This is a genomic window from Amphibacillus marinus (assembly GCF_900110345.1).
In the GTDB taxonomy this organism is placed as follows: domain Bacteria; phylum Bacillota; class Bacilli; order Bacillales; family Amphibacillaceae; genus Amphibacillus_D; species Amphibacillus_D marinus.
The window spans coordinates 230,687-328,048 of sequence record NZ_FODJ01000002.1; the positions used below are offsets into that span (position 1 = coordinate 230,687).

General features: G+C 38.4%; 89 protein-coding genes and 1 pseudogene (1 of these 90 running past the window's edge). 29 read left to right on the forward strand and 61 right to left on the reverse strand.

Going from position 1 to position 97,362, the window contains the following annotated elements:
* Positions 1 to 1,480: the 5' portion of a BglG family transcription antiterminator gene (locus BM000_RS05165; protein WP_177178215.1), read on the reverse strand. 614 nt of this gene lie to the left of the window's left edge; only the first 1,480 of its 2,094 coding nucleotides appear in the window; its start codon is at positions 1,478 to 1,480; its stop codon lies off the left edge, out of view.
* Between the two features lie 259 nt (positions 1,481 to 1,739).
* A complete protein-coding gene (locus BM000_RS05170) occupies positions 1,740 to 3,152 on the reverse strand; it encodes a PTS mannitol transporter subunit IIBC (RefSeq protein ID WP_091495524.1) in 1,413 nt (470 codons plus the stop codon).
* A 222-nt stretch (positions 3,153 to 3,374) separates the two neighbouring features.
* Here BM000_RS05170 and BM000_RS05175 point away from each other — a divergent pair, with 222 nt between their 5' ends.
* Together BM000_RS05175 and BM000_RS05180 are read left to right on the forward strand one after the other, a co-directional pair.
* Positions 3,375 to 3,947, forward strand: coding sequence for a TetR/AcrR family transcriptional regulator (locus BM000_RS05175; protein WP_091495526.1), 573 nt, complete (start codon positions 3,375 to 3,377; stop codon positions 3,945 to 3,947).
* 5 nt (positions 3,948 to 3,952) lie between these two features.
* The gene (locus BM000_RS05180; protein ID WP_091495528.1) at positions 3,953 to 5,008 is read left to right on the forward strand and encodes a serine hydrolase domain-containing protein; all 1,056 of its coding nucleotides are present in this window, start codon (positions 3,953 to 3,955) and stop codon (positions 5,006 to 5,008) included.
* A 142-nt stretch (positions 5,009 to 5,150) separates the two neighbouring features.
* On the opposite strand, the gene BM000_RS05185 is transcribed toward BM000_RS05180, so the two are convergent.
* The 3 genes from BM000_RS05185 to BM000_RS05195 all read right to left on the reverse strand — a co-directional run bounded on the left by BM000_RS05185 (position 5,151) and on the right by BM000_RS05195 (position 9,432).
* Positions 5,151 to 5,399: a hypothetical protein gene (locus tag BM000_RS05185; protein ID WP_091495531.1), complete on the reverse strand. Its 249-nt coding sequence runs from the start codon at positions 5,397 to 5,399 to the stop codon at positions 5,151 to 5,153.
* Between the two features lie 24 nt (positions 5,400 to 5,423).
* On the reverse strand, positions 5,424 to 6,434 hold the full coding sequence (locus tag BM000_RS05190) for an AimR family lysis-lysogeny pheromone receptor (RefSeq protein WP_091495533.1): 1,011 nt from the start codon (positions 6,432 to 6,434) through the stop codon (positions 5,424 to 5,426).
* Positions 6,435 to 6,744: 310 nt separating this feature from the next.
* Positions 6,745 to 9,432: a cation-transporting P-type ATPase gene (locus BM000_RS05195; RefSeq protein ID WP_091495536.1), complete on the reverse strand. Its 2,688-nt coding sequence runs from the start codon at positions 9,430 to 9,432 to the stop codon at positions 6,745 to 6,747.
* A 293-nt stretch (positions 9,433 to 9,725) separates the two neighbouring features.
* Between BM000_RS05195 and BM000_RS05200 the strand changes: the two genes are divergently transcribed.
* The 4 genes from BM000_RS05200 (at position 9,726) to BM000_RS05215 (ending at position 14,389) form a co-directional block, all read left to right on the forward strand.
* Entirely contained in the window at positions 9,726 to 10,358 is a 633-nt protein-coding gene (locus tag BM000_RS05200) for a DUF421 domain-containing protein (RefSeq protein ID WP_245751581.1), read from the forward strand.
* Between the two features lie 223 nt (positions 10,359 to 10,581).
* Positions 10,582 to 11,382 carry an ABC transporter ATP-binding protein gene (locus tag BM000_RS05205; protein ID WP_091495539.1) on the forward strand — a complete coding sequence of 267 codons (801 nt, stop codon included), beginning with the start codon at positions 10,582 to 10,584 and terminating at the stop codon, positions 11,380 to 11,382.
* Between the two features lie 30 nt (positions 11,383 to 11,412).
* Positions 11,413 to 12,399, forward strand: a complete 987-nt coding sequence (locus BM000_RS05210) for an ABC transporter substrate-binding protein (protein ID WP_091495541.1) — start codon at positions 11,413 to 11,415, stop codon at positions 12,397 to 12,399.
* A 4-nt stretch (positions 12,400 to 12,403) separates the two neighbouring features.
* Positions 12,404 to 14,389, forward strand: a complete 1,986-nt coding sequence (locus tag BM000_RS05215; RefSeq protein WP_091495543.1) for an iron ABC transporter permease — start codon at positions 12,404 to 12,406, stop codon at positions 14,387 to 14,389.
* A 34-nt stretch (positions 14,390 to 14,423) separates the two neighbouring features.
* Here BM000_RS05215 and BM000_RS05220 read toward each other — a convergent pair whose 3' ends face one another.
* The 3 genes from BM000_RS05220 to BM000_RS05230 form a co-directional block, all read right to left on the reverse strand.
* A complete protein-coding gene (locus BM000_RS05220) occupies positions 14,424 to 14,885 on the reverse strand; it encodes a GNAT family N-acetyltransferase (protein WP_091495545.1) in 462 nt (153 codons plus the stop codon).
* Between the two features lie 152 nt (positions 14,886 to 15,037).
* Complete coding sequence (locus BM000_RS05225; protein WP_091495547.1) at positions 15,038 to 15,610, reverse strand: class D sortase; 573 nt, start codon at positions 15,608 to 15,610, stop codon at positions 15,038 to 15,040.
* A gap of 72 nt (positions 15,611 to 15,682) precedes the next feature.
* Positions 15,683 to 23,878 (reverse strand): SpaA isopeptide-forming pilin-related protein, encoded by an 8,196-nt coding sequence (locus tag BM000_RS05230; RefSeq protein ID WP_091495549.1) that lies wholly within the window; start codon positions 23,876 to 23,878, stop codon positions 15,683 to 15,685.
* 773 nt (positions 23,879 to 24,651) lie between these two features.
* Here BM000_RS05230 and BM000_RS05235 point away from each other — a divergent pair.
* The gene (locus tag BM000_RS05235; protein WP_091495551.1) at positions 24,652 to 25,839 is read left to right on the forward strand and encodes a hypothetical protein; all 1,188 of its coding nucleotides are present in this window, start codon (positions 24,652 to 24,654) and stop codon (positions 25,837 to 25,839) included.
* A 124-nt stretch (positions 25,840 to 25,963) separates the two neighbouring features.
* Complete coding sequence (locus tag BM000_RS05240) at positions 25,964 to 26,821, forward strand: MurR/RpiR family transcriptional regulator (protein ID WP_091495553.1); 858 nt, start codon at positions 25,964 to 25,966, stop codon at positions 26,819 to 26,821.
* Positions 26,822 to 26,861: 40 nt separating this feature from the next.
* Here BM000_RS05240 and BM000_RS05245 read toward each other — a convergent pair whose 3' ends face one another.
* From BM000_RS05245 to BM000_RS05285, 9 genes are all read right to left on the reverse strand, one after another.
* Positions 26,862 to 27,755 (reverse strand): ROK family protein, encoded by an 894-nt coding sequence (locus tag BM000_RS05245; protein ID WP_091495555.1) that lies wholly within the window; start codon positions 27,753 to 27,755, stop codon positions 26,862 to 26,864.
* Positions 27,756 to 27,765: 10 nt separating this feature from the next.
* Positions 27,766 to 28,395, reverse strand: coding sequence for a hypothetical protein (locus tag BM000_RS05250; RefSeq protein ID WP_091495557.1), 630 nt, complete (start codon positions 28,393 to 28,395; stop codon positions 27,766 to 27,768).
* A 13-nt stretch (positions 28,396 to 28,408) separates the two neighbouring features.
* A complete protein-coding gene (locus BM000_RS05255) occupies positions 28,409 to 30,541 on the reverse strand; it encodes a hydantoinase/oxoprolinase family protein (RefSeq protein ID WP_091495559.1) in 2,133 nt (710 codons plus the stop codon).
* Positions 30,542 to 30,561: 20 nt separating this feature from the next.
* On the reverse strand, positions 30,562 to 31,845 hold the full coding sequence (locus BM000_RS05260) for a transporter permease (RefSeq protein ID WP_091495561.1): 1,284 nt from the start codon (positions 31,843 to 31,845) through the stop codon (positions 30,562 to 30,564).
* Between the two features lie 13 nt (positions 31,846 to 31,858).
* Positions 31,859 to 33,268 carry an FAD-dependent oxidoreductase gene (locus BM000_RS05265; protein ID WP_091495563.1) on the reverse strand — a complete coding sequence of 470 codons (1,410 nt, stop codon included), beginning with the start codon at positions 33,266 to 33,268 and terminating at the stop codon, positions 31,859 to 31,861.
* 281 nt (positions 33,269 to 33,549) lie between these two features.
* Entirely contained in the window at positions 33,550 to 34,689 is a 1,140-nt protein-coding gene (locus tag BM000_RS05270) for an ABC transporter permease (protein ID WP_091495565.1), read from the reverse strand.
* Positions 34,690 to 34,704: 15 nt separating this feature from the next.
* Entirely contained in the window at positions 34,705 to 35,625 is a 921-nt protein-coding gene (locus BM000_RS05275) for an ABC transporter ATP-binding protein (RefSeq protein WP_091495567.1), read from the reverse strand.
* A complete protein-coding gene (locus BM000_RS05280) occupies positions 35,609 to 35,935 on the reverse strand; it encodes a winged helix-turn-helix domain-containing protein (protein WP_091495569.1) in 327 nt (108 codons plus the stop codon). Before BM000_RS05280 ends, BM000_RS05275 begins: the two co-directional genes overlap by 17 nt.
* Positions 35,925 to 36,527, reverse strand: coding sequence for a hypothetical protein (locus BM000_RS05285; protein WP_091495572.1), 603 nt, complete (start codon positions 36,525 to 36,527; stop codon positions 35,925 to 35,927). The genes BM000_RS05280 and BM000_RS05285 overlap by 11 nt, the downstream gene beginning before the upstream one ends.
* A 324-nt stretch (positions 36,528 to 36,851) precedes the next feature.
* Here BM000_RS05285 and BM000_RS05290 point away from each other — a divergent pair, with 324 nt between their 5' ends.
* A complete protein-coding gene (locus tag BM000_RS05290) occupies positions 36,852 to 37,658 on the forward strand; it encodes a CPBP family intramembrane glutamic endopeptidase (RefSeq protein ID WP_091495574.1) in 807 nt (268 codons plus the stop codon).
* A gap of 43 nt (positions 37,659 to 37,701) precedes the next feature.
* Here the strand turns inward: BM000_RS05290 and BM000_RS05295 are convergent, their stop codons facing one another.
* The 3 genes from BM000_RS05295 to BM000_RS05305 all read right to left on the reverse strand — a co-directional run bounded on the left by BM000_RS05295 (position 37,702) and on the right by BM000_RS05305 (position 39,728).
* Positions 37,702 to 38,256 (reverse strand): cysteine hydrolase family protein, encoded by a 555-nt coding sequence (locus BM000_RS05295; protein WP_091495576.1) that lies wholly within the window; start codon positions 38,254 to 38,256, stop codon positions 37,702 to 37,704.
* 165 nt (positions 38,257 to 38,421) lie between these two features.
* A complete protein-coding gene (locus BM000_RS05300; RefSeq protein WP_091495578.1) occupies positions 38,422 to 39,042 on the reverse strand; it encodes a TetR/AcrR family transcriptional regulator in 621 nt (206 codons plus the stop codon).
* Positions 39,039 to 39,728 (reverse strand): MBL fold metallo-hydrolase, encoded by a 690-nt coding sequence (locus tag BM000_RS05305; RefSeq protein ID WP_091495580.1) that lies wholly within the window; start codon positions 39,726 to 39,728, stop codon positions 39,039 to 39,041. Before BM000_RS05305 ends, BM000_RS05300 begins: the two co-directional genes overlap by 4 nt.
* A gap of 452 nt (positions 39,729 to 40,180) precedes the next feature.
* Here BM000_RS05305 and BM000_RS16740 point away from each other — a divergent pair, with 452 nt between their 5' ends.
* Positions 40,181 to 40,336 carry a hypothetical protein gene (locus BM000_RS16740; protein ID WP_177178216.1) on the forward strand — a complete coding sequence of 52 codons (156 nt, stop codon included), beginning with the start codon at positions 40,181 to 40,183 and terminating at the stop codon, positions 40,334 to 40,336.
* Positions 40,337 to 40,633: 297 nt separating this feature from the next.
* Here the strand turns inward: BM000_RS16740 and BM000_RS05310 are convergent, their stop codons facing one another.
* Both BM000_RS05310 and BM000_RS05315 read right to left on the reverse strand, forming a co-directional pair.
* Entirely contained in the window at positions 40,634 to 41,623 is a 990-nt protein-coding gene (locus BM000_RS05310) for a Gfo/Idh/MocA family protein (protein ID WP_091495582.1), read from the reverse strand.
* 25 nt (positions 41,624 to 41,648) lie between these two features.
* Entirely contained in the window at positions 41,649 to 42,674 is a 1,026-nt protein-coding gene (locus BM000_RS05315) for a Gfo/Idh/MocA family oxidoreductase (protein WP_091495583.1), read from the reverse strand.
* A 140-nt stretch (positions 42,675 to 42,814) separates the two neighbouring features.
* On the opposite strand from BM000_RS05315, the gene BM000_RS05320 reads away from it, so the two are divergent.
* Positions 42,815 to 43,552, forward strand: coding sequence for a CPBP family intramembrane glutamic endopeptidase (locus BM000_RS05320; protein WP_091495585.1), 738 nt, complete (start codon positions 42,815 to 42,817; stop codon positions 43,550 to 43,552).
* A gap of 270 nt (positions 43,553 to 43,822) precedes the next feature.
* On the opposite strand, the gene BM000_RS05325 is transcribed toward BM000_RS05320, so the two are convergent.
* The 5 genes from BM000_RS05325 to BM000_RS05345 form a co-directional block, all read right to left on the reverse strand.
* Positions 43,823 to 45,103: a hypothetical protein gene (locus tag BM000_RS05325; RefSeq protein WP_091495587.1), complete on the reverse strand. Its 1,281-nt coding sequence runs from the start codon at positions 45,101 to 45,103 to the stop codon at positions 43,823 to 43,825.
* Entirely contained in the window at positions 45,097 to 46,206 is a 1,110-nt protein-coding gene (locus tag BM000_RS05330) for an ABC transporter permease subunit (RefSeq protein WP_091495589.1), read from the reverse strand. The genes BM000_RS05325 and BM000_RS05330 overlap by 7 nt, the downstream gene beginning before the upstream one ends.
* On the reverse strand, positions 46,196 to 47,086 hold the full coding sequence (locus tag BM000_RS05335) for an ABC transporter ATP-binding protein (protein ID WP_177178217.1): 891 nt from the start codon (positions 47,084 to 47,086) through the stop codon (positions 46,196 to 46,198). Before BM000_RS05335 ends, BM000_RS05330 begins: the two co-directional genes overlap by 11 nt.
* A gap of 698 nt (positions 47,087 to 47,784) precedes the next feature.
* Positions 47,785 to 48,273, reverse strand: a complete 489-nt coding sequence (locus BM000_RS05340) for a DinB family protein (protein ID WP_091495594.1) — start codon at positions 48,271 to 48,273, stop codon at positions 47,785 to 47,787.
* Positions 48,274 to 48,479: 206 nt separating this feature from the next.
* On the reverse strand, positions 48,480 to 49,040 hold the full coding sequence (locus BM000_RS05345; RefSeq protein ID WP_091495595.1) for a DUF4256 domain-containing protein: 561 nt from the start codon (positions 49,038 to 49,040) through the stop codon (positions 48,480 to 48,482).
* Between the two features lie 387 nt (positions 49,041 to 49,427).
* Here BM000_RS05345 and BM000_RS05350 point away from each other — a divergent pair, with 387 nt between their 5' ends.
* Positions 49,428 to 50,321 (forward strand): cation diffusion facilitator family transporter, encoded by an 894-nt coding sequence (locus tag BM000_RS05350; protein ID WP_245751582.1) that lies wholly within the window; start codon positions 49,428 to 49,430, stop codon positions 50,319 to 50,321.
* A gap of 49 nt (positions 50,322 to 50,370) precedes the next feature.
* Here BM000_RS05350 and BM000_RS05355 read toward each other — a convergent pair whose 3' ends face one another.
* The 6 genes from BM000_RS05355 to BM000_RS05380 all read right to left on the reverse strand — a co-directional run bounded on the left by BM000_RS05355 (position 50,371) and on the right by BM000_RS05380 (position 56,121).
* Positions 50,371 to 50,901, reverse strand: a complete 531-nt coding sequence (locus BM000_RS05355; protein ID WP_091495599.1) for a dihydrofolate reductase family protein — start codon at positions 50,899 to 50,901, stop codon at positions 50,371 to 50,373.
* A gap of 267 nt (positions 50,902 to 51,168) precedes the next feature.
* Positions 51,169 to 51,498 (reverse strand): YxeA family protein, encoded by a 330-nt coding sequence (locus BM000_RS05360; protein ID WP_091495601.1) that lies wholly within the window; start codon positions 51,496 to 51,498, stop codon positions 51,169 to 51,171.
* Positions 51,499 to 51,513: 15 nt separating this feature from the next.
* A complete protein-coding gene (locus tag BM000_RS05365) occupies positions 51,514 to 53,436 on the reverse strand; it encodes an FtsX-like permease family protein (protein WP_091495603.1) in 1,923 nt (640 codons plus the stop codon).
* Positions 53,433 to 54,209, reverse strand: a complete 777-nt coding sequence (locus BM000_RS05370; RefSeq protein WP_091495605.1) for an ABC transporter ATP-binding protein — start codon at positions 54,207 to 54,209, stop codon at positions 53,433 to 53,435. Before BM000_RS05370 ends, BM000_RS05365 begins: the two co-directional genes overlap by 4 nt.
* 152 nt (positions 54,210 to 54,361) lie before the next feature.
* Complete coding sequence (locus BM000_RS05375) at positions 54,362 to 55,414, reverse strand: sensor histidine kinase (protein WP_091495607.1); 1,053 nt, start codon at positions 55,412 to 55,414, stop codon at positions 54,362 to 54,364.
* Positions 55,415 to 55,437: 23 nt separating this feature from the next.
* Positions 55,438 to 56,121 (reverse strand): response regulator transcription factor, encoded by a 684-nt coding sequence (locus tag BM000_RS05380; RefSeq protein ID WP_177178218.1) that lies wholly within the window; start codon positions 56,119 to 56,121, stop codon positions 55,438 to 55,440.
* Positions 56,122 to 56,370: 249 nt separating this feature from the next.
* Between BM000_RS05380 and BM000_RS05385 the strand changes: the two genes are divergently transcribed.
* The 4 genes from BM000_RS05385 to BM000_RS05400 all read left to right on the forward strand — a co-directional run bounded on the left by BM000_RS05385 (position 56,371) and on the right by BM000_RS05400 (position 61,000).
* Positions 56,371 to 58,119 carry a methyl-accepting chemotaxis protein gene (locus BM000_RS05385; RefSeq protein WP_091495611.1) on the forward strand — a complete coding sequence of 583 codons (1,749 nt, stop codon included), beginning with the start codon at positions 56,371 to 56,373 and terminating at the stop codon, positions 58,117 to 58,119.
* Positions 58,120 to 58,445: 326 nt separating this feature from the next.
* Positions 58,446 to 59,198: a metal ABC transporter ATP-binding protein gene (locus BM000_RS05390; RefSeq protein WP_091495613.1), complete on the forward strand. Its 753-nt coding sequence runs from the start codon at positions 58,446 to 58,448 to the stop codon at positions 59,196 to 59,198.
* On the forward strand, positions 59,185 to 60,060 hold the full coding sequence (locus tag BM000_RS05395; protein ID WP_091495616.1) for a metal ABC transporter permease: 876 nt from the start codon (positions 59,185 to 59,187) through the stop codon (positions 60,058 to 60,060). The genes BM000_RS05390 and BM000_RS05395 overlap by 14 nt, the downstream gene beginning before the upstream one ends.
* Before the next feature lie 16 nt (positions 60,061 to 60,076).
* On the forward strand, positions 60,077 to 61,000 hold the full coding sequence (locus BM000_RS05400; RefSeq protein WP_091495618.1) for a metal ABC transporter substrate-binding protein: 924 nt from the start codon (positions 60,077 to 60,079) through the stop codon (positions 60,998 to 61,000).
* Positions 61,001 to 61,191: 191 nt separating this feature from the next.
* Here BM000_RS05400 and BM000_RS05405 read toward each other — a convergent pair whose 3' ends face one another.
* Positions 61,192 to 61,755 (reverse strand): lysozyme inhibitor LprI family protein, encoded by a 564-nt coding sequence (locus BM000_RS05405; protein WP_177178219.1) that lies wholly within the window; start codon positions 61,753 to 61,755, stop codon positions 61,192 to 61,194.
* Between the two features lie 190 nt (positions 61,756 to 61,945).
* Positions 61,946 to 62,116, reverse strand: a complete 171-nt coding sequence (locus tag BM000_RS05410; RefSeq protein ID WP_091495621.1) for a DUF1272 domain-containing protein — start codon at positions 62,114 to 62,116, stop codon at positions 61,946 to 61,948.
* A gap of 146 nt (positions 62,117 to 62,262) precedes the next feature.
* Between BM000_RS05410 and BM000_RS05415 the strand changes: the two genes are divergently transcribed.
* Together BM000_RS05415 and BM000_RS05420 are read left to right on the forward strand one after the other, a co-directional pair.
* Entirely contained in the window at positions 62,263 to 62,682 is a 420-nt protein-coding gene (locus tag BM000_RS05415) for an Lrp/AsnC family transcriptional regulator (protein WP_091495623.1), read from the forward strand.
* A 24-nt stretch (positions 62,683 to 62,706) separates the two neighbouring features.
* Positions 62,707 to 63,657, forward strand: a complete 951-nt coding sequence (locus tag BM000_RS05420; protein ID WP_091495625.1) for an arsenic resistance protein — start codon at positions 62,707 to 62,709, stop codon at positions 63,655 to 63,657.
* Between the two features lie 105 nt (positions 63,658 to 63,762).
* Here the strand turns inward: BM000_RS05420 and BM000_RS05425 are convergent, their stop codons facing one another.
* From BM000_RS05425 to phaZ, 6 genes are all read right to left on the reverse strand, one after another.
* The gene (locus tag BM000_RS05425; protein ID WP_091495627.1) at positions 63,763 to 64,470 is read right to left on the reverse strand and encodes a ferredoxin--NADP reductase; all 708 of its coding nucleotides are present in this window, start codon (positions 64,468 to 64,470) and stop codon (positions 63,763 to 63,765) included.
* Positions 64,471 to 64,486: 16 nt separating this feature from the next.
* Positions 64,487 to 64,858: an iron chaperone gene (locus tag BM000_RS05430; protein ID WP_091495629.1), complete on the reverse strand. Its 372-nt coding sequence runs from the start codon at positions 64,856 to 64,858 to the stop codon at positions 64,487 to 64,489.
* A 21-nt stretch (positions 64,859 to 64,879) separates the two neighbouring features.
* The gene (locus BM000_RS05435) at positions 64,880 to 65,269 is read right to left on the reverse strand and encodes an SRPBCC family protein (RefSeq protein ID WP_091495631.1); all 390 of its coding nucleotides are present in this window, start codon (positions 65,267 to 65,269) and stop codon (positions 64,880 to 64,882) included.
* A 2-nt stretch (positions 65,270 to 65,271) separates the two neighbouring features.
* On the reverse strand, positions 65,272 to 65,592 hold the full coding sequence (locus tag BM000_RS05440) for an ArsR/SmtB family transcription factor (RefSeq protein WP_091495633.1): 321 nt from the start codon (positions 65,590 to 65,592) through the stop codon (positions 65,272 to 65,274).
* 198 nt (positions 65,593 to 65,790) lie between these two features.
* Positions 65,791 to 66,141, reverse strand: a complete 351-nt coding sequence (locus BM000_RS05445) for a DUF2200 domain-containing protein (protein WP_091495635.1) — start codon at positions 66,139 to 66,141, stop codon at positions 65,791 to 65,793.
* Positions 66,142 to 66,471: 330 nt separating this feature from the next.
* Positions 66,472 to 67,335, reverse strand: coding sequence for an intracellular short-chain-length polyhydroxyalkanoate depolymerase (gene phaZ / locus BM000_RS05450; RefSeq protein WP_091495637.1), 864 nt, complete (start codon positions 67,333 to 67,335; stop codon positions 66,472 to 66,474).
* A gap of 234 nt (positions 67,336 to 67,569) precedes the next feature.
* Between phaZ and BM000_RS05455 the strand changes: the two genes are divergently transcribed.
* The 3 genes from BM000_RS05455 to BM000_RS05465 all read left to right on the forward strand — a co-directional run bounded on the left by BM000_RS05455 (position 67,570) and on the right by BM000_RS05465 (position 70,845).
* Positions 67,570 to 68,445: an AraC family transcriptional regulator gene (locus tag BM000_RS05455; protein ID WP_091495639.1), complete on the forward strand. Its 876-nt coding sequence runs from the start codon at positions 67,570 to 67,572 to the stop codon at positions 68,443 to 68,445.
* 109 nt (positions 68,446 to 68,554) lie between these two features.
* Positions 68,555 to 69,853, forward strand: coding sequence for an alpha-glucosidase/alpha-galactosidase (gene melA, locus BM000_RS05460; RefSeq protein WP_091495641.1), 1,299 nt, complete (start codon positions 68,555 to 68,557; stop codon positions 69,851 to 69,853).
* Positions 69,854 to 69,870: 17 nt separating this feature from the next.
* Entirely contained in the window at positions 69,871 to 70,845 is a 975-nt protein-coding gene (locus BM000_RS05465; RefSeq protein WP_091495642.1) for an aldo/keto reductase family protein, read from the forward strand.
* A 66-nt stretch (positions 70,846 to 70,911) separates the two neighbouring features.
* Here BM000_RS05465 and BM000_RS05470 read toward each other — a convergent pair whose 3' ends face one another.
* Together BM000_RS05470 and BM000_RS05475 are read right to left on the reverse strand one after the other, a co-directional pair.
* Positions 70,912 to 71,331, reverse strand: a complete 420-nt coding sequence (locus BM000_RS05470) for a DUF1801 domain-containing protein (protein ID WP_091495644.1) — start codon at positions 71,329 to 71,331, stop codon at positions 70,912 to 70,914.
* A 99-nt stretch (positions 71,332 to 71,430) separates the two neighbouring features.
* On the reverse strand, positions 71,431 to 71,991 hold the full coding sequence (locus BM000_RS05475; protein ID WP_091495646.1) for a TetR/AcrR family transcriptional regulator: 561 nt from the start codon (positions 71,989 to 71,991) through the stop codon (positions 71,431 to 71,433).
* A gap of 134 nt (positions 71,992 to 72,125) precedes the next feature.
* On the opposite strand from BM000_RS05475, the gene BM000_RS05480 reads away from it, so the two are divergent.
* Positions 72,126 to 72,755, forward strand: coding sequence for a GNAT family N-acetyltransferase (locus tag BM000_RS05480; protein WP_091495648.1), 630 nt, complete (start codon positions 72,126 to 72,128; stop codon positions 72,753 to 72,755).
* 337 nt (positions 72,756 to 73,092) lie between these two features.
* On the opposite strand, the gene BM000_RS05485 is transcribed toward BM000_RS05480, so the two are convergent.
* Positions 73,093 to 73,629: a DUF4269 domain-containing protein gene (locus BM000_RS05485; RefSeq protein ID WP_091495650.1), complete on the reverse strand. Its 537-nt coding sequence runs from the start codon at positions 73,627 to 73,629 to the stop codon at positions 73,093 to 73,095.
* A 388-nt stretch (positions 73,630 to 74,017) separates the two neighbouring features.
* Here BM000_RS05485 and BM000_RS05490 point away from each other — a divergent pair, with 388 nt between their 5' ends.
* On the forward strand, positions 74,018 to 75,073 hold the full coding sequence (locus tag BM000_RS05490) for a bifunctional transcriptional activator/DNA repair enzyme AdaA (RefSeq protein ID WP_091495652.1): 1,056 nt from the start codon (positions 74,018 to 74,020) through the stop codon (positions 75,071 to 75,073).
* Positions 75,074 to 75,314: 241 nt separating this feature from the next.
* Here BM000_RS05490 and BM000_RS05495 read toward each other — a convergent pair whose 3' ends face one another.
* From BM000_RS05495 to BM000_RS05510, 4 genes are all read right to left on the reverse strand, one after another.
* Positions 75,315 to 75,986: a hypothetical protein gene (locus tag BM000_RS05495; RefSeq protein ID WP_091495654.1), complete on the reverse strand. Its 672-nt coding sequence runs from the start codon at positions 75,984 to 75,986 to the stop codon at positions 75,315 to 75,317.
* A 14-nt stretch (positions 75,987 to 76,000) separates the two neighbouring features.
* Positions 76,001 to 76,495 carry a hypothetical protein gene (locus tag BM000_RS05500; protein ID WP_091495656.1) on the reverse strand — a complete coding sequence of 165 codons (495 nt, stop codon included), beginning with the start codon at positions 76,493 to 76,495 and terminating at the stop codon, positions 76,001 to 76,003.
* A 4-nt stretch (positions 76,496 to 76,499) separates the two neighbouring features.
* Positions 76,500 to 76,991, reverse strand: coding sequence for an RNA polymerase sigma factor (locus tag BM000_RS05505; RefSeq protein ID WP_091495658.1), 492 nt, complete (start codon positions 76,989 to 76,991; stop codon positions 76,500 to 76,502).
* Positions 76,992 to 77,221: 230 nt separating this feature from the next.
* Complete coding sequence (locus tag BM000_RS05510) at positions 77,222 to 78,112, reverse strand: MurR/RpiR family transcriptional regulator (RefSeq protein ID WP_091495660.1); 891 nt, start codon at positions 78,110 to 78,112, stop codon at positions 77,222 to 77,224.
* A 180-nt stretch (positions 78,113 to 78,292) separates the two neighbouring features.
* Here BM000_RS05510 and BM000_RS05515 point away from each other — a divergent pair, with 180 nt between their 5' ends.
* From BM000_RS05515 to BM000_RS05530, 4 genes are all read left to right on the forward strand, one after another.
* Positions 78,293 to 78,607 carry a PTS lactose/cellobiose transporter subunit IIA gene (locus tag BM000_RS05515; protein ID WP_091495662.1) on the forward strand — a complete coding sequence of 105 codons (315 nt, stop codon included), beginning with the start codon at positions 78,293 to 78,295 and terminating at the stop codon, positions 78,605 to 78,607.
* On the forward strand, positions 78,604 to 78,906 hold the full coding sequence (locus BM000_RS05520) for a PTS sugar transporter subunit IIB (protein WP_091495664.1): 303 nt from the start codon (positions 78,604 to 78,606) through the stop codon (positions 78,904 to 78,906). The genes BM000_RS05515 and BM000_RS05520 overlap by 4 nt, the downstream gene beginning before the upstream one ends.
* Positions 78,907 to 79,019: 113 nt before the next feature.
* Positions 79,020 to 80,294, forward strand: a complete 1,275-nt coding sequence (locus tag BM000_RS05525; protein ID WP_091495666.1) for a PTS sugar transporter subunit IIC — start codon at positions 79,020 to 79,022, stop codon at positions 80,292 to 80,294.
* Between the two features lie 100 nt (positions 80,295 to 80,394).
* Positions 80,395 to 81,825, forward strand: a complete 1,431-nt coding sequence (locus tag BM000_RS05530; protein WP_091495668.1) for a glycoside hydrolase family 1 protein — start codon at positions 80,395 to 80,397, stop codon at positions 81,823 to 81,825.
* 402 nt (positions 81,826 to 82,227) lie between these two features.
* Here BM000_RS05530 and BM000_RS05535 read toward each other — a convergent pair whose 3' ends face one another.
* The 7 genes from BM000_RS05535 to BM000_RS05565 all read right to left on the reverse strand — a co-directional run bounded on the left by BM000_RS05535 (position 82,228) and on the right by BM000_RS05565 (position 91,114).
* Positions 82,228 to 84,564, reverse strand: coding sequence for an ABC transporter permease (locus tag BM000_RS05535; RefSeq protein ID WP_245751589.1), 2,337 nt, complete (start codon positions 84,562 to 84,564; stop codon positions 82,228 to 82,230).
* A gap of 10 nt (positions 84,565 to 84,574) precedes the next feature.
* Entirely contained in the window at positions 84,575 to 85,339 is a 765-nt protein-coding gene (locus tag BM000_RS05540) for an ABC transporter ATP-binding protein (protein ID WP_245751583.1), read from the reverse strand.
* Positions 85,340 to 85,464: 125 nt separating this feature from the next.
* On the reverse strand, positions 85,465 to 86,730 hold the full coding sequence (locus tag BM000_RS05545; protein ID WP_091495671.1) for a HAMP domain-containing sensor histidine kinase: 1,266 nt from the start codon (positions 86,728 to 86,730) through the stop codon (positions 85,465 to 85,467).
* A complete protein-coding gene (locus BM000_RS05550; protein WP_091495673.1) occupies positions 86,727 to 87,416 on the reverse strand; it encodes a response regulator transcription factor in 690 nt (229 codons plus the stop codon). The genes BM000_RS05545 and BM000_RS05550 overlap by 4 nt, the downstream gene beginning before the upstream one ends.
* 106 nt (positions 87,417 to 87,522) lie before the next feature.
* The gene (locus BM000_RS05555; protein WP_091495675.1) at positions 87,523 to 88,329 is read right to left on the reverse strand and encodes a MurR/RpiR family transcriptional regulator; all 807 of its coding nucleotides are present in this window, start codon (positions 88,327 to 88,329) and stop codon (positions 87,523 to 87,525) included.
* A 230-nt stretch (positions 88,330 to 88,559) separates the two neighbouring features.
* Positions 88,560 to 89,996 carry a glycoside hydrolase family 1 protein gene (locus tag BM000_RS05560; RefSeq protein ID WP_091495677.1) on the reverse strand — a complete coding sequence of 479 codons (1,437 nt, stop codon included), beginning with the start codon at positions 89,994 to 89,996 and terminating at the stop codon, positions 88,560 to 88,562.
* A gap of 257 nt (positions 89,997 to 90,253) precedes the next feature.
* Complete coding sequence (locus BM000_RS05565) at positions 90,254 to 91,114, reverse strand: alpha/beta fold hydrolase (RefSeq protein ID WP_091495679.1); 861 nt, start codon at positions 91,112 to 91,114, stop codon at positions 90,254 to 90,256.
* A gap of 188 nt (positions 91,115 to 91,302) precedes the next feature.
* Here BM000_RS05565 and BM000_RS05570 point away from each other — a divergent pair, with 188 nt between their 5' ends.
* The gene (locus tag BM000_RS05570) at positions 91,303 to 91,893 is read left to right on the forward strand and encodes a CGNR zinc finger domain-containing protein (protein ID WP_091495681.1); all 591 of its coding nucleotides are present in this window, start codon (positions 91,303 to 91,305) and stop codon (positions 91,891 to 91,893) included.
* A gap of 85 nt (positions 91,894 to 91,978) precedes the next feature.
* The gene (locus BM000_RS05575; protein ID WP_091495683.1) at positions 91,979 to 92,431 is read left to right on the forward strand and encodes a GNAT family N-acetyltransferase; all 453 of its coding nucleotides are present in this window, start codon (positions 91,979 to 91,981) and stop codon (positions 92,429 to 92,431) included.
* An 87-nt stretch (positions 92,432 to 92,518) separates the two neighbouring features.
* Here the strand turns inward: BM000_RS05575 and BM000_RS05580 are convergent, their stop codons facing one another.
* The 6 genes and pseudogenes from BM000_RS05580 to BM000_RS05605 all read right to left on the reverse strand — a co-directional run.
* On the reverse strand, positions 92,519 to 93,166 hold the full coding sequence (locus BM000_RS05580; RefSeq protein WP_091495685.1) for a hypothetical protein: 648 nt from the start codon (positions 93,164 to 93,166) through the stop codon (positions 92,519 to 92,521).
* Between the two features lie 238 nt (positions 93,167 to 93,404).
* On the reverse strand, positions 93,405 to 93,887 hold the full coding sequence (locus BM000_RS05585; protein ID WP_091495687.1) for a DinB family protein: 483 nt from the start codon (positions 93,885 to 93,887) through the stop codon (positions 93,405 to 93,407).
* A gap of 452 nt (positions 93,888 to 94,339) precedes the next feature.
* Positions 94,340 to 94,723, reverse strand: coding sequence for a hypothetical protein (locus BM000_RS05590; RefSeq protein ID WP_091495689.1), 384 nt, complete (start codon positions 94,721 to 94,723; stop codon positions 94,340 to 94,342).
* 364 nt (positions 94,724 to 95,087) lie between these two features.
* Positions 95,088 to 96,224 (reverse strand): anti-sigma factor, encoded by a 1,137-nt coding sequence (locus BM000_RS05595; protein WP_245751584.1) that lies wholly within the window; start codon positions 96,222 to 96,224, stop codon positions 95,088 to 95,090.
* The gene (locus tag BM000_RS05600) at positions 96,214 to 96,687 is read right to left on the reverse strand and encodes a sigma-70 family RNA polymerase sigma factor (RefSeq protein ID WP_342708152.1); all 474 of its coding nucleotides are present in this window, start codon (positions 96,685 to 96,687) and stop codon (positions 96,214 to 96,216) included. Before BM000_RS05600 ends, BM000_RS05595 begins: the two co-directional genes overlap by 11 nt.
* 496 nt (positions 96,688 to 97,183) lie before the next feature.
* Positions 97,184 to 97,362: pseudogene (locus BM000_RS05605) on the reverse strand (IS200/IS605 family transposase); the annotation flags it as partial.

Sequence of the window (97,362 nt, forward strand, 5' to 3'; positions counted from 1 at the left end):
CAATTTCTTGATTAGTTAAAATGGGCGAAACTAAAACATAATCATCAATTTGTTCCCTTAGCGGGATTGTTGAAATGACAAGATCATAGTGCTCTGGTAGAACATTGTTCAATTCAAACAACGAGCAATTATCAATGCGATCAATTTCACTTATTTCTTGTTGGATTCGCGAGGCTAGCATCTTAGAAGTCCCAATCCCACTCGAGCAAATAACAAGGGCAGACAGTTTAAGTTGTTGATCCCTTTGGATGGTCGCTGCCGCAAAGTGTAAAACAAGATAGGCAATTTCCTCATCTGGAAAAACCACACCATGAAAGACTTCAACACAAGCTGATTTAATAACCTTAAATAATGCTTGATAGTCACGCCTAATTTCAGCCATTAAAGGGTTGCTAATATGCATATCCTTTTGAATGCGATAAATGGTCGGTTTTAGATGTGTCAACAAATCGTTAAATAGCCCTTGATGATTCGATAGTGATGTTTGAATCTTTTCTTCTACTGTTGTGATGAGTGCCTTCGTCTGATAAGCGATATCAATTGAAGATTCTTCGAGCAAATAATCATTATCCGTTCTTAACTTGGCACCAAGCAAATGCATGGTAATGTATCCGATCTCATCAACCGGTATCTTCAATTTGAAGGCATCTTGCAGCTCTTGAATAATTTTTTCAGCAATCTGGTATTCCTTAGAATGCTTTAATTCATTCAAATAATTCAAATCAAAATGGATACGCTCACCCTTCTGAATGCGTTCAATTGCTAAGGCTAAGTGGACGACTAGACCAATATAGGAGCTATCCGCTAGTGCATAAGGTAAATCATTTCTGACATGTTCAATACTCTTTTCAATCGTCACCAGCTTTGATTGATCAACAAGACCAAGTAAACGGTCAGAGATAGAATCAAGTGGTTGCTTCGACCGCTTCTCAATGTTTTGTTTAATTAACATCATAAAATCAAGCTCATCAACATACTTGGTAATGAGGTGACTTAAGGCTGCCCGCTTGCTTGATTCCTTGCCCTCGACTTTAACCCCATATCCTCGTTTACGGACAAGACTAAGCTTATACTCCTCTAGGATAGCTTCGAGCTTATCAAGGTCATTACTCACTGTCGCAATCGTTACATTAAGCTCGTTCGCTAACGTAAATAGCTTAATCGGTTCTAGTGCTTCTAACAATGATGTTAGAATAATTGCATGGCGTTCTTCTGGTGTATAATCAGTATACTCAACCTGAGTCATTGACAAATTCAATCGCTCTTTATTCGCTTTATCCCCTTCAAGACTTACGCCAACACCTGTTTTCTTATTTAATAATAAATCATGCTCATCAAGAATACTTTCCACTACTTTTAAATCTCTGTGGATTGTTCGACTACTTACATCAAGGGCTCTAGCTAGCTTTTCAATCGTAATGCCATTTTCATTGTTGAGTAGTTCCTCAATAATTCTGCGTTCTCGTCCTGATATATACACATTCACCACTCTCTTCAATTATTCTTTACTCTGACTTGTTGACATATGACAGTTTACTATACCCTACTCCATAATAATAAATCCTTGTTTTTCATGAATTCAATAAAAAAAAGATGTGATTTCGTCCTTGGAGTTGTTGACATTATTTAATTGCCGTTAAAACCTTAGCTTACAATCACCAATTAAAATTCTCAAATCAAAAAAGGCTAAACAAGAAAAAACCTTACCCAAGAAAAAGGGCAAGGTTTCTCATTCGGTTTTATTTACTTAAGTCTTGAACAAGCTCTTCATATTTAGGGCTATTCAAGAAATTATCTACTGACACGTGATAAGCATCTGCTTTTTTCGCTTTGGCACGGTCGGTTAAATCTTTGTGCGTAATAATAACATCAGCATCATTTGGAATATCATTAATGGCTTTATTGGTAACTTCAATATCAATATTTGCTTTTTTAAATTTATCTCTTAGTAAAGAAGCACCCATTGCACTTGAACCCATCCCCGCGTCACAAGCAAAGACCACCTTGTTCACTGTATCAGCACTAATTGCTGTTACACTCGCTTGGCTGAATGAACCTGATACTGAGCTTTTCTTCCCTTTCATTTCTTCCATCTTACCTGCTGCTGCAGAGATATCCTCATCATCGTCACCTTTACTTGATTTTAAGATAACGGATGCGACAAGGAAGGACACAGCTGTTGCGATCAGCACCCCAGCAATTACTCCGATGTAGTTGCCTCTAGGTGTCATGGCAAGCAAAGCGAAGATACTACCTGGTGATGGTGACGCTGCTAACCCGACACCGAATAATGAGAAGGTTAATACACCACTTGCGCCACCGGCAATAGCTGCTAAGATAAGCATTGGTTTCATTAAAACATATGGGAAGTAAATTTCATGAATCCCACCTAAGAAGTGAATGATTGATGCTCCAGAAGCAGAAGCTCTTGATGCACCTTTACCAAAGACCATGAAGGCTAATAAAATACCTAAACCAGGTCCTGGATTTGTTTCAATTAGGAAGAAAATTGATTTCCCTACTTCAGCTACTTGCTCAGAACCTAGTGGTGTAAACACACCATGGTTAATAACATTATTTAAAAATAAAATCTTTGCTGGTTCAACTAATATACTTGCTAATGGTAATAAGCCAGCGTCAACGATTGTGCCTACACCATTACCAATAACTCTATTTAACGCACTGACTAGTGGGCCAAATGAGACAACACCAAATCCTGCAATGATTGCACCTAGAATACCAGCAGAAAAGTTGTTGTAAAGCATCTCAAACCCAGAACGAATTTTCGGTAAGAATGGTTTATCAAACTGTTTAATTAAATATGCTGCTAATGGACCCATAATCATTGCCCCTAGGAACATTGGTGTTCCAGCAGCACCAACGATAACCCCCATCGTCGCTACAGCACCGACAACGCCCCCACGGATATCATAGACCATTTTACCGCCTGTATAACCAATTAATAACGGTAATAAATAGTTAATCATTGGACCAACTAATTGTTCTAATGTTTCATTTGGAATCCAACCGTCTGGAATAAATAATGCGGTAATAAATCCCCATGCGATAAATGCGGCAATGTTTGGCATAACCATCCCACTTAAGTAACTACCAAACTGCTGTACTTTAGCACGAACCCCTTGTTTTGACATGAAAAAAATCCCCTTTCAACTATTAATAATTAAGAATAATTACTACACCTTAATGATAAAGCGGTTACAGGTTTGTTTCAATCATTTCCAAAGCTATATTTGTCACAGCGTTTGTTGACAAGATTGAAATACCCAGTTTAGCTTGCCAACTGGTACAAATAATTATATAGTATAAATAACAATCGTTATATAACTAATGTAATTTAAAGAAAGGGAGATTATATGCCACCAAAGCAGCGGTTTAGCCGTCAACAGATTGTCGATGCAGCCTTCTATATTGCTGAGCATGAAGGAATTGATCAAATTACCATGCGCAAGGTTGCGAAGCAGTTAAAAAGCTCAGTTGCGCCAATTTATGTTAACTTCACAGATATTGAGCAGCTTAAACAAGCGGTATTTGCCGAAATTGTTGTGACGAGTCAACGATTATTAAATGAAAGAAAAACGAATCAGCCTTTTCGCGATATTGGGATCGCTAGTCTAAATTTCGCACAAAGGTATCCATTATTATTTAATGATTTTGTGTTAAAACAGAATAATTATTTGTCAAGCTTTGACCAAAACATGTGGCCAACTCTAATTAATCAAATGAAAACCGACCCAGCCTTAGTATCGTTAAGTGAAGAAGCATTGGCACACTTACTTATGAACATGCGTATTTTTCAGCTTGGTTTATCCATCATGACAGCAAATCAATTGTTACCTCAAGAATGGGACGACAAGCAGACGACTGACCGCCTGGATGAAGCAGCATCCGCATTTATTAAAGCATTAGATACCAACAAGGGGAAGTGATTATTATGACTGATCACCGTCAATTTGATCAAATTGTTGCGCGTATGATAAAAAATAAGTATGTCAAAGGTGCGGTGCTACATGTAAAAAAAGGACATGATTTTAGTTGGTCTGGAGGAGCAGGTAGTATTGAAGCTGATCAGCCTTTTTTTATCGCAAGTGTGACGAAGTTTTTTGTAACCGCAATTGTGCTACAGTTATTAGAACAACAGCAACTATGCTTAGCTGATCCCATTACCAAGTATTTAGCCCCGTCCTTGACTAATAAATTACATGTTAAAAATGGCATTGAATACACCAGTCAGATAACAATTAAGCATTTAATCTCAAACACTTCCGGCATTGCTGATTATTATTCGTCTAAATCAATGGATGGCAAAGTTATTAGCCATGACCTAGCAAAAGGGATAGATAAGGCTTGGCCCTTAGAAGAAGTAATTATTGTTAATCAAAAGCTAGCACCTAAGTTTGTCCCTGGTGAAAAAAGAAAGGTGCATTACTCAGATACGAACTACCAACTACTCGGTCGCATTCTTGAGAACATAACCGGCCTAACAATTGCCGAACTGTTTCAACATTATGTGTTTGACAAAGTAGAATTAGCGGACAGCTATGTCTACTTGGACCCAGAAGACAAAAAACCAGCACCTTTTTACTATCACAAAAGGAAATTGTGGGTACCGAACTATATGACATCCGTTCCAGTTGAAGGTGGAATTGTGTCAACAGGTACTGATTTAATAAAGTTTATGACAGCCTTTTTCAGCGGACAATTGTTTGATCAACAGCTAATTGAAGAATTGAAGGATTGGCGACGCATCTGGTTCCCAGGACAGTTCTATTTTGGCGTTGGTTTAGAAAAGCTCTGGACACCACGCTTCATTGCGCCACGGACACCGATTAATGAGTTACTAGGCTTTTGGGGACAGACTGGCTCTTTTGCTTTTTATAATCCTGAACGAGATGTTTATCTTACTGGTACAGTAAATCAAGCTAATGGTCTAGCACATTCGAGCGCCTTCAAGGCCATGATTAGCTGTATCAAACAGCTAAGTGAATAAGAGTGTTGAAAAAAAAAAGCGATTGAATAATAAACTAAAGTGAATGAACTAGGGCACAATGCATTGGTGCAAACAGCATGCGTTATAGCGACGAAGACGTTAAACAGGACCTCCTGATAAGTAGGAGATCCTGTTTAGATAATTAAATTGGCCGACCATCGCCTGGATCATTTTGATTATAATGATCATCTATGCTTAATGGCCATGGACCGATGACTCCAGGGTCTCTCTGAAGTTGCTGATCGTCTACACTTAATGGCCACGGTCCAATGACGCCTGGATCACTTTGTTGAGATTCCGTTGCTATAGTATCCTGTTGTGCAAACACAGCTGAAAAGTTAAAAATAAGAGTTAATGTTACTAAAATGCTTAAAAACCATTTTTTCATCATTTTTCTTCCCCTTTTCTTTTCATACTAGCTTGATAACTCTTTTAATATATTAAGAGGAAGGCGGGCAAAAAAGTAATCACTACGTTGCTCGATAAATTCATTATAGGATTGTTGTAGTAAATGGCGATCCTGGCGGGCTCGTCCTAAAAAATATTTAGTAAATGGTGTATGGTCTTTAATGTCAGCTAATAAACGTTCCACTTCATGTAAGTTACCACGCACCAATGCTAAGTGAGCCTGTTCATTTCGATCATTCGTAACAATTCCTTCAGGCTTATTAAAATGTGCATAGATAAATGGACGATTTCGCTGCTCAATCATGTTAATCAATCGGTCCACTTTTAGCGTAGTTGCAATACGATAAGCTTCTTCCAGATGAAAGCTAGCTGAGTTAAAATCATCAAAAATGTATGTTAAGCTTAAGTTAACGTTTAATTCTGCTAGATACAAATGGTTAGTCGCTCTCGTTAATAGATTAAAGCCATATTTTCTTGCCAGTAACATATCATTACGCTTCCAATGATAAAAAAACAAGATTTTCTCTAAGCGATTTAATACAAAAGGACGCAATATGGGATGACTTACTTGATAGGTCTTATCACGAAAGTCCTCTAACTCTTCGCCTACCCAAGTGAAATTGTAGTGCATGAGTTGCAACGAAATTTTTAATGCGGAAATGAACGCCTTTAGGGCCGGATCATTTGTTGTAATTACATTCAACTGCTGATAAATGATGCTAAATGATAAGGAATCACTATCAAATGCCAAAGTTAGCTCAAAGAATCGTGCCCAATCTTGATTATTCTTAATCAGTGAAGCCTTGTTCTTTTTTAATAATTGAAGTAAGTCTTGATGAAAGTTATGAGCATATAAGAACTCCATTCCTATACACATTGAATAAGAATCTGTTGTATTCTTGTAATATTGACACCAAGCCTTATTATGATCCTTCTCGGCGACATCTTCAGCAAGCCAGCTTTTAAACTGCTCAGCACTTAAAGAAGCTTGTCTCGTTACATCCTTAAGTAATAGCATTTTTTCCCTCCTTCCTACATAATCTATTGATATATACTAGCTTCCCACATAAATACACGAGTTTCAAGCGAACACAGCGTAAAACCGTTCGACAAATTTTGCTTATAAAAATTTTCCAATGTACTATGTTCCACCGTTTTTTTAAAAGCGAAGATTTATATAAAAACTAATGACTAAAGATTACTCTATCATTAACAATCCCATTAAGAATGACATTAATTATTATTTATTAAATTTTATTCGATAATGCATCGTTGACAACAAGCCACCCTCTAAACAATTAAATTGTCTAAAGGGTGGTAACTAGAGCTTAACTTACTGCTTTGCGATTCGAATGGGCTTGACTAATCTTTCTTGTAATAAATTTTTCAATTTCAATGACAATAAAACCAATAATTCCGATTAAAAACGGATAAAGCCAATACTCTGCTTCAATTGGATATAAACCGAAAATATCACTTAAGAATGGCGTATAGGTAATCCCGACTTGCAGGAGTACCAATAATCCTGCTAAACCAAAAGCAATTTTATTAGAGAAGAAATCCTTGTTAAAAGCAAATTGGCGTTCATTACGAACGTTGAATACATGAAATACTTGGGCAATAACAATTGAATGTAGCGTAATTGTATTGACTTGCTCAGCAGTATATTGTGCCGTATCACCAAGTAATGTTACATTCATAACCATAATTGCGCCACCAATTAGGACCGACATTAATAAAATCCTAAAAACATAATAGCCGCTTAACAGTTTTGCATCTGGACTTCTAGGCGGACGTTGCATCGCTCCAGCCTCAAGCTTTTCGAATGCTAATGCGAACGACACGGTTACCGCCGTTACCATGTTCACGTATAACACCTGAATTGGGGTTAACGGCATATCTATTCCGATTAACAGGGCAGAGATAATCAGAAACGCCTCAGCTCCGTTTGTTGGCAAAATAAACAAAATGGTCTTCTTTAGGTTGTCATAGACACGACGCCCTTCTTTTACAGCGTTAACAATGGTTTTAAAGTTATCATCAACGAGAACCATTTCAGATGCTTCTTTCGCAACCTCTGTTCCTTTCACACCCATTGCTACACCGATGTCAGCACGTTTCAAAGCAGGTGCATCATTCACACCATCACCCGTCATCGCACAAACCTCACCATTTTTCTGCAAAGCTTTTACTAGCTGCAGCTTATTCTCTGGGCTTGTTCGAGCAAAGACATCAACATCTTCAACGATCGCTTTTAGCTCTTGATCAGACATTCGATCAATTTCACGACCTTCAACAACTCGATCACGTTCGGTAAGACCCATTTGTTTCGCAATAGCAAGCGCCGTTTCTTTATGGTCACCGGTAATCATTTTCACTTGAATCCCAGCACGCCGACAAACTTTGACTGCCTCGACTGCTTCTTCACGAGGTGGGTCCATAATACCGGCTAGACCAATTATCGTAAGTCCGGCAGCTACATCGTGATGATCAATCTCGGTAACAGAGTCCTCTACCTGTTTGACAGCTGCCCCTATAACACGCTCACCCCTACGTGAACGATTGACTAACTGTTCTTCCCAGTACTGGCGCTCCTCAGATCCTTCTTCTAGTCCTGCCATATCAAATAACTTGTCTGGTGCACCTTTTACATAAATAACTTTCCCAGCCTCTTCTTCAACTAGACCTGCCATATATTTATGAGCAGAATCAAACGGAAGCTTTGCGATCATCTCAAGTGGTTCAATTTCACGGTTTGCTTTTTCCGCCAAGGTTACTAAGCAACCCTCAGTCGGCTCACCACTAATTTGCCATTGTCCATCCTCTGCTTTTCTTAATGTCGTATCATTAATTGAGCGGACATTGGTTAGAAATCTTCGCAATGCTTGGTCTTGCTCAACATCGGCAGGTTTACCTTCAAACTTAATTTCGCCTTCTGGTGCATAACCTGTGCCAGTTACTTCATAAATGCGATCTTTTAAAACAACTGATTGAACCGTCATTTCATTCTTTGTCAATGTACCCGTTTTATCTGAGCAAATTACCGTTACTGCTCCTAATGTCTCAACAGATGGTAATGTTCGCATAATGGCATTGTTTTTTGCCATTACCTGAACACCAAGTGCTAATATAATGGATAAAATAGCTGGCAGACCTTCGGGGATGGCTGAGACTGTCAAACTAATGACATAGAGCAGTAATTCACCCCATTCATAGTCATGGAAAAGTAAACCATATACGAATAGTAAGGCTGCAATACCAATAATGACAAATGCGATCATGCGACCAAACTCTGCTATTTGCCTTAGAAGAGGTGTTTCAATCTCCTCAACCTCAGCAATTGACTGATTGATTTGCCCTAATTCTGTATTTGTACCTGTTTCGACGACAATCCCTCGGCCAGAACCAGACACAACTGCTGTCCCAGAAAAAGCCATATTTAAACGATCACCAAGAGTGGTATCTTCTGATAATGTATCCGCATCTTTTTCTACGGATGTTGACTCACCGGTTAAGGGTGATTCTTCAATGGATAAATGATCTGTGGTTATTAAGCGTAGATCTGCAGGAATCTTATCACCAGGGGCTAATAAGACTAAATCACCGGGGACTAACTCACTTGACGCTATCTCCTTTCGCTCACCATTACGGATAACAGTTGCTTGGAGCGATAGCATATTTTTAATACCCTCTAATGCTTTCTCCGCCTTGTTTTCTTGGATATAACCAATTAAGGCGTTAATGACAACGACAATTAAAATAACAATCGTGTCTACATAATGACCTAAGGTAACTGTTAGGACTGCTGCTGCCAACAAAATGTAAATTAGGACATCGTTAAAATGATGAAGAAATTTCAGAAAAGCAGGTGTTTTTTTCGACTCTGGAAGTTCGTTGCTTCCCCACCTATCCTTTGCTTCCTCAATTTGCTCAGAGGTTAAGCCAGCGTTTAAATCGGTCTTAAGCCGCCTCTCAACTTCATCGGTTTCATAGCTATACCATTGTAACCGTTTCATACCCTCATCCTTTCTCCAATAGAATTCCTGCTGTGATCATACCCCTTAGATAATATGCTTCAAAGCAGGTGAACCCATTCGATATTTAAGCAAACATCTAACGGATCTATTATTATTATATGAAAAATCAATTAAATTTTGAAGAAATATGCTTATATGACATTAAAATTACATAATTAGCAAAGATGAGACTTGCTACTATCATTTTTAAATTTTTGCGCTAACCGCCTAGGGATACTTTCACGAATTAATGCCTAAACTATTGTTATAATCATTCTTTAAGGAGAAGCGATATGATTAATGATTTGATCATTTTAACATTAAGAACACCTATTAGTTATCTTGTTATTCTTGCTTTTTTTAGACTTACCGGAAAAAAAGAACTAAGTGAAATTAGTGTGCTTGACATTGGAATTACCCTAATGATTGCTGATTTAGCAGTAAGAATGATTGATAATCCGGAGATTAACTTGCTGATTGGTGTAGCACCTATATTCTTACTTATTACTATTCAATTTCTGTTTTCTTTCCTAACTATGAAAAGCCAAACACTTAGGCATATTATTAACGGTAGACCCACACCCATAATTTATGAGGGAAAATGCCATCAAAAAAATATGCGAAAAAACGGCTATAATTTAAACGATCTGTTTGCTCAATTAAGAGAGCAGAACATCCCAGATGTAAGAGATGTTGAATACGCCTTTCTTGAAAACTCAGGGAACTTAACGATCTTTAGAAAGGGAGAGACCTTCAGCCTTCCGTTAATACAGGATGGTATTCTTCAAAAGGACCATATGCTAATGATGAAATTAACTGAACCTTGGCTAAACAAAGCATTAGCTAGGCAAGGCTTTGACGATTATAAAAAAATATTTATTTGTTCATATGCAGATGGCAAGTTATATATAGAAGAAAAAAATTAGCTCAATGGATTATTTTAGCGTTTTGGTGTATAAAAGAATTTTGCCAACCTTACCAGTTATTATCATTATAGTCTTTTAAAAATACCCTTTCATTGTAAAAAATCACGATTAATCGCTACTATTATTTGAAATAGGTAATGAAATGTTTAAAATGATATTGATTAATCTAAACATTTTGTTTATAATTCGATAATGAGAATCATTTTCAAATAGGAGGGACAAAATGATTTCAGTCGAGGATGTCAAAGTCGGTTATGATGATCAACTTATTATTGATTCACTAAGCATCACGATTCCTAAAGGTCAAATTACTACAATCATTGGGCCCAATGGTTGTGGTAAATCAACATTACTTAAATCAATCGCTCGAATTCTCAAAACAAGCGGTGGTTCAATATATTTAGACGGTAAATCAATTAGTCAGACACCTACCAAAGAGGTTGCTCAGAAAATGGCCATCCTGCCCCAGTCTGCAGAAGCACCTGCTGGTTTAACGGTTAGGGAACTGGTTACTTATGGACGCGCTCCACACCAATCAAGATTTGGGCGCCTAAAGCAGGCTGATCTTGAAGCAATCGATTGGGCGTTAGCAGAAACCGGTTTACATGAGCTAGAGGACCGTGCTATTGATGCATTGTCTGGTGGTCAGCGTCAGCGCGTTTGGATTGCAATGGCATTAGCACAGGATACCGAAGTGGTTATCTTAGATGAGCCAACCACATATTTGGATATGTCTCATCAGCTTGATATCTTACAATTGTTAGAAAAACTGAACAAGAATCAGAAGAAAACAATTGTGATGGTTCTTCATGATCTTAACCATGCTTCACGCTTTTCACATCATTTAATTGCCATGCGCAATGGCGCATTGGTTACTCATGGTGTGCCGAACGACGTGATGACAGCAGCAAACCTTCAATATGTTTTTAATATTAATGCGATGCTAGCCGTCTGTCCATTTAGTCAGAATCCGATTTGTCTTTCCTATGGTAAAGTAGAACAACATGCAGTATCAGCTTCATAATTTAATATAAAGAAAACGAGGATTATAGAGATGAAAAAAATACTTATTCTTATTGCACTTTTCACATTAATATTGGTAGGTTGTATGGCACAGGATGATGCGCCAGCTGATCAAACAGCTGAAGAACCTACAGAAGATCAAACTGTTGGAGAAATTACAATTGTTGATGGATTAGGTGAACACACCTTTGACGGGCCGCAAGAACGTATTGTTGCAATTGAATGGAATGTCGCTGAGGAATTACTTGCCGTAGGCGTTCAGCCGGTTGCTGTTACTGACGTAGAAGGCTTTAATAAATGGGTAACAATTGATCAAGCTTTAGATGAAAGTGTTGTTGATGTTGGCTTACGTCAAGAACCTAATATTGAAGAGATCGCTAAGCTTGAGCCAGATGTTATTGTTGGGGTAACAGGATACCAAGAAGCGATGCTTCCAGAGCTTGAAAAAATCGCACCGGTTGTTCTTCTTGACTCACAATCTGAAGAAGCAATTGCTGATATTTACGCAAGTACATTGAACAATTTACGCACAGTTGCACAGCTTGTAGGTAAAGAGCAAGAAGCTGAGGCAGCAATTACACGCGTCGAAGATCGTATGGCAGAAGCACAAGCGAATATTGAGGCAGCTGACTTAGCTACCCTTGAATTTGTCTTTACCCAAGCATACTCATCAAATGACGTTCCAGAATTCCGTCTATTTACACCTAATTCAATGGTGAGCCATGTCTTAGAAGGAATGGGACTTACTAACAAAATTCAAGATCAAGAAGATGAAGCATACGGGTTTATTACAGCCAATGTAGAAGGTGTCGCAAATTATCAGGAAGCATTGTTCATCCATACTGTTCAGCTTGATGACCCTCTGTTTGAAAACTTATCAAGTAACAGTGCCTGGAATAGTTTACATTTTGTTGAAAATGACCTTATGTTTGATGCTGGTTCAGGTGTGTGGACATTCGGTAGTGTTCTGTCTATGGAAACATTGATTAACAATGTTGAAGAAGCTTTAACGAAGTGATGTTATGAGACTTAAATCATCATTACTATTAGTTGGCTCTATCTTTCTGTTTATTGTCCTTGGGCTCATTCACGTGAGCCAAGGACAAGCCTCTTCAGGCTTTTTTAATTTTTGGCACGAAGTCTGGAACGATTCTCAGCAAATGAATTTTCTGTTACATAGTCGCATGCCTCGCTTTATTATTGGCTGTATTGCAGGAGCTGCCCTAGCAAATGCTGGCATGCTGTTGCAAACGATGACAAAAAACCCTCTTGCTAGTGCAAGTACGCTTGGCATCCATGCTGGGGCGTATTTTTTTGTAGTTGCTTTTGCCATTTTTATTCCTCGAGCAGGGTATTCGTACCCACTACTGATCTCATTAGCCGGTGGATTAATGGCTGCGTTAACGGTCACCTTTCTTGTTGGCAAATCGCTTGACCCTGTCAGAATCGCCTTGACTGGTTTAATTGTCACCATGTTATTTTCCTCGCTAACAAGTGCGCTCCAGCTTTTGTTTGCCAATGAGGTTGGTGGATTATTTCTATGGGGCGCCGGTACGTTGGTTCAGCTTGATTGGTCAGGGGTTCAATTTGCTTCACCTTGGGTAATCGGATTGCTTATTTTTGCTTTAATTATCAGTCACCGCTTTGATTTTCTGTTACTGGGTGATGATGTCGCAATTGGGCTTGGTCAAAACATTACCATAACTAAGGCATTAGGCTGGTTTATTGCAATCTTGTTAACTTCCATTACAGTAGCAGCGGTGGGTCCGATTGGGTTTGTTGGCATTATCGCTCCTCACCTCGTTCGGCTGATGGGATTTACGAAGCATCGCAGCATGATCATTGGTAATATTATTGTTGGAGCGGGCCTATTAATTATGGCGGATATCCTAGTGCGGATTGTCTCGCAAACCGCTGAGCTCCCTGTTGGTGCAATGACGGCTATTATCGGAGCCCCGTGGCTTATTTATTTAGCTTTAAAAATGCGCAAGCAGACAAAATCAGCCGGCAAGGTACTGGAGGGAAAAGTACGGGTTACAAAGCTTGCCCCATTTTATCTTGGGCTAGTATTGGTAACATTATTACTGATTACAACCAGTCTTTCATTTGGCGGAACAAGCTTTACCCGCTTAGCAGAGCTTCCTCAAGAGCTACTGTATAATCGTTTTGTCTGGGATTTCCGGGTCCCACGCGTCTTCGTCAGCTTGTTAATCGGGATGATGATGGCTGGAAGTGGCTTACTGATGCAAACCGTGTTACGCAATCCGCTCGCAGATACCTCTGTGTTAGGGATTTCGTCTGGGGCAAGCGTCTTTGCAATGTTATTCTTACTGGTCTTTCCCCAAGCACCGATCATTTTTGTACCCATTGGGGCCTTTATCGGCGCATTTGTAACGATGGCTATTATTCTGCTCATTAGTGTTCGCAGTGGCTTCCAGCCCATTATTCTCATTCTAATGGGGATTGCTATCTCAGCTGTTGGATCAGCTATTATTCAAATCTTACTCGTGCGAGCTAATCTTTACGCTGGACTTGCCCTCACCTGGCTAGCCGGGAGCACCTATGGCTCAAGTTGGCAGGATTTCAGCATTGTAATTGTAGCTATCGTTGTGATTCTACCAATTGTGATAAGCTTTGCCAAGACATTTGATTTATTAGCATTTGACGATGAAGTCGCAATTGGTCTAGGGGTAAAAGCAGGTAAAATGCGCTTGATTATGATCTTACTAGCTGTCTCACTAACAGCAGTTAGCGTTAGCGTAGTCGGCACCATTGGTTTCATTGGCCTTCTGGCACCACATATCGCAAGACAATTGGTTGGCCCAAAGCTTGTTAAACTTCTGCCATTAAGTTTATTGCTCGGTGGGATGCTTTTAATAAGTGCGGACTTTTTAGGGCGGTTATTACTTGCACCAAAAGAAGTACCAGCCGGCATTATTGTCTCCCTGATTGGCGCTCCCTACCTTCTCTATTTATTAAAGCGAATGAACCGGGTTAAAGCAAAGTAGCGTGATGCTCTCAAGCATCACGCTACTTTTTTTATTATTTAACAAGCTCCTTTGTCATAAAAAGACTGTTAGGGTCATGGCGATAGTCTGCAAATGGTTCACAATAGTTAAAGCCAAATTTCTCATACATTAATCGAGCAGGAGCAAAAGCATCCATAGCACCTGTTTCCAGACTAAGTCGTTGGTAACCTCGTTGGTTTGCTTGGTCAATAATGTGTGTTAAGAGTCTGCTTGAGACACCTTTTCGCAAATGATTTTGAGCAGTACGCATTGATTTTAGCTCCCCGTGCTTGCGATCAAGCTCTTTTAGTGCGCCACACCCCGCTAGTTGCCCCTGATCCCAAATCGTCCAAAAAGTTACCGTAGGGTGCTTCAGCTTATTTATGTCAAATGCATGCGTACTTTCAGGTGGAGAGATTGCTGCCATTGCTTGCAAATGCTCATTGATTAGATTTATTACTGCTGTTCTTGTTAAGTTATCTTGTTTAATCTCCATTCACATTTACTCCCTGTCGCTATAAATTGTTCACTAATGATAGTTTACCTGAAAGTACGTTGTTGATGAACCTTTATGTTATATCAGTTTCCATACTAAGAGAATAACTTAACAGATACTTTGAAGATTTCTACTGAATGATTAAAATATAATTACACACCCTCAACATCAATTAATTCACCCTTCACGACCACCCGCTGCTCTCCTGACAGCGTACACGTTATTAACGTGAGCTCAGGTCCATTGTTCTCTAGCACATGTACGTCCTGTGGTTCTACAACCTCAATCGATTTAACGAGATAACGATAACGATGCGTTTGATCACTTAACACCAGCTCATCACCTTTTTGCACATCCGGTAGCTTACTAAAATGCCGGTCACCCCGGTAGCCACGATGACCGGCAATCGTGACATTATCTAACTCAGGATTGCGACCCTCAATAACCTGAGTTAATGCAAGGGCAAGGTTTTCCTCGGTTGTCTCTGCTAATACATATTGATCAAGCTCAATGGCGGGAATCTCCAATTGATAAACACTATCTAAATCTTCAGCTGACCACTGTTCTAGATGATCGATTTCTGCTCCACTTCTCAATAAGTCCATTGCTTGAACAAGAGAAGCACTGCGCGAGGTTGTATACCAATCATAGGTTAACGCTATTGCAATACAAATTGTGCCAACAAACATTGCAATAACACCTACACGTAATTTCTTGCTTTTCAAGAACATCCCCTCCTCTTCCTATTTAAAGCGATAAAATGAAGAAGGGACGACATAAAGCCATCCCTTCGTTAATTACTGTAATCGTCCGTTTAAACCCTTCATTTTCTTCAAATGAGCAAGGACAAGGATACCACCCGTTGTGAATAGCATTGTTCCTAACGTCATCAAGTACCTTAACCATTCCTCACCTGTTTGTGGCAAAACTGGTGGAACAATTTGATCCTCTTCTAGAACTGGTGGTTGCTCTGGTTGTTCTGGGCTATTTTCTACAATATACTCAAGCTCAAAGTGCCCAAACACAATGGTGATTTCAATTGGCTCATCAAGTAATTGATAGCCCTCAGGTGCTGCTGTCTCGACAAGCTGATAGTCTCCGACTGGTAAGCCGTCAATAACTGCCTGGCCATTTTCATCGGTTACAACTGACGTCACAATATCGCCTGCTTCATTAATCAATTCAAATTCTGCGCCAGCTAAAGTAGCATCTGTTTCACTATCCACCTTAATGATGAGTAGTTCTGAAAGAATTGGTGTATTCTCAAAAACTAACTCAACAATCGCTTGCTGGTTTTGCTCAATTTCAAATTCGATTGGTGCTTCATCTAATACATAACCGAATGGGGCTGCTGTTTCTACTAACGCATAGCTACCTGGTGCTAAATCTTCAACAACTAGTAGACCACCTTCATCTGTTGTTAATTCTGTCTCTAACTCCGCACCATCTCCATCTAACAATGTAAAGACTGCGCCTGATAAGAACTCACCAGCACTGCTTTGCTTCGTTAATTGAACCGCGCCTGGTGTCAGCTCATTAACAAAGGTCACTTCTGTTACCGTCGTCTGACCTAAACCAATTTCAAAACTAATTGGTGTTGGATCAAGCTGATAACCCGGTAATGCCTGTGTTTCAATCAATTGATAGCTTCCAGGGTTTAAGTTATCAATAAGTAGTTGACCTTCTTCATTCGTGACCAGTCCTGTTTCAAGTGAATTCCCACCTGCATCTTGTAGCTCAAATTCAACGCCAGCCAAGCGTTCGCCATATTCACCTTCTTTGGTTAATTCAAAGGCACTCGGGATATAGAGGTTCTCTACTTCAATTTCTAATATTTCTTGCTGGTTAAAGACAATTTCAAAGCCAATTGGCGTCTGATCAAGCTGATAGCCAAATGGGGCTGCTGTCTCAACAAAGGCATATTCTCCTGGTAATAAATCTTCAATTAATACTATACCATCTGCATTTGTTGTTAATTCAGTAGCTAGCTCTTGCCCATCCGCATCTAGCAGTGTAAAGACGGCATTAGCTAATGCTTCGCCACCCTCACCAACTTTTAGTAACTGAACAGCACCTAACGATAATGCATTGGTCATACTTAATTCAACTGTTTCGATCGGTCCTAGGACAATTTCAAAGGCAAGCGGCGTCGAATCGAGCTGATAACCCGGAATTGATGCTGTCTCAACCAATTGATATTGACCCGGTTTCAATTCATTGATGACCAGAAGACCGTCTTCATCAGTCACAAGATCTTCTATCAAAGTATTACCTGCTTGATCTTGAAGTTCAAAGGTCACACCGGTTAACAGCGCACCATCTTCACCTTCCTTTAATAGTTGAACTGAACCAGTAGATTGTTCATTCTCAACTTCTAAGCTCAAGGTTGTTTGCTGATTAAAGACAATTTCAAATGCAATTGGTGCCAATAATAAATCGTGACCAAACGGTGCTTCCGTCTCAACAAATGCATACTGTCCTGGTAGCAAGTCGGTCACAACAATGACGCCATTTTCATCTGTTGTTAGACCGGTCGCCAGTTCTTCTTCAGCCTCATTAATTAACGTAAAGACCGCACCTGCTAAGGCTTCACCTGTCTCACTTATTTTAACAAGCTCAACGTCACCAGGTGTCAGCGGGTTAACAAAGGTTACTTCGGTTACTTCTGTCTCACCTAAGCCAATCTCAAATGCAATTGGAGTTGGATCTAAGTCATACCCTGGTATTGTAGCCGTTTCAACTAACTGATAAGCACCTGGAATGAGGTTGTCAATCAACAAAATACCATCCTCGCCGGTGATTAAGTCAGCTTGTAGTGTGTTGCCATCACGATCCTGTAAAGCAAACACCACACCTGCTAGTAGCTCGCCGTCTTCGCCCTCTTTTGTTAACTGAAAAGCACTTGGGATATAAAGATTCTCCATCTCTAATTCCAGTAGCTCTTGCTGGTTAAAGACAATTTCAAATGCAATTGGCGTCGGATCAAGCTGAAAACCAAATGGTGCTTCGGTCTCAATCAGCTGGTAGCTGCCTGGTCGCAAGCCCTCAACGGTTAAAAGTCCGTCTGGATCGGTCACAAGATTGGGCAGCAATAGCTCACCATCACCAGCTAGCAAGTTGAACACAGCGCCTTCAAGTAGTTCGCCACCCTCACCAAGCTTTAATAGCCGGAAGCCCCCTGGGGTTAGTTCATTCACAAACGTTAACTCAACAGTTGCTACCTGTCCTAGTTCGATCTCAAATGCAAGCGGTGTCGGATCAAATTCATACCCTGGTATTGTTGCAGTTTCAACAAGCTGATAACTGCCTGGCTTTAGCTCGTCAATAAACAGGATGCCCGCTTCATCTGTTAATAAATCAGTTTGCAGTGAATTACCATCGCTATCTTGAAGCTCAAAAGTAACGCCTTCTAGCAGTTCGCCATCTTCACCCTCTTTTAAAAGCTGGACAGCACCTGGTGTCTGTTCATTTTCAATCTCTAGCTCTAAAACTGCTTGCTGATTAAAGACAATTTCAAACGGTATCGGCGTCTCGTCTAAATCATGACCAAATGGCGCTTCTATCTCAACAAATGCATAATTACCCGGAAGTAAATCATCGACTTGGATGAATCCTGCTTGATCTGTTGTTAAACCCGTTGCGATCACTTCATCTTGATCATTAATTAAACTAAAGACCGCACCCACTAACGCTTCACCTAATTCACCAACTTTACTAAGTTGGACAGAGCCTGGTGTTAATGGGTTAACAAAGGTTACCTCTGTAACTGTTGTCTGGCCCAAACCAATTTCAAATTCAATTGGGGTTGGATCAAGGTCGTAACCTGGAATGGTTTCCGTTTCAATTAGCTGATAACGACCAGGAATTAGATCATCAATAAAGAGTAAACCATCTTCATCTGTAACTAAACCTTCATCTAAAGTATTGCCATCTTCATCCTGTAACGTAAAGACAACACCAGCCAGACGTTCACCACCTGGCCCTTCCTTGGTTAATTCAAAGGCACTCGGTGTATAGATATTTTCAATCTCTAGCTCAACAATGTCCTGCTGATTAAAAATGATCTCAAATGGAATTGGGGTTGCGTCTAGTTCAAAGCCAAACGGTGCTTCTGTTTCAATAAAAGCATATAGACCCGGCTTTAAGTCATCAACAACAAGAATACCATTTTCATCAGTCGTCAAACCCGTCGCGATAACGACTTCATTTTCATCAATTAAGCTAAAGACAGCTCCTTCAAGGTGCTCACCGCCCTCACCTAGCTTAAACAGTTGCACCGACCCAGTTGCTAATGGGTTAACAAAGCTAACTGCAGTGACTGTCGTTTGACCCAATTCAATCTCAAATTCAATCGGGGTTGGATCAAGCTCATAGCCTGGAATGGTTGCTGTTTCCACAAGTTGATACAGCCCCGGCTTTAGCTCATCAATGAAGAGTAAACCATCTTCATCTGTTACAAGATCAGTTTGTAAGCTATTGCCATCCCCATCCTGCAGCTCAAATTCAACACCTGCAAGCAGGGCACCATCCTCACCTTCCTTAGTAAGCTCTACAGCACCTGGTGTTTGCTCATTTTCCACTTCTATTGCCAACGTGCTTTGTTGATCAAATACAATTTCAAATACAAGTGGGGTTGGATTTAAATCATGACCAAATGGTGCTTCCGTCTCAATAAAGGCATAGAAGCCTGGCGCCAATCCTTCTATCAGTAAAACACCGTCCTCATCAGTAGCTAGACCTGTTTCAAGCTCATTTTCATCAACATCAACAAGGGTAAAGACCGCTCCTGCTAATGGTTCTCCATCTTCGCCTAGCTTAGTCAGTTGCACAGCACCCGGTGTAAATGAATTTTCAAATTCTACTTCTAACGTCTCGGCTTGTCCAAGCTCAATTTCAAACAGCAGTGGGGTCGAAATTAAATCATAGCCTGGCAGTGTCGCTGTCTCAACAAACTGATATTGACCTGGCTTCAGATTATCGACAACTAGAAGTCCATCTTCGTCAGTCGTTAAGTCCACTTGTAGAATCGTACCATCAGCATCCTGAAGTTCAAAGATAACCCCTTCGAGCACGGTACCATTTTCATTGACTTTCACTAATTGCACTGCACCAGTCGATTGCTCATTATCCACTTCAAGCTGAAGTGTCTCCTGCTGATTAAAGACAATCTCGAATAGAATTGGCGTTGGGTCTAAGTCATGACCAAACGGTGCCTGTGTTTCAATAAACGCATAGGAACCTGGTAATAACCCCTCGACAAGTAAACGCCCAGCGACATCAGTGGTAAGACCTGTCTCAAGCTCATCACCATCGGCATCAACTAGGGTGAACACGCCGCCTTCAAGCGCTTCGCCCTCCTCACCTAGCTTTAAAAGCTCGACTGCTCCTGGTGCGAAAATGTTTACCTTAGTTACCTCGACCAGCGCTTGTTGCGCAAACTCAATCTCAAACTCGACTGGGGTCGGATCTAACTGATAGCCTGGTAATGCCTCTGTTTCAATAAAGGCATAGCTACCTGGTTGCAGGTTCTCCACACGGATGACACCATTTTCATCAGTGGTTAAATCAGTTGAAACTAGATCACCTTGTGCATCTACTAAATCAAATACCGCACCTGCAAGCGTTTCTCCGTCCTCATTTCCTTTCGTCAATTCAACCGCATTATCATATTCCATAAAGACACCAACACGTAGCGGTTCGACCGGCTGACCATTGTCAGTAGCAATCGCAAATGAATTCCATGCTGCCCGAGCGCTCGGCTCAATATCTGGATCAAGCACGTCTGGGGTAACATCAGACCACAGCGGTGCTTGCATCGTGAAGTCAATGATAATATCCTCACCAGCTATCCATTCTGTTCCTTCGCTTAATTCAACCTTAAAAGAATGTATCGCTGACCAATTAGCAACACCAGCTTCAAGTGTCCAGTTGGGCGCCTCTGCGTCAGCTGGATTTGTTAATTGTGTTGTCGTTTCAGGATAATCTGTGTTTCGAATCAAATCATCACGCTCAGGATTTTGTGCCTCACTGTAGTAAATATCAACTAACCCTGCCCATTCACTCGGTACCTGAATTGGTCCCGTTAATACCGGTGTGAATTGACTACCGCGCTCCGCATTATCAGTAATGCCAAAGTCACCTTCGGACGGCATCACATCAATTAAGGTCATATAAGAAATATCTCGACCCGTCATGTTGGTCAAAATCAAGCGATAGTCGATTGATCCACTCGGAACAGTGCGTCCAAATTGACTAAAGTCATCATCTAATTGACCTCTGACCAGTTTTTCAGTTTGAATATCGTACTGACCACTAATCGAGTAAACATTTCCCGATCGTAGTCTAGGATCAGCTGTGCTACCATCTTGATTAAGATCATTAGAATCTGTTTGTAGCACAGTATCTGTTACACCCGGATTACTTACCGACGGCACAGCTAGTTCTTGGTCACCGGAAAAACCGTAGACATCAAAGGTAAGCGCACCTGGTGCACTCTCATCTATCTCAACATCAATTTCAGCAAAGACGCTGTTACCAGGTCTTAAAAGGCGATCATTCCAACTAAATTTAACCAACTGACGACCACTTCCATTAAAGCTTTCATCGAGGATCTCGTGATTTCCCCCCATAGCAGTAGCAGAATCAGCTGTTGAACGGCCATCAGCATCGATAAACGCATCATTGGTTACATCAGCTAAACGAATACCAGGTGGTAATAGAACAACAGACTCAAGTGACCCTGTCATAGACAGCGTTGAACTACTTTGTGTGCTTAAATTAACACGAGCGCGATTCGGTCCGGCAGTTACATAACCACCAGTGTGATCAAGCAGCTCGACACCAACAGTAGCAATCGGTGGCTGATCCGTTGGACGTGGTGCGATTGTCGCCGATCTTGGCCCCGCTAGCGGATCTTGACCATAATAATTTCCGCCAGAGTTCCTACCAAAGAAATTACCATTTGCCGTTTCGCCATAGACATCAAACTCATTTGTTACTGTACCCGTGTACCCCTGTTCAACATTAAAGTAATAATTGACATGCAAGCCGGACATGCCACTGGGGGCATCAGTAAAGTTTATATAGACAATACTAACAAAGTCGTCATCAGCTAAACCTAGATCACCACGGTTATAATCCTGATTTATTTCTGCATTCTCCACTAGAATGACTCGACTTCCATTAATGAATGCTTCAATATTAAAGCTTGGCGTTCTAACTAATGGAATGCCTACTGGAAAATCGGCAGTTGGCCGATAACGGGGTGTCCCCCCTATATTAAGCTTATCCAAATTTAAATTATTGTCGATATTATACCAAGTGATATATTCTCGATAATCGCCGGCAATACTATGATGCAAGGGTGAGATGTGATGGTAAAATCTTAAATAGGCATCATCATAAACAATAGGATTGGGATCTCTATTATCAGCATTTCCAATTCCACCCGAGTCATTTGAAGGCCCTAGGTGCGCAGGAACAAAAACTGTTCCAGAGATATCACCTGTTGCCAAGTTCGAATTAACGATGGTTACTGAATCACTAGCATCTGTTTCTTCCTCATGTGCACCGACAAATACTGCATTAGCAGTAATAGTATTGGTCAATGTTTGATCAGTTGTATTACTTGCTACCGTTAATAATACTTCAATTTCTGTCTCAAAGAGACTATCCCCTGAGAGGACCTGCTCCTCATAACTCGGAACATCAAATGTCCAACTAAGTTGATTTCCAGTAATATCTGGCTCAGGACCACTAGCAGTAGAGTGATATGTCAACCCTTGAGGGATATTGTCGACAATCGTTATTTGGCTACCTTCCTCCAAATAGCCCTGCCCGATGTTACTTTTAGGAATGTTAACGCGAATGCTCCACACTGTTCTTGAATTTGGGACGGCAATGTTTCTCGGATTCCCCTCTGCCCTTAGATAATTTTTAGAGGCGACGATTGATGTTGAAGCCTCGATATTAATTGTCGCGTCATCTGTTAATGCTGCTTGTTCATTGGCCGAAAATGTAGCAGTTGCCACTAAAGTGGTACCATTTGGAATGAGACCATTTTCTGTCGATAATCGAATTAATTTATCGTAGGTCTGCCCAGAGGCTAGCGTATCAAATTGATAGATTAATTGATTATTTTCTGCATCAAATGCTGGTTCGACCCCGGCAATTGCTAAATCATTAGCAGCTGGATCAAAAGTAACATGGTCGCTAATTGGTAGATCAACCGCAATCGTCACCCCTGTATACGCTGACCTAGCCCCTGTTAATTTCAGGACAAGTCGATAGACTGCATCATTACCTGCTAAAACATTATCCAGTCTTGGTGACAAGTCAATATCCACATTTAAGTTTCCAACCATTGGTACAAAAATGAGGTCTTCCTGTGGAGATGGCTCCTCTCTATCTGCATCTGTTTCTTCCTCATCGTTGAGTTGGGCCTCTTCCTCCTGATCAGCTTCAGAATTGGAAACTTCAGCATCAGCTTGTTCCTCTTCATCTGCTACCTCATCTTTTTCGGAATCCTCTGATTCTTGCGTTTGTTCACGGGCATCAACATCTTCTCCCATTTCAATTTCAAATGTAAAGGTCTCATTTGCGAGTTCGCTTTCCTCACTAAAGGCAGACGCTTCTATGTTATGTTCACCATCTGCTAGGTCTGTCAAAGCTAGATTAAATGGCAAGCTTGAATTTATACTTAAAAGAAGAATTTCATGTCTTTCTTCAACATAATTCCATTGATACCTGTCATCATTTAGTTCCTCAGTTGTCTCTGGATCATAGCTAGTTGCTTCCGGCAAGCTTATGCTAACTTGATCGACCTCTGAGGCCGTCTCAATCGTAACTATAGCAAGTTCGTTATTAGAACCCTCATCGATAGCTAAATGTAGTAAACGACCTGACTGAGTACTATTAGCAATTATAATAAACGGTGAACTCACTTGGCTAAAAATAATTGTGAATATTAGCAAGATTGGAAAAATTCTTTTCATGATTAGATCCTCCATTTCAATTCAGTATCTAATAGCTTTCTTCTTTAATTTACTAAGTATTAAAATTTAGAAAACAACGATGACTTTTTATAGGTAAGCTACTACCACGAATATTGCAATGAAATAGTCGGCATTTAATTCCTTATATCCCCCCTACTTAAAAAAGTGAAAAACTTTATTCCTAGCTACTAAACCTTCTCAATAATTCCCCCTTTAAAATGAAAATATTTTAATGCTAAAAATAAAGAAAATTATCTAAATTTATCACCTTTTTAAACCAATTAGTATGTTAATTCATATATTACCATGATGTTACAAAATATAATTCATTTTAACAATATTTTTAAAATATGATTACAACTAACTAAAATAGATAAATTTTATTTGATTTCTTTATAAATCCTTTTTTAATGCATTTAATTTACTATGTAATTATTTCAACTGGATTTTACAAGGTATTATAGTCTATTTAATTTCCGTTAAAAGGATTTTACCTTATATTTAGCATTACTAATTAGCAGTTATTATTTATACCTAAATCGAAATACCGATTATATTTTCTACTATATAAAAAAAGATTGGGAGGGTTAAACTATAAAATAATTAGTAAATAGCTCTTTTATTTACATATTAATAAGACTTTACACCCTGATCTTTGTAATTTTTTAATTAGTAAATTTACCAATATACACAGGCAAAAGCTTATAAAACATTTCAAACTTTACATGTTTGTAAAGAAACTATGCAGGGTAACAGATTAAGGAGTACTTAAAATGATTAAATTTTTTAGGAGTGAGCATGTGAAGAAAACGGGCATTATTCTTTTGATTGTTTGCACGATAATACTAGTTGGCTGTGGCGACGAACAAACAAATAGAGACATTCAAGATACGGAGACTCCCCAACAGCCAGAACAGGAGCAGCAACCAGGAGATTCTGAAGATGAAGAAACGATTTCTTCCAATGGTTATGAAGCTATTGAGCAGATTGATATTGACGGTTATGCAAACGGTCTAGTCTTCACCATGTCCGCTGATGGAACGCGATTAATATGGGGTGAAACTGATCAACGACTCGCTAATACCAAACGAGCTAACCTATGGATTGAGGGTGAAACAAGATTGTTAGATTTTCCAGATGACAATATTGATTATTTTTTTCTATCTGAACAAGGCAATATAATAAGAAACCAAGCCGACTGGGATTTACCTGTCGAGGAGCGGCATGCAATTATTGTTTTTAACCCTGAAACTGAAGAAACAATTGAACACGTGATGAATAATGATTGGGATACCATCTTGACACCTTCACGCACCAATTATAGCGAGGAACCTCATATGTATATCCGTTACAAAGACTATTCTGAACAAGTTACCTTAACTTTTTGGGATATCACACAAAATGAAGTTCAAGAAATCGATCTCACTGATCTTGTTTACAGCGAGGAGGACGAAGAGCTACACTCATATCCACGAACCGCATTTATAGAAGATACAAATGAACTAATTCTATTAATCTTTGACGTTGGGATAGTACGCTACGATCTCGACTCTAGTACTGGGGAATTCGTCTTCACCACAGATAATTTATTCGCTCACAATGAGCGTTCGCAAACACCTATCTTAACATATGATAATCGTTACGCTCTATACGCGACCTTTGATGCTGAAGACGATATGACACATATGGCGTTTGACCTTGAAACGGAAGAAGAGCTAGAGATTGGCATGGGTGTGGCTACCTTCCCACTTCAGGATGGTACAGTAATTTTATTCGATTATGACGATACCTTTCAACACTTCGATCCAAGTACGGGAGATCTAAGTGAAATTCATGCACCTGATCTTTCAGATGGTGATTCAATTGATAATTTCACCATCAGTGCTGATGGTTCAACGATTGCCTATGTGGTTAGAGATGATGACAATGAATCAACACTTTATATAGTTAGTCTCTTTTAACATTATAGCTTTTATTTTCTGACCAAAAAATATCACCCCTTACGGATATACCCATTAAATCTTTTGTAGAAGGATAATTATTGCTATAATAGTCTTATGAGTTTACTTTTAATGAGGTGTACCTATGCAATCTGCTGTTATTATGAAAATTATCTCACTTCAATCTAGCTTTACTGCTAGCGAGCACGAGATTAGCCAGTTCGTCATAAAAAATCCTGACTTTGTTATGACAAATACTATTACTACACTCGCAAGGAAAACAAATACATCCGAAGCTAGTATTAATCGTTTCTGTAAAAAAATCGGTTATAAAGGCTTTAATAATTTTAAAATTGCTTTAGCACAAAGCACTACCCAAATGGAGCAGCTATCTGATAATAAAGAGGTCGATAGCTCGAATATGCTCGAATACTTAGCTGCTGATTATAAGAAAATGATCATGAACACATGTGCCATGCTAAATGAAAAGGATATTGAAGACGCAGCTTCTATGATTACTTTTGCGCGGAAAATTTTCATCCTATCCATTTACACAACATCCTTCGCTGCCCAGGAGACCATGTTTAAGTTAAGACAAATTGGCATAGACGTCACTTATATTGCAGAACCACTAGAGGCACAACTTGCTTTAGAAAATATGAATAGCGATTCTCTGCTCATTACCGTGGTTCCTTCAGTTATTAGTAAAGATATTATTCCATTTCTCGAGAAAGTAAAGCGCCGAGGCGTGAAGTCTTTACTTATTTCTGGAAATGACAATCCTAAAATTAATGATTTAGTTGACCTCAAGTTAATTACACCTGATCATGTAATTGCCAGTAATCCACTTGTTATCTCGAATTCGTTAATGTACAATTTTGTGTTTGATACCATCTATGCTACTATTCTTAGAGATAATAAAACGATGCGACAGCGCAAATTAAGTAGCAACACTATTATAGATTCCTTTCAATCGGCAGAATCTAATCTCTACGAATGGTAAATATAAAACCATAGTCTAATTTCCAGACTATGGTTTTTAACTAGTTATTTGCTAAAAAGGCCGCTCCAACAATACCAGGCTCTTCTAAGCTTGCTTGTTTTATTTGCACCTCTCCCATTACAGGATAGACATACGATGGATAGTATTTTAAAATAAGGGGCTCTAAGATTGCAAAGGCATTCATCACGCCACCACCTAGGATAAATACATCTGGATCGATAACCTGAGCAATCGTCGCCATCCCTCGTGCAATATCGTGCGCATAATCCTGAACAACCCGCATCGCAGCAGGACTACCCTCTTGATAAAGCGTAAATACCGCCTCTGCATCATGAACAGATAAACCCGCACGATTAGCCCTTATCATCAAGGAGCGACCACTTGCTTCTCCCTCAAAGCTTCCTTTGTTCAGTGCTTTTACTTCACTCCCATTATCTCGAATAATGATATTCCCAACTTCTCCAGCGCAGTTATGCTGACCAGATACCAGCTTGCCATTAATGACGATTCCCCCACCTACTCCAGTTGATATCGTAATATACTGACAAATTTGGTAACCCCTACCCGAGCCAAATGTGGCTTCACCAAGCGCTGCGACATTTGCATCATTTTCTAAACAGACCTGCTTATTTACCTCTTTTTGAATTATAGCAGTTAATGGAACCTGATCCCAATCACTCAAGTTCGGTGGCGCGTAAACAACCCCCTTTTTTGCTGATAAAGGACCCGGACAACCGATACCGATTAAATTCACTTCATCAAAAGCAGTCTGCTTCCTAATCATGCTAATCATTTTGTTAATGACATACTTATACCCTTTGTGGATCTCGGATTTTTCCTTTTGTAATTGACTAATGTTGCCCTGATAATCAACGGTCGCACATCTAATATGGGTTCCGCCAAGATCTACAGTTATTGCCTTAGGTGTCGACACAGCTAACCTCCTAGCTTGATTTTAATCCAAACACCTGCTCGAATTCCTCATACTTGCTTTCTAGCATTTGCTTAGAAATAAGGCCTCCTTTCAACATATACCGGTAATCTAATACATTTGGCAGGTTATCTAATTTAAGTAATGCCTTTGTAAAGGCATTGGCTGCAATTTCACTCAGCCTCACTAGCTGAGCTGTTCGAGTTAAACCGAGCCAGTTAAATGTCGTAACAGGCTCAAATGTGCTAATCGTTTCAGTGCCTTTCAGCTCCAAGTAATGATAGAATTCATGGGTCAACACAATTTCTTTTACTTGCTCATAGCTCAACTGATTCGCTTGCGCCAATTCTTCTAAAGATTTTTTATAGAGAATAATCTTATGCTGCGCTTTTCTTCTGTCATATTCAAACTGCGCTCTAAATTTCACTCTAAAGAAGGCACCATCATCTTCCTTTACTTCACACGCAATACCTGCTTGCTCTAAGTGTTGCGTAATTGAAGCAATTTCTAGCTGAGCGGCTGTTTCTTTCCCAACACTTAAAGCTCTCTCTACATATTTAGAAATTTCATCCTTAGGAACTTTATCAAAAAACAGATCCTCACCCAATTCTAGATAACCCAAAAAATGATTAGAATACTCCATTGAACATATCTCCTTATTGGTAGGCAACAGCAATAATATCTTCGTTATCTTTTAAATTTTCTAGCTCAACTTCCATAATTGACATAAGCTGCTCCAACGTTTGCATACCGGTAAAATCAAGCATCTTCTCTCTGAAAAATAAAAATACCTTTGGAATGGTTGCATTCGCATCAGAATAAACAGTATTATCATCAATAAACGGTAGGAATAAGCTGTCGATTGATTGTTTAGCAAACGTCGCATAGTTTACATTTGCTTTCTTAAATCGAACAACCCCTTCTCGATCAATGACACAGCAATGCTTTGTTCTAAATTTAAATAGGAATTTCCTTTTTACAATAGTTGAATCAAGCAGGCTCCATCGGCCAGTCTTATGAATAACCTTAATCGTATCTGCTGGCTGATTAACAGCTTCAGACGCGAGCTTAATCATTGACTCATCGGTTAATGATTGCTCACCTAAGTTCTTTTGCCTCAGCTCTGTGGCACCAGTAGCAATCGCCCGTACAATATTGCGCTGTGAATCAATTTCAATATTAACATCGACGGTTTCTTCTTTTGCGCCTGATTGGACAATCTTCTCAATAATATCCGCTCGAATTTGCTTAATATCTTGCTCTGTTGGATTGGTAACAGAGCGCTCAATCTGCTCGCGAACCATTGCCAATGCAACACCGATTGTTGAGATATAAGGGGCATTTTTAGCAAGCTTCCACTTGTAATTGAAATGATCAGCTAGTGCTGGAACGAGAATCGCCCCACTTCCACCGCCACCAATTAAGGTAATAAAATTGTCATCCATCTCATATTCAGCAAGCAGGTCCTGAATAACAGGTACTAGCTTACCAACAGCCAGTTCAACAACCTGCTTAGCAGCCTCTTCGGCAGAGATGTCCAAGTACTCACCAAGCACTTCCCATGCCACACGATTATTGTCAAGGTTTCCTTCTGCATAGTCATCTTTTGGCACATAACCTAATAAGTTGGCTGCACCCGCTAAGGTATAAGAGAAACGGTGATTATGATCACTTTCAACAGTAACATACTCATTACTATCTCCTGCTAGCGGAGATACAAATGCTACAGCAAGCGATGCATCGACTAAGCTATCTGAAAAACACTCATATTCTAAACCAGCGATATGCGCACTACGTGGTCCGACATCAACAATTTGCTTATTCTGGACACGGATCATACTTCCACCTGCCACTGCAAACGTCCGAACATCTAACGATCTTAAATAGGTTTTGTGCCCACCAACCTGTGCATACTTTATCATGACCTTACCATTTTTTATAATCGAGATATCGACACTTGTTCCACCGACCTCAAAGAAAATACCATCACTTACTTTTTCATACATCAGCGCTCCAGCCACTCCGGCCGCTAAGCCAGATAACATCGTTAAGATTGGACGTTGCCGTACTTCATTAACATTCATAACGCCACCGTCACAGCGCATAATCATGAGGTTTGATTTAATCTTTGTATCGCGTACTGCTTCTTCTGTCATATTAGCTGTTTGCATCATTTTAGGGATTAATGATGCGTTGACGACAGCTGTTCTAGTCCGCATTTTAAGCCCATAAAGTTGGGAAATTTCATGTCCCCCAGTTGCAAACAGTTTTTGCTCTTGCGCTTGCTTAATGACATCATACTCATTACTTGGATCATCTACACTGTATGCTTCACTGGCTACAATTACCTGACAATGCTGTCCCACTAAATCCTGAATGGTGTCAGAAATGGTTTGATTCGACAGTTTGCTAGAATCGATAAATTGATGTTCAGTTGCTAAGAATTTATTTGGTGCTAATTCAATTTGCTCAACTGTTGTTTCCTTCTTAGCTGTTCGAGCATCCATCCCTGTTCCCATTCCAACAATCCCAACTTTTGCAACATCACCTTCAAGTAAAGCATTTGTTGCTTGAGTGGTTCCGTGGGCAATAAAGACAACATCATCAGGAGAAATATTGTTCTCTTCTAGTAAGCTTTTGATAATATTAACAATCCCTTTTGCTACCCCTTCGGAATGCGTAGTTGGGATCTTTTGCTTTGCGATTACTTCATATGTTTTGTTATCAATTGCAACTGCATCGGTAAATGTTCCCCCAACATCAATCCCGATTCTGACTTGTCGTTTCATATTCATTCTCCTTATGCTATCTAATAAAGAATAAACGAGGCTACGATTAAACCAATAAATGTAGAGACGGTAATCCAAACAATCGTTTTCTTTAAGACCTCGTTAACATCTGTTTTTGTAAAATCTGATACCCAAACATTATGTGAATTTGTCGGATCACATACTGCTTGCACATTACTATTTAACCGTAAAGCAACCATCGCGGTGATTGGATTCATCCCACCGGCAACGAGTAACGAAATGATCCCACTGCCTAATCCCCAGACATTTAATGGGCCACGGTAAATGGCTAGAGGAGATAATAGCCCAAAAATAAGGATAAACATAAATTGATTTGATGGAATTAAGAATGATATTGCTGGTTGTAAGATCGTTGACACTTCAGGCGACATTACAGCATTAAGCAAAATGCCAATTCCGATCATTAATGAAGCTGCTCCTGCCACATCTTGAATTCCTTCAATAAATGCACTACTCACTACATGAATTGGTTTTTTAGGTGTACTTAATATTAATGTGCCGATAATCCCAATAATGATTGCTGCTACCAACGGCATATTAAAAGCGAAGACTAAGACAACAGGAATAACTGGTGAAATTAAGGCAATACTACGTACTTGACCGCGTCTAATCGCTTTCTCCGACGGCATTGCCCAAGCCTTTCTTTGTTTCCCTTGAAATTTAACATAGTAGACAACCATTAAAATAGCGACGATGATTAACGGAATCCCGACTAACCATGAGTATGTCGTTACCGTACTTAATGGCAATCCTAGGACATCAATGTAAACACCTAATGTCCCGACTGAAAAGGTAACACCAATACCATTTGCTAATAATAAGATGATGCCGCTGACCATTGGCGATAATCCAGCCGAGATCATAATTGGAATAATGATCGTCCCGACTAGAATAACCATTCCAAGTCCGTTACTTGCCGCAAATATTATTGAACAAACAGCTAGAAAAGATAGGGCAATCGATAACGCGCGATCGCCTGCCATTTCAGCAGCCTTTTTTATAATCGTTTCTGTGACCCCTACCTTACTAAGAACCTTTCCAAAAAGCGCACCGAATATTAAACCGGAAATAGCTGTTGACATACGCATTGACCCTGATTCTAATACATCCTTCACTATCGTAAATTGTTCGGGGTCACTCGATACAAATCGAATCCCTGCAATAAACGAGATTGCAATTGCCAAAATTGGTAAAGCCAAAATAGTTGGGATCTTTCTCGTCATCATTAAACCAACTAAGATTAAAAATACAGCCAGAATACCGATTAATTGGATTGTCTCCATTCTGTTTCTCCTCCTAAGCTTCTAAAAAGCTTTTTTGCTCAATTAATTTAGCTTGTAAACCTTTAATATTAATCGTTCGTGCATCTTGATTCTTAACAGCCATCGCAGCAGCTGTACCACTTGCTTGCCCGATCGCAGTCATCGTCGGCGTTGTCCGAATAGCCGCCTGCGCCTCAAATGTGGCAGAAACACAGCGACCAGTTACAATTAAATTACGATATTCATTTGTTAACATAATTTCATAAGGAATCCGATAATAGCTATCAAAGACCGCTTTATCAAATGCATCGTTTTCCATTTCATCTTCTTGACTACTATGAACAGACAGCGTGCCTTCACCTTTGGGATTATGAATGTCAATTGGATAACCGGAATGGGCAATAGTCGATTCAAAGTGTTTATTAGTGAGAACGTCTTCATTTGTCAATGTATACACACCTTTAATTTGACGTGTTCCTCTAACCCCTACACGCGGTCCTGTATAGGCAACTTTAGCGTCTTCGAATCCAGGGATATATTTAACTAAGAAATGATAGAGCTCTTCGCATTGTTTACGACCAAGAATCTCAGCCCGCGTTAAGCCTTCAGCATCAACACCACTTTCATTAATGATTCTTGATGTATTCATAATAAATTCGCCAGGATTATTTGTCTCGAAAAATAAGATATCTTCTCGCGGTATCGAAATTTCCTTAGCCTGCTTAGCACGATTAAACTCTTCATCAAAGCCTACAAAGGACAAAATCTTTGACGTTTTCATAACTTCTAAATCACGGTTTAACCTTGGAAATTTAGTCGGGTCCTCCAACACTTTTTCACGTAGCTTCTCTGTATTCACATTGTAGACCTTTAAATTCATCGTCATCGGTTGCATCGCATTATCTTCTTCTCTGCCTAGCTGATATGGGACACCTGCATAATTAGCGATGTCAGCGTCACCTGTTGCATCAATAAAAATGCTTGCCTTAACTCTTGAAACGCCATTTTTATTGGCAATAATAAGATGGCTAACGGTATCCCCATCCGTTTCAACATCAATCAGATAGGTATGAAACAGAATGTTAGCACCTGACTCTGTTACCATCTCATCAATCACTAGCTTCATGCCTTCTGCATCAAATGGTGTGACATACGAAATGTAGTTAGTTGAATCGTAAACATGACCTGGAGAATAACCCCGCGTCACCATTCGTTCTACCATTTCCTGTCCTAGTCCTGTAATCACCTGCTTCTCACCTGCAAAAAAAGTCATCATTGGCCCTACCCCGTTAGCTGTTAACGTCCCACCAAAAAAACCGTTTTGATCAATGATTAAGGTCTTTGCACCATTTCTTGCTGCTGCGATTGCTGAAAAGGCACCTGAGATACCACCTCCAGCTACGACAACATCATATTCTAGCTTTGCTTCATTTATTTTTACCATAATATCCTCCCACCTTTTATGACAGCGCTATCACAAATTATAATATCACATTTTCATAAAACGTCAATAGTTATGAAAAAAATATTCAAAATTTATTTTGTGTCCTTGAATCCTTAGATATAGCAATCACATTTGATAGATTAAACATTTAAACAAGTAGATAGTATACCTTATTTATCAAAGATCCTAATCAATACAAATCGTTAATCATTTTTAATCAATTTTAATGAAAATAAAAAACACCCTGTCCATGCTTTAACATGAACAAGGTATTTAGCACGTTATCCTCTTGCCGCTGCGATAAAACGACGATAGCTGAGGACAGCTATTAAAAAGCCTAGCAATGCATAGAGAAGTAATATTAAAATATTTAATAAGACATCAGCTAGGTTGCCCCCATAGATCATGATTTCTAAAAAACCGTCTTGGGCCCAATATTGGGGTAAGAAGAGACCAAGACGTTGAATAAAGCGAGGTAGAAATTCTGTCGGCATCCACAATCCACCAATCATCGCGCCACCCAATGCAATGATTTGAGTGATCCCGATCCCCATATTCTCATTTTTGGTCAAGACACTTAGCGTCATTCCCCAACTCGTTGTAATCATTGCTAAGGCAATTGCGAGCACAGTAATGGCGAGCAAGTTGCCTAAATTGACGTTGTAAACAAAATAACCAAACGTAAGTAACGCAGTAATTTGAGCAAGGACAATCAGGATATATGGTACCCACTTGCCAATGAGATATTGATACTTTGTCAACGGTGTACTGGTTAAGCGCGCGACTAGCCCGCTATTCAAATCCTTCACAAAGCTAATGGCCATACTAATCATAATGTAAAAGGTGAACATAACTGTGTAGCCTGGAATAATATGTGAAATAGCATCGTAGCCATCATCTACCGCTACATACTCTTCGACAATCTCAATTGCTGGTGTTAAAGCAGCATCTGCATCTACCCCTACTTCTTCAAGGGTCGCTCGTAACTGCTGCTCTTGAAAAGAATAGCTTACATTTTCAATTAAGGCACGAATAGGTGAGATACTATCTTCATTAATTGGATTATAGTGAAAATAGATCGGATTATTAGCGCCAATTATGAGTTGCTCCTCGAACCCGTCTGGTAGGTAGAGGACGGTACTAATATCACCAGCTTCCAAGTCAGCGATAGCAGTAGCGAGACTCTCCTGTTCCTCTAACTGAAAGCTATCACTAACACCGAGTGCTTGAATGAACTGCTCACTTAGCTCAGATTGGTCTTCATTTACATAGGGAATCTCAAAAGTTATCTCAGTACCTTGATTATCAAAAATAAAGCCGAACAAGACAATGAATACAATTGGTAGGATTAGCATCCAGAATACCAAACCCTTATCTTTTAAATTCTTTTTTAATTCAAATTTTATTAATCCTGTAATCATTAAGCCTACCCCTTTCTACTCGTTATGATCGCGTAATGATGAACCTGTTAAGCTTAGAAAGATATCCTCTAAATTAGATTGACTTATTTCCAGTTGCTCTACTACCAGGTTACTTGTTTGTAACGCTGAAGAGATTTGCTGTAACGTTTGCAAAGGGGTCTCTGTTTCGACAGTAAAGCCACCTTTTTGTTCATGAACAAGCCCGTATTGTGCCAAGTTATCAGCACTAAGATCAGCACCTTTGACAAACACAGATGATTTCGTGTGCCGTTTGCGAATTGCCGTTAATGAACCTGCTTCTACAACTTGACCTTCATCAATTAGCGCAAGCTCATCACATAATGTTTGAATTTCTTCCATGTAATGACTGGAATAAATGATTGTTGTCCCACTAGCCTTGAGCGACCGAATCAGCTCAAAGATATAGTTCCGTGATTGCGGATCAACACCTACTGTCGGTTCATCCATAATGAGCAGCTCAGGCTGATGTAACAAAGCCACACCAATATTAATTCTCCTCTTCATCCCACCAGAATAGGTATGAATTAAATCTTTTCTCCGATTAGTTAAACCAACCTGCGCAAGCACCTGTGCAACCCGCTCTTTTAATGTTGACCCACTAAGTCCATACATTCGACCAAAGAACATTAAATTATCCTGGGCGGAAAGGGTTGGTTCTAAACTAATTTCCTGTGACACATAGCCAATTTTTCTTTGGATTGCTGGGAGGTTCCTATTAAGCTTTTGGTTATCAACGACGACATCCCCACTGTAATCGAGAATAACGCCAGTGATAATCTTCATTAAGGTTGACTTCCCAGCCCCATTTGGTCCAAGCAAGCCATAACAGCTTTGGGAAGGGATTGTTAAGCTAATATCTTCTAAAGCTTGCTTCTTACCAAAGGTTTTACTTACCTTTTCAATTTTTATCTCCATGATTGTCACGTTCCTTTCCATACAGCATTTCTTCTAAAGTTGCTAAATAATCAGCATAAGCATCTTTTCCTTCATTCGTCAGCCTACAAAGTGTTCTTGGTTTACGGTTTTGAAAAAGCTTTGTTACGTCAAGATAGCCCGCTTCCTCTAGCTTGCGAATATGAGCACCTAAATTGCCATCACTTAAACCAAGCTGATCCTTCAAAAAGGAAAAATCGCCCTCTCCATAGGTCATCAGCAGGCTCATAATGCCTAATCGCGCCTTACCATGTATTAAATCATTTAATTTATTTAAAGGTTTATCGGTCATTTTTCTGACTCCATTGCCTTAATACCCAGCCGGTAAATAAAATGCTCCCTCCACCAATAATAGCCGTTAATGCTGGATGGTATGGGGGAAAGAACAGGGCATTACCAGCTGCCAGAATAGCAAACCAACACCCCATTAGGAAAATCTCCTTACCTAGCGCAATTCCAATAAACATATACATAACCGCAGTTACAATAATGGCATATAGACCAACATACTCGGGTTGAAACTGAAGGAAGTCGGTGACAATTAAGATGATAACCAAACTAGCTACTATTGAAAAACCAATAAATCCCCGCTGTAATTGTTGCTCAACGACTTTTGGTAACGGGCTTCTTTGTGATTGACGGAAAGAAGTATAGAAGGTTAGCATCATGCCAAGCGCACCAAGTGCACTCCAAATCCAGTGTAGAATTGCTCCATAGCCAATTGCTTCGGCACCGTAGCCAATTATCCAAATCGTACCCCAGATAATAAAATATGGACTTGCTTCGGCTGCACTATTTCTCGTTTTAGTCGTTAAATGTTTAATATAGTTCAAATCATCAAATGCTTGCTTCTGGTTTGTGGTTGTAAAATCATTCTTTGACAATTTTATAATACCTCCTGTATAGTACTCTATAATACAGAGTACTATACAATAAAGTGAGAAGCAAGTAATAATTGCTTCTTAGGGAAGTAGAGGCTATCACTAGTTAGCTGAGGCGATGCCTTCGGAAAGAGAGTCCATTGGCTGCAGGAACGAATCACTGTTGTAACCTTAATCGTTGTCCTGGTGATCGACTATCATTTTCTTAATGTTCGTATATTCATCTCTTATCAGTAATTATGAAATTGATTCACTTACCAAATAAAAGCGTTTATAATAAACTATAATTTCACTTTCATAAATCATTATAGAAGGAGACGTTTTTCCATGCGTAAACATATTAGACATTTTATCCTTTTCTCATATCTTATGTTCTTCTTGTTTATTGGACTAATAGGGATGGTCATGTATCTTTTAAATATGCCCTCATTGGGAACTTTCCTACAGACTGTTTCAGCATGGTCACCCACCTTTGTCTTTCTCATTATGTTTAAGAGGATCTATCCAGCAGATAGCAGGCTTCGTTTTATTCAAGAGCAGTTTTCGGTCAAGGTAGAACCTCGCATCTTACTAGTATCTATTCTGTTACCATTAATGGTCTTCTTAGGTACTTTAGGCTTTGTCATCTTTTTTTATCAAATCCCTGTTAATCAACTTGTCATCACCTCTCCCGTTACCCTTTTATATATGTTACCTGTTCATTTGATTGCTGGCCCGCTTGGCGAGGAATTAGGCTGGCGCAGCTTTTTATCGATAGAACTCGAAAAGAAGTATAGTTTACTAGCATCAGCTGTGCGAGTTGGACTGATTTGGGGATTTTGGCATCTTCCTTTGTGGTTGGTTTCCGGCTTGGCATGGGGACCTTTACTCGTTTACGTTAGTAGCTTTTTAATTTCAATTGTTTGTTGCTCAATTATTATTGGCCTTTTATATAACAAATGTCGCAATCTTTCAATTCCAATACTCGTTCATCTATTAAACAATTATTTAATCGGTCTGTTTACTTTTAATATGGTTGAACGACTTGCGATTTATGCTTTTTTCTATGTAATCGTGACCGTTAGCCTCATTTTGATTAATAAGCACAAACAATGTAGAGTAGGGTGTTCGCAAATAAAAAAAACACCTAAGTAAGGCTGCAAAAACCTTGCTAAGGTGTTTCCATTACCCTAGGTAGCTATAACAAAGCGAGTAACTGCTTGGTAGTTAGAACGGTGGCAAATTCATTATGAAGCGTTGTTAAAGATACATGATGCACTGCCTCTGCATCAACATCATTACTAGTATGATCCTTAAGCGCAAAGGCAGCTGTCGCATCAGAAAGTAAATAAGTATCATAACCAAAATTCCCACTCATTCTTGTCGTTGTCGATACGCAATGTGGTGTAGTCAATCCTACTATAATAACAGTTTTTATCATACGTTTATCTAAATAGGCTTTGAGATCTGTTCCAATAAAAGCACTGTTAACCTTTTTCTCGATCACTTTCTCACCATTTATTGGTTGGACCATTTCTTTAAATGCAAATCCGGCCCCATGTTTGTAAAATCTTGAGTGTTCGCTGTCCGACTTGTGCTGAATATGAATAACTTCCCAGCCTTTTACACGCCAAACTTTTAACAGTCGTTTAATATTTGCTTCTGCTTCTGGATTATTTCGTTCTCCCCAGCTTGGATCATTGAACGCCTTCTGTACATCAATAATAATTAGCGCCTTGTTCTGCTCTTTCATAAGTACTGCCTCCTTTGCTTTTTCAACTATAACAATCGTACCAATAAGCAAGAAACTTATAATCGTCCAACTTTTCAAAAAGTGAATCCTTAATCAGTGGGTAATTTCTTCATGCCCACTTAGACTAGCATTTATTATAACAGGTTCCCTATGCTAAGACTGAAATTAAGTTTTGCTATGGTAAGCCTTAATACCAAGCAACATCACATCAATAGCATCAGTTAATATTACTGTTAATCGTTCAATAAGCGCTTCATTGTATACATCATCTAAGTAGGTACTACTTAGACCATGTAGCAGGTAAAAAAACATGCGGGTATGTTGCAGAGCCTCATCTTGCTTTAAACCTGGGACATTTCTTTCAATAGCTCTCTGCAAAGAATCAAGCAATTGGATGCGCAGTTCATTTACTTTATATTTATAGTTTCGCTCCTTTAAATCAGCCCTCTCTCCAGCCTTAGTTAGGAAAATCTCGTACATACTTTTGTGTTCGAAGGCAAATCGGATGTACGCAAGGCTAATACCTTTAATAATCGCATCTGGTTCTCCTTTACTCTCAATTAGCTTAAATCTATCTAAAAGAAGTGTGAGCGGCTCAATCGCCAATTCATGCAAAAGACTCATTTTATTTTTATAATACAAGTATATCGTTGTATGCGAGCAGCCAGCTTTATCAGCAATTTCCCGCATCGTCACCGAATTAAAATCACGCGTAGAGAACAATTCTTCTGTCGCTTTCAAAATTGCTTGCTGTGTCCGAATAGCTCGTTCTTGTCGTTTACTCATTTGATACCCTTACCCTTCTTTTTTTGTTTCCAGTCCAATAAATAATGGTCATATTGTTCAGCCGGTCGAACAACCTCACCACCGTGACAAGGGCTCACAGTATCAGGCTGTAATTGCTTAACAATCGCCCCACTCTCCACGGCTTGATTCATGTAGGGTGTAAAGAGTGCATATGGACGCTTAAGCTGACCTTGTTTTGAGGTAAATAAATCACCACCAATTAAAACACGATCGCCTTCATGATAATACACAACATGACCTGGTGAATGACCGGGCGTTAAGTATGGCCTTAAACCACTAATAACTGTAAGCTCCCCATCCTGCTCTGGCAATGGCGTAAGCTTTGCTTTCTCCACATAAGCGACAGCCTTCTTTCGTCCCGGATAGGCATGGTCACCAGCCAAGTAAGGAATCTCCTTTGCACTAGCGTACACTGGAAGTTGATAATCCTGACTAAGCATAGTTAATCCACCAATATGATCAGAATGACCATGTGTAAGTAAAATAGCTTTAATTGGACCAATTTTCAAAGCTTCAACTTGCTTAATAACTTTTTTAGCCATCATCCCTATTCCAGCATCAATTAAAATAACACCATCCTCATCCCTTACCACCCAAATGCTAATCGGAATGATGACCCGACTACTTAATTTCCAGACATGCTCCGATAATTGCATACAACGCATGTTTATTCCCCCTTTATTATTAAAACTAACCATTGGTTATATTAAATAATAACCAATGGTTAGTTTTATTGCAAACGATTTGTATTCTTGCCCTTAACAACGATACTGATAACGTTAAGTTCTAATTAAGCTTAGTCGCCTACTTGTGTTTTATATCATTGCAGTTGAATTAAGGTATACAATGTGATTTCCTGGCGATATAAGACTAAACCTAAAATACGACTGGAGCATTAACAATACCTTATGAATTACCTGTTAGTGCAATTATCTTTACTTCAAGTAAATTTCTTATTAATCTTAAGTAAACGCTTTTCTGAATTTTCAGCCTTTTACAAGCTAGTGTGATGTATTTAGTGAATATTAGGCTAAATCCCACTTTTTAAGCGATACAACATACTTAAATGTGGCTTAACCTTAATAAAATAAAAGGAGGAGAAGAATGAGCGACGCAAATGAAGTTACTATTAAAGGAGTTAAGGAGATTGGTGGGGATATTTAAAGCTAATGAGATATCAACAGAGGAAGATGGCTATTGGATCTGTCATGAGGTCAATGCCTTTGAGGCTATTCCTAATGGAATGGTTAGTCTAACCATTCCAGCTCAATAGTATGCCGTACTTCACTTTCAAGGCCACGGATCAGGTATTGCCGATTCATATGGAGCCTTGCATAGATGGATTGCTGAAAAAGGCTACCAAAGGCAGCCAAAAAATTGGACACTTGAAATTTATTCTAGCTGGATTGAACCAGAGGATAATGTGGAGATATGCTACCCTATTTCGCAGGAAAACTAACTGTTAGCTTTATACCCGAGAGAATAGCCACCCGTTAAACGTTACGGGTGGCTATTTGGTTATATACGGCTTTTACAAACGCCAGCATGCTAAGTATGACTTATTATTATATTACGACTGATCAGCCGCAAAGACTAACCCAGCGCTCACTTTTGCTTGATCAACTAATTCCATGACAATTTGACTATGCTCAAGCATTGCTGCTGCCTTATCATAATTGAGCTCATCAATAATCTGATTAAAATAATAGAACTCTTCATACATCCGGTGCTGGTGTACGTTGTGATCAAAGATTTCTCTCGAACCGTCATTGCTAATCTTTTCAAAAGTTGCACAGATGCTGGTCGGTCCTTTAACGAGAATACTTCCTTTATTACCTTGAATAGTAGTTTGAACGGGAGCTGAACAATCCTTAGCTCCTACACAAACGACCTTGAAATTAGTATAATCAAGAACGAGAATGCCTGATGTATCAATACCCCGTTCCATATTAGCTAAATACTGGACTGTAGCTGGCTTACCAAAGATTCCTACAACGAAGTGCAGATTATAAACATTTAAATCCATTAGGGCACCACCTGACATCGCTGGGTCAAAGGCGGGCAATACTTCGCCAGCTTTGAAGGCATCATAGCGGGACGAGTATTGCGAATAATTACATTCCACAATTTTGATCTCTCCTAAATCTTTTACCTGCTCTCTTAATGTTCGATAATTAACGAGATATTGATTAGTAATTGCCTCTAGCAGAATAAGCCCCTTCTCAAGTGCCAGCTCTTTCAACTCCGTAAATTCCTGCAAATTAGATGTGAACGGTTTTTCACAAATGACATGCTTACCCTTAAGCAATGCTTCCTTTGTATATGCGTAGTGCAAATGGTTTGGCAAACAAATGTAAACAGTGTTAATCTCAGGATCATCTAAAAATGCTTGATAATTCGTATAGACCTGCTCAATACGATACGTATCCTGTAATTCTTTTAATAGCGATAGTCGAGACTCTCGCCCAACAATAGCTTTAAGTTCTACCTCTGGTAAATCATTAATAAACGTTAGAAACTCTTTAACAATTTTCCCATTACCTACTATCCCAAGCTTCATTTATGTAACCTCCTAGAATGATTAATTATCCTTCGTTTAATATAGTCGCGAGCCCCTCTTCAAGTAACTCTATCTGACGAATTGTTTGTTTATCAGTCGTGACCTTATCCGCTCCATTAATAATAGACTGATAAACGTCCTCATAAACTTGACCATAATCACCTGCAACCGACACAACCTTCTCTTCATGATAGTTGCCATTATCATCAAGATAGGTTAGCGTACCGTAATGCTCAGGCAAATCGATTCCAAAGTCCTCATGTTCAGGCAGATAAAACAGTTTTAAATGCTCCTCTTGGCGATCCTTCGTTTCCTTAACAAAACTTCCTTTTTTCCCATATACAGCAAAGCTTGGACGCGGCTTAATTCTAAAGTAGCTTGATTTAACCGAGATCTTTAAATTGTCATAGAAGAAGTCTAAATCAAAGTAATCATTCATTCTCCCTACACCAAGTAACTGGCGGACATCAAAGCTAACCTGATCCGGCATACCAAAATACGCTAATACTTGATCAATGGTATGGCAGCCATGACCATATAGATAGCTTGTCTCAATTGAAAAGCTCGTGATCCCTTCTGGCACCTCAGGTCTAAAATAATCGAAATGCATCTCTACTTCTAATAAATCACCAAGTACACCTGAATCGATAACCTTCTGAACCGTTAAAAAATCTGAATCATAGCGACGATTTTGGTAGCACTGAATGAATAAGTTCTTTTCTTTGGCAAGCGAGAATAACGCTCTTGCTTGATCAGCGGTTTCAGTAAACGGCTTTTCAACCAGCACATGCTTGCCATGCTCAAGCGCTAGCTTAGCATAATCAAAATGGGAGTCCATATGTGTACAAATAACGATTAAATCAATAGCTGCATCTAACAAAAGCTCATTAATGTTATCAACATATGTTACGCCTGAAAGCTGCGCCCATTCTCCCTGTTTGAGCGTGCGAGAATAGATTGTTTTAACCCGAATATTATTATTATTAGTTGAAAAAGGTAAGTGATAGCGGTTGGTACTTTTCCCATTGCCGATATACCCGATCGTTAACATAAAACACCATCCTTAAATCCAGCTTTCTTTTAGTATAGTTTAATTATGATAGCAGTGCGAATTTTTCAACTTTACTGTACTCATAATCACCTCTATCGCTATATGTATGCTATGATTAATTTTAAAAAGAGGTGTTGTTAATGGACCTACTCCTACAATATTCAGCTAATATTATTCCTGGGTTGGTTCTATTTGGACTGGTTTATTATTTTATCCCAAAATCTGAAAAAGCAGTTCGGATCCTCCTACTCATTTTCGGGTTTGTTCTTATCCGTGATGCCATGACACCGCTAAAGATGTGGGATCTAGGTGTAACCGACTTTGTCATGTGGTTACGTTTTAGTAATGATCTTTTTGTTGTTGTTGTCCTAGGAGCAACATCCTTATTGTTAACACTTGTGATTATCCATTTGAATAAGGATTTCTCAATCTATTTAGTTTGGTTTGGTGTAAAAAAAGGACGCTCACTTCTAGTTGGGCTGATTGGTGCTGGAGTTGTTATTCTCCCATTTGCTGTTTTGAATAGTACCATTCCGATTGAATTAAGAGGGGGGGAGGTAGCCAATCACTTTATTTTAGCTATCCTGTGGCTTGGGTTAACAGGGAATTTCTTAGAAGAGGTATTATTTAGAGGCTACTTGCAAGGCTATTTCGCGGAAAAGGTCGGCCGCAATAAAGCAGTGTTTTTATCGGGGGCTACGTTTGCAGTTGGGCATACCTTTTTAGCCATTTCTGTCACAACGTTAGGGATTGGGATACTGCTGTTTACCTTGTATGAGGGCTTAATTTGTGCTTGGGTACGCAAAGACCATGGTATTATCGCAGCCACACTAACTCACGGATTGGCTATTTTTTTCCTTGCGACGGGGTTGGTCTAGATTTAAAGGAACCAGCAATCAAAAGAATTAAAATAAAAACATAATATGAATAGGAGATGGTCCATCCCCTATTCATCCCAGAATGATTTTAAAGTGAAAATTAATAATGACACTACAGGTGACCATCTTGTTTTTAACCTGTCCAACACATTCACAGCCCGTCGCTATAAGGGAGCACATTTGTGTTTTTGAGTAAAAGGACATTGCTTCACACTTATAATATTAGCTATTAATTCAGTATGTTAGCAGGCATTGTCATTACAAGATAAATCATTTTCTTCTCCTCCCGAGTTTTTGTTTTATAACAACATAACAAAAGTATAATAATAACAAAGCAAAAACAATACTTAGCCATATTCCCCTTCTATAATTAAATGCTGCTGAGTGTGTCTCGAGATGAATAAGCTGTGTTAGAATACGGTTTGTATCTAAGTAAGAAAATGGATTAAGTGAATGTGCAAAATTCATACCGAGATAGCAAATAATCACGGTCATAATAGTTGTTATTATCGGCTCCTTGCCGAACAGGGAACAAACATTGTATAGCGCATAGATGAACAGACTACTCGCAAGGGCAAGTAGGATTGTCTGCCTCAAGTATGTATTTAAGGGAATAAAATGAAATGCATCATTAATTGAAGCAAATTCAAGTGTTTGATTGGGTAATTCATAGACAAGAACTGGATAGTCGAGCTGACCAAAGCTGGATACAATCATGGCGACTATGATGGGAATGCCTACCATGACGATTGTAAAGAATAAGGCAGCACAGTATCCCGATAGAATTTTCGCAAAAAACAAGTTAACTTCATTAATAGGGAGCACGCGATGAAACCTAATCGCAAGTGTTTTTTTTCGCCATTCTGATGTGAAAGTATTCCCAAAAATAAAGCACCCCACTAAAAATACGCTTGGTAGATAAAGCATCTTTACAATGTTGTATAAATAGTAAACACCTTTTGAGCTATATCTTTGTGTCAGCAAATCCCATACTTCCTGTGAACGTCCGGTTAATTCATCATACTCAGTCTGCAAAAATTGCTGATAGATCGTATTTTGTTCGAACGGTTGAATTCCATGATCAATTAAGTATTGCTTCTCAGCATAAGTTGTTTGCAGGGTGAAGCTACTAATTTCTTGGCCCTCAATTTCATAAACTCCATATTCAGGACTTTCCACTATCCACTCCAGATCGTTCAATTGACTGTTATAAATTTGTTCAAAAGCACCTTTCCTATAATCTGCTTTAAGCTTTATCCACTCTTGGTGACGCTCAAGGGCCAACGCTCCCATCATCTTTGCCTCTTCAATTAAAGCTTGATCATCTTCTTCATTAGCCTGCTCCTCTTCTAAAAACCAGTTTTCCGCACTCTCTAACTGATAGTTAATTTGTTGCTCGTATTGATTTAATACTTGCTGTCGTATTGCTTGCGCCTTCAAGCTATGAAAAGCATACAGCCCCAGTGAAACTAGCATACAAAGGAAAACCAACAGCCAAACCACCTTGTTTTTTGTCAGTTTTTTAAACTCAAACAAAAATAAATTTAGCATAAGTATCTCCTCCTTTTATCTATTAGCATGGCTAGTCCTAATATTACGAAGACATTACTTATTATCATAGCCAACCCGTTAATAGAGATTGGAGCAAAATGGGTAATAGCAAGATCTAAGTTCTGATAAGTAAATGGAAATGTCACATTTATTAGCCCTTGACGTAGCATTACTTCAACACTTAAAAATAAGACTAGGGTTAAGAGTTGAACAACACGTGATCGTTTCACTAAAAGGGTTAGTAACACAACCAAAGCCGTCAATAGCAAGATAAACAGGAAACCAAATAGAATAATTTGATAAGTATAATGATCTGCTCGGATAAAGTCTTGTTGAGCAGTTCTGAAAAGATAATTAAATGGCTGATCAACTTGCTTGCCGAACAGAGTAGACACTATTAATGCAGAGCATATAACGGTACTTAACCATATTGCACCACTAATAACTAGACTTGCCCATTTAGATAGTATTAAGCGACGAGATGATAGAGGTAAGCTATAGGTTAGTTTAATGCTATAATCATCATACTCTTTAACTATAGGTGTTCCAATGACGGTAATTACCACATAAAAACTGAAACCAGTAAAGAAAAACGATGCAATTTGTCGTAAAAATACAGCAGGCTGAATTGATGCATGCTCAGGTTCTTTTGGTAAACTTACACTTATAAGTTTGGTGTTTTTTTCTACTTCGTCAGTTAGTTCCTCCAGTGATAACGGAAAATAGTTGTCGAGATCTTGATAAATTATTGCTAATTCCAATGCATCAATTTCTAACTGCAACAGAGCCAGTTCTTGATCACGTTCCCTTGCCTCTACTAAATCTCCGAGTGCATGATACAATGCCCTACCAACCTTGAGTGATTCTTCTAAATTAACGTCGACACCCTCTGCAATTTCACGCAAAAGGTCAGTTTGATAAATAATTTGAGATAGCACATCCGAACGATAGCCTTGAAATCGCGCTATTTCCTCTGCCTTATTTATATCTTGATAAACAATATTTCTAATAAAAAAACCTAACACAAAAGCTATTGTAAGGATTAATGTAATAACATATAAACGAGAACGCCACAATTTTTTTAGTTCAAATTTAATGAGCACCTTTCATTACCTCACTGTAATAGTCTTGATATAATGCTTCAGAACTAGAAACCTGCTTCTGAATATCTAAAATCGTTATATTACTATTGTGAATATGTTTGATACACTGATCAAGGTCCTGCTCACTAATTTCAATATCCAAATTATGGGCTGAATCATTAACTTGATAGCGTGCTTCAGTAAGTACTTTTTTGGCTTTTTTAGCATTGGATACTTTAAATAAATAACGAGTTGTTAGATAATCACTTCGATTAACCTCAAAAAGTTTCCCATTTTTCAAAAAAATAATTTGATTGGTTACACGATCAATTTCAGCTAAATTATGTGAAGATAGAATGACCGTTGTTCCCTGCTTTACTAAATCTAGTAATATATTCCTTATAAGAATGGCACTTGTCGGATCTAGCCCATTTAACGGCTCATCCATTAAGAGTAATTTAGGCTTATTTATTAGTGAAAGTGCTACAAGTAAATGTTGCTTCATCCCTAATGAATAATCTTCTACCCTTTTAAATAAATAGTTAGACATACCTAAATATTCTGCCACCTCTAACATATTAGATTTAGGTACTTGGTGACTGTCAGCAACATACTTTAAATGATCGTAACCAGTTAAATAGTGAAATAGAATACTATTATCTTGAAGAAAAGCAATCTGCTTAAACACATGATAGGACCGGTGTGACTTACCCAGCAAGGTAATAGTTCCTGAGCTGATAGGAACAATGTTACAAATGCAGTTGAGGAGTGTTGTTTTACCGACTCCATTTGGGCCGACTAAGGCCCAAATTCCAGGGCGCTCAATCTTTAGATTTACTTCATTAATAACTACTTGTTTTTTATAACGCTTCGTTACATCCTTCAAATGAATAATCGTCATTATAACCACCCTTTCAATCTTTTTTATTATTATAGCAAATAAAATGGATTAAAAATAGAAAATAGAGGAATTTATATTATTATCAGCTTAACATTTGCACAATGAAAATAGTCATTAAGCCTTAACCGTGTTTGAGAGAGGTAGTATGCACTACCCCTGTTGATTTTTCTATCAGTTTAATGCACTATGTCGTTCCGAAAAGGAATGGATTTGCTTTTTGCGTGGCTGGCTTCGGGCCTAAAGGATGTGTGTCAGTTAGACGTTGTCCCAGGACGGGACGGGTTTAGTCTAACATCCCCACTTTGTGAAGAAATGCGCGCCAGAAGTTGGTGCTCAGCTCTTCTTATTTCCACAGGAGTATCATGTTCGGAGCGCCTACAATACAGCAGGATAGATATGTGGAGATCCTGTTGGGGGTATCGTGAGCTTGAAATCCACATCAAAGAAATTAGAATAATGACGCGACATCGAGCCGCAGACTCACATCCCGTGAGCGCAAACCACGGTTACGAAAAGAGGAACATAGCTCCACTAAGGGTTAATAACAATAGCCTTATAAGGAAGAGATGGTTCACCAAACTAGCTACTGGTCATGTCAATACATAGACTTAATCCTCCGCCCTCCCTGCAGCCAGCTTAGCAGAACCTTACTATGTTGATATAAGGCAGGAAATAGAGAACTTCCAAAATAGATATAACTATTCCTCACACCTAATAACATCCGTATTTCTAGGAATATAGCCTAACAAACGAAGCATCATTGCAATTTGCCCTTTATGATGAAATTCATGAGTCACAGCATGCATGACCAACTGAATTGCTGACCTACTAACAACATCACCTTCCGTTGACCATGGTAGTTGCCTCTTAATTTGCTCGCCCTGCTGACTGCTTGACTTAGACAATACTTTTTCCACATAATGATCTGCCTGATAGAAATAACGCTCAATATCTGTAATACTCATATTGTCAATTTCCTGCTTTGAATAGACCGGTTTAGTCACTTCATCTAATACAAACGAACCTAACCAAGCATGGTAGCACTCTGCAACATGACAAAGCATATCCTTAATACTGCCGAATCCAAAGCCCAAGTATTTATTTAGATCCTCATTAGCAATTACCTTGCATTGATCTAACAAATGTTTTCGTGTCTGCTTAACCCACTGATATTCACTCAGCTCCATTACAATCCTCCTCAGCCTTTATGTAAGCGCTATCTTTTATATCTTCTAAAAAAGCTTCCCATTAAGAAGCTTTATTAAGTAAATTATACCATATTTTTATAATTTTACTACTTATTTCTGTTATATTTGCTCACAGACTATTATATGTTGTGTTTACTTCATTTAGAAAATAAATTCTCAGATAAACCTTTAATTTTCTTTTAACGTTACAATGTTAATTTGCCTCTAAACCCTCTGGCACTATAATAAGATTCTGCGCCATTATGATAAACAAACACATGGCCAAAACGATAATCACAAAATAGGGCGCCACCCTTAGCTCTAATATCTTCCGGTGTTTGGATCCAACTTGATGTCTTTTGATCAAATGACCCTAGTTCCTGTAGAGCACGGTACTCAGACTCAGTTAAAAGTTCGATTCCCATTAAAGCTGCCAGATCAGTGACACTATTATCAGGCTTATTTTTCTTGCGTGACTCTAATGCCTCTCGATCATAGCAAAGACTACGACGACCTTTAGGACTTTCAGGTGCACAATCACAGAAGCTATACTTATCTGCCTTATTGTCATACCAGACAACATCAGGCTCACCGCCTGTTTGCTCCATTTCATAAAGTGACCATAGCTTTTCCGTATCTCCTTCAAGCTTAACTTGAATATCAGCCCAAGCTAATGTTGGGTGACGATCTGCATTCTTTTCAAACCTAGACTTTAACGTTGCTAGCAATGTTGCTTGTTGTTCATTTGATAATTTGTTCTCTGTCATCACTATCTGTCCTCCTGATCAACTTAATATAATCTAGCTACATAATAGTTCAAGATGGAATTTAATGCAAATATCCAACCCCATGTCCGTTCTCCTTTTCTTTGGATCCCTTGTCTTTATTGTCATTCTATTCTTATTCTTATATAGACAATTAAGGCGCAGCCTTTAGCTCACTGCGTTAGCTACGCACAGCAGCTAATTTTTCAGCCTAATAAAAAAGTTGCTGTCGCGCAAAATATTAGCGTTTATATAGAATGTTTAGCATCTACTAACTTCAATGATACATACCAATAACGTTGCTCTAGACCCACATACCCTTTGTCTGCTACTATAAAAAAACACTGCTCATTCGCAGTTAAAATAGGAAAGATGATTGAGGTGTTTGATGTGAAAAAGCGTTTTGCTGATCCCCAATTTGCCACTTGGATTAGCATTCTTTTAGATATTGTGTTAACAGCCTTCAAAGGCTTTATTGGTTGGATCTCTGGAAGCCAGGCGCTAATTGCAGATGCGGCTCACTCCGCTTCCGATGTATTGAGCTCAGTAGCTGTCTTAATTGGCCTAAGAACAGCTAGAAAGCCACCAGATCAGGATCACCCCTATGGGCATGGAAAAGCAGAAAATATTGCAACCATTATTGTTGCCTTTTTACTGATGCTTGTTGGATTTGAAATATTTGTTGCATCCTTTAAGCTCCTTTTAAATGGTGATATTCAAACACCAAAAGGGATTGCCTTAATTGCCATTGCAACTTCTATTTTAGTAAAAGAGGGTTTATTCCAATACAAATATCGACTTGGTAAGCGGCTTAACAGCTCGGCACTAGTCGCCGATGCTTGGCACCATCGTTCTGACGCTCTATCATCAATTGCAGCGCTATTCGGGGTTGGTATGGCATTAATTGGATATTACTTAAATATTGGTTTGCTAGCTTTGTTTGATCCATTAGCTGGTTTAGTTGTTGCCATTATTGTTATTAAAGTAGGTGTTGATCTGGCTCGTGAATCAAGTTCAATTATTATGGAGCAGGTCATTGACCATAAGGATGCTGAGCCTTTTCACTTAACAGCGGCTAACATTGCTGGCGTAGAACGTATTGACGAACTATTAGCGCGGACGCACGGTCACTACATTGTCATTGATATTAAAGTAAGTGTTGATCCCCATATTAGTGTGGAAGAAGGTCACTTAATTGGTAAAGCCGTCAAAACAACCTTGCTTCGTCAGCACCCCGATGTTCAGCGGGTTTTGGTGCACATTAATCCTTACAATTTCGAATAAAAGTAAAGGATGAGGCAACAGAGCATGTGGTCCCATCCTTTCTGTCTTGTTATTTAATTACGCGATAGTGCAGTTCGGTAAATTGATTAAACGTCTGGACACCCCTTAATTTAAGGTTAAGCGGCAAATTGCCCGCTCTAAATAACGGTATGCCTTCGCCTAACAGGACAGGTGCTACAGTTATAATGATCTCATCAATTAAATTTAGCTCAATAAATGTACTAACTAATTTTCCGCCACCTAATAACCAAATATCCTTCCCCTTCTCATCCTGTAACCCCTTTACAAATGACGCGATTTCTTGCTTAACAACTTGGACATTTTCTGTATCGCACATATTAGATTGCGTGAACACATAAACAGCCTGTTCCTGATAGGGGAACGTGTCTGCCTCATTAATAACCCAATCGTACGTTCTCCTTCCCATTAATATGGTATCAATTCGACTCATAAAGGCAGCTATGCCATTATCCCCTTCACCTTCTACATTAAATAGCCACTCTAGCGATTCGTGCTTTGTAGCGATATAACCGTCTAAACTTGTTGCAATAAATAAAACGACCTGCTTTTTTCGCTTCATTATGCCCCCCCCCTTTTCATATATAATTTATTATAACTCAACTTTTCCAGCTAAATAAGAAAAGCAATTGAGATGAATTACTGGTAATTGGGGTTTATTACAACTCTATTTATCGTTTATTAGGGAATAATTAATTACCTGTTTGAAAGCAACAAAGGGCATTTAACAGATGAATTGCTTATCTTTAATAGCAAAATCATGTTAATGCCCTTTTATTATTTGTCTTTCACATCAGCTAAGTAACCACGCTATTGTTTAAGTCACCGACTAAAAGTTAACGCCACTTGGCAACTCTTCTTCGTCAATCGATTCCCACGATTCAGTATAGGCTCCTTTTGCCCAAACCTTTAAATACGTCCCTTTCTCTAAACGGACACTCGTCGTGAAGGTAACCCGTTTACTGTCACCCGCTACATTATAGCCTCTTAAACTATACTTGTAGCGCCCATCATCATCAGTTGGTTCATTGTCAATTTCAACATAGACATGCTCTTGTTCAATAAATGGATTAAAACGATCCAAACTCTCCCTAAACATCATAAAAGAAGCAATTAACAAACTACACACAATGACAAACGCTATTAGTAATTTTTTCATTTTTTTTCTTCCTTTCTACATTGAGCTTTTAATGATTATGCGATAATAACGAATCGTGATGAACGCAAAGATTAAATAAATGGCAGCATAAACGACCATGCCAATCATTGATGGTAAAACGATACTTGAAAGGACAATGACCGAGGCAACATTTAAAGCGAATATTGCATGAATTAAACCAATTATTAATGGCAACACATAGACAAACAATTGCTTACGGACAATTCCTCTCATGATGTCCTTTAATTGGAAACCAAGCTGACGTAATGTCCGATAATGGGGCTGTTCCTGCTCCGCTTCAGTCATCTGCTTGAAGTATAAAATACTTCCTGTCGAAATAAGAAACACCAGCCCTAAAAATGCTGTAACAAAGATGAAGAGCCCTGACATTCTTAGTGACTCCCGGTATAAGCTATAAAAGTCAATTAAATACCCTTCTTCGCCTTCAACTAGCGAAGTATAGATAGTCGAGGCACGTTCAAGATCATCTCTATTATCTAATTGAATGGTGGTAAAGCTTGTCACTTCAGTACCCTCATCAGCTTCTAACTGTTCACTTAAGCGCTCAAAAGTCCCTTCAGAGACAGCCATCTGCCGACCATAAAAGTTAATATTCATGGCATTGCCTACCGAAAAATGTGTGATTTGTAGCGGATCAGCATCCGTTTGGCCAGTATTCGTTATATACTGGGGGTATGATTCGGTTTCATCCATCCCTAGCATCACGTCATAGTAAATCGCTTCATTATCTGACGGTATTCCCCCATCGATTCCTGCTTGATTAAGTTGTTCAGCTGGCATGACCAACAGATGATACGACATTGTTGTTAAAGCATCCTGTTCATTTGCAATTTCCCCAGTAAACCTAAGACCTTCAATACGCTGATCAGTATAGGAAATACCTTCAGCTTCAAGTTCAGTTTTAAACGCTTGTGCATAATCTTCCATCATTTCAAAGGCGAAATCATGTGGCATTGACAGACGCGTGTCCGCTTCCGCTGAATAATACAAAGAATACGATAGAGACACCATTGTTATTGTCATGGCAGATAGCACGGTTATTAACGTAAGCGAATTGGCATTACCTTTTAGACGGTGCATAAGTGGAGCAATTGATAATCCATTTACAATCCCTAGATGACCATTCTTCGCTTGTCTAAATCGATAAAGGAAATAACCTATCGTTGTTCGAAAAACAAGATATGTTCCTAATATAGTCGAGAACAGTATGGTTAACATATTGACAAACAGTTGATCCAAATCGTTGAGCATCGTTGTTGATAGATAATAACCTAACCCAATCAGTCCAATCCCTAGGATAGCCATAAGCCCCGAAATAAGTGGCTTCTCTACTTTCAGGATATCGGATTGCTTCTCTGCATGAAATAATTGCATTAATGTACTTCGAAATACGGTCATGACAATTTGAACAGAGATTAGGATAATTAAAACCACAAAAACAAATACAGTTTGCAGGGTAGCAGTCAATGAAAAAGTGAGACCTAGCACACTATCAATTTCAATTAAATTTAAGAGAACCATTAAAAACAAGCGAGAAAATAAGCTACCAAACACAATTCCCAACACTAATGCCCCACCACTAAGCACTAAGTTCTCAATTATAAGAAAGCGTGCTACCCAAGATTTAGAGAGACCGATCAGTTGATATAATCCAACCTCTTGACTACGGCGCCTTAGGAAAATTCGACTGGCATAAATGGTGAATATTGCGGTTATTGTCATTAACAATATTCCTGCAACACTAAAAACAGTTGAGAAACTCTGACTTCCTCCTGCCACTTCTACAATTGAGGGATCATGTTGCAGTGTCGCAAAAATAAAGTAAAGGCTTATACTAAATATGAGCGAGAAAAAGTAGAGGTGATACAGTTTAATATTCTTTTTCATGCTTCTTAGAATGAGCTTTCTCGTTGTCATGACTGACCGCCTCCACCTAGTACAGCCTGCACATCCATAATTTCTTTGAAAAATACTTCACGTGTTTTTTCACCACGATATAACTCCGAGTAAATCTTTCCATCCTTTAGGAAAACAACACGGTTGCAATAGCTAGAGGCAACAGGATCGTGTGTGACCATCACAATTGTTGCGCTTTGTTTCTCATTAAGCGTTTTTAGGTTCTCCAATAATAATGAGGCAGCTTTTGAGTCTAGTGCACCTGTTGGTTCATCGGCGAATACAATAGCAGGTTCGTGGATAAGTGCTCGTGCTACAGCTGTACGCTGCTTTTGTCCACCTGAAATTTCTACCGGATACTTACTTGCAAGCTCTGTGATCCCTAAGATACTTGCCAAGTTTTGAAAAGCTTGCTCTGCATCTCGTTCGCTTAGCTTTCCCAACGAAATAGGGAGTAAAATATTCTCTTTAACCGTTAAAGTATCAAGTAAGTTATAATCTTGGAAAATAAAACCAAGCTCTTTGCGACGAACATCGGAAAGCTCTCTATCCTTTAATTTTGAAATATCGTGTTTATTAATCTGAATCGTGCCACCTGTTGTTTTATCAATTGTTGCCAAAACATTTAACAACGTCGTTTTTCCAGAGCCAGACGGACCCATGACCCCGACAAATTCACCTTTGATAACATCGAAATCTAAACCCTTCAGTACTTGTTGTGTATTACCTCGTGTCCCATATGTTTTATCTAAACCTCGAGCAATAAGCATTGGCTCAGCATTCGTTAACTTCATTATCTTGTGCTCCTCTCCTAACGATCTATCACTATTATAAATTGATCCATCCTAGTTAGTCGCTTCTTTTAGCTGACAAAAGTTAATCTTAATGTGATATTTTTGTCACTTTGGCAAAAAAAAAGCGAAGACCGTTAACAAGATCCCGCTGTTTAATGCGTCGATGAAGCTAATGTATGCCGCTTAATGCCTAGATCATCCTCTTCTACAGGAAAGAGCATGGTCAGGGTTGCCCCGCTGTTATCACCAGCTGTTGCACTTAAGTCAATATGTAATTTGGCCGCAATCTCTTTCGCTAGATAAAGGCCCAGGCCCGTTGCTGCGTTCTTTACACGACCATTTCCGCCGGTAAAACCTTTATCGAAGATTCTAGGTAGATCATGCACCTTAATACCAGGTCCTTCATCCTTAACTTGAACCATCACGGCATGATTGTCAGTTCGTTTAATAATAATTTCGATAACACCAGCTGCTGGACTATAATTAATGGCATTAGTCAGCAGTTGTCTAATGATAAAACGGCACCATTTTTTATCCGTTAAAACTTCACCTTCAACCTCTGGCTTAAGATCCACTGCTATGTTCTTTTCCATAAACCAAACCGACAAATCACGAATCTCTTCTTTTAGAACGTGCTCAAGCGGTAACGTTTCAATAAGAAAGTCAGATTCCATGGTTGGTAATCGTTCAATATATAATTGTCGGTCAATTAGCAGGTGAAGGCGTAGCCAGGACACTTCAAGTTTTTGCGCAAGCAACTGGTCACGATTTTGATCAATGGCTATCTTCATTGCGGTCAAGGGCGTTTTAAGTTCATGGACCCACGCCGCTAAGTAATCACTTTCATTTAACTGCATTCGTTTAATCTGATTCAATCGACTACGATAAAGCTGTTCTAATTCAACCAATAATTGATAGGTAAATTGATCAAGATCCTGAGTCTGACTTTCAGATAACGTTTCTAGCCAATCTTCATTAAATCCTAATAAACTCTGCTGCAATTGTTGCAAAAATTGCGTCTCCTTTTTATAGCGCCAGCCAAAAAACACACTAAAAATAACCAGAAACAGACCATTTAAATAAATAATGGATACTGGATTTAACGTAAAACCAGCATCAAATAACAGAATGATATTAGTGAGTAAAAGTAAGCCAATAATAAGTGCCAGCCAGCTTTTTTTATCGATTACATATCTTAAAAACAACGATACTCCTCCGTTCATGAGTGTTATAAGCTAATTGCCATATAACCTAATCCCTTCTTCGTTACAATGGCTGTAGCAAGTCCGATCTGTTCGAGTTTCTGCCTTAATCTTGTGATATTCGCCGTTAACGTATTGTCATTAATATACTGGTCATCTTCCCAGAGCATACGCATTATTTCATGACGCGAAACAACGTTATTATTTGCTTTAACTAATTGGGCCAACATTAAGAACTCATTCTTTGTTAGCTCAATCTCCTGCTCATCCTTTCGAATCACACACCTCTTTAGATCAATTAAAGCCTTGTTCCATTCAATTAACTCGGAACCACCTTCTTCATAGGCATAGGTTCGGCGAAGAATTGCTTGTATTTTTGCAACGAGAACACCCATATTAAAGGGCTTTTGAATGTAATCATCTGCTCCCATATTCATCGCCATGATCATATCCATTGGATGATCCCTAGAGGATAGAAACACAACTGGAACTTTAGATACAGCTCGAATTTCACGACACCAATGGAATCCGTCATATTTAGGTAATTGGATGTCTAAAATAACAAGATGCGGTTCATTGTTAATAAAATCCTCCATAACCGCTTCAAAGTTTGCAGGACATGATACTGTAAATGACCAATTGCTTAGACTTTCTTCCAGTTCTGCATAGAGATGCTGATCATCTTCCACGATATAGATATTCATCTTCATGATTCACCTCATATCTTTTTTAGGTCCGATTTATATTGATATCTTACCTGTTTTTTATCCTTTTTTAAAGTCTGCTGTTCTTACCTACTTTAAGAGATAAGGACTATAGTAACACGTTAAACCCGTTATATACTTTTTCAACCAGTTAGTAGGTAATAATTATTACAAATAAATAACTATGCTTTATTAATTTTTTGTATAAATGTGTCGATAAAGAATATATAAACGTATAGAAAGTAGGAAAAAAGGATGAACAAATTTAAAAAGGCTCTTCAATCCGTTTCGACTAAATTAATGCTTATGGTTATTAGCATTATTTTAATTATTGGCGCATTAATTGGAGCAGGAGGTTATTACATTGCTAGAGGCCAACTTATCGAGGCTGGACAGAGAGATTTAAAAAGTATTGTTGACGGTTCAATAGCTGTTTTAACTATTCTTGATCAACAGGTCAGAACTGGGGAATTGTCCCTAACAGAAGCACAAGATCAAGCCCGTTTCATGGTGAATGGTCCTGAGACAGATGGAACCTTTGATTTCTTACAATCCAACTTTTCTTACAAACAAGAAGGCTATCTATTAGCTTACGATTCAGATTATGTGTTACAGGTTCACCCCTCTCGCTTAGGACAAGCACCTAGGGATGAACAGAATCGACAAAATCGGGCAATGATGATTGATGCTGGAAAAGCTGAAACCCTTACTGATCATTATGTTATCTACTCAGACCAACAGGAAGATGGCTCATACCGAGATAAAGTGGCCTACATGCAACATTTCGATCCATGGGATTGGTCAATAGGAATGGCTGTATTTCAGGATGAGTTTTACGAAGAGCTCCATACGTTAAGCATTTTTATTGCAACAGTAACGTTTGCTCTTGTCATCCTAAGTGGGCTAGTCTTTTATCTGCTTACGAGACGAAAAATAAAATTACTAAAGGCTGTCACGAGTGCAGCAAACCAGATCTCACAAGGTCATATTTATGAAACCAATTTAGCAGAAGATGCTGATGAAATTGGACAGCTATCAACAGCCTTCAACAAGATGTCTCAGCAATTAAAAGCACTTGTTACAAATGTTCAGCACACTAGCACTCAGCTACTTGATTCGGCAACAGATTTATCTGCAATATCTGAGGAGAGTGCAGCAAGCAGTGAAGAAGTAGGGCAAGCCATGAATGAAATCGCTGGTGGCACTCAGGACCAAGCAAATGATCTTGAAGACGTAAATACCCGTGTAGAATCATTAACACAAGCACTCGATGCGATGTTTAATTACCATCAGCAAATGAACGCAATGGCTCAAAAAACCGCAACGGCATCTCAAGACGGGAGTAACATTATTAATAAACTTCAGCGATCAAATGCGCAATCGCTTAGTGCTAATGAGGAAATAAGCCATGACATTGGTGGTCTAAGTCACAAAGTAGAAGAGATTACTAAGGTTATTGAAACCATCGAAAACATTGCTGAAGAAACAAATTTATTAGCACTGAATGCTAGTATTGAAGCAGCTCGAGCCGGTGAACATGGTCGAGGGTTTTCAGTTGTTGCTGAGGAAATTCGCAAGCTTGCTGAACAATCCAAAAGTGCTACCCATCATGTCCATGACGTTGTTGCTGCAATTATAAATGAAACATCCAAAACTGTTAAAACTGTTGAATCAACGATGCACACAACTAAAGCACTAGATGCTGATGTCATTGAAACGAAAGACCGATTTGATCAGCTATCTCACTCCATTGAAGCAATAGTGGAAACCTTAACAGCCTCACAGCAAGAAATGAACCAAATTAAGGAGCACAACCAAGAAATGCGGGTAGCCATTGAGGGTGCATCGAGCGTAGCCGAAGAAACCGCAGCTTCAGTTGAAGAAATCACCTCAACAGTTGATGAACAAGTACGCGTTATTGATAATGTCGCAAAATCAGCTGAGCAATTAACTCAATTGAACCAGGAATTAACACAATTGCTGCAAGCATATCACGTTGAGTAATAGTTATTACTATTCTTTTTAAACAGGATCACCACTTTACATAGGGTGATCCTGTTTATTTTCGCTGCTAGTTAACGTAGCGCGTATAACTACAATTGTATTCGCCCTGATTATCTGCCATCTTAACCTTTCCCTTCATTTTTAAAGATGTTTCATATCGTTGCAGGCGAGATTAACTCAAACATCCTTAAGCATAATTTTTAAATTTAATTAATTTTTCATTTGACATATTCACCAAACAGGCATATGATCTAATTAAAAGTTTCCTTAGGTAAACATTTTTACTATAGGTTAAAAAATGTGTCTTATAGAAATAAAATTAGGGGATGGAAATAATGATAACAGTTAAGGATTTATATGTGTCCTACCAAGGGACTGAAGCTATTCAAAATGTCTCTTTTCAAGTAAACACAGGGCAATTAGTTGGTATTATTGGTCCTAATGGTGCCGGGAAATCAACACTGCTTAAGGCATTACTTGGTTTAGTTCCGATTGATCGTGGTGAAATAACGATTAATAACAAGCCACTTAAACAGATACGTCGGAACATTGCCTATGTGCCACAGCGTAATATAATTGATTGGGATTTCCCAATTACTGTTCTGGATACCGTTGTAATGGGGAATTTTCCAAACTTGACCTTATTCAAGCGCCCCTCCAAACAGCAAAAAGCCTTTGCCCTTTCGTGCTTAGAAAAGGTGCAAATGGCGGACTTAAGACATCGCCAGATAAGTGAGCTGTCAGGCGGCCAGCAGCAACGCGTTTTCTTAGCTAGAGCCTTAACGCAAAATCCAGATTTCTTCTTTTTAGATGAACCATTTGTCGGGATTGATGCAGCTAGTGAGGCGCTTATGATTAAATTGCTGCACGAGCAATCGACTCAAGGGAAAACCATCCTTATCGTGCATCATGATTTAAGCAAACTAAACAGCTATTTTGATCAGATTATTTTGCTAAATAAAGCCTTAATTAGCTATGGAGCTCCTAGAGAAACTGCAACAGCAAAGCATATGAATCAAGCTTATAATGGTCAGCTTGCATTCTGGTCAGAAAGCGGTGAATCAAATGAAGCTTATTAATTTTTACTATGCAATTTTTGAATATGAATTTTTACAACGGGCGCTCCTTACCTCAATTATGGTTGGAATTATTTGCGGTGTAATTGGTTGTTTTATTATTTTGCGGGGGATGTCTTTAATGGGTGATGCAATTTCTCACGCAGTGTTGCCAGGTGTTGCATTGTCCTACCTACTTGGCATCAATATTTTCTACGGAGCTGTTATTACCGGCATGCTAACAGCAATTGGGATTGGCTTCATCAACCAAAATAGTCGGATTAAAAGTGACACTTCAATTGGCATTATGTTTTCGTTTGCCTTTGCAGTTGGAATCATTTTTATTACCTTGTTACAGAGTAGCTCTGACCTTTATCATATTTTATTTGGTAATGTGCTAGCTGTCCCAAAATCAGAACTGCTGATGACGTTAATGGTCATGATTATCGTGCTATTGCTAGTCTATCTATTTTTCAAGGAGTTACTCATTACCAGCTTTGATCCAACAATGGCAGCAGCTTATGGGTTACCTAATCGACTTATTCACTATCTGCTCATGACCTTACTTACCATGTCAACCGTCGCATCACTTCAGACAGTAGGAATTGTATTAGTCGTCGCTATGTTAATTACACCGGCAGCAACAGCCTATCTGTTAACAAACAAACTTTCAATCATGTTGTTTCTTTCAGCGGGGGTCGGGATTATCTCATCAGTGATTGGGTTGTATTTTAGCTTTAGTTATAACCTAGCCTCTGGTCCAACAATTGTTGTAGTAGCAAGTATTCTGTTCGCATTAGCCTTCTTGTTGTCACCAAAGCATGGTTTTGTTTTTCGCAAAATAAACGCACGAAGAAAACGCTTGGCATTTATACAATCAAAATAAAAAGGGGAGATTTTCTATGAAGAAGTTCATATTAATTCTAGGGTTTATACTAATTTTTGCATTAATTGGGTGTAATAGTAACAATGACGATGAGGCAGATATCACACTCTCGATTGTCACAACGTATTCAATTATTTACGATATAACATCTAATATTGTTGGGGAGCAAGCTGAGGTGCACAGCATGGTGCCAATCGGATCAGATCCCCACGAATATGATCCTCTGCCTGAGGATATTGCAAAAACGACAGATGCCGATCTTGTTTTTTATAACGGGTTAAATCTTGAGGAAGGCAATAGCTGGTTTAACCGCCTATTAGATGTTACAGGAAAACTAGATGATGAATCTTCTGTCTTTCGAGTAAGTGACGGGGTTGAAGCCATCTACCTTGAAACTGCTGGACTTGAACAAGACGAAGATCCGCATGCCTGGCTAGATGTCACCAATGCGATTATCTATGCAGAAAACATCAGGGATGCGTTAATTGAGACTGATCCAGACAATAGCGAGATCTATCAGGCAAATGCTGATGAATACATTGAGCAGCTTAAGGCGCTTGATCAAGAAATTGCTGAGGCAATTGCATCCATTGATCAACAGAGCCGTCATCTAGTTACAAGCGAGGGTGCATTTAAGTACTTTGGTATTGCTTATAATATTAACACTGGTTACATCTGGGAAATCAACTCTGAAACAGAGGGCTCACCACAACAAATGCGTGATGCTATTGACTTTATTCGTGAAAATCAAGTAAATGCACTATTCGTTGAAACGAGTATTGACCCAAGGAGTATGGATACATTGGCCTCTGAAACAGGTGTACCAATTAGTGCGGAGCTCTACACAGATTCATTAGGTGAATCAGGCTCAGAAGGTGATACCTATATAAAAATGATGCGCACCAATACAACGCGTATTGTTGAGGGTCTTAGTCAGTAATCATTTTTAATGACGATGACTTTCTAACCTTTACAGTTCTTGCGTAAATTTTACAAACAGATCCTACTGAGATTACAAAGGTTATTGATCTGATTATTTCAAATCCATGAATTAATCAATAATCAACATCGGTTTGACCATAGCATTAGGGCATCGCTAGAAATGCGATGCCCTAACTTTTTTTCATAAAGTTACTCCATATAGTTCTCTACTAATTCATAGCTTCGATCTTCTGTTAAATTAGCTAAAACCGCTATCCGTTCTAAGCTTTCCATTGACCCACCCTCATACTCTTCAGCTGCTTCCTCTGCTGTCTCATCGCGATAGTCAATCCACTCACGCTGCTCTTCTCTTAGCTCTTCCATTTCGCCTTCCGATAACTGCTCTTCTAATGTATTATAAATTTCATTTAAAAGAGCATCCCATGCTTCAAAGCGCTCTGACTCAAACGCTAGCATTCCTGCTGTTGTGTCATCTTCTAGGTTTTCACGCATCTCTTCAACTTCATCTCGTGTCTCGTTTAACCTAGCTAGATACGCTTCTCTTAGACCTTCCACCTCTTCATTGGGATCATCTGGAACTTCACCTTGATCAGCTTCATTATCAATGCCGTTACTATCTTCGTCTTCACTAGGGTCCAGCATTTCTGTATCGTTATCTGGATCTGTAGCAGAGTCTTGGTCTGTTGTATTACAAGCAGCTAACACTACAAATAAACTCGCTAATAGCGCTATTAAATATTTATGGTGTTTCATTTTGTGAAAACAACCTTTCATTAGTTTAGGATAGTGTTCATTATGGTTAAATTGCTTGCAAGCTATTTAATTTCTTCTGGTTAACCTTGATAATGGTATACCCCGATTTCGAATATAAAAACATTTATTATGACTATTTTAAAAAAATTACAGATGCTGAAAGATAACTTAATAGTGGCTGAGAATGCGTTTAACTGATTTCCGCTCTTCTAACCAATTCACCATTACAATTCGGACAAACATATTTCATTTCATCGCTACATTTCGAGCAAAACATACATCCATGGCCACAGCTGTATGTTGTATCTTTTAACAATACATTGCATTTCTCACATGTTGTTGATTTCAGATTCAGAAGCATTATCAATTCCACCACCTTTTTTAGTTATTACAATTATATTAAAATTCTAATTAACAACAAATGCTTTAAGTAATGATTATGGATTGATATACTTTAATAAATAAGTTGTTTTCATTAAAGTACATTAAAAATTAAGGAGGGTAGCTATGGATGAAATAAATCGGAAGATCATAAATATCTTACAAGAAGAAGGCAGGACATCTATGACTGAATTAGGCATGCGCATTGCCCTTTCCGTACCAGCAGTTACAGAGAGAGTAAGAAAGCTTGAAGACCAAGGTGTTATTCAGGGTTATAAAGCAATTATTGATCCCGATAAAATAAACAAAGCTATGAAGGCATTTGTGCTTGTCAAAACTAATCGTTGTCAAGCATTTAAAGAATTTTGTCTTACCACTGCCGATGTAGTTGAGTGTCACCGTCTAACTGGTGAATACAGCTATTTAGTCAAAATTATCACACACTCAAATGCATCACTTGAGGCATTTATTGATGCTACCATGGCATACGGTCAACCCTATACGATGATTAGCTTGTCCTCACCGTTAACTGACAAAATTATCTAGTTGCAAATTAAAGGGGGTTCCTCCATGCATTCCTCTGAAAAATTTCAATCTTTATTTATTTTACTAGCCATCGGGATAGGACTACTCCTTGGCCAAATTACTTTCTTTCAGCAGCACGCTGAATTGTTTATCATTCCATTCTTGTTAATGATGCTGTATGGCCTGTTTTTAACTGTGCCAATAACCGGTTTAAAACAAGCATTCAAAAACACCAAATTTTTAAGTGCAAGTATTCTGTTGAATTTCGTCTGGAACCCGCTACTTGCATGGGGATTAGGAGGCATTTTTCTTTCTGAGCATCCAGCTGTTTGGCTAGGCTTCATTTTATTATTAGTAACACCTTGTACAGATTGGTATTTAATCTTCACTTCTATTGCAAGGGGCAATTTAGCACTATCGACCTCTATGTTACCAATTAATTTAGTGTTACAATTTATTTTACTTCCAAGCTACCTATTTATCTTTTCTGGAACAGTTGGCGCATTTGATAGTGGTGCGATTATTGACAGTATTCTTATCGTGCTCTTTGTTCCATTCCTATTTGCAAGCCTGACCAGATTCCTGTTTCGAAAAAAAATTAGCACACTGCATAATAAGGTTATCCCGTTCTTTGCTTCTAGCCAAATTGTCTTCTTGTGTTTGGCAATTACCGCAATGTTTGCTGCACAAGGCGCAAATTTACTTAACAATCTTCAAGTCATTCTACTTGTACTTGTTCCATTTATGTTATTTTTTGTTATTAACTTTTTGGTCGCCCAAACAGTAGGTAAATGGCTCAAGTTTAATTATGAGGATATAGTCAGTTTAAACATGACGATTATTTCTAGAAACGCACCAGAAGTACTGCCAATTGTTATTATCGCCTTTCCTGACCAGCCGTTAATTGCGATGGCAATTATTGTTGGGCCATTAATTGAATTGCCTGTGCTATCAATAGTTGCTCAAGGATTGTTGAAGCTAAACAAGCATATTTAAAAGAACATCCTCAGTTTTGGTATCCACCCCCAAACGTTAGCGTAGAAAAACTAACGTTTGGGGGTCACTACCATTGAAGGATGTTCTTTTAAATTAATGGTGAGCTCAATAACCATAGAAACTATCTTTGTTAATTTGACGCTTTGCTATATCTTGGCTTTGTAAATATTCCGCAACCGATTTAACCAATCCGCCTGGTCCAGCCAGAAAGTAGCTACCAGTGTTTTGATGTTTAGCAATAAAGCTATCAATCTCCTGATGGAGTTGCTCCCTTGTCTTAAGATATTTGACCTTAATAATCTGCTTGCTTTCCAGCTCAGTAAGTTGATCTTTAAATAAATACCCTTGTTCAGAATCTAGATACAGCAATTCAATTGGTTGTGCGGGTTGCCCTATCGCTTGCTCCAATTGCTTAAGCATGGCACGGTATGGGGTAATCCCAATTCCTCCAGCAATCCACAATGTTGCGTCTTGTTGATTAAGGGCAAAGGCACCAACAGGTCCACCCATTTTAATTGTATCACCGGGCTTTAAATCAAGTAATGCTTGCTTAAACGCGCTTGGCTGTTCCTTAACCATCGTTGTGATGTTAATCACGTTTTCTGTCGGTGCAGAGGCAATCGAAAACGGTTTAGTTGAATTTTTAATCTTCTTGTGCGTAATTGTAAATAATCCATACTGCCCAGCTTGCCACGTTAAATCACTAGGCTTTTCAAATGAAAAGGTATAAACGCCTTCTGATTCCTTACTAGACGAAAGAAAGGTTAGTTCCTTCTTTTTAAATACAGCAATCATATCTTTAAAAAAACTCATTTTCTTGCCCCCCATGTTATTTACGGAAAAAGCTATTACAGTTCGCCTTATCCAAAATGTTAAATGCAATCATCTTATCAAGCAGCTCGTAATTAACGGGCTTGTTCCACGGAATCCGAATAATCTCTTTGGTGAATTGATAGCCCGCTTCGGCAATATCATTCGCCAAATGCTTAACCGTCACACCTTCTGGTGAGACTGCTAAGTGCTTCTTCGCTAAACTAAAACCAATAATAAACGTGCCATGATCAGTTAACATGGGTTGATTCCACTTTATTTCTGCCTCAAGCTCTGGGAACTGTTCTTTAATCCAAGCAAATACCTCTTCAACACGCTCACGTTGCTGCCCGTCAACAACTCCTGCAATAAAATCCGATAAGTTGTCCATTCTAGCTCCTCCTCTTTATCCTTATCCTTCACCAAGCCATTGTCTGAGTGCATCGACTTTGTAGGTCCAGCCATATTTGGCTCCATTGAATGCCTGATCCATTTCTTCAAACCCAGTTTGCTCAAGATGAAGAACGGTCTTACCATCCCCCTCTTCTAATGTCCAAGTTACGACTGTATCTATCGGCCCACCAATCCAGGTATACGATAGCTTATAGGGCTCGTCTACAACTAAAACCTCACTATCTACCACTAAACTAATTTCCTCGTTGCGAAATTTACATTTATATCCAACAATCGGTTTGAAGTTGTTTGCCATCACCCACTCAGCTAGTGTGCTTGAATCCGTTAATGCTTGCCATACCTTATGGATTGGGCTGTTAAATTCGAAGTTTAATGATAATTTAGCCATGGTTATTCCTCCTCTAATATTTTTTTCAATTGCAAAATGTTTTCATTCCAAAAAACTTCATAGTAGGAGAGCCAGTCTCTGACGACCTTAAGTGGTCGTGTGTTAGCACGATAACGTGTTTCTCTACCTTCTTTACGATCATAGACAAGATTCGCTGCCTTTAATACCGTTAAATGCTTAGAAACCGCCGTCCTGCCAATCTCAAAGTGATCTGTTATTCGATAAAGCGGTAACTCCTCTTCCTTTGATAATAGACGTAATAGCTCTCGCCTTGTCGGGTCAGCAATGGCTGCAAAGACGTCTTGCTCTATTTGATTTTTCATGGTCTCAGCTCCTCTAACTATTAGACACCATATAGTGTCATAATTATAAGACACTATATGGTGTCATGTCAACTAAACGCTCTCAAACCTTTTTAAGTACTGTTATAAAATAAGCTTCTTTTAAAAAGTTATCAAGACTAGTTTATTGTAATAAATAAAGCTATCAGCATGAGTTAAACTGATAGCTTGGCTTGATAATTATTTCCGCAAAATCGTCTCCATCGCTCTTCCCTTTGCTAATTCATCAATTAGCTTGTCCAAATAACGAATCTCCTTCATCAAAGGTTCCTCAATTTCCTCAATGCGAACACCACAGATGACACCTTTAATTAAAGAACGAGATGTATTCATCTCAGGAGCCTCGGCAAAAAACGTCTCAAAATCGATTTCCTTGTCTATTAGGTCAGCTAACATCACTTCGTTATACCCTGTTAACCAGCAGATAATTTCGTCAACTTCTGCCTTTGTCCGCCCCTTTCTCTCTACTTTAGCTATATATAGCGGATAGACCTTAGCAAAGCTCATCGTATAAATCTTGTGTTTCTTCATCTGCACACCTATCCTTTCATCGTACTGCTGTTATTTTCCTAATTGTCACTTATTAATATGCATTAAAGCTAGTGGCCCTTTAACAAAGCTTGCTAAAAACATACAACTACTAAACTTTTTTCCTCTTTCCAGCCACATTTATTACTTTCTCTTTGTTTTATTCGCAGGCGTAAAAGACGAATCCTGTGCCTGCAATGCATCTTTAATTATCGATTAAGCGCGGGTTTTCAACCATTGCATATCACTATTTTAACACAGATGACTTTTATAGCTTCTTCAAGCTACTATAAGCTTAAACATAAGCCTAGAAGAAATGTGCGCTCTATCTTCCTAATTAACCTTTAAGAACTGATGCAATTCATGTAAAATAGCTTGCGCATCATCAACAAACAAGGCGTGACCTGCGTTAACCGGCAGATAGCTCAGCCTAATATTAGCAGCTACCAAATCCTCAATCAGCTCCAGCGTCATAGCCTTAGAGGTTAGTTGGTCTTTTACTCCCCAAACAACTAACACTGGTGCCTTAATCTTCTTGACCGCTTCATTTCCGTCTATTAAACCATTTGACTGTGCACTTACATTAAATAAATTTGCCGCGTGCGCTACATCAATAAAATTCTGTTGTTGAGTGGCACTAATTAAATAGCACTGATACTGTTCCTTACTCGGTTGATGGTCAGCATAAAGTAATTGATCCATAGCATTTCTAAAGAAAGTATGATCCTCTGCCTGTTGTGCTTCTATCATCATTGATAGGCCAACATTTTTAGTAAGGTCCTCCTTCTGATCAGCCCTATTACCAGCTTGGTCAAAGGCTGGATAGCCTCTTGTAGACATAGATGCAAGTAAAACAAGATGACTAACATGTTTAGGATAATCCGCTGAAAATTGTAGGGCGACACCACCACCATTTGACCAACCAATCAGATCAAATCGCTCTATACCCAAATGGTCAATAAACAGTTTAATATCGTCTGAAAAGTCTTTCATTGTTTCTATCGGATGATTATAGGTTGAATCACCATATCCTCGCAGGTCAATTGCATATATGGTGAATTCATCATCTAGCTGCTTAATTAAAATATCCCATTGTGTGGAAGCTGCCATGTTACCATGGATAAGAACGACTATGCGCTCTCCACCTGGTCGCTTTATATAGGATAGCGTTTCTCCATTTGACAAGGTTAATTTCATAGGTATGCTCCTTTTTAAATTTTTCTCATGCAAGTTATTACTTTTGAAAAGTAACGTTACAATGAGATAAGTTGTTTTGCATTGTTCTTTTTGCTAATACATTAAAACTAACAAAACGCCCAAAAAAGTAAAGGATTTATATTATTATACTTATTATTGCACAAATCAGTTTTAAATAACTTACTTGTTTAGTAATATGAGATTAAATCTAACAAGTTAAAGGAGGGCTTCTAATTGGCACCAGACAAAGTGTATGGGTTTCGCTTTAAAGGGGAGGTGCAACAGCGCATTGCCGGCTTACATACCATTGGTAAAGAATCACGGACCAGTCACACTTATAGTTGGGATGGCTTAAAAAGACAAGAACAAGACCGCATTGTCTTTCAGTATACCCTTAATGGGCAAGGCAGAATTCGAATTAAGGATAACGTATATACGCTGACAAAAAATGAAGCGTTTCTCATTAACATTCCGAGTGATCATTGCTACTATTTACCTTCAGATTCAGATCACTGGGATTTTATCTTTATTACACTCTATGGTGAAGAAGCAGCGCGCCATTATCATACCATTACCCACAAGCATGGTCATATCTTTACTATGCCAATTGACACTCGTCCGATTAGACACATCTTTAAAATAATTGAAATTATCGAGACAATCGGAATTAAGGATGCCTTTGAAGCTAGCGGTTATGCCTATTCTTTTTTGATGGAGTATTTGCACTACTTAGAATTTAAACAACAGCAACAAAGCGAGCGCCCAGCTTCAATTAACAAAGCGGTGGCATTCATTAAAGCACAATATGCTAAGGATATTAGTTTAGACAATATTGTCAAAGTTTCAGGCTTGTCTAAATATCACTTTACTCGGTTATTTACGAGGACTTTACACAAAACACCTGTTCAGTATTTAACTAAAGTTCGCATTGAACAAGCACTTCAGCTCTTAAGACACACCGATCAATCGATTGATGAGATAGCGAAGACTGTAGGCTATGCATCCCATAATTATTTTAGCAAAGTTTTTAAAGCTACGCTTGGCGAGACACCGACCCAGTACCGTCAGAATAAGTTTGTCATGCCAGTCGATCGATTATTTATTGATTAAGATGGAGCAATATATTGCACATTTTAACTAAATTTACGGTTGTATCCGCTTGCAAATCCCCTTAAGATAAATTTGAAACTAAATTGATTTAAATTAAGGAGTGTATCATATGTCGAAAATTACCTTTTTAGGTGCTGGTAGTACCGTATTCGCTAAAAATGTCCTTGGTGATTGCATGACCGTTCCCGCATTGCAGAACTTTGAATTCGCCCTATTTGATATTGATCATGAGCGTTTGCACGATTCGGAGCTTATGCTTAACAACCTCAAGAAGAGCTTGAATGCTAGGATAACGGTAACGGCTTATCGTAATCGAAAAGAAGCGTTACGAGATGCTAAATACGTCATTAATGCCATTCAGGTAGGTGGCTATGATCCTTGTACCATTACTGATTTCGAAGCACCTAAAAAATTCGGCTTACGGCAAACGATCGCTGATACATTAGGCATTGGTGGTATCTTCCGTAACTTAAGAACAATTCCAGTTATGCAGGAATTTGCCCGGGAGATCAAAGAAGTCTGCCCCGACGCATGGTTTCTGAATTACACAAATCCAATGGCAGTCTTAACAAACGTTATGCTAAAGGAAGGCATTAAAACGGTTGGGTTGTGCCATAGCGTTCAAGTTTGTGCAGATCACTTGCTTGACTCCTTAGAAATGTCAAAGGATAATATCCAGTGGAAAATTGCTGGTATTAACCATATGGCCTGGCTATTAGAAATCACCCAAAACGGACAAGACTTGTATCCCGAAATTAAGAAACGAGCGCAAGAGAAACAAAAGCAAAAGCATCACGATATGGTGCGCTTTGAGCTAATGGATAAATTCGGGTACTACGTGACTGAATCCTCAGAACACAATGCTGAATATCACCCTTATTTTATCAAAAGTAACTACCCAGAATTAATTGATCGTTATAACATTCCTTTAGATGAGTATCCACGGCGATGTGTTCATCAAATTGAAGGCTGGAAGAAGATGCGCGATGACTTAGTCAATGACCATAATCTTCAGCACGAACGTAGCCATGAATATGGCTCCTATATTATTGAAGCAATGGAAACAAACCAACCATTTAAAATTGGTGGTAATGTTCTTAATACAGGCCGGTTAATCTCTAATTTGCCTGATAATGCTGTAGTTGAAGTACCTTGTCTGGTTGATGCTAGCGGGGTAACCCCAACATATGTTGGGGAACTCCCAGAACAGTTAGCCGCCTTAAATCGGACCAACATTAATACGCAGCTTTTAACGATTGAAGCTGCTCTAACTAGAAAAAAGGAAAAAATTTATCAAGCAGCATTGTTAGACCCTCATACAGCTGCTGAGCTGTCAATAGATGACATTGTGGCATTATGTGATGATCTTATCGAACAGCATGGTAATTGGTTACCTGAATATAATTAAAAAGGGAGAAGCGAACAATGCAGTATAGACGAGTTGGTAATAGTGGTGTTAAAGTCAGCGCGCTTGGTCTTGGTAGTTGGCTAACCTATGGAACAGCATCCGAACAAAAGGCTGCTGATGCCTGTATAAAAACAGCATTTGATTGTGGAATTAATTTTTTTGATACAGCAAATGCCTACAATCGCGGTGCGGGTGAAGAAGCGATTGGTGCCGCACTAAAGCCGTATATCCGATCAAGTTACGTCCTCTCTACCAAGGTTTTTTTTCCGATGGGTAATGGACCAAATGATGGTGGACTATCAAGGAAGCATATTATGGAGCAATGTGAAGCAAGTCTAAAACGGATGGGCACAGATTATATTGATATTTATTTCTGCCATCGTTACGACAACCAAACACCTACAGAAGAGACACTCCGTGCGCTTGATGACCTTGTTACACAAGGCAAAGTCTTATATACAGGTGTTAGTGAATGGAGTGCTGCCCAAATCACAGAGGCAACTGGCATTAGTAAGCGTTTGAATCTTGATCCGCTTATTTCAAACCAGCCGATCTATAACATGTTTGAGCGTTATATTGAAGAAGATGTGTTACACGTTAGTAAGCAACATGGTATTGGTCAAATTGTTTTCTCACCACTCGCTCAGGGCATCCTAACGGGTAAATATAAGCCAGGTGCACAAATCCCTAAAAATAGTCGCGCGGCTAATGATCGTGTTAATGGCGTAATTAATAGTTATTTGCAAGACAATGTGCTCGAATCTGTGCAGCAGTTAGATAATGTTGCTCAGCAGCTCGATATCTCCTTAGCACAGCTATCATTAGCTTGGGTATTACGCCAACCAGGTGTGAGCTCTGCCTTAATTGGCGCAAGTAAGCCAGAACAGATTGAGGAAAACATTAAAGCTGCTGACGTAAATCTCCAGCCAGATACACTTGAAGAAATTGAACGTATTTTGAAAAAGGTTGCAGATTTTGCCCCTTTACGATAAAAAAAAGGTGATAATAAATAAGACCGCTAGCAGAATCTTTGCTAGCGGTCTTATCATTCAAAATTCTTAACCGGGATAGGTTTCCTTCAAAAACACAATAGATTGGTTAATTAATGCCTTTAAAACGTCACTATCAATATCGGCTACTTTATTAATATAGACACAAGCTTTACCAGTAGTATGCTTGCCGAAATCCTTCAAGAGCTTGTCACGTTCTTCGTCACCGGTTGCAAAGTACAAACTAATTTTAGCTTTTCGTGGTGAGAAGCCTACTAAAGGCGCATCTCCCTCATGACCAGACGAATATTTATAATGGTACTTGCCAAATCCAATAATACTTGGCCCCCACATCTTTGCTTCGAAACCTGTTGTTTCGGTAAAAATATCTAATAATCGAAAGGCGTCCTCACGTTTCTGCAGACTAGCTACTTCTTCAATAAAAGCAATTACACTTTGATCTGTTTCTTTTGTCTTTAATTCATACATTGCACAACACCTCCCATTTACGATGCCACCATTTCCTCTGGCAAGTTAAATGAATAACTGCAACAAGTCGATTTACGAATGTGCTGACAGCAAATTTTCTTAGGTTTCTAGTTTTAACAAAAGTTGCTCAATACGCAGCGACATTCCAGTCGGCTCTTCTACCATACCTCGGATAATCCAGTCCTCAATTACGCCGAATACACCTGAAGCAATAAACATACTTTCCGTCTCCTCCAGAATAGTGGGCTGATTTGGATAATGGTCTTCCTTAATCATTTCCTGGAGAATTTTCGCTTTAAAGGCTTGCTTAAACTTCTCAGGAGTTAGTAGCGTATCTTCGGGGTTAATCAATACATTAAAAAGTGTTTTGTTATGATAAATGTAATCAGTCATTTTGTTAATGAAATGCACCACTCCACGGCGTTCATTAAGGGGAAAGGATTCATCATAAAACCTATTTAATTGTGTAAACATTTCCTGCTCCACTTCACTATACAGATCATAAATGTCCTGATAATGTAAATAGAATGTCCCTCGACCAATATCAGCAAGCTCAGTCAGCTCAGAAATGGTTATCTTAGAAATGGTTTTATTATTCAATAACGTTAAAAAAGCTTGTTTAATTCCCGTTTTAGTTCGTATTGAACGTCTATCTGCCACATTAACAACCCCATTCCTAAACAATTATACTTCTTTTGTTCATTAATAAACAAAAGAGCAATCATTACCTATACTAAACGGCTGATATCCTTATTATAATAAAATAAAATAAATGATTTAAAAAGGGGCTCACAATGGAATCATACCGCTTAGCTACAAAAAATGAATTGAACGAAATTGCCACATTGTTTACCGAATCATTTTTAGAATATCCTTTATTCACCTATATCCTAGCCGGGAGTAACCATTATAAACAGCTCCTGTTTAAACTTAATTATATCAATACCCGGTGCTTTTTTCAGCAGAAAAGCTGTTTTGTTGGTACTTTAGATGGGAAAATCGTTTCAGTTATTCTATTGAAAAAAAGAGGCTCACATAGTCCAACTTTAGTTCAATACTTACGTAACGGCGGACTATCGCTATTAACACAAATCGGGCTTCGCCGATTGATTAAACTCATTAGAACGCTTGAACACATGAAAGAGGCCTGCATGAAAGATAGCAAAGAAAGCTGGTACGTTGAAGGACTAGCGGTTGCTAAGGGCTATCAAGGACGAAACTTGGGTAGTAAATTATTTGAGTCATTTATTTTCCCTTATATCAGCGAACAAGGGGGCGGAAGACTAACACTCGTTACCCATACTGAATTAAACACTAAATTCTACCGAAAGAATGGTTTTGAGATTTTTAGTGAATACCGCATTGGATCAGATGATAATCACATAACAAATTACAGCTTGCAGAGAAATATCGGCTTGAAATAGCTAGCAATCACAAGAAGAGAAGGGCTTTATCTTCTCTTCTGTATCTTGAGCATTTTTAAGAGCACTCTTTCAGATATTCCCTATGGATAACGCTTATTAAATAACTCAACTTTCACACTGAAAATAATCATGAAGCCTTGATCATGTTTGGGAGAGTTGGCAATACCCATGTTGACTTTTTTATCAACGTGCCGTGCTCTGTCGTTCCAAAAAAAATGGTTTCACTTGCTCGACTAATCATCTTAATTTAACAAGCTACATCCGGTAACTACTAAGGCAAAACTTTTTCATTTAAATTATTTACTAAGCTCAAGAAAAAAACATTCGCTTCAACAATTTAGATAATTTGCTGTTCTTTCGCATATTCAATTAACGCAAGGTACGGATTTTCAGCAGGTAAATGAAGTGCACGACAAAAAGCAGGTTCGGTTTTATATCCTAGCTGCTTTAACTGCATAACTTGCTCCCTAAAATACCTCCCATTTTTTTCTAAGAGATGATTCTCGATAACCATATGCAGGTAGGCATTTTGTTTAATAACCGGTACAGGTTGTCCAAACACCTCTACTTCAAATGCCTTGTGAAAAAAATTCACCTTTAATACTTTCTTTCCGTTTATTTGCTTTTCCTTTAATTTGAAGCCTTTTAAGTGCCGAAACTTGTTAAGTGCTCTTCTGAATGCATTAAAATCATTCACCTCAGCGATAATGTCCAAATCTGAACTGTCTATGATTAAATCCAAAGGGATCGTCCCACATAAACAAGCATTAAACCGAGCAAGTTGATTAGGTAAATGAAGCTCAGTCAAGCATTGAAAGGCTTTCTTTTGCTTCTCACTTCCCTGTTGTAAATAACTAAGATCGAAGAAATTCATCGATACCCCCTAATATTACTTGTCTCAATTTCATTATTAATATAATTGTAAACCGGCTAATTATAGCTTATCATAAGCAGAACAAAAACATTCACTTCATTATGTCAAAAAATAGTTGTTCATTTTTCGGAAGATCCACTTGGTTATTGTCATTATAATTAAAGGAAAGTGTAGCTTTAATTACTGGCCAGTTAATCTGCGCTAAACTAACTGAGAGAAGGAATAACGATGCATGCGTAGTAACTTAAAATTTAAACACGTTCTCTACCTCTACTAATGGTGAATAATTAAAATGAAGTAAGATTTTTAATTGGATAAGTAAATTGTTTAGATTACTTATTATTTGATTATGTCAACGCATACTAAACCAGATAGAAGGGGCGATTCTATGATCACTTCAAATGAAAAAAAACAAGAGTATTATCAGGCGCTCGTTGAAAAGAACCATAATTATGATGGGATTTTTTTTGCTGGCATAAAAACAACCGGTATCTTCTGTCACGCAACTTGTACAGCTAGAAAACCAAAATTTGAGAATTGCGAATTTTATCAATTAGCAGAGCAAGCCTTGCTAGCGGGTTATCGACCTTGCAAAATTTGCAACCCATTATCTTTCCCTCATGCGATCCCTATCGAAGTCGAACAGCTTATTAGAGCAGTTGAAGCTGAACCTGAAAAAAGGTGGAAAGAAAGTGATTTTGCAGAAATTGGGCTACATTCGGCTTCAGCAAGAAGAAAATTCAAGACGATTTATGGCATGACGTTTGTCCAATATGCACGCGCACGTCGCATGGGTCTTGCCTTTAAGGAAATCAAACATGGTAGTAAAGTCATTGACCAACAGCTTGCAACTGGTTATGAGTCAGCTAGTGGCTTTAATGATGCGTTTACCAAAATCATGGGTAATCCCGCTAAAAAGACCTCAGTCAAGCTCCTTAGTGCGGCAATCTTGACCACACCAATCGGACGAATGATCAGCTTAGCAGATGATAACTATCTTTATTTACTAGAATTCCTTGATCGTCGTGGTTTGGAACGAGAAATCGAAAGATTAAGAAATAAACACAATTTTAGAATTATTTATGGACAAAACAAACTGAACGAAAAGCTAGCCAAACAGCTCCAGTTGTACTTTAACAAACAACTAGCGCACTTTACTATCCCGCTGTTCTACGATGGCTCAGCCTTTCAAAAGCAAGTATGGGACCAGTTAATCTCGATCCCAGTAGGTGCGACACGTAGCTATAAGGATATCGCCTTACAATTAGGCGATGCTGGAAAAGTTCGCGCAGTCGGTAATGCCAATGGCGCTAATCAAATTGCCATCTTAATTCCTTGTCACCGAGTCATCAAAAGCAATGGTGAATTAGGAGGCTATGGTGGTGGGATTGAACGTAAAGAATTTCTACTAACACTAGAAAGAGAGATGCAAGATTGTTTATAAGATAAGCCACCTAAAAAACGTCACTTAGTCAAATTAAATTGTACTAAGTGACGCATAATTTAAGCACTAGGTCGAGCTACTTTACCAACTCACATGCAGGTTCTATGCTTAGTTATTTTAGCTCATAATAATAATAAGCCATTGTTCCTCTTCATTTTATTAAATAAGATAAACTATTGACTCGGTTCATTAGCAGCAATTAACTGCCCTCCCGACAGATGACTAGCAAGACAGCCACGAACTATTTAGTTATTACCTCTATTTTAGATTCTATTATTTGGCCATCAATTGTTTTTACTACAAACGGTTCAACAATCTTGTTTATTCCGATGCTGATGAACGGAATCAATTGCTCTTCACCACCGTCTTCAATTTCAACAATAACTTCTGTACTACCAACTGTCTTTACGCGCTCGATCATTAATTTCTTCCCGGTATACCCCTCCCCCAATTGAATATAGATTTGTTTCTTCCCTTCAGATATGGTTGTCAATTCATAGTAGCTATCTGTGATATACTCACTGGCCGGGATGAAACCTCGCTCAATCTCCCAATAGCCTTCATTTGTAGCAATTGTCCACATGATAGTTGCAAACAAAAGCAAAGGTATTAAAAAAACAAGGCATTTATCAAGTCTATTTATCTTCAACTCAAGTTCATTGATTTTTGGAAATAAAAACAACATTAATACTGCTCCTATTAATGAGATCGCTATAATAATTGCTCCTAAGAAGCCAAAGCCAATTCCTTCAAAGCCGCCAATTTTGAAGGAACCAATTATAATTACCACCACACCAATGTATAAGGTCACAATTGGCGCCATGAAGATCTTTCCAGATTTCTTTGTGATGATTAATGTAAACAGAAAAATAAGCATACCAATAAAAATGCCAAAACAAATAATTGCAGCCAATCTAGCCACCTCCATCAATTAAAAAAAATTAACATGAATGTATCTAAGAAAAAAATAATGATGAAATCAAGCAAAATAAATAGCATAAACCATTTCTTGTTGAAGAATGTCATTGTAAAGATTGTTAAGAAGATAATAGCAGGAAAGTAAATTAAAAATACCGTATTCTTAATGTACTCAATCGCTGCCAAACCGGCTAAGTCCCAATTATAAAAATAAAAACTTGTATAAAGAATACAGACTACAATAAACGTACGAACAAGGAACATGACAAGCTTTAAGTTGCGATTAAATTGGATTATTTTTTTAAAAGGTTCTGGTTGTTTAGGTTCAACTATTATTGTACCTGAAGGATTACCTACATTAGTTAAGCGCTGATGATAGAGCTGTTGACATTCATGACAACCACTAATATGGTCTAGGACAATTTGCTTTGCATCATGATCTAACTCATCAATCATTCCAACAAGCTCTTGGGACAAAATATGAATCTTTTGTTGATCGTTCACCTTTTCACCTTCTTTTTGCTATCTGTTTACGCATTCTAAATACTTTCGACTTGAGGGTAGAAATGGGGATATGTAAGAGCTCCCTAATTTCCTGATAATCATAGCCATAGTAAACCTTAGCTAACAATATAGCTTTGTCTGTACTTGGTAAGCTAGCTAAAATTGAGTTAATTTGAGCATTTACGATAACTTTTAATTCCGGTGTTTGATTATGAATTAATAATGTCTCAATTAGATTCTCATCGCTCAACAATTCCGGTCTCTTTTTCTTATAGTAATCCAACAGTGTATTTTTTGTTGCTTTTACTAACCAGCTTTTTATATGTGTGACTTCAGAAATTAATGAAGGATTAGTTAGTATCTTGGAAAAAAGCTCTTGAATAATATCATTGGCCACCTCACCATCGCGAGTAAGGACCATAAGGAAGTGGCATAAGTATTGATAGTACTCTTGATAAAGTTTTTCTATCTCATCGAATGGGTGTTTATTTGCCATCTTACCCCTCCCTACATATCACACACTAAAAAGACGACTCAACAAAGAAAAAGTTGCAGCAATCTTGACTGCAACAATTTTTATTTTGGTCGTATTACTTTTTTATATGATTTTATCTCGAAGACTCGTCCGGTTTTCGCAGCACATTGATCGAAACACAGTTGCTTTCGAGGTAGAAGCAAGCAGATTTTCAATGGTTTCTTATTAATAACAAACCCGTTTCATATCGCTTATTCCTTCTCCTCAAATTCATCAGAGTCTTGTATAACTTTATTGGTACTATGACGATGATCAAAATAGCGGGCAACTTGAATTTTATAGGCCAAATTTTCTTGATAATTAAGTGAAAAAAGGGAAGCATACAAAATATCGAGCAAAAAGCAAATAGATGTATTTGAACTAAAGCTATCGATTTTAGAAATTAACTTTTCGCGGGTCGTTATTCGAAAAATGCAATCTGCATAGTTCGTCAACGTGTTTTCACCAATACTCGTTAACGCAATAATGGAGGCTTTTCGTCGTTGCAAGATAGGTAGCAAACTAATAATTCGATCCGTTTCACCACTATAAGAAATGACAATGGCACAAGTGTTTTCGTCTGAATTAGCCGCTTCATAACGGGGATCGACAGAGCAAATACGAATATTTTTATGAACTCTTGTCATTTTTGATTTAAAGTCATGGCACAAGATTAAATTGTTATTCATGGCAAATATCTTAATTTCCTTGGCCTGTTCTAACAGACTAGTCGCTTTTTGTAAGTGACCATGCTTTATTAATGAGAGTGTGTCTTGTATTGTTGTTTGATTAAGCAACGCAATTTTATTCGCAATCGCTAACAAATTATCTTCCTGATCAAACGGGAAATTAGCATCAACATTGTTAAAATGGCTATTTAAATAAGCTATTTCATTCAAAAAAGCATCCTTTAATTCAATCCAGCCGTTAAAACCAAGTTTTTTGGCCACTCTAATTAACGTCGATGGGTGTGTATACGTATCATCAGCAATTTGTTTAATTGTTTTATCTGTCATACCTTCACGTTGGTCGAACATGTAAGTAATGACCGCTTGTTCCGACGTTGAGAAGATATTTTCTGTCATTTTCTCTGAAAGCATCATTTTTATCACCCCTCCTTAGTATAGCACCTTTATTGTAAATAGCATTTACAATTAGACAGGTATTTAACATGAAATTTTGTAAATAGGATACGCTTTCACCTCTAAACGATTGTTTAAGAAAAAAATGCTCTTATAATAATAATTGAACAGACAAACTTGTATTTAAAGGGGGCAAAAATAATGGAAAACGAAGTCGTAATAATGCAATTGATTGCTAATGGTGGGGATGCTAAAAGTCACGCTATGAAGAGTATTGCACTAGCTCAAAAAGGGCAATTTGCTGAGGCAGATGAAGCACTAGCAACAGCCGCTACTTGCGTAAGCCAAGCTCATCACGGTCAAACGGCCTTAATTCAAGGTGAAGCTCGTGGTGAAAAACATGAAGTAAGCTTGTTAATGGTTCATGCTCAGGATCATTTGATGAATGCCATTACTATTTTAGACTTAGCAAAAGAATTTGTTAAATTATATAAAAAAATGGAGGGTTTAACATGAAAAAGATACTATTAGTTTGTGCTGCCGGTATGTCAACCAGCCTACTTGTAAATAAAATGAAAGCGGAATCAGAAGCCATTGGTGAACAAGTTGCTATTGAAGCCGTTGCTAAAGAAACATTAGGTGAGCATATTGATTCAGCAAATATCGTCCTAATTGGACCACAAATTGCGTATTTAGAAGATGACATTAAAACTGAATTTGCTGATAAAAATATTCCTATTAACGTGCTAAACACCGTTGATTACGGCATGATGAACGGCAAGAAAATTTTAACAGAAGCATTAACACAGATTTAAGCGAGCAAATCATTATTATGTGACTCGTTAACTTAGTTCAATCGTTTGCTTTAGCTAGCAGCCTCTACTCAGTTTTCAGCTCTACGAGTCACTTTATTTTAGGAGGGTTATTTATGGACAAGTTTATGGCTTCAATGAATAAAAAATTAATTCCAATTGCCAAGGCATTTGATACAAACCGATACTTAGATGCCATTAAAAATGGTTTCTTTGGTGTCATGCCATTCTTAATTATTGGTTCATTTTTATTAATTTTCGGCAACTTACCTATCGAAGGTTATCCTGAATTTATGCAATCTATTTTTGGTGCTGGCTGGGATAGTATCTTTAATATACCCTTTGAAGCAACTATGAACATTATGACTTTATTTGTCATTATGGGTACAGCTAAATCATTAGCTAAACATTATAAAATAAATGAATTAAATGCAAGCATTGCTGCCGTCGTTGCGTTCATTATTTTAACGCCATTTATTTTTGCTGGCGAAGAAAGCGGTATTCCGACTGGAGCGTTCGGTGCGACTGGGTTATTCTTAGGTTTAATTTCTGCGATTGTATCAGTTGAAATCCTACGTTTTATTGAAGGAAAGAATATAACGATTAAAATGCCACCAAGTGTCCCAGCAAATATCTCAAGCTCGTTTACATCACTTATTCCGTCATTCTTTGTTATTTTAGTCTTTACGATTATTCGACTATTGTTTGAGGGATCCGGCTTTGGCACAGCACAAAACTTTATTTACCAGATTCTTCAGGCACCGTTAACTAATGTTGGTAGTTCCTTGCCCGCAATGATCATTATTAACTTGTTTGCCTCGTTACTTTGGGCATTCGGTATTCATGGTACCGTTATTATTGGTGCCATTATGGACCCTATTTGGTTATCCCTAACGGCAGAAAACGCAACAGCCTTTGCAGCAGGTGCTAATATTCCAAATATTATCAACACTGAGTTTCAATCTAATTTTGTCCAACTGGGTGGAGCTGGCTGTACATTAGGCCTTGTTATCTGTATGGTCTTTGTCGCTAAATCGAAACAGTATAAAACATTAGGTAAACTATCAATTGCACCAAGTATTTTCAATATTAATGAACCTGTTATCTTTGGAACACCGATTATCCTAAACCCATTGATGTTAATTCCTTTTGTTGTCTCAACTTTAGTTGCATTAATTATCACTTACTTTACGATGGCGACTGGTTTAGTACCCTTGACGAATGGCGTTAACCTACCTTGGACAACACCGCCAATTATTTCTGGTTTCCTTCTTAGTGGCTGGCGTGGTGCAACTTTGCAGGTGATCACAACATTAATTACAACTGCAATTTGGTACCCATTCTTTAGAATTTCCGATCAGCGTGCTCGTCAGCTAGAAGACGCTGAATAAATCGAGCGAAAAATCGTCGAGAACAACAGCTGACTAGTTGTTCTCGACGTAACTTGCGCACATTTATTTTTGCGATAAAAAGACGAAGGGATGAATAGATATGAAACAACCAACACAATTCCCTCAGAATTTCCTCTGGGGTGGCGGCATTGCTGCTAATCAAGCAGAAGGTGCTTATAATGCTGATGGCAAAGGCCTGTCAATTGCCGATTTCCATGCTTATAAAAGTAAACAAAGTGCTGATGACCGACTAGAGCATGCCACGATTGAAGTCGATGAAGATATGTTCACCACCGTTGATGGCACTTACTATCCGAAAAGAAATGGTGTTGACTTCTATCACCGTTATAAAGAAGATATTCAGCTGTTTAAAGAAATGGGGCTAAAATGCTTTCGCACCTCATTCAACTGGGCACGCATTTTTCCAAACGGTGACGAAACAGAGCCAAATGAGGCTGGACTTCAATTCTATGATCGTTTAATTGATGAATTGCTTGCCAACGATATAGAGCCGGTAATGACCATTTCTCATTATGAAATTCCGGTCCACTTAGTAGAGCAATACGGTGGTTGGTTATCGAGAAAGACCATTGATTGTTACGAGAATCTTTGCCGCGTGTTATTCGGACGCTATCACAAGAAAGTTAAATACTGGATTACCTTTAACCAAATTAATCTGTTATCATTTAATTCACTTAGCTTTAAACAAGGGCAGACTGATAACACGCTACAAGGCACATACCAAGCTGTCCACCACCAATTTGTTGCCCAAGCCAAAGCGAAACAACTCGCCAAGCAATATGGTGACGCAATTGAAATTGGCACGATGCTGAGTGACAAGATCGCTCATCCAGCAACTTGTAAGCCTGAAGACGTTCTGTTCAACTATCGTAAAAATCAAATGGAATACTTATTTAGTGATGTAGCCATGCGTGGCTATTACCCTGGCTATGCTTATCGCTTCTTTGCTGATAACAACTTAACTATTGAGATCACTGAAGCAGATGAGAAGTTGCTAAAAGAAAACACCATGGATTACCTATCATTAAGCTACTATTATACCAAAGTAAACGATGCTGAAAAAAATTCGTTTAGTCCAATGGATAAAACAAAAAATCCTTACCTGAAAGCAAGTGAATGGGGTTGGGAAATTGATCCACTCGGTTTGCGAACGGCACTTAATATGTACTATGATCGCTATCAATGTAAGCTGTTTTTAACAGAGAATGGCCTTGGTGCGCGTGACACCGTAACTGAAACAGGTGAAATTCATGATGACTACCGGATTGATTACATTAAACAACATGCAATTCAAATGCGAGAGGCGATTCAAGATGGGGTCGAACTATTGGGCTACTGCCTGTGGGCACCAATTGATATCGTCAGCTGTTCCTCTGCAGAAATGGACAAACGCTATGGTACGATTTACGTCGATCTCGACAATGAAGGAAACGGTAACTACGACAGAAAGAAAAAAGACAGCTTCTTCTGGTACAAAAGTGTTATTGAATCAAATGGAGCAAATCTTTAGCATAAAACTAATAACATGTCTTGTATGGAGAATAATTTATATTAAAACCAGATACTTCCTATAAAGGAGGCATCTGGTTTCTTAGTTCTTTTAAAAAACCCCTGCTATGCCGGTAATCTAAGAATAACAAAATTGACAGTGATTATTATAATAAATTATTCATTATAGAAGCAGCATTAAAGTTAGTAAACGCATAGCATCTTACATTTTGCACCAGCCAATAGAAGTCTTGCATTGTGAAATAGAAAATACTAACACACATTCAAGGTAAGTAAGTCCAACCAATCTTGGATAACAGATATAAACTACTGAGCGCTGGTCGTCTATAGTTGGCTTCATGTTTTTAAGTTAACGTAAATACACGAATGAAAATTTGACCAGTCACTTCCTCAGCACAAGGTATCATTCAATAATCAAATCATAAGCAGATATCTGCTTAATTTGACGTGCAATCAGCATTGATACGAGATAAGCTAGAACAAAAATACTCAAACAAAGGAAGATAATACTTGGGATATGAATGGCAAAGGACAACCGTTTCACTCCTGCGGCTGATAGAAGTAAGGAGAGCATTGGATTAGTAAAGAAATAGCCCAATCCCCCACCAGCTGTCACACCGATCATAATAATCGGTAAGTAACTCATGGCTATTTGATTCATCAATTGAAAGGTTGAATAGCCGATTGCCTTTAGAATGCCAAACTCCTTCTTACGCTTAATAATTAGCGTTTTAATCACTAAATAAAGAATCATGACAACAACGATTACCGTAATGATTAAGACCATTACCATAACAGCAAAGACAGCAGCAGTATACATACCTGTCTGACTCTCAATATTTTCATCGATATCCAATGTTTCAATAATAGCATCGCCATACTGCTTTTGGATTTCGGACATAAATTCCTTATTTGAAATACCCGCTAAATAGACATAGAGCGTTGTACCTTGATAATTTGATTGCAGGTGTTGAATACCGTCCAAAGTCATAGAAGAAATTTGCCCTAGATTACCAATTGATTGACTCAATCCTGTTACTAAATAACTGGCTGTTTCAGCACCATACTCGACTTCAACTGCATCGCCAATACCCTTATTAATTTTCTTTGAGACAACCCAAGAGATTGATAGTTCATTATCATGCTTGGGCTGGCGCCCTTGATAAACGACGTCATTCTCTAAGTTGTTATAATGATCGGTAACATTCGTATAGACGTTCTGCCCGTCAATTTTGGTATTAATTAGATCAAATATATTGACTTTGCTAACATGATTCATTTGTTCAATATTAGTAATTAACTCATGCGTATTAGCTTCAGGCTGAACAGCAATATAGACATTTGCTGGCTCTGTTCCAAATAAGTTGATAAATGCCGTTTTATCAGAAGCAATGTTATAATACAACACGCCTGAAAAGACGGTAGCAAAAGTGAGTGCCGCTACAATTAAAGTAATCATGACATTCTGTTTTGAACTTGTCAGCATTGATTTTAACGCCAGTAACAGATGCAGACTACCTTTTGCCGTTGCCAAAGGCAGGTGATTCTTTCGGAAATTATGTGTTTGAATTCCACCACGCAGCGCATGCACAGGTGAAATTCTGCGAATACGGAAGGTCGATACTATCGTTACAACTGCTACACAAAGTGCTACTAAAAAAACACTGACCATATTAACAGTGAGGGCAATGGTTTGAACCCATAACAATCCTGTTAAGGTAGCAATAATCCCTCCTATTATTGGCATTAATGCATACGACAATGCTATTCCAACAACACCCGAACAGAGTGTAATTAACATAAATTGCAGCAAGATCGAGCTAATAATTTGCCTGCTTGTATAGCCAACTGCTTTTAGTACACCAATATTAACGATACCATCTTCAATATTATTTGAAATGCTAAATTTAATGACAATGAGGGCAACAAGAACAATGATAACAGCGAAGGCTACTAATATTGTCGCAATAATATTAACTGTTAATGTGCTTACCTCTTTCACTTCTATGATATCTAGTGTCATCAACGAGGGTGTCGCTTCTACAGATTGAAATCTCTCAACATAGCCAATAAAATCTTCTTTTAGCTGTGACGCCGTTGATTTATCTTTATTTAACACAGAGATTATCATCCCTTTTGCATCGCTATCTATTTGATCACTGAGCAATTGATAGCCAGCCTCAGGTAGCATTACCTTCATGACACCATTGTTATTCATACCCATCATGGTTGTTTCAAAAAAGCCTGCAATACGATAGTTATACTGCTTAGCTTGAAAAGTGATGGTAAAGTCATCCCCTAATTGATAGCCTCCATCCGTGTTAAAGCTGTAGGGGACAAAAATGTCGTTGCCACTGAAGCTATTAAGCTGATCAATCCGCATTGCCGGTGCAATCGCACGCTTGGTATCTGCATTAAAAATAATGATATTATTCGTTACTTCGCCGTTACCGAAATAGTAGTTAGCAAGGTTCATATCAATGACCTCTTCTGTCTCTGTTTCTTTTACTCCAGAGTAGTTTGCCAGAAATGCTTCGTAGTCAGAATGATAGCTTGCTTGATTCATCGTTATGACGAGATGAGGGTCTTTCAATTGTTCTGCTTTCTGATCAAAAAAAGTACTCAGTTGGGTAATAACCATTAGACCGATATTAAGTAGCAAGGTCGCCACTAGAATGAAGATAAATAAAGACGCAGTAGCCGATTTACCTTTTCGAACATTCGCCAGTGCGAGTTTCATTGTCTTCACCTCACCACCCCATTTCAGCAAGGAAGTGTTTAAGCTTATCGCTACGTTCAACATCCTCACAATCGTGGTAATGGCCTAAGCTTAAATCACCATTTATAACGCCATCCTTTAAATACAAAATCCTATTCCCGCGCACTGCTGTTTTCAGATCATGAGTAACCAAGACAATACTTTGGCCAGCACGATTAATAGTTGTAAACACATTAAGCACATTTTCACTAGCCGCTGAATTTAATGCCCCTGTTGGTTCATCGGCAAATAATACTTTGGGTTTGTTAATAATCGCTCTTACGATCCCAACGCGCTGCGCCTCTCCACCAGAAAGCTGGGTTGGAAATTTGGACCATGAACCTTCATCAATTTCAACTTGTTGGAACAGCGCTTTAGCTTTCTTAACGAGCTGCTGTTTATTTCGCGTTACCAGCAGACCGCTTGCCAGGATATTATCAAATACACTCATATTATCTAATAGATAAATTTGTTGGAAGACAAAGCCACAATGGTTTCTTCTGAAAATGGCTGCTTGATCTTGAGTTAACTTAGCTAAATTCTTTCCAGCAAAGTCGATAGTGCCTAACGTCGGCTTATCCATCCCACTGAGCGCATAAAGGAGTGTTGATTTCCCTGATCCTGAGCTCCCCATTATGACGGTGAAATCGCCTTCCGCTATGCTAATATCGAGATTTTTTAATACATGCTGCTGATTACCACCACTAGAGAAGGTTTTACACAGCTTCTCTGTACTAATTATCGTTTTGGTCATCATTCATCGCCTACTCCCTATTTAATCTTGCTTACTTTTCAAATAAAAAAAACTGTAAAGAAGCTTACAGTCTTATCATACAAAAGGAGTCTTAGTCAATCTTTATGTAATTCTTAATTGATTCTTAATTATGTTGCGAGTTTAATCTTTATCGCTACCGTAAAACCATCAGTTCGGTTATAGCAGTTAATTTGACCGTGCATTTTTTCGATAAAGTATTTAGATATATATAGTCCCAGTCCTGATCCGTTTTGACCAGCAATGTTTTGACCTCGATAATATTTATTAAACAGCAGTGGTAACTCAGCTTCACTAATGCCCCTGCCAAAATCAATAATATCAACTTCCAGGTAATCCTGGTGAATGCGCGACTCTATTTTTATCTTAGTCCTTGCATATTTATAGGCGTTGCTAATAATATTATCTAATACTTGTTGCAGCCTTGTTGTGTCCGTTAAAATAAGACAAGGTGGGATCGGATCATAATCAATATTGTGATCAAAATTGACATTCTCAATCATCTCACGCAATACGGTACTTGAAACTTCCACAACTGCCACTTTTAATTGCTGAAGCTCCTCTAAAGTAGCATGAAACATATCCGTAACCAGTAAATCAATTTGATCCGCTTTTGAAAAAATGGTCTGGACATGTTTTTTTACTTTATTATCATTTGTCTGTAGCAGCATTAGCTCAGTCACTGCTTTAATAGAAGCCAATGGTGTCTTAATATCATGACTTAGGGTTGCCACAAGTTCCTTTTTACTACGGTTCGATTCATACGCTCTCTGCCGAGCAGTAGCTAGCTCATCACGCAATAAATCAAAGCTTTCGGTAAACGCACCAAAGTAGTTGTTTTTGCCCATCGTTAACGGCCGGTCAAAATCACCTCTAGCCACATTCACCGCAAAATGCTGTAGCTGTTGGAATGGTTTAACTAGGGTTCGATTAATAATGGCAAGATAAATGAGGATCACAACCATAAGCAATCCCAAAATTAACGTCACAGCTATGATTAAATCTCTTTTCATTCGCACGACAATACTTTGTGCATCATTTTGAATAATGAGCTTGCCAACGACCTCGTTATTTTGCTGTAAATCAATAAGGGTATCGCGATTTTTGATTGAAGCAAAGCTACTCGTAAACGAACTTGCTGGTGATCGATAAAGGACATTCTCCTCACGATCAATAATGGAAAACGGTTGAGAGACAATATGGTCAACATGTTGTGCAGTGACCTGCCCCCAATTGTTTTCAATCTTCTTAGTCAAGTCATTTATTGCCACAACATCAACCTCCTGTATGTTATGACGTTGTATAACAATAACAGAAAGGACCATCCCTAAAGTAAATATGGTCAGAATCGTAGCAGCTAAGAACTTTATTCTCATTGAAGATCCTCCAGAACATAGCCTGTTCCCCAAATTGTTTTAATAAATTGCGGCTCCTTAGGATTACGCTCAATTTTCTCACGTAAATAGCGAATATGGACATTGAGGGTGCCATCACCTACAAACGTATCACCCCAGACATTATGAAAGAGTTCCGCTTTCGTAATGACACGGTTTTTATGCTTGACCAGATAGGATAATAGTTTATATTCCATTGCTTTAAGCTCAACTTCAACACCATTTACCCGTACCCGATGCTGATGGGGATCAAGTTGAATGGCGGCAGCAGAAATTAAACCAGCTTCTTGCTGAGCAGTATTCATGCTTAATCGTTTTAGGACAGCTTTTACTTTCGCTAGTAAAACACTGAGTGTATAAGGCTTTTGAATATAGTCGTCGCCCCCAATATTTAACGCGATTAGAACATCATCATTACTTGAGCGTGCACTAATAAACAGAATCGGTGCCGCAATCGTCTGGCGTAACTTCTTACATAAATCAAACCCCGAAGCATTGCCCAAATTAATGTCCAGCAAAATAACAGCCGGGTCATGCTCCGTCAAAAAGCGTTCACATGCTTCGGCACTTGTCACAAACGCTGTGTTAATGTCAAACATATTAAAATACTCACAGGTTGCTTCAGCTAAATCCAGTTCGTCATCGACAATCAAACAGTCTAATTTCATCCTGCTATCTCCTAGTAAAGATTGATATTATTTATTATAATACATCCGTTTAGGATGAGGGAGCTTTATAAAGAGCTTTTTCAAAAATGTGGCTATTCAGCTGAGTCTACTCACTCCCCTTATTTAAGTAGCGATACCGTGCAATAATTAGATCGGTAATAATTTGAAACATGACCGCATGTGTCTGATAATTAGTCTGGTGCGGAAAAATAATCGCGTCACTAACAAATGGCAGGGTAAGCACTTCTGGATTGGCTGATAGCACAATAACTTTTGCTTTCGTTTGTGAAAAACTATTTTTCTTTGGCGTGCCTGTGCGAATTTGCTGTTTGGTTAAATAATCGCCAGAGTTAGTGAACACAATTATTAATGTCTCCTCCGTGGCATCTCGTAGAAATGCATCTTGGGCCAGGTCATTTTGAAACGTGGTAATAAATTTGCCGTTATAGGCTAATTTGAGCTGAAAATCTAAAGCAGCCGATTGCGAAAAAACAGCACCTAATGCTACTACTTGTTTATGTCCGTAAATGGCTTTAGCGAATCGATCTATTGTCGAGAGATCAATATTTTCCTTAAAATAATTAATATCTTTTAGAATTGAATCGAAATAGTGATCATAACCATCCTCTTCCATTAACGTGATAATGTTAGAGATGTAATTTAATGGATTATTGAACCGATTCTCAACAAAAGCCGCATTGTCCTTCAAATCAAGATAATCATCAAATCCTAAGGTACGGGCAAATTTTGAAATAGTAGATTTTGATACGTCGCATAATTTGGCTACCTCTCCAATACTCAATTGATGGATGGCTTGATAGTTGCTCAGCATCGTCAGCGCGATGTGATGATTAGTCGTTTCAGAAATTTGTCCGTTTAAGAAGACGATGAGCCTAATAATAAGTAACCCCATTAGACCGCTTCCTTTCCATTAACTAAATTTAACCCTTATATATAGATGATACACTACCTTGTTATGATTACCATGTAAAGAAATTTACAGCCTTTTTAATGCACAACATGATGCTTGGCAGCTAATCGCCCAAAGGCACCTTTTGTTCTATAGGGTAGAACAGAAAGAAAGAATATCACTATTCGAGCGTGACATTCTTTCTACACAGAACTATCTTGTTAAATCATAGCCTAGCTTTCATTGTTCACAAACACTGAAAAGTCTCTATTCAAACCATTTGTTTGAATAATTTGCCGATAATAATTAAAGCTCGCTTTCTTTGTTCGTGATAAACTTCCTGAACCATCATTCAGTTTATCGACGTGGATAAAACCATAACGTTTCTCCATTTCCCCAGTTCCGGCCGAAACAATATCAATTGGCCCCCACCATGTATAGCCTAAAATATCAGAGCCATCCTTAATTGCTTCAGCCATTGCAGCTACATGATCATTCAAGTAACGCATTCTCTCCTTATCGATAATCTGTCGCTGCTCATTAAATTCATCTCTCACGCCAACACCATTTTCGACAATAAACAATGGTTTTTGATAGCGATCGGTTAATTCATTACAGACATAACGAAGAGCAAGTGGATCAATGGGCCAGCCCCATTCGGTTTCCTCTAAGTATGGATTTTTCTTACCTAGCAAACCACCCGTATTACCTAATATCTTCATCCCTGCTTCATGCAAGGAACTACGATAAAAGCTAAAGCCTAAATAATCACACGTTCCTCTGCTTAAAATAGCTAAATCAGCTGGTTCAATGACTAAAGCTAATTGATTTTCCTTGATAATGCGATCAAAATACTTAGGGTATTCCCCTCTTAATTGAACATCACTATAGAACAACGATCTTCTTCTTAGCTGATAAGATTCAAAGACATCAGCTGGATTACAGGTTGCTGGATAAATTGGGCTTAATGAAAGCATACAGCCAATTTGATTAGCTGGATTAACCGCCTTTCCATTCAGAACCGCCTTTGCACTTGCAACTAGCATATTATGACTTGCTTGATAAATGCTCTGTAATTTCTCTCGCTCATTGGTAATAGCCGTCACATCGATGGCCGCTGCCAAAAACGGGATGGTATGTGCATGATTAATTTCATTAAACGTCAGCCAGTACTTTACTTGATTCTTGTATCTGTCAAAGACAACCTTCGTATAACGATCAAAACAATCAATTAATTTCCGATTAAGCCAACCACCGTATTCGGTTACTAAATGTAACGGGGTTTCAAAATGTGATAATGTCACAACTGGCTCAATCCCTTTTTCCTTCAGCTTATTAAAAAGCCGATCATAAAAAAGCAATCCTGCTTCATTCGGTATAAGTTCATCGCCTTTTGGAAAAATTCTTGACCATGCAATTGAGGTCCGAAAGCATTTTATGCCTAGCTCAGCAAGCAGATCAATGTCTTCTTCAAACCGATGATAGAAATCAATTGCATCATGACTTGGATAATGCGTATCTTTTTCTAATGCTAAAGATACTTTACCAATGCGCTGTGCTCCGACCGGTAAAACATCCGCTATACTTAATCCCTTTCCACCTTCTAAATAAGCACCTTCTGCTTGGTTGGCTGCAATAGCGCCTCCCCATAGAAATTCTTTTGGAAACATGCTGTAACCGCTCCTTCACTTTTCATTTAGCTAATGATATCAACGTGTTGCGCATATACTTTGTTACTTAAATTATAGTGTAGAGCTTAACGATGGAAGCAAAAGTTCGCAAATACGAAACTCCTCCTTTATAGCACTAACCTTAGCAAGATGGTAGTTGTGTCTTTTTAATGGACTCAAGCTAAAACGGTATTGACTCTTCAAAAAAGAAAAATCAATACCGTTCTGTAATTAGTAGCAATAGTGATGCCTTGATCCTATTTCAACCGATCTTTTAAAAACAGCTTTATCAAATTAGCACTTGTTTCTAAATCTTCCTCTAGTGGGAAATGGCCCGTGTTGAGCAAATGGACATCACAATCGTTAAGATCGTTTTGGAAAGCCAATGCCCCTTGAGGTCCGAAAAACATATCATTTTTGCCCCAAGCCACTAAAGTCGGCGGTTGATAGGTTCTGAAATACTTATGCCATTCTGAATACTGCTTTACATTATTCTGGTAATCATAATATAAAGCAAGTTGAATCTCATCATTCCCGGGACGATCCAGCACAAATTGATCCATATTCCATGCATCAGGACTAATCCGCTCTGGATGACGTGTTCCATCGGTATATTGATGCTTTGTGAAGGCTAATTCTAATAGTGGTCTTAACTTATCCTTGTTCGCCTTAGTTGGCTGCTCCCAATAAGCGCGAATTGGGTCCCAAGCCGCTAATAATCCTTCCTCATAGGCATTACCATTTTGAGTAATGATCGTTGCAATTTTTTCAGGGTGCTTGACTGCTAATCTAAAGCCTACTGGAGCACCATAATCATGGACGTAGATACTGAATTTCGTTAAGCCTAGCTGGTCAACAAACTCAGCGATTAGCATTGCCAAATTACTAAAGCTATATTCAAAAGTGCTCATTGCTGGTTGATCACTATTACCAAAACCCGGATAATCTGGTGCTACAACGTGATACGTGTCACTCAATTTCGGAATTAAGTTTCGATACATATGCGAAGAAGAAGGAAAGCCATGAAGCAATAAAATTGTTGGGTTGTTGTTATCCCCAGCTTCTCGATAAAAAATATTAATATTATTTACCTTTGCTGTTTTGTATTCAACTACCATTTTTCTCACCTCGTCATTTTTTTGGTTATCAAGCTACTTGTGAGTTAACAATACCTCCTATCCTTATAGCGGCTATTTGTATAACCTTTATAAATTATTTATAAAGGTTATAACATTAACCTAACACACCTTTTATAACTTGTAAATGATAATTATAAAGGTTATAATAAAACTGAGGTGAACGTACTATGGACAAACAAATTTATACACTAGGCGGAGCAGCTTGGATCAACCTAATTAATACCGCATACGTTTCTAATAAGCGAAAGATTGACATATTAGACAATTCAGCAACAACCCTTCATTGGCTGGTAGAAAACGAGCTATTATCTGAAACAGATTCGCTCGCATTTGCTAAAGAGGAAAGTAGTGATCTAATAATTAGCGACCTGCAATTTATGCGTGAGCTTAGCAAAAGTATGCTATATGACCTCGAACAGCAAGGCAGCTTATCTCAAGATACTACTGAACAATTTAATAATTTGATTAAACAGGTAGACGTTAAGTTAACTCTTGATTTGGGGTCTAATAAATTAAAAGTGGTAGCTAAGGGGTTAACAACGAGAGATCATGTCTTGTACCAAATTATTCAATCTATCATTCAAACCATCGAAACAACTGCCGTTAGTCGGATTCGAAAGTGTGAGCATGCCGAATGTCAGCTCCATTTTGTTGATACATCAAAGTCAGGAAGACGCCGTTGGTGCAGTATGGAATTATGCGGAAATCGCCAGAAGGCTGCCGATTTTTATGCGCGGAACAAGAAGAAGAGGAAGTAATGCTTTATATGTGGTGGCTTTAATCCATTATGGAGTAGTTACGTTTATTTTTTTAAAACAGCATTCTATGAAGGAGTGATGACTAATGACTATTAGACCTTATCAGGAAAAAGATAACGACAAGATAATTAAACTCGCTGATCGTTTTAGTGCGATTCCATTTATGACACACAGGAATCAAGAGGATATGGAGCAAAAACAATTAGAGCTAGCCAAAAAGGCGATCTCTTCACGTTCGTCTGATATCTTTGTGGCGGAAGAAAATGATAATTTTCTCGGCTACATAGAATTGACTGAAGTTAGTGATTATTTCACAACTGATAGCGTTGCATATATTTCGGCGATTGCGGTAACACATGCTGGTGAGGGCAAAGGAATTGGAAAGCAGTTAATGGAAAAAGCAGATCAATGGTGTTTAGCTAAAGGCTGTAAGTATCTTGCTTTAGATGTATTTACGGCAAATGAACAGGCCATTAATTTTTATAACCACTTGGGGTATCAAGCGGAAATTGTGAAGATGGTTAAGTCACCCAAGTAATGTGACAAGCAATTAAGTGTAGCAATATGTTTAGTTACATTTTATTGCTTGATCTATCTGCTACATAAAAAAAGCTTATATTACCAATCATTTATTATTAAAAATGCGGACCGGTACCTCTGACAAATACTCTATTTCTCTACAATAAGCAAACATCTTATTATCCTTTTTATTTAGCAAAATAAGCCATTGATCTTCCTCTACCGCTTTTAACCTGAATACTTTATAGCGATCAGTTTCATCAGCTAACGTCAACTCAGTTTCAGTGATGAAATCTTCCAATTCAGCATAGTGATAATAGTTTAGCTCATCCATTATATATGCCTTACGTTTATCTAGATGGAGATCATTAAATAACGAAATCGGCATCGTTCTCACGTTTTCGTTAACGTATAAGCTATTAATGGTTTCCATAACCGCACTCATGGTGACTCCTAGATAAGCATTTTTTGAAAACCCCTTTATACTGTACATACGCCCTTTGTTACTAAATAAGTTAAAGACATCAAGTGCTTTAACTGGTGAATAACCGTCATAAACGGTTCCAAGTTTTTGATCAGTCTCATAGGCTCCAGCAGAAGCGACCTCAATGTAGCGATTACCATTATAATGCAGCTCAGCACTTATATTGGTTTGCCCAGTATATTCAGCTTTATTCCTTGTTTCCAAAAACAAAAAGAATACGAGACAGATGAGTAACAGCATTAGCACTAATAAGATATATTTGCCCTTCAAATAATCAGCTCCTAATAGACAGATCGCTTATTAAAAATGCTCAACTTTAAAAAAATCCAGACTACCTGACCTTGCTAGCATAAATTCATTGTCATTATCAAGTACGTTACTGTTGCATGATAAAAAGGCCCCTTACTTAAGCAGAGCCTGATGTGGACGAATACGCTTCAATATATGAAGCGGTAACCAAATGCTATTTAAAGGATGCAGAAGCATTGTTGCACAACACGCCTTATTGTTAACTTTTAAACGAGAGTGTGATCAGTTCCTTAAGCAGCTTTATCTTCTCATAATGCATCCCTTCATGATATAAGCAAAAGCTGAGAAACTCTTCAACAGTAGCGAGATGTAAGCCTTTTGAAGTGATATATGATTCTACGGTTGTTTCACTTAAACGACCTTTGAAAGTTGATTCAATTCGATCTATCTGACCTTCTAGCAACGCAATGATCTCTGAAAAATCAACGTCTATTGTGCCATCACTTTGTGGCTTTGTCCCCGGACGAAAGGACTCGGCAAATGATTCAGGCATCAATAGGTTTTCCTTTGCAAAATGAAAGGCAAATCGCTCGTGGTTGAAATAAATATGCCCTAGATTCCACTTAATATTATTGTTGGAGCCTACTGGAATGATTTCAGACATTTTATTCGTAACATCTTCAACATCCCTGAGTGTATTAGCCCGGACAAACCGTAATTGCGTAAAAAGATAGTCACTCATGTTAGATTCCTCTTTTCTGCTTTTAAATGCGTTGTTACACAAGCTGCTTACTTATCTATATTTTACCGTAAACTACATCGATCGTTTTCTCGAATTATTGTAGCCAATTGATTTAGCTCACCGGCATTGACTAATGCTTCTTTTTAACATAAAAATAAATTTTAACTGTTACACTCACGATGAGGACCAAAAGTAGATACCCTAAAAGAAATGCTGTTTGCGATAAATACTTCGGCACTACCAAGGGAAAACATGCCATCACGCCCAAAAAAATCGGTGTGAGGATATAAAACATATTTTTCTCCAAGTAGTTAACCTCCTTATATAGGAGCAAAATAGCTTACCTAATGCACAATAAACTTTTGAAGCAATAGCTTAAATATAGCGGATGGACTATGCTGAGACATTATCGTGTCAATCTGATTAAAGTAAAGGCCCCTTTTTAAGAGAGCTTACATATATGTGAAAATTAAAAAGAAGGGTAGAAAAGAAAGTAACAGCAGTGTGATTAACCCCATCATTAAAGCAATTAACGGGTTGTTTCGAAACTCAAAGATAGTTCCAATTATACCCGCGATCATAGTAGCAAAGTACATCCAGTCAAATAGGGTCTCTGATTCAAAGAGATTGAACATAAAAGCACTAATAAAACCAATTTGGAAGATTAAAATCGCGATTGTAAACATATTACCACGATAACGGGTTGTCTTGCGCAAATGTTGACGAACTAACAGAAAAATTAAAAGTAATGACATTAATGATGTAGCACCGAGCGTTATTGAAATGGGATTAAAGGTTGAAAAAATACCTTGATAGGCAATAACCATTATTAACATACTCACTCCTCTTTTTAAAAGAACGACGTTTTAACTAGACTACATACTCTTCGTTAAAGCGGGCTAGCTAAAACTAATTATACTACATAACAATGTGCATTTTTTTACAATTAGCCGAATTATTGTGAACATTTTCGGTCAATACCTATTAATGTATTAGCTTGCTTGTTGCCCCTTTGATCGCATTAATAAACAGAGGAAGTAAGATGAAGCTAGATAATGTGCTTAGGATTTTAGCTACGCTAAAATAAATCTTTACTCGGTCGTTGGTTAATGATCCCCCACTTAGCATACTTGGATTCTCCTGTTATCCTTGAAGTGGGGGACTTACAGTCAGTCGATTCCCAATGATTCACTCATTTAGTTATTCCCAATTCCAAAAGGCCACTTCATCCACTTCTAATTGCGCAATACGGGGTTCATCTTGTAGTTTTAATACCTCTTTGGTTGGGCCGGTAATAACAGCGCCATAATTCTTAACGCCATTTTCTTCTAAATAAGCAATGATTTCTTCAAGATCATATATTCCTGACATCAAGTTTTCGGCTTTACGTTTATGATCTTTTAAAAAGTACAATGTTTTCATAAACTGTTCATGCAACATAGCCTGATTACCCTCATTGTATTCTGGCGAAGAACGCAACTCTGAACCTAATGTACCAAACCACGTCTTCTCTTCCTCTTTCTCTATTAAGACCATGTCATCATCATGCCAAATTGGATTGCTGGGGAAACCAATGGGATTCCAAATAACATCATTACCTTCACTCAATCCCGTATCTACTGCATACCATTCCACGAACAAATCACGATCCGCAAATAAGGCTTCAACATCTCTCGTTTCCATCAGTTGATCAAATGATACATAAGCAGATACAACGGTCCCCTCATGCAAATATTCTAACTGATCCCAATCCGATAAATAGTCGTCCCCATCAGTTGGATAATAAAAATTAGTGCTATTTTGTGCTTCCTGCCCATTGTATTCACGTATCGGAACACCCATAAAAGAAAATAAAAATTTTACATTTAATTCGCCAACCTTAACAGACTCAGATCCCACTTTTTTCATAAGGTCCCGACTCATATCCATATTAAAGTATGGGCCAATACTTGAGCCACTTGATGCTCCAATATAACCGTAAGGCTCTGTAACCGTTAATGTTAAATCAATGATTTCTCTATAAACATCATTACGATTAGGAGAGCCTACTTGGTAATACAATCCTGAAATAATTGTCGCAATGATTGTAAAAACGATAAACAGACCAATTGCAGACAACGCCGTTTGAAATCTTGCCTTCCACTTTCCTCTCCAAATAATGCGTCTCTGTTTCTTCTCATTCATAACAGGGGCAGGTTGCTGATCATCATGCCCTTCTAAAAACTCTTGATACTGCTCTAATTTAGTTAATTCTTCTTCAAATAAGGCTAACTCTTCTCCTTCAAGCTCCCCACGTTCGTATTCCATTAACTTTTTTTTAAACGCTTCACTCATCATCCGGCACCTCTCTTTTCCTAATGGCCTGTCTGCCACGAAATAATAAGACTTTAAAATGGGCTTTCTTGACGTTCATTATCTGCGCCGCCTCCTCATAAGATAGTTGATGAAAATCACGGAGAAGCACCGCAACCTTATACTTTTCAGGTAAATCAGCCATTAGAGCAAAAACATCTTCTACAGCAAGCTGCATCATAACTTGATCCTCTGGCATGATCATCTGATCCACTTGTCGATAAAAGAAACGCTCTTCCTTTACCACAATTCGCTTATGCTTTCTATAATGGTCAACAAAAGCATGATGCGCAATGGTCAACAACCACGACTTAATCTGCTTACCCTGAAAATTCTCCAAACCAAGATGCGCACGTAAAAAGGTCTCTTGGACAAGATCCTCTGCTGTATGGTGATTCCGACTTAGGGAGAAGAGAAAAAATAAACATCCCGAAAGTACAATTGATATAAATCATCTATGTTATCTGGCATCCCCTCTCCTCCCTTCAACTATAAAACGAATCTTAATAATGAAAGTTACAGATTACTATTTAAAAAGATAAAGTTTATATTTTTTTGCGTGAGCTTAGTAGTTCTTAAAGTCTATTGTCAGTGCTATTTGCAGCTTTAAAATTGAGTTTAATCAAAAAGGTCTGATATAGACCAAAAGCACATTTTTTTGGAAATTAATTAAAACAACTTTCTTATTTGTAAATCAGGATAAAATTATTATAATGAATATTAATCGCTTGCCGCGTATTATTTTCACCAGTGGATCTCTTGTCCCAAATAACCCGCTTAGATTCGTTAAAGATTGAGTAGCTATTGCGCATAATCAAAACCACCAGTGTGAACTGGTGGTTTGTTCTGCGGCTGAAAGCCTTTGTTTCCGACCTGGGCCTTAAAGGCCTACTGAACGGTTTCCCCACGCGTACCACATCTACTCGCCGATTCTAAAGAATCGCTTATCTTTTCTTATTTTTTTCTCCTGTGAATGGATCAAATTCCTCAAATAGTGTTAATTGATCTCCCATGTAATCTTCTCGAAGCTGATCCCGAATATAAGCTTCAATTTGCTTTTTATTTCTGCCTACTGTGTCTACGTAGAGGCCCCTACACCAAAACTTCCTATTCCCATATCTAT

Coding starts and splice junctions, on each gene's coding strand:
- BM000_RS05170 (WP_091495524.1), bottom strand. CDS start 3,152: ATGTCAAAACAAGGGGTTCGTGCTAAAGTACAGCAGTTTGGTAGTTAC.
- BM000_RS05175 (WP_091495526.1), top strand. CDS start 3,375: ATGCCACCAAAGCAGCGGTTTAGCCGTCAACAGATTGTCGATGCAGCC.
- BM000_RS05180 (WP_091495528.1), top strand. CDS start 3,953: ATGACTGATCACCGTCAATTTGATCAAATTGTTGCGCGTATGATAAAA.
- BM000_RS05185 (WP_091495531.1), bottom strand. CDS start 5,399: ATGATGAAAAAATGGTTTTTAAGCATTTTAGTAACATTAACTCTTATT.
- BM000_RS05190 (WP_091495533.1), bottom strand. CDS start 6,434: ATGCTATTACTTAAGGATGTAACGAGACAAGCTTCTTTAAGTGCTGAG.
- BM000_RS05195 (WP_091495536.1), bottom strand. CDS start 9,432: ATGAAACGGTTACAATGGTATAGCTATGAAACCGATGAAGTTGAGAGG.
- BM000_RS05200 (WP_245751581.1), top strand. CDS start 9,726: ATGATTAATGATTTGATCATTTTAACATTAAGAACACCTATTAGTTAT.
- BM000_RS05205 (WP_091495539.1), top strand. CDS start 10,582: ATGATTTCAGTCGAGGATGTCAAAGTCGGTTATGATGATCAACTTATT.
- BM000_RS05210 (WP_091495541.1), top strand. CDS start 11,413: ATGAAAAAAATACTTATTCTTATTGCACTTTTCACATTAATATTGGTA.
- BM000_RS05215 (WP_091495543.1), top strand. CDS start 12,404: ATGAGACTTAAATCATCATTACTATTAGTTGGCTCTATCTTTCTGTTT.
- BM000_RS05220 (WP_091495545.1), bottom strand. CDS start 14,885: ATGGAGATTAAACAAGATAACTTAACAAGAACAGCAGTAATAAATCTA.
- BM000_RS05230 (WP_091495549.1), bottom strand. CDS start 23,878: ATGAAAAGAATTTTTCCAATCTTGCTAATATTCACAATTATTTTTAGC.
- BM000_RS05235 (WP_091495551.1), top strand. CDS start 24,652: ATGATTAAATTTTTTAGGAGTGAGCATGTGAAGAAAACGGGCATTATT.
- BM000_RS05240 (WP_091495553.1), top strand. CDS start 25,964: ATGCAATCTGCTGTTATTATGAAAATTATCTCACTTCAATCTAGCTTT.
- BM000_RS05250 (WP_091495557.1), bottom strand. CDS start 28,395: ATGGAGTATTCTAATCATTTTTTGGGTTATCTAGAATTGGGTGAGGAT.
- BM000_RS05255 (WP_091495559.1), bottom strand. CDS start 30,541: ATGAAACGACAAGTCAGAATCGGGATTGATGTTGGGGGAACATTTACC.
- BM000_RS05260 (WP_091495561.1), bottom strand. CDS start 31,845: ATGGAGACAATCCAATTAATCGGTATTCTGGCTGTATTTTTAATCTTA.
- BM000_RS05265 (WP_091495563.1), bottom strand. CDS start 33,268: ATGGTAAAAATAAATGAAGCAAAGCTAGAATATGATGTTGTCGTAGCT.
- BM000_RS05270 (WP_091495565.1), bottom strand. CDS start 34,689: ATGATTACAGGATTAATAAAATTTGAATTAAAAAAGAATTTAAAAGAT.
- BM000_RS05275 (WP_091495567.1), bottom strand. CDS start 35,625: ATGGAGATAAAAATTGAAAAGGTAAGTAAAACCTTTGGTAAGAAGCAA.
- BM000_RS05280 (WP_091495569.1), bottom strand. CDS start 35,935: ATGACCGATAAACCTTTAAATAAATTAAATGATTTAATACATGGTAAG.
- BM000_RS05290 (WP_091495574.1), top strand. CDS start 36,852: ATGCGTAAACATATTAGACATTTTATCCTTTTCTCATATCTTATGTTC.
- BM000_RS05295 (WP_091495576.1), bottom strand. CDS start 38,256: ATGAAAGAGCAGAACAAGGCGCTAATTATTATTGATGTACAGAAGGCG.
- BM000_RS05300 (WP_091495578.1), bottom strand. CDS start 39,042: ATGAGTAAACGACAAGAACGAGCTATTCGGACACAGCAAGCAATTTTG.
- BM000_RS05305 (WP_091495580.1), bottom strand. CDS start 39,728: ATGCGTTGTATGCAATTATCGGAGCATGTCTGGAAATTAAGTAGTCGG.
- BM000_RS16740 (WP_177178216.1), top strand. CDS start 40,181: ATGAAGTTACTATTAAAGGAGTTAAGGAGATTGGTGGGGATATTTAAA.
- BM000_RS05310 (WP_091495582.1), bottom strand. CDS start 41,623: ATGAAGCTTGGGATAGTAGGTAATGGGAAAATTGTTAAAGAGTTTCTA.
- BM000_RS05315 (WP_091495583.1), bottom strand. CDS start 42,674: ATGTTAACGATCGGGTATATCGGCAATGGGAAAAGTACCAACCGCTAT.
- BM000_RS05320 (WP_091495585.1), top strand. CDS start 42,815: ATGGACCTACTCCTACAATATTCAGCTAATATTATTCCTGGGTTGGTT.
- BM000_RS05325 (WP_091495587.1), bottom strand. CDS start 45,103: ATGCTAAATTTATTTTTGTTTGAGTTTAAAAAACTGACAAAAAACAAG.
- BM000_RS05335 (WP_177178217.1), bottom strand. CDS start 47,086: ATGACGATTATTCATTTGAAGGATGTAACGAAGCGTTATAAAAAACAA.
- BM000_RS05340 (WP_091495594.1), bottom strand. CDS start 48,273: ATGGAGCTGAGTGAATATCAGTGGGTTAAGCAGACACGAAAACATTTG.
- BM000_RS05345 (WP_091495595.1), bottom strand. CDS start 49,040: ATGACAGAGAACAAATTATCAAATGAACAACAAGCAACATTGCTAGCA.
- BM000_RS05355 (WP_091495599.1), bottom strand. CDS start 50,901: ATGAAGCGAAAAAAGCAGGTCGTTTTATTTATTGCAACAAGTTTAGAC.
- BM000_RS05360 (WP_091495601.1), bottom strand. CDS start 51,498: ATGAAAAAATTACTAATAGCGTTTGTCATTGTGTGTAGTTTGTTAATT.
- BM000_RS05365 (WP_091495603.1), bottom strand. CDS start 53,436: ATGACAACGAGAAAGCTCATTCTAAGAAGCATGAAAAAGAATATTAAA.
- BM000_RS05370 (WP_091495605.1), bottom strand. CDS start 54,209: ATGAAGTTAACGAATGCTGAGCCAATGCTTATTGCTCGAGGTTTAGAT.
- BM000_RS05380 (WP_177178218.1), bottom strand. CDS start 56,121: ATGAAGATGAATATCTATATCGTGGAAGATGATCAGCATCTCTATGCA.
- BM000_RS05385 (WP_091495611.1), top strand. CDS start 56,371: ATGAACAAATTTAAAAAGGCTCTTCAATCCGTTTCGACTAAATTAATG.
- BM000_RS05390 (WP_091495613.1), top strand. CDS start 58,446: ATGGAAATAATGATAACAGTTAAGGATTTATATGTGTCCTACCAAGGG.
- BM000_RS05395 (WP_091495616.1), top strand. CDS start 59,185: ATGAAGCTTATTAATTTTTACTATGCAATTTTTGAATATGAATTTTTA.
- BM000_RS05400 (WP_091495618.1), top strand. CDS start 60,077: ATGAAGAAGTTCATATTAATTCTAGGGTTTATACTAATTTTTGCATTA.
- BM000_RS05405 (WP_177178219.1), bottom strand. CDS start 61,755: ATGAAACACCATAAATATTTAATAGCGCTATTAGCGAGTTTATTTGTA.
- BM000_RS05410 (WP_091495621.1), bottom strand. CDS start 62,116: ATGCTTCTGAATCTGAAATCAACAACATGTGAGAAATGCAATGTATTG.
- BM000_RS05415 (WP_091495623.1), top strand. CDS start 62,263: ATGGATGAAATAAATCGGAAGATCATAAATATCTTACAAGAAGAAGGC.
- BM000_RS05420 (WP_091495625.1), top strand. CDS start 62,707: ATGCATTCCTCTGAAAAATTTCAATCTTTATTTATTTTACTAGCCATC.
- BM000_RS05425 (WP_091495627.1), bottom strand. CDS start 64,470: ATGAGTTTTTTTAAAGATATGATTGCTGTATTTAAAAAGAAGGAACTA.
- BM000_RS05430 (WP_091495629.1), bottom strand. CDS start 64,858: ATGGACAACTTATCGGATTTTATTGCAGGAGTTGTTGACGGGCAGCAA.
- BM000_RS05435 (WP_091495631.1), bottom strand. CDS start 65,269: ATGGCTAAATTATCATTAAACTTCGAATTTAACAGCCCAATCCATAAG.
- BM000_RS05440 (WP_091495633.1), bottom strand. CDS start 65,592: ATGAAAAATCAAATAGAGCAAGACGTCTTTGCAGCCATTGCTGACCCG.
- BM000_RS05445 (WP_091495635.1), bottom strand. CDS start 66,141: ATGAAGAAACACAAGATTTATACGATGAGCTTTGCTAAGGTCTATCCG.
- phaZ (WP_091495637.1), bottom strand. CDS start 67,335: ATGAAATTAACCTTGTCAAATGGAGAAACGCTATCCTATATAAAGCGA.
- melA (WP_091495641.1), top strand. CDS start 68,555: ATGTCGAAAATTACCTTTTTAGGTGCTGGTAGTACCGTATTCGCTAAA.
- BM000_RS05465 (WP_091495642.1), top strand. CDS start 69,871: ATGCAGTATAGACGAGTTGGTAATAGTGGTGTTAAAGTCAGCGCGCTT.
- BM000_RS05470 (WP_091495644.1), bottom strand. CDS start 71,331: ATGTATGAATTAAAGACAAAAGAAACAGATCAAAGTGTAATTGCTTTT.
- BM000_RS05480 (WP_091495648.1), top strand. CDS start 72,126: ATGGAATCATACCGCTTAGCTACAAAAAATGAATTGAACGAAATTGCC.
- BM000_RS05485 (WP_091495650.1), bottom strand. CDS start 73,629: ATGAATTTCTTCGATCTTAGTTATTTACAACAGGGAAGTGAGAAGCAA.
- BM000_RS05490 (WP_091495652.1), top strand. CDS start 74,018: ATGATCACTTCAAATGAAAAAAAACAAGAGTATTATCAGGCGCTCGTT.
- BM000_RS05505 (WP_091495658.1), bottom strand. CDS start 76,991: ATGGCAAATAAACACCCATTCGATGAGATAGAAAAACTTTATCAAGAG.
- BM000_RS05510 (WP_091495660.1), bottom strand. CDS start 78,112: ATGATGCTTTCAGAGAAAATGACAGAAAATATCTTCTCAACGTCGGAA.
- BM000_RS05515 (WP_091495662.1), top strand. CDS start 78,293: ATGGAAAACGAAGTCGTAATAATGCAATTGATTGCTAATGGTGGGGAT.
- BM000_RS05520 (WP_091495664.1), top strand. CDS start 78,604: ATGAAAAAGATACTATTAGTTTGTGCTGCCGGTATGTCAACCAGCCTA.
- BM000_RS05525 (WP_091495666.1), top strand. CDS start 79,020: ATGGACAAGTTTATGGCTTCAATGAATAAAAAATTAATTCCAATTGCC.
- BM000_RS05530 (WP_091495668.1), top strand. CDS start 80,395: ATGAAACAACCAACACAATTCCCTCAGAATTTCCTCTGGGGTGGCGGC.
- BM000_RS05535 (WP_245751589.1), bottom strand. CDS start 84,564: ATGAAACTCGCACTGGCGAATGTTCGAAAAGGTAAATCGGCTACTGCG.
- BM000_RS05540 (WP_245751583.1), bottom strand. CDS start 85,339: ATGATGACCAAAACGATAATTAGTACAGAGAAGCTGTGTAAAACCTTC.
- BM000_RS05545 (WP_091495671.1), bottom strand. CDS start 86,730: ATGAGAATAAAGTTCTTAGCTGCTACGATTCTGACCATATTTACTTTA.
- BM000_RS05550 (WP_091495673.1), bottom strand. CDS start 87,416: ATGAAATTAGACTGTTTGATTGTCGATGACGAACTGGATTTAGCTGAA.
- BM000_RS05555 (WP_091495675.1), bottom strand. CDS start 88,329: ATGGGGTTACTTATTATTAGGCTCATCGTCTTCTTAAACGGACAAATT.
- BM000_RS05560 (WP_091495677.1), bottom strand. CDS start 89,996: ATGTTTCCAAAAGAATTTCTATGGGGAGGCGCTATTGCAGCCAACCAA.
- BM000_RS05565 (WP_091495679.1), bottom strand. CDS start 91,114: ATGGTAGTTGAATACAAAACAGCAAAGGTAAATAATATTAATATTTTT.
- BM000_RS05570 (WP_091495681.1), top strand. CDS start 91,303: ATGGACAAACAAATTTATACACTAGGCGGAGCAGCTTGGATCAACCTA.
- BM000_RS05575 (WP_091495683.1), top strand. CDS start 91,979: ATGACTATTAGACCTTATCAGGAAAAAGATAACGACAAGATAATTAAA.
- BM000_RS05585 (WP_091495687.1), bottom strand. CDS start 93,887: ATGAGTGACTATCTTTTTACGCAATTACGGTTTGTCCGGGCTAATACA.
- BM000_RS05590 (WP_091495689.1), bottom strand. CDS start 94,723: ATGTTAATAATGGTTATTGCCTATCAAGGTATTTTTTCAACCTTTAAT.
- BM000_RS05595 (WP_245751584.1), bottom strand. CDS start 96,224: ATGATGAGTGAAGCGTTTAAAAAAAAGTTAATGGAATACGAACGTGGG.